The organism is Pseudarthrobacter raffinosi (assembly GCF_023913735.1).
Classification (GTDB): Bacteria; Actinomycetota; Actinomycetes; order Actinomycetales; family Micrococcaceae; genus Arthrobacter; species Arthrobacter raffinosi.
The window spans coordinates 230,687-346,029 of sequence record NZ_JAMXBH010000001.1 but is presented as its reverse complement, the minus strand read 5'-3'; the positions used below and the strand labels follow the sequence as shown (position 1 = coordinate 346,029).

The window sequence follows — 115,343 nt, the reverse complement described above, 5'->3', positions numbered from 1 at the left end:
TCGCGTTTACCGCCTCCACTGTGTGCCCGGTGCTCCTGCTGGGCATCTGGTGGCGGGGACTCACCGATGCCGGCGCCATTGCCGGAATGGTGACCGGCGGCGTCCTCTGCGGCGGCGCCATGGTGTGGGGAACGGTCCTGGGCGCTGCCGGCACGCCCTTCTGGCTGGCCCAGCCGGCGGCGTGGACGGTTCCCGCCGCCTTCGCCGTGACGGTGATTGTCTCCCGGGGCACAAAACACCGGATTCCGCGGACCATGAGCCGCGTCATGACCCGGCTGCACACTCCCGAACGGCCGTTGGTGACCGAACGGTGAGTCCCGTGATCAGCTAACGGGCAGTCAGTCGATGGCCGCCATGAGTTCAACCACGCGGTCCAGGAAGGCATCAACCTGGGTCTCTTCGTAACCGTCCTTGCCCACGGCGGGACGGAAGACCACCCTGCGGACATTGTCCACGCTGAGCGGCTTGTCCTCTTCGAGGTAGCCGATCAGGTCGTAGCAAAGATTGTCCACGTCCAGGGTGTTGTAACTGCGGGCCTTCTTTTTTGACGGGCGCCGGAAGCGCTCGCCGTCAGGCCGGTGGAGGCGGCCCCGGAGGATCCCGGAGAGGCTGCCGATCTCCCGCAGCCAGGCATCCTCGCCCTTGGCGGCGATCAGTTCGTCCCGTTCGCGGCGGGCGAAGGCGTCTTCGAGCCGGTCCAGCGCTGCGTCGACGACGGCGGCAGCGTAGCCTCCCTTGACCGGGTCAAAGGAGACGCTCCGGACATCGGCGCTGGTGACGGCGTGGATGGCGGCCTTCGGCGTCTCGAGTGCCACCCTGGCCCGCTGGAGGAACTGGTCCACCTGTTTGGCGTTGTACCCGAATTCGTTGCCCCGCACGCGCTCAAACGACGCGGGGATTTTCCGTTGAAAGTCCAATGCCACTGTTGTTCCTTTGTTGCTTCAGCTGGGTCAGGTTACGCACCAGTCTATTGGCGCTGCCGGCGGTCCGGCGAAGATAGTCCGAGAGGGTCGCGTCAGACGCCCGCAACCAGTGCGAACAGCACAAAGGCCACGGGACAGGCGAAGACGATGGAGTCCAGGCGGTCCATGACGCCCCCATGTCCGGGCAGGATGCTGCTCATGTCCTTGATCCCGAGTTCACGTTTGACCATCGACTCGGCCAGGTCTCCTGCGGTGGATGCTGCAACGACGCCCACGGCGAGGACCACACCGACCCACCAGGGTTTGCCCAGCAGGAGAATGCTGGCAAGGATGCCGATCAGCATGGCCCCGGCAATGGAGCCGGCGAAGCCTTCCCATGATTTCTTGGGGCTGATCTTCGGGGCCATGGGGTGTTTGCCCAGCGATGCGCCCACGAGGTAGCCGAACGTGTCGTTCGAGACGACCAGCAGCAGCATCACGGCCACCTGCCAGGCCCCGGGCGGCACGGTTCCGCCAGGCCAGAGACCCACCGGGGTGGCGACGCCGACGGCGTGCAGCGGCAACGTGGCGAAACTGATGAAGAACGGGACCCAGCCCAGCGTGAACACGCCGGCAAAGATGCTGTTCGCTGATCCGGCAGGGTTCTCCACTGAACGCCAGAGGAGGACTGCCACGCAGCTCAGGAGCATGGCGAAAAGCAGGCTCTCAAGACCGCCGAGATAGGCGGCGAACGGCATGGCGACTGTACCCACCATGACCGGGACGATGGGCATCCTGGTCCCGTTCGCCTCCAGGGCACGGAAGATCTCCCAGACTCCGAAGACCGCGAACCCTGTGGTGACAGCCACGAATCCGAGCGGGAGGAAAACCAGGCCGCCCAGCACGCCGATCAGCATGGCCAGGCCCACCACAATGGCTGCCGGAAGATTCCGGCCGGCCTTGGGCGTCGGATTGCTCCGCAACTGTTTCCCCCTGGTGCGCGCCCTTTGGGTGGGCGCCTGCTCTGCCTGGCTCATCAGACTTCGAGCAGCTCTGCTTCCTTGCGCTTGAGCAGCTCGTCGATGCCGTCCACGTGCGATTTGGTCAGGCCATCCAGTTCCTTTTCGGCGCGGCTGCCTTCGTCCTCGCCGGCTTCGCCGTCTTTGACGAGCTTGTCCAGCGTTTCCTTGGCCTTGCGCCGGATGTTGCGGATGGAGATCTTCGCGTCCTCGCCCTTGGTCTTGACGATCTTGACGTATTCCTTGCGGCGTTCCTGGGTCAGGTCCGGGATGGTGATCCTGATGACGTTGCCGTCGTTGGAGGGGTTGGCGCCCACCTCGGAATCACTCAGGGCCCGCTCGATGTCGCGCAGTGCGGTTTTATCGAACGGCGTGATGAGGATGGTGCGCGCGTCCGGAATGGCGAAGGAGGCAAGCTGCTGCAGCGGGGTGGGCGAACCGTAGTAGTCCACCAGGACCTTGTTGTAAAGGCCCGGATTTGCCCGTCCGGTGCGGATCGAGGCGAAGTCTTCCTTGGCTACCTCTACCGCCTTGTCCATCTTCTCTTCGGCTTCGAGCAAGGTTTCTTCGATCACTGTCTCTCCTCAGAAATCAGTGCAGTCCGGGTACCGGTTCCCTGCACAATCTTGGTTCATGGTTCCTGGTTCCATTGTTGCCCGGTTGCGGGCATGGAACCGTGCTCAGATCATCCTAGCTGCAGCTACGGGGTCACCAGGGTACCGAGCTTTTCGCCCAAGATGGCGCGGGTGACGTTCCCTTCGCCTTCCATCCCGAAAACCACCATGGACAGGTTGTTGTCCTTGCACATGGTCATCGCGGTCTGGTCCATGACCCTGATGTCGCGGCGCAGGGCGTCGTCGTAGCTCAGCGTGTCCAGCTTCTCGGCAGTGGGGTCCTTCTTGGGATCCGCGGTGTAGACGGCGTCCACGCCGCTCTTGGCCATCAGAACGACGTCCGCGTGGACCTCCAGGGCGCGCTGGGCGGCCACTGTGTCCGTGGAGAAGTACGGCAGGCCGGCTCCGGCGCCGAAGATGACCACTCGGCCCTTTTCCATGTGGCGGATGGCCCGGCGGGGAATGTACGCCTCGGCGACTTGCCCCATGGTGATGGCGCTCTGGACGCGGGTTTCAACGCCGGCCTGCTCCAGGAAGTCCTGCAGTGCCAGGCAGTTCATGACGGTGCCGAGCATGCCCATGTAGTCGGCGCGCGAGCGGTCCATGCCGCCCTGGGACAGTTCCGCGCCGCGGAAGAAGTTGCCGCCGCCGACGACGATGGCAACTTCCACTTCGGGGACCGCTGCGGCGATCTGCTTGGCGACGTCGCGCACAGTGTCGGGATCAACGCCCAGCTTGCCGCCGCCGAAGACCTCGCCCGACAACTTCAGGAGGACGCGGCGCCTGCTTTTCTCTGGCTGGCTTGAAGAATTGACGGCTTCCATGGGTGCCTTCCCGTTGGTGAACTCTGAAAAAGGTTATCGTGCCGGGTGGCCAAAGGTCTCATCGGACGTTTCGCCGGTGCATGCAAAAGGGGCGGCCACCGAAGTGGCCACCCCTTTGCGGATTCGACTAGGAGCCGACGCGGAAGCGTGCGAAGGACGTGCCCTTGACGCCGGCCTCTTCGAGGACCTGCGCCACAGACTTCTTGGCGTCCTTGGCGAAAGCCTGGTCAACCAGGACCTCACCCTTGTAGAAGCCCGTAACGCGGCCTTCCACAATCTTGGACATTGCGGCCTCGGGCTTGCCTTCAGCCTTGGCGGTCTCTTCGGCAATGCGACGCTCGGACTCGACAAGGTCGGACGGAACGTCTTCGCGGGTCAGGTAGTTCGGGGACATCGCTGCGATGTGCACTGCAATATCGTGTGCGGCGGTGGCAGCGGCTTCGCCTTCACCCTCAACAGCGAACAGGACGCCGACCTGGGCCGGGAGATCCTTGGACGTCTTGTGCAGGTATGCGTCAACAGTGCCGCCCTCAATGCGGGACAGCTTGCGGACAACAACCTTTTCGCCGAGGATTGCGCCTTCTTCGACGACAACCTCGGACAGCGGCTTGCCGTCAACTTCGATGGCCAGGAGGGTGTCGAGGTCGGCAGCGCCGGACTCCACAGCCACGGCCAGGACCTTATCGGCCAGCTGGATGAACTTGTCAGCCTTGGCGACGAAGTCGGTCTCGCAGTTGACCTCGATCATCACGCCGACGCCGTTGCTGACCTTTGCGGCCACCAGGCCTTCGGCGGTGGATCGGCCTTCGCGCTTGGTAGCGCCCTTGAGGCCCTTGATGCGGATGATCTCGATGGCCTTTTCGGCGTCACCGTTGGCTTCGTCAAGAGCCTTCTTGACATCCATCATGCCGGCGCCGGTGCGCTCGCGCAGAGCCTTGATATCAGCGGCAGTGTAGTTCGCCATGTGAACCCCTCTGTCTAGAAAATGTATGTGGTGTACGGACCGACAGGACAGCGGCTCACCGGGTGAGCCGCCATCCTGTCAGGTGCTCCGGCGCTGCAGGCAGCGCCGGAGAATCCGGATTTACTAGTGTTACTTGTCAGCGTCGGCGGCGGGAGCCTCGGCAGCAGCCGGAGCTTCCTCGGCAACCGGAGCAGCTTCTTCGGCTGCCGGAGCGGCAGCTTCTTCAGCAGCCGGAGCAGCCTCAGCGGCAGGTGCTTCTTCAGTCTTGCTGCCTTCGAGGAGTTCGCGCTCCCACTCAGCCAGCGGCTCTTCCGGAGCTTCCGTGGTGCCCGTGGCGCGGTTGTGGCGGGCGATGAGGCCCTCAGCAACGGCGTCGGCGACAACGCGGGTCAGCAGGTTCACGGAGCGGATGGCGTCGTCGTTGCCCGGGATCGGGAAGTCGACTTCGTCAGGATCGCAGTTGGTGTCCAGGATGGCCACAACCGGGATGTTCAGCTTCTTGGCTTCGTCAACGGCCAGGTGTTCCTTCTTGGTGTCCACGATCCAGAGCACGGAAGGTGCCTTGGTCAGGTTGCGGATACCGCCGAGGTTGGTTTCCAGCTTGGTGAGTTCACGGCGAAGGAGCAGCAGTTCCTTCTTGGTGTACGCGGAACCGGCGACGTCGTCGAAGTCGATCTCTTCCAGTTCCTTCATGCGCTGGATGCGCTTGGAAACGGTCTGGAAGTTGGTCAGCATACCGCCGAGCCAGCGCTGGTTCACGTAAGGCTGTCCAACACGGGTAGCCTGCTCAGCGATGGATTCCTGGGCCTGCTTCTTGGTGCCGACGAAGAGTACGGTGCCGCCGTGTGCAACGGTGGCCTTTACGAACTCGTAGGCGCGGTCGATGTAGGACAGCGACTGCTGAAGGTCAATGATGTAGATGCCGTTGCGCTCCGTGAAGATGAATCGCTTCATCTTCGGGTTCCAACGACGGGTCTGGTGTCCAAAGTGGACGCCGCTGTCAAGCAGCTGGCGCATAGTTACGACGGGCATGCCGGCGCTCCTTCCGGCAGGTCATTCATGAGAGAGCCTTTCAGGCCCTCTTACCCTGCCAATAGTTGACGGTTAATTAGCGTGGCCCAAGGCGGGCCGTGCTCCTGGCATCCATTGCGACTCTCATCAGGACCGCGAGGCCCTGACCGCAAGAGACACAATCCTCCTCATACAAAGCCGGGGCTTCAGATTTGGAGGGCTGGATACGCGTAGTCAGTTGCTGCTCCCCCGCATTCCTGAATGAGGCGTGCCGACGCAAGCGTTGAGGGCACAGCAAACTGCTCCACCAAGTGTACAACAGGAGCCAATAGCCGAAGGACAACCCGAAGGCCTTCGACGGGCGTTTTCCACATGGCCGAAGTGCGCACTCCCGCTGCGGGATCCGGCACGCAAAGCTGGGTTTATGAAAGCAATACTTGCCCTCGCCGCCGTGCTGCTACTGCCGGCCGCGGCGGCTCCAGCGCCGCGCGCCTCCTGGGAGTGGCCGCTCTCCCCCAGGCCCGCGGTGCTGCGCACCTTTGACCCGCCGTACAAGCCATGGATGAGCGGGCACCGTGGCGTGGACCTTGAGGCGACGCACGCCGGCGTCCCGGTCACCTCGCCGGAGTCCGGCACCGTCAGTTTCGTGGGAGTAGTGGTGGACCGCCCCGTGATCACCATCGATCACGGGGGCGGCCTCCGCAGCAGTTTTGAGCCAGTCGAAAGCCCGCTCACGGCCGGGGCCGTGGTGGCGAAGGGCGAGATCATCGGAACGCTGCAACCCGGGCACTGCGGCGCTCTTGCCTGCGTCCACTGGGGCGTGAGGCGGGGGGACGCCTACGTCAATCCGCTCGAATTCGTCACCGACCTCCGCCCGTCCATCCTGCTGCCCCTGGGGCTGGACACTGGCTGACCGCCGAGCGCCGAGCGCTGACGGCTGACGGCCCTAGACGATCGCCGAGATCCCGGTGATGGCGCGGCCGGTCACGAGGGTGTTGATCTCGTGGGTTCCCTCATAGGAGTAGATGGCTTCAGCGTCGGCAAAGATCTTGGCCATCTCGAAGTCGGTCACGATGCCGTTGCCGCCCAGGAGGCTACGGCCGATCGCCACGCTCTCGCGCATCCGGGCGGTGGTGAATGCCTTGGCAAGGGCGGACTGTTCGTCCTTGGCCTGGCCGGCATCCTCCAGCTGGGAAAGCCGGACCATCATGCCCATGGAGCTGACTGCGTTCCCGAGGATCTGTACCAGCTGGCTTTGGACGAGCTGGAATGATGCCAGCGGGCGGCCGAACTGGTGGCGTTCCACGGCGTAGCGGCGGGCCACGTCGAAGGCTGCCAGCTGCTGTCCGACTGCCTGCCAGCCGACGGACAGCCGCGTGACCTTCAAGACCTTGTTGGTGTCGCGGAAGCTGTTGGCGCCCGCCAGCTTGAAGAAGTCCGGAACCACCACGTTCTCCAGGACGATGTCCGCGTTCTGTACGGTCCGAAGGGAGATCTTGTTTTCAATCTTGGTGGCGCTGAAGCCGGGCAGCGCCGTATCCACGAGGAATCCCTTGACCTGGTTGTCGGCGAGGTCCCGGGCGTAGACGACCACCCAATCCGAGAAAGTAGCGTTGCCGATCCAGCGCTTGGCGCCATTGAGGATCCACGTGTCGCCGTTCCGCTGAGCTGTGGTGCGCGTGCCGCCGGCTACGTCGGAACCTCCCAGAGGCTCCGTGAGGCCGAACGCGCCGATCTTCTTCAGCGAATAGATATCCGGGAGCCAGGCGTCCTGCTGTTCCTGGGAAGCCAGGGCTTCGATGGAGCCGGTAAACAGCCCGTCGTGCACGCCCATGAAGGTGGCGATGGAGGTATCGGCGCGCGTGGCCTCGGCATGGACCAGGCCGGCAAACAGGTTGGAGTAGCCCTGGCGCCGCACAGGGCTCACCAGGTCGATTTCGGCCAGCTTGGGAATGAGCTCCATGGGGAACTCGCCGCGGTTCCAGCAGTCCACGGCAATCGGCCGGACTTCGCGAGCGAGGAAGCCCCGGATCTCGGCGAGCCGGTCCTGCTCCTTGGCGGTGAGAAGCTGCTCGAAGGCGAAGAAGTCGCCGTCGGCGTACGGAAGGTTGTTGATGTCAACAGAGGCTTTGGACATTTGGTTCCCTCGCAAAGATCAGCAGCGCGGACAGGCCAGCCATGGCATGACAGGCCGGGACTCAGCGGCTCGGTAAGTTACTGGTCAGTAACATACCGCAGATTGCGGGAAAACGAAAGAAACCGCGGCCGACGATCTCTCGTCAGCCGCGGTTCCACGATGGTTTGGTTCCTGCGGTGTCGTGCTTGGGTAGGGCTACTCGGACTTGAACCGAGGACCTTAGGATTATGAGTCCCGCGCTCTAACCAGCTGAGCTATAGCCCCCTGCCCTTGCCGGCGTGGTCCGCGGAGGACTTCAGCTTCAGCAGGGCAAAAACACTCTAGCAAACAGTGGCGGGCATCAGGACCACACAGTCCGGGCGCCGGGGTCCGGGCAGGCTTGAGCGGGCCACTGCGAGACCGCTGTCAGAGGGCTTTGTCGTCGTAGCTTGCACCCCGGTAGAGGTCCTCGAAGGTCTGCAGCGTGCCCTCGATGCTGTGCGGTTCCACCATCCGCCGGCTGGCCCGGCCCATTGCCGCCCGTTCCTCGGCCGGCAGCTGGAGGATCCGCGTGATCTTGGCTGCGAGGTCGTCGCTGTCGTTGGGTGTGAACAGATAGCCGTTCTCGCCGTCGCGCACCAGGTGCGGCAGGGCCATGGCATCCGCCAACAGGACGGGCGTGGAGGCAGACATCGCCTCAAGGGTCACCAGGGACTGAAGCTCGGCGGTCCCCGGCATGCAGAACAGGTCCGCCTTGATGTAGGCCTCCCGGAGGTCCTCATCGCTGGCCAGTCCCAGGAATTTCACCCGCTCCCCCAGTCCGAGCCGTTCCGCCTGCGTTTCAAGAGCGGCGCGGACTTCGCCGCCGCCCACAATTTCCAGGTGGACGTTGAGCTCCGCGGGCGTCTTGGCCACGGCATTGATGAGCACGTCCACGTGCTTTTCCTCGGCCAGGCGCCCCGCAAACACCACTGTTGGGTGGGCGTTTGGTTCGATCACTTCGCCGGGTTGCAGCTCATAGGCTGCGGAGTCAATGCCGTTGGAGAGTGGCAGTACCTTGTGCAGGAAAGCGTGCTGGTGCATGGCCTTGGCGGCCAGGGGTGTGGGCGTGGTGACGACGTCGGCCTGGCCCATGACCTTGCCCATGTCCTTCCAGGAGATCTTGCCGATGATGTCCTTGAACCACTGCGGGAACGGCAGGAACGGGTTCAGGTTCTCCGGCATGAAGTGGTTGGTGGCCACGATCCTGATGCCCCGCTTCGCCGCTTCGTAGAGGACGTGCTCGCCGATCATGTAGTGGCTTTGGATGTGGACCACATCGGGCTTGATCCGATCGAAAAGGAGGCCGATCTCCTTCTTGATTTCCCAGGGGAAGCAGATACGGAAGTACTCGTGGGTGAAGACCCCGTGGGAACGGAGCCGGTGCACGGTGGCCTCGGAGCGGAACTCGGTGAAGCTCGCGCCGTCGTCCGCCCGGCAAGCCAGCACATGCACGTTGTGGCCGCGTCCGCTCATGCCGTTGGCCAGGCGGTAGCTGAACTGTGCGGCCCCGTTGATGTGGGGCGGATACGTATCCGCGGCGATCAGGATGGTCAGGGGAGGCTGGTCAGAGGGCGTTGTCACGTGAAGAGCTCCTGAAGGTCACGGCACGGGCAGCTGTCGCTGGCCGCACCGGTTGGCCGCCGGCACGGTAGCGCGGGGCCTCTTGGAATCGGCTGGTCATGAAGGTGCGCGAGTTGGGTAACAAGCTAGTGGGACGCCCTGCCCGCCGCCTTCCGCGCATCTTTCCTGCGCTTGGTGACCTCGGGATGGTGCCTGGAAAGGGCGATCACCCCCACGATAGCAAGCGAAGCAGCCGTAGCCATGGCAATCGCCATCACGGCGTGGACGTCCGGGCGCAGCTCGCCCAGGATCACGATGCCGATGGCGATGCCCACGATCGGGTCGATGACCGTCAGCCCGGCGATGACAAGGTCCGGCGGGCCGCCCGAGTAGGCGCTCTGCACAAACCAGGAACCCAGGCCGCCGGCCGCCGCGATGGCCACCACCGAATACCACTGGACATTGAGCAGGGCCAGCCCGTTGGGGTCCAGCAGGTGCTTGCCGATGATGCGCGTCAGCACCGCGACAAAGCCGAACAGGACGCCGGCGCCGAGGATGTAGACAAACGCGCTCATCCGGTGCCGGAACATGACCGCCAGGGTGCCGAACACGCCGACGGCCAGTGCCAGCAGCAGCACGATGGTGAGCTCGTCCTCCTGGCTCACATGGTGGTTCTCCTGCGTCACGTTGACGGCGAGCAGGACAAAAAGTGCGGAACCTGTCACGCAGGCCGCGATGGACACCATGGTGGCCCGGTTGATGGTGATGTCCTGGTCGCGGGCGTTCACCACGGTGGTAATGACCAGCGCAATGGCGCCGATCGGCTGCACCACCGTCAGCGGCGCGGAGACCAGGGCCACCGCGTTCATTCCCATCCCGAGGCACAGCAGGAGAAGTCCCAGCACCCACCGCGGATTGCGGAGCAGGCGGAGGAAGCCGTTTGAACTCAGCGCCAGCCCGCCGGTGTCGGCTTTGACGGCGCTCCCCTGCTTCTGCGCACCAAAGGCAAGGCAGAATGCCCCAAGCACCGCCAGCAGAACCGCCACCCATACCATCAGGCGGTGCCGCCGTCGTGATGGGACTGCATACGGCCCTTCCGCAGGATGGCCCAGAAATAGTTGTACGCGGCAATCCAGTGGCCGGCGAGCCCAAGTCCCAGCACGATCCAGGCCGCAACATACAGCGGCCCGGCGAAAGGGGTGTCCAATCGCGACAGGACCAGCAGGGGTGTGCCCAGGAGCAGGAGTCCGGTGCGGACTTTGCCCACACGGCTCACTGGCAGGTCCGGGTGGCCCCGGAAGTAGGAGAGCGTCAGCACCAGGAGCACGGCGTCAGGCACCAGGAGTGCGGCCAGGTACAGCCAATGGACGACGCCGGCAATCACCAGGGTGACCGCCACCGCGATCAGGGCAAGCCGGTCAGCCAGCGGATCCATGACGCGGCCGAGCTTGGACGCCTGGTCGAAGCGGCGGGCCACGTAGCCATCAATCCAGTCGGTTCCCGCCATGACCACCAGGACCACAACGGCGGTCCCATAGTCCTTCTGGGCCAGCACGAGCCAGACAAAAAGTGGTACGCCCATAAAGCGCAGCACTGTCAGGGCGTTGGGGATGGTGAAGACGCGGTCGTGGTCAACCTGGGGGCGGCCGGGCCGCGCACCAGCGCCGATGAACCTCAATCCGTCCCCCTTCCTTAGAGCCCAGTGTGACTTCAGAGCCCAGTGTGACTTCAGAGCCCAGTGTGACGTGTTGTGTTGTTAGGGGTTCCGCAGCAGCCGGCGCAGGAGCACCACAAAGATAGTTGCGGAGGCTGCAAGTGCGGCAAGTGGCTTCCAGCGGACGCCGGCGCCGTCCGGGGATCCGGAGAAGTCAGCGAACTTTTGGCTGGCCTTGGCAGCGCCATGTTCGACGGCAGCCTTGCCCTCCCCCAGTTTTTCCTTGGCAGCGCCCAGCAGGAACATGGCCTGCGGCTTGATGTCGAGCTCGGTATCCAGTTCGTCGCGGATCTGGGCCAGGTGGCGCCGGCGCTGCTCCAGGCGGCGGTGAAGCTCGGGTTCGGAGGCCTGCGGGAACTCTTTTTTGTGCGCCTCGGCCTTGGCTTCCTTCTCGGCCTTGGCCTTCGCGGCAGCCTCGTCCTTGGCAGCCTTGGCGGCCTTGGCCTCCGGGCTGGCCGGATCGAGCAGCGCGGCGTTGAAGTCCGAGCCTTCCTTGGCGATGCCGAGATCGTGTTTGATGCCGCGGATGGTCTCGGCCGGGACCAGGGGCATGGCCTGCTTGAATTTGCGAACGCCGATCAGGCCGCCAATGAGGGCGATGACCAGGAACAGGGCGCAGACGAGCAGCGCGGCGAGCCACGCCGGCATGATGGTGGCCAGGCCCATAATGGCGGCCACGATCAGGCCAACCACCAGGAAAGCCACAAAAATAAGCGCAACGGCGAAGAAGGCTGCGGCGACACCTACCTGGATGCCCTTGCGCTTCAGCTCGATCTTGGCGAAGGCGATTTCATCGTTGAGTTGGCGAGGGGCCAGACGGAAAAGAAGTTTCAGCGTCCTGGGCAGCGCGGTGATCCGCAATCCCTGGCTGGTGCGCCCGGTGTGACGTCCGCTCATCGGTTCCCGCCTAACTTGTTGCGTAGTCTGCTGCCTGGTTGGTTCGGCATCCGTGTGCTGTGGGAGCCCGCGGCAGCACGGTCCCGCCCCCAAAACTATCATTCAGGTTCAGCGCAAACTTCCGGGTTGGCCGCACGGCGCGCCTGCAACCCCGGAAAGATGGAACTTCCGGGGCCTAGGATTGATCTCCGTGACCACTCCCTCGAATCCGGGCGATTCGCTGACCCGCCGCCGGAAACTGTTGTACATCCTCCTCCTCGGCGCCCTCACCGCGTTGGGTCCGTTCACGATCGACCTGTACCTGCCTGCGTTCCCGGCACTGGAAGCGAGCCTCGGGGTCACCGAGGCCCAGGTTCAGCTGACACTGGCCGGCACCACCGTCGGCTTTGCCCTCGGCCAGCTGGTGGTGGGCCCCTTCAGCGACAAGTTCGGCCGGCGGCTCCCGCTGATCCTGGCCACGGCCCTGCACATTGCCTCCTCCGTGGGAGCAGCCCTGTCCACCGATATCTCCACGCTGGGCCTCTTCCGCGTCCTCATGGGCGTGGGTGCTGCGGGCGGCGGCGTGGTGGCGATGGCAATGGTGCGGGACCTGTTCTCCGGCTATGCCATGGTCCGGATGTTCTCGCGCATGGCCCTGGTGAACGGGCTGGCACCGATCCTGGCCCCGGTGATCGGATCGCAGCTGCTCCTGGTGATGCCCTGGCCGGGAATCTTCGTGTTCCTGGCCGGCTACGGCACCCTGGTGATCATCGCCGCGCTCGTTTTGGTCCGCGAAACACTGCCACCGGAGAAACGCGGCCTGACCGGAATGACCGCCGGCCAGCGCTACAAAGTTCTTTTTACGGACCGGATCTTCGTGGGCCTGTTGGTGGTGGGCGGCATGAACTTCGCTGGCCTCTTCACCTACCTGTCCGCGTCGCCGTTCCTGTTCCAGGACATTTTCGGGTTCTCGCCGCAGGAATACGGCCTGCTGTTCGGCATCAATTCCCTGGGCATTGTGGCCGGCGTCCAGACCAGCTCCAGGCTCATCCGTACTGTCCCGCCGCAATGGATCCTTGCTTGTTCCACAGCCTGGATGTTCCTTATGGCCCTGCTGATCGTGGTCTTTGACCAGGCCGGCCTGGGGCTCTGGGGTGTGATGGTTCCGCTCTGGTTCTACATCATGGGCGCAGGCTTTACATTCCCCTGCGTGCAGGTGCTGGCCCTGAGCAGCCACGGCGCACAGGCCGGGACGGCCGCGTCCCTCCTGGGTGCCGCGACCTTCCTGATGGCCGGCCTGGTTTCACCGGTGGCGGGGTGGCTGGGCATCACCAGCTCCACCCCCATGGGCGCCGTTCAGGCCGCTTGCATACTGGTGGCGATAGCGGGCCTCTGGCTGGTCGTCAGGCCCCGCAGCGTGCCCTCGATCCACTGAACCCCGTCGACCCAATGATGAAACCCACAAAACGCAAACCGCACCGCAACCCCCGGGGACTGTTCCTCGGGGCGGTGCTGGGCGCCGTCGCCGGTTACTTCCTTGGGCGCGTGTTCGGCAGTGGCGCCATCGGCATCATCCTCGGCGCGCTGGCAGGTGCTGCCCTGCTGTACCGGGTCAACCCGGGCCCCTGGAACCGTCCCTAGCTGTTGGGACGTGGCGCCAAATCCCGGTCCACCGGGGAGGGCCCACCCCTGCCGCCCGGGAGCTTTCCCACGATAAAATGAATCCGTGCCCCGCTGGCAGTTCCACTCGCCGCCCCCGGCCACATGGCAACGTTGCGACTCAGGCATATTGCCCATGTGGTGGGACCGGCTGTGCGCCCAAACCGGCCAGCAGTCCGCGGCCCTCTATGCCGCCGGACTCTTCACGGACGACCGGCGGCGGCCCATCGCGCAGTGGTTCAACGCCGCCTTCAACGCCGCCCTCCTGGTGGCCCCGGAGACCTCGCCTGAGTGGCCCGTGCAGCGCTTCGGGATCTTCTACGCACCACCGGCCTCCGGCTTCGTCCGCGTGTATTCAGCACCCCATGAATGGCATCCGCGCGAGCCCCGCAAGTACCCCACCGAGCAGGACGCCTTCCGCGCGGCCATTGCCGAGGCTGAGCGCTTCCTGCAGGTGGAAATGGACTTTGTGTGAATGCAAAAGATCCCCGCCCTCACAGAGGCCGGGGATCTTTTGTTTGTTTGCTCCTCCTGCTGGACTTGAACCAGCAACCCTTCGATTAACAGTCGAATGCTCTGCCAATTGAGCTAAGGAGGAATGAAGCAGGTACGACCTTAGCAAAGCTTTCCCAGGAATGGGAAATCGGCGGCGGTACACCACGAAATACCCTCCCCGGGTATAAAAAAATCCCCGTTCCGGAGATCCGGAACGGGGATTGTGCGCTCCTCCTGCTGGACTTGAACCAGCAACCCTTCGATTAACAGTCGAATGCTCTGCCAATTGAGCTAAGGAGGAATGAAGCGGGTACCAGCCTAACAAAGACACCCGCTGGAAGCGAAATCAGGAGTGAAATCGGCGCGTTTCAGGCGTCCGAGCGCAGTGCCCGGCGCTCCATTTCGAGCATCATCAGTTCCCTGTTGAGCCGCTGGAAATCCTCAGGGTTCGCTGCCGGATCCAGCCGTTGCAGCTGGCCCATCTTGTCCGCCTTGATCCTCGTGATCTGGAGCTCGAACAGCCGGGACAGAATGTCCTTGCAGTACTTCTGGACGGCTTCAGCGGTGCTCGCGGGAAGCGGCACCACAGCAAGCTCGGACACCAGCGGCCGGAGGGGTTCCGGGACTTCGTGCATCACTTGTTCCACCCAGCGCAGGGGCTCACCGATAAGTCCGGGACCCGAGGCGCGCATGGCGTCGTGCACGGCCTGGAACGCCGGCGTTACGAACCGTGCGGCCGCGAAGCGCTCCCAGATGCCGCCGCCCAGAAGGGCGGACTCCTGCAGCGCCACTTCCAGCGCCTGCCGCTCCATGGAGGCCACGGGGTCCCGGGGGTCGGGCCGCTGGTAGGAAGGGACGGCGCCCGACGTCGGCCCGGCAGCCACGCCGGGTCCGCCCGCCTGGGCGGAACCCGCCGCGGCGGACGCCATCTGGCCCGGGGCACCGGCGGGCGTTCCCGGTGCAGCCGGCCCGCCCGGGGCGGCACGCTTCATGGCGACGCCCACAGCCCGGCTGACGTCTTCAACCGAGATGCCGAGCCAGCCGGCCAGTTCCCGGGCATACTCGGGCCTGATGGCTGCGTCGCGGATCTGCGCCACCACCGGAGCCGATTCCCGCAGCGCGGCCACCCGGCCCTCCACGGTGTCCAGGTTGTGGCGCCTGAGCGTGGCCTTGATGGCAAACTCGAACAGCGGCCGGCGCGTGGCGATCAGGTCCTGCACGGCGGCGTCGCCCCTGCTTTGGCGCAGGTCGCAGGGGTCGGCGCCGGTGGGCTCCACGGCAACATAGGTCTGGGCGGTAAAGCGCTGGTCTTCCTCGAAGGCACGCAGTGCCGCCTTCTGCCCGGCGGCGTCACCGTCAAAGGTGAAGATGACCTCTCCCCCGGTGCCGTCGTCGGATAGCAAGCGGCGGGCGATCTTAATGTGCTCGGTGCCGAACGCCGTGCCGCAGGTGGCCACCGCCGTCGGAATTCCCGCCAGGTGGCAGGCCATCACGTCGGTGTATCCCTCCACCACCACGAGCTGGCGGTCTTTGGCGATGCTGCGCTTGGCGAGGTCGATCCCGTAGAGCACCTGGGACTTCTTGTAGAGCGTGGTTTCGGGAGTGTTGAGGTATTTGGGCCCCTGGTCGTCCTCGTAGAGTTTGCGGGCGCCGAAGCCGATGGTGTCGCCGGCGATATCGCGGATGGGCCAGATGAGCCTGCCACGGAACCGGTCATAGATGCCCCGGTTGCCTTCGGAGAACATGCCCGTTAGCTTCAGCTCCTGGTCCGTGAAGCCACGGCCGCGCAGGTGCTTCAGCAGCGCATCCCAGCCCTGCGGCGCGTAGCCCACGCCGAACTGCTCCGAGGCGGCGCGGTCAAAGCCGCGGCCGAACAGGAAGTTCCGGCCTTCGGCGGCCCCGGGCGTCAGCAGCTGGGCGCGGAAGTACTCATCGGCGATTTTGTGGGCATCCAGGAGGCGCTGGCGCTTGCCCACTTCCTCACGGTTGGGGCCGGTGCCGCCGTCTTCGTAGCGCAGTTCGTACCCGATGCGGGCCGCCAGCTTTTCCACTGCCTCGTGGAAAGAGGTGTGGTCCTGTTTCTGCACAAAGGCGATGACGTCCCCGTCTTCGCCGCACCCGAAGCAGTGGTACCTGCCCACCTGGGGGCGCACGGTGAACGACGGCGACCGCTCGTCGTGGAAGGGGCACAGGCCCTTGTAGGTTCCCAGCCCGGCACCCTTGAGCGTGACGTAGCCGTCAACCACTTCCTTGATGTCCGTGCGCTGGCGTACTTCGTCTATGTCTTCACGTTTGATCAGGCCAGCCACAGAGCCATCCTAGTCCCGGGGTCCGACAGCGAACGCGTCGCTATGGCGTCTGTCACCACAGCGAGGGAAGGCTCCCCACAAGCCGTTCGTACATTGCCAGCGCCGAGCCGTCTGTCAGCGACGCCACCTGATCGATGACCACCCTGAGCCGCGCGCCGTCGTCGGGCGCGTCCCGCCAGTCAGCCGCGAACATCGGCTCCAGGTGGCGGTCCCCCGTGGCGTTCAGGGCGGTGACCAGCGCGTGCAGCACCTCGCGCTGGCGCTCGTAGATGGGCTGGCGGTGTTCGGTGGTCATCACAAACGTGGTGGCCAGGCCCTTCATCACCGCGATCTCCATGACCGTCTCGTCCGGGACCATCAGCTCGGCGCTGTACCGCGTGAGGTTTTCCGGGCCGTAGACGGCACGGGTGGCCTCCAGGGCGCTCTGGCAGAACCGGCCGATCAGCTGGCTAGTCATGTTCTTCAGGGCGGCCATGGACTTGCGGCTGCCGTCGGCCTCGCGGACCCACACGTCGGTGGCTTCCAACCGGGCCAGGGCGGCGTCGATCGCGGCGGGGTCGTTGTGCGGGAGGTACCACTGCTTGGCGTAGCCCACCACACGGGCCCGGTGGTCCGGGTTGTCCATCCAGCGCAGCTGGAAGTGCCCGGCCACGATCGCGTCCTCGACGTCGTGCACGGAATAGGAAATGTCGTCGGCCAGGTCCATAACCTGCGCCTCCAGGCACGAGCGGCGTTCCGGCGCACCCTCCCTGATCCAGTTGAAGATGGGCAGATCGTCCTCATAGGCGCCGAACTTGCTGGTGCGCTGGCCGTGGATCACCGGCGCGTTCAGCGCGGACCAAGGGTATTTGGCCGCGGCATCCAGGCTGGCCCTCGTGAGGTTCAGGCCGGCCGGGCGCCCGTCGGTGGCCAGGACCTTGGGCTCCAGCCGGGTGAGGAGCCGGAGGGTCTGGGCGTTGCCTTCGAAGCCGCCGATGGCATGCGCCACCTCGTTCAGGGCGGACTCGCCGTTGTGCCCGAACGGCGGGTGCCCCAGGTCATGGCTCAGGCAGGCGGTGTCCACCACGTCCGGGTCGCAGCCCAGGGCGCGGCCCAGTTCCCGTCCCACCTGGGCAACCTCGAGGCTGTGGGTCAGCCGGGTGCGGACGAAGTCGTCGGTGTCCGGGGCAACTACCTGCGTTTTCGCGCCGAGGCGGCGCAGGGCGGAAGAGTGCAGCACCCGGGCGCGGTCCCGCTCAAAGTCGGAGCGGTAGTTGTTTTTGGGCGGTTCCTCCACCCAGCGGGCGGAATCGTGGGCCTCGTAGCCGGGCAGGGCCTGCGCCGTGGTGCGCGTCTCAGCCACCGGAAACATCCAGCTCCGCGGCGGAGATGTCCTGGGACTGCGCGGCGTTCAGGGCACGGGATTCCAGCCAGTCCTTGGGCAGGGCCGGCTTTTTGGGCGAGCCTGCGCGGCCGCGCGGGCCTTCGGCATCCACGCCGGGGTACGGCGAGCCCAGGTCCAGCTGGTCCAGCGTGTCGCGCAGCACCTCCAGGCTGGTCACCATGGCCAGTTTGGTCCGCAGTTCACTGCCCACCACATAGCCCTTGAAATACCAGGCCATGTGCTTGCGGATCTCCCGGAGCGCTTTGCCTTCATCACCGAAGGTTTCCACCATCAGCTCAGCGTGCCGGTAGACGCTCTCGGCCACCTTGCCCAGGTCCGGCTGGTGGCGGACATCGCTTCCCTCGAAGGCCGCCATCAGGTCGCCGAACAGCCACGGGCGGCCCTGGCAGCCACGGCCCACCACCACGCCGTCGACGCCGGTTTCGCGGACCATCCGGACAGCATCTTCCGCGGACCAGATATCGCCGTTGCCCAGGACAGGGATGTCCGGGAGCGCCTCGCGCAGGCGGGCGATTGCGGTCCAGTCGGCCTGGCCGGAGTAGAACTGCGCAGCGGTGCGGCCGTGGAGAGCGACGGCGGCGACCCCGGCATCGCGGGCGATCCGGCCGGCGTCGAGGTACGTCAGGTGGTCATCGTCGATGCCCTTGCGCATCTTGATGGTGAGCGGGACATTGCCCTTGGACGCTTCCTTGACCGCGGTCTGGACAATCGAGGTGAAGAGATCGGTCTTCCAGGGCAGGGCGGACCCGCCGCCGCGCCGGGTCACCTTGGGAACGGGGCAGCCGAAGTTCAGGTCGATATGGTCCGCGCGGTCCTCTTCGACAAGCATGCGCACTGCCTGGCCCACGGTAACGGGGTCCACGCCGTACAGCTGGACGGAGCGGACTTTTTCGTCGTCGTCGTGCGAGATGATGCGCAGGGATTCGGGTGTGCGTTCAACGAGGGCGCGTGAAGTGACCATCTCCGCCACGTACAGGCCGCCGCCGTATTCACGGCACAAACGACGAAAAGCGGAGTTGGTGATGCCCGCCATGGGAGCCAGGATCACGGGGGTGTCCACCGTGATGGGGCCCAGCTTCAGGGGCGGGAGTTCCAGCTTGGGGGCGGGAGGCGTTGCGGTAACAGTCACCTGTCCATTGTCGCAAAGGCGGGCAAATCGGCGCGCCGAGCCCATTTGGGTCGCCATGGCTTCGTTCAGTTGCCGTTCAGCCGCGGTCTGCCCGGCGCCCCCTCCAGGTGGTGGCAGGATCGGCGGAATCTTCCGTGGACTGCCGTGACCGCCTCTCAAAGGCGGCCGCTGCGAGCGCACCGGTATCGCCGACGTCGTCCGCGTTGATGGAAGCAGCGCCCGAGGTGCCATCGGGGCGGCGGTCTTCGTCCGGGACGCCAATGGCGGGCTGACCCGCCGTCCTGACGCCGGTGGCCTTAACCACCAGCACGGCGATCAGGGTGGTTACGGGGATGGCGAGGACCAGGCCTATGGAGCCGACGAGGGTGCGAATGACTTCCTCGGAAAGCTCGGCGCTGGTCAGGGTGTCCCCCAGCGGCCGGTTGTACAGCATCACGATGATCAGGATGGGCAAGGCTGCGCCGGCGTAGGCGAACGCGATGGTGTACACCGTGGAGGCGATATGGTCCCGGCCGATCCGCATGGCCGAGGTGAAGAGTTTGCGGGCGCTGGTGCCGGGAGCCAACTCGTAGAGTTCCCAAACGGCGGAGGACTGCGTGATGGTGACATCGTTCAGGACACCGAGTCCGGAGATGATGAGGCCGCACAGGATCACCCCGGAAATGGAGATGTTGGCCGAGGTATTGATGAGGGTGGTGGCGTCATGGCTGCCCACCCCGGCCAGGTTGGCGGCGTCGGTGGCCCAAGCTGCCAGCAGCGCCGTGATGGCCAGGCCGAACATGGTGCCCAGCAGTGCCGTGGATGTCCGCGCGGAGAAACCGTGGGCAAAATACAGGACCCCGATCATGATCACCGTTGACCCCACCAGCGCCAGCAGCAGGGGAGGTTTTCCCTCCACCAGGCCGGGCAGCATAAAGCCGGCAAGGACGAAGTACGCGCCCACCAGCCCCAGGAGTGCCCGGAATCCACGCCAGCGCGCCACCGCGATGACCACCAGGGCATAGAGGAGCGCCAGTATCACGATGGGCAGGGTCCGGACGAAGTCAACAAAGATGTAGCTCGGGGACCCCTGCGACGCCGAGGCGCCCTGGGCGTTGGAAAGGTTCAGGTACCTGATCTGGTCACCCGGTTTTACGCCGTGTGATTTCGCCACATCCGGACTGATCACCACTTTGACGGGGCTGCCGCCCTGGTCCGGTTCAGTAAAGGCAAACATGCAGTCGGAGCCGGCGGGGGCGGGCTGGCCGCTGGTGTCCGAGGATTGGCCAGGGGCGGCGGAGCCCTGCATGCAGCTTTCTTCCACGACGCTCTGGATCTTGCCCGTATCGAAGGTGACGCCGGGCGCCGCCGAATAGGGGCTGGCAAGGGAGATGCCGTCCTTGGACCCGGACGGCCACAGCATGGCCATGCCCGCCAGGGTCAGAAGCGTCAGCGGCACCAGCACCGCGGCCAGGATGCGGTTCGCCTTCCGGCGGGCAGCAATCGCCTGGGCCGTCGGCTCCGAATGATCTGTTGAAACGTGGGTGTGACCGGAGCCCATCAGCAGTTGAACCTCATACCTTGAACTCTACGTCCGGCGCCTTAAGGTTGGTAAATATCAGGAACCGGGAGGAACCACGCGTGACGGACCGCAGGACTGAATTCCACACCAACGAACCTGCTGCGAGGCGGGAGGCGGCACTCACTGTGCTGGCGGCCCCCGGGACAACGCGGGGCGTGGCACTGGTCCTGCACGGGGGCAAAGCACACAGCTATGAGCCCGTGGAGGCCCGCCACCTGAGCCCGCTGCGCATGGTCACGTTCGCCCGTCACCTGCACCGTGCCGGGAAGGACCACGGGCTGGCGGTGTGGTCCCTGCGGAACAGCGTGCGTGGCTGGAACGGGCCGGACAGGTCCGCACTGCAGGATGCCCGCTGGGCCCTCCAGCAAATCAGTGCGCAGCACCCTGGGGTTCCCGTGTATCTGGTGGGGCACTCAATGGGCGGCCTCACCGCCGTGACCGCCGCGGACCATCCGCAGGTGGACGCCGTGGTGGCGCTGGCCCCGTGGCTCGGCACGGAGACACCCGCCACCCCGCTCGCCGGACGCAAGGTCTTGATTGTCCACGGCACGGGAGACCATATGACCAGCCCGTCCCAGTCCTTGGCGTTTGCGCGCCGAGCCACCGGGACAGCAGCCTCCATGCAGTATGTTTCGCTGCGCGGTGCCGGGCATTTTATGGTGCGCCGCGGCCGGCTGTGGCACACGCTGGCCACCGGTTTTGTGATGAAGGCTTTCGCCGAGCGCACGCGGTTCACACACCAGGCCTCGAGCAAGCTGGCTGAACTGGTGCCAGGGTCCGCCGCTGAGGTGGCCATGTGAGCCCTTTTCCCTGGCCGGCGTTCGCGGCGTCGTTGCCCTGGACAGCACTGGCGGTCCTGGCGGTCCTGGCGCTGACGTTTGGTGTGGCCGTGCGGCAGGGCCGGCACTCGGTGATGGACGTCGCGTGGGGCCCCGGCTTCGTCGCGGTGGCCGTAGTGTCCTGGTTCCTGTCGGCCGGATCGGGCGATGACACCCGCCGCGCCTTGTTGCTTCTGCTGACGGCGGTCTGGGGGTTGCGGCTGGGCGGCCATATTGGCTGGCGGGCGCGCGACGGACATGAAGACCCGCGTTACAAGGCCCTGCTGGACCCGGCGGCCGGATCCAGGAACGCGTCTGCGCTCCGCCGTGTCTACCTGCCGCAGGGCGTGGTTATGTTTTTTGTGTCCCTGACGCTGCAGGTGGGGATGTTCGCCACCGGACCTGTGGGGTGGGTGGCCGGGCTCGGCGTCCTGCTGTGGGTGACGGGGTTTGTGTTAGAGACCGTGGGCGACTGGCAGCTGGCCCGGTTCAAGAAGGATACGTCCCGCCGCGGCACGGTGTTGGATACCGGTTTGTGGCGGTATACCCGGCATCCCAACTATTTCGGCGACGCGGCTATCTGGACGGGGCTGTTCCTCATCGCCGCAGACTCCTGGCCGGGCATCCTGACCATCCTGTCCCCGGCACTGATGGTGTGGACGCTGGCCGGGAAGACCGGGAAGCCCTTGACGGAAAAGGCGATGTCCGGGCGGCCCGGTTACCGGGAATACGTCGAGGCAACCAGCGGCTTCATCCCGTGGCCGCCTAAACGCCGGTAACCTCCCCCGGGCGGGGTCAGTCCGAGACGATCAGCGTTTCGGCACCGGCCTGGCGCGCCTTGCCGGATTCCAGCAAGGGCTCGACGGCGGCGCGCAGCGCGGTCATCGAATCGTCCAGTTCCAGCATGACCGGGTGCTGGTACGCGAGGAGCGAGAGCAGGTCACGGACGGCGGCTGCGGCGTCGTCTGCCTCAAGCGCGGGTTCGTGGCCCACAAACACATCCGTGGCCTTTGCGCCCTGGGCCGAAGCATCCGCCGTCGGGTCCTGGGCTGCCTCCGCATAGCTCACCGCAAAGGCACGGATCCGGCCCTTCTTGCTGGGGGAAACCCCGGCGCCAAAGGCGGATCCCGGCTCGGCGCGCAGCACCAGCGCACCGTGGGCGCCGGTGAGGTCATCCAGGAACAGCTTCTGCACCTGCCCCACCGACAGCACGCCCGGCGAATCCCAGCCGTGGATCGACGTGTAATACCGCCCCACGACGTCGGTCAGCTCAACCGAGCCGGTGGCGAGGTCCATCACGACGTCGGAGCCGGCGTTTTCGTCGTTGGCCAGCCCGCCGCCGTCGTTCTTCGCAGGGAACACGGGCAGCTTGAGTGCGCCCGGCTCCACCACCACCAGCCGGGAACGCTGGATGGGCGCGAGCCCGAACGCCTCGGCGAACGCGGCCCCCGGAGTGCCCGGCTGCACTTTCGCGCGCAGCCGGGTAACGCCCGACGGCGCCTGCTCGGCTTCGCGGCGCAGCATGGTCAGGAGCGTGGCACCGATGCCGGCGCGGCGGTGATCGCGCGCCACCTCGATGTAGGTCCACAGCCGCTCCGGGTGCAGCGAGGCCTCGTAAACCATGCCCGCCGCCACCGGAATGCCGACGCCGTCAATGACGTCCTCGGCCACGATGCAGCGCCGCCAGGGGGTGCCGTCCGTGCCGGCTGAGGAGACGGTCAGGGCACCGCGGAACTGCCGGGCCTGCTCGGTCTCCGGGCCGCCCCAGATTTCCAGCAGCGTCAGGTCATCGCCCTCACGCCATTCGCGGTATTCGATCGCCATGCTCAGGCGCCGATCAGGCGGGCGGCCAAGTAGCCTTCCACCTTGTCCAGCGAGACGCGTTCCTGGCTCATGGAGTCGCGTTCACGGATGGTCACGGCCTGGTCCTCGAGGGTGTCGAAGTCCACGGTGATGCAGAACGGGGTGCCGATCTCATCCTGGCGGCGGTAGCGGCGGCCGATCGCGCCGGCGTCGTCGAAGTCGATGTTCCAGTTCTTGCGCAGCTGCGCGCCCAGGTCCTTGGCCTTCGGCGAGAGGTCCTCGTTGCGGCTCAACGGCAGCACCGCAGCCTTGACGGGGGCCAGGCGCGGGTCAAGGCGCAGGACGGTACGGACGTCGACGCCGCCCTTGGCGTTGGGTGCCTCGTCCTCGGTGTACGCGTCCACCAGGAACGCCATGAAGGAACGGGTCAGGCCTGCGGCCGGCTCGATCACGTACGGGGTGTAGCGCTCGTTGGTGGCCTGGTTGAAGTAGCTCAGGTCCTGGCCGGAGGCCTTGGAGTGCGTGGAGAGGTCGAAGTCGGTGCGGTTGGCGATGCCTTCGAGCTCGCCCCATTCGGAGCCCTGGAAGCCGAAGCGGTATTCGATGTCCGTGGTGCCCTTGGAGTAGTGGCTGAGCTTGTCCAGCGGGTGCTCGAAGAAGCGCAGGTTCTCTTCCCGGATGCCCAGGCCGGTGTACCAGGACATGCGCTCTTTCATCCAGTACTGGTGCCACTCTTCGTCCGTGCCGGGCTCGACGAAGAACTCCATTTCCATCTGCTCGAACTCACGGGTGCGGAAGATGAAGTTGCCCGGTGTGATCTCGTTCCGGAAGGACTTGCCGATCTGGCCGATGCCGAAGGGCGGCTTCTTGCGGGAGGTGGTCAGGACGTTGCTGAAGTTCACGAATATGCCCTGGGCCGTTTCGGGGCGCAGGTAGTGCATGCCTTCGTCGCTGGCCACCGGGCCGAGGAAGGTCTTGAGCAGGCCGGAGAACTCCTGGGGTTCGGTCCATTCGCCGCGCGTGCCGCAGTTGACGCAGGCAATGTCCTTCAGGCCGTTCTCGGCGGGGCGGCCCTTCTTTTCTTCGTACTCTTCCTCGAGGTGGTCGGCACGGTAGCGCTTGTGGCAGGAGAGGCACTCCACGAGCGGGTCCGAGAAGACATCAACGTGGCCGGAGGCTTCCCATACCTGGCGGGGCAGGATGACGGAGGAATCCAGGCCCACCACGTCCTCGCGGCCGCGGACCATGGACTGCCACCACTGGCGCTTGATGTTTTCCTTCAGCTCGGCGCCGAGGGGTCCGTAGTCCCAGGCAGAGCGCGAGCCTCCGTAGATTTCACCGGCCTGGAACACAAAGCCCCTTCGCTTGGAAAGGGAAATGACCTGGTCGAGTACGGATTTTGCTGCCATGGTGGACTCCAATTTCTACAGGGCCGCTGGGTGCGGTCCGCGGGTATCTGGCCCCGCTGCACGTGGGTGCATCACCGCTGGGTGCGGGCGGGGCGGGCGAAGGAACGAGATGCAGAGAACTGCGTGTCCTAGCCTACCGGCCGCTGCCTCCGGAAGGCGCCCCGCGGCCACGGCAGTGTGGCCAGGATGATGGCGGCCAGCGTCAGCAGTGTGCCCAGGACGGTGGCCGGGGCCACGACGCTCCCGGGGGCCGGCACCAGGAGGTCCAGCCCCAGGGAGCCAAGGAGCTGTCCGGCGATCATGCCGAGCCCGGTCACCAGCACTCCCAGCTCCGATGCCCAGCCGGTCCACCAGCAGCCCGCTCAGGGTCTGCCCGGTCACGGCGGCGACGGTAAACAGTGCCACGCCCAGGATGCCCACGGTGAAGGACTGCGCGAAGACAAATAGGGCGCCGATGCCGCCGGCCAGCACGTATACGGGCGGGAAAGCCCGGGTCCGGACCGCCGGCAGGATCCTGGCCAGACCGGCGCGGCCGCTGGGCAGGATCAGGGAGATCAGGATCATCACCACCAGGTCGGTGCTGAAACCCACCACGGCCGAGGCGATGCCGTCGTTGAGCCGGACGCCGAGGGCCCCGTTGATCCGGCCCTGGACGGGAATGGCCAGTCCCGCGCCGACGGCCAGCGGGAGCCCCGCGAAGCGCGGCATCCGTGGGGTGTGGGTCATTGGATTCACCTTACGTCAGGCATTATTGCTTGTATGAGCAACCAGGACATTCAAGAGATCCCCATCCGCGACAGCATGATCCGTCTTGGCCAGCTCCTGAAGCTCGCCAGCCTGGTGGAGGACGGCGTGGAAGCCGCCGAGCTGATCAAAAATGGACTCGTCAAGGTCAACGGCGAGATCGAGGACCGCCGCGGACGCCAGCTGCACCACGGCGACACCGTCACCGTCAACGGGCAGACCGTGCAGGTTGTGGCACCGGAAGCCTGATTTAACAGGCCTGGCTCAGCCTCAGTCGGTGAGGACAGCGTAAGCGGCCGGCGGCACTGTGCCGCCGGCCGCCGTCGTACGTTTATTTGTTCAGCACCTCGTGCGTCAGGAACTCGGAGACGTGCCCGATTTCCTGCTGGTTGATGCCGTGCCACATGCCCGTGTATAGGACCTTGGTGAGCTTGACGTGCCCGCGCACCCAGCCCATGGTGTACTCGATCTTGTCGGGCGTGATCACGGGGTCCTGCTGGTCGCGGCCCCAGAAGAGCGGCACTGTACCGTCCAGTTCGCCATCCTTGAACGTGGGGTCCCCGTCCGCGTTGACCACAAAACCGGAAAGCCCGACGACGGCGGCGTAGTCAGCGGGGCGCTGCCGGAGCAGCGTGGTGGCCATCGCCATTCCCATGGAAAAGCCGAGCAGCGTCACCGTCGGGTGGTCGGCCTTGACGGTGTCAATCCAGTCCTGCACGTAACCGGCGCCAGCTTTGACGGCGTCGAGCGTGTATTCGATGGAGGCCGTCAGGGGGAACCACATAAACCCGGGGCCCGTAGCCAGGGGCGCCCGGAGCGAAGCAACTACAAAGTCTTCGGGAAGCATATCCGCCAGGCTAAGCAAGTCCTGTTCGTTGGCGCCGTAGCCGTGGAGCAGCACCAGCAGCGGCTTTCCGGTGCGCTGGTCCTCCGGCCGGGACCACAGAACAACGGGGGCGGGAAATACTTGGGCGTCAGTCATGGTTCCATTCTTACAGTTACCCGGCGGTAACTACCTACGGTGGCGTAGCTTGTGAGCAAGGAGGCAGGATAGGACCGTGAATGACACAAAAGCCATGCAGAGCCCGCCCAGGGCCACGGAAGCCCACCCCTGGAGCCGCTATGTGGCGATGGGAGATTCGTTCACCGAGGGCATCGGCGACCCGGACCCCACAAGCCCCGGCGGCTTCCGCGGCTGGGCGGACCGCGTGGCCGAGGAACTGGGCAGGGGCCAGGCGGACTTCGCCTATGCCAACCTGGCCGTCCGCGGCCGGCTGCTGCAGCAGATCGTGGACCAACAGCTCGCTCCGTGCCTGGCGCTTAAGCCGGACCTGATAACCCTTTCCGCCGGCGGCAACGATCTCATCAGGCCGGGCGGCGACCCCGACGCCCTCGCCGAAAAACTTGATTCAGTGGTCCAGATCCTGGCCACGGGCGGCGCCACGGTGGTGCTGTTCAACGGTCCGGATACCGGATCCTCGGTCCTGGGACGGATCCGCAGCAAGGTGGCCATCTACAACGAGAACCTCCGCACAGTGGCCGCCCGCCATGACGCCATCATCGCCGACATGTGGTCGCTCAAGCAGCTGAACGATCCGCAGATGTGGGACGAAGACCGCCTGCATTTTTCGCCGCTGGGACACCACACCATCGCCGCCATGGTGCTGGAATCGCTCAACGTGGACCACACGCTCGAGCCTCTCCGGCCCAAGCCCCTGCCCACCCGCACGTGGCGGACAGCCCGCTCCGAGGACCTGGTGTGGGCCCGCGAGTACTTTGTCCCGTGGGTGGTGCGGCGGCTGCGCCACCGCTCCTCCGGCGACGGAATCACCGCAAAACGCCCGACGCCGGGACCCGTGTTCGGCCCGGGCGTTCCGTTGGGTTCCGGCGAGGGGCCGCTGGGCACCACCGACGCCCGGCGCTAGCGGCGGCCCGGCGTGACCGGCGGCCCGGCGTGACCGGCGGCCCGGCGTGACCGGCGGCCCGGCGTGACCCCGGGACAGCTCCCCCGGACGGGCATGAATCCGGATGAGGTAGTGCGGCGGCGGCTTCACGCCCAACGGCTGCGCGGGCCCGGCCTGGGCGCCCCGGAGGACGCCGTCCGGCACTTGCTGGCTGTCCAGGCGCAGGAGTTTCCTTACGCCCGCTGGAGCCTGGCGCAAAGGACCGGCAGTCTTGGACCTGCCGTTGGGGCCCCGTCTCACCGGGTTGCTGCCACCTCGACTTCGGTGGCCACAGCCGCGGAGGTGGAGGAGGCGGTGTCCGACGGGCGCATCCTGCGCACCCATATCCTGCGGCCCACCTGGCATTTTGTGCACCGCGAGGACCTTCGCTGGCTGACGGCCTTGTCCGCGCCGCGGCTTCACCAGGGCAACGCGGGCATGTCCCGGCAGACCGGGATTGATGCCGCCGCCGCTGACCGGAGCGGACAGGTCCTGGCCGAAGCCGTCCGGGGCGGCTCACACCTGACCCGCGAACAGCTGGCCTCGCGGCTGCAGGACGAAGGGTTCGCGGCCACCGGCTTCCAGCTGGCCTACCTGATCATGCACGCCGAGATCAGCGGAATCCTGACCAGCGGGTCGCCAGTGCGCAGCCGGGGCGGGTCCCTGAAGCAGACCTACGCCCTTTTTGACGAGCGTGTACCTGCCGGCCCGCCCGGGCCTCCCACCCGGGCCGAAGCGCTCAGCGAGCTCGTCCGGCGCTACTTCACCAGCCGCGGTCCGGCCACCGTCAAGGACTGCGCCGATTGGTCCGGGCTCACCATGGCCGACGTGCGCCTCGGCCTCCAACAGACCCTGGCGGCTGCTCCCGAAACGCTGGCAACGTTGGTGATTGACGGCGTCGAGCATTATTTCGACGCCGGCGCGGAGGGCGGTTCGGAGGCCGGCAACGCCACGGCCGCGGCAGGACCGCGGATCGACCTGATCCAGTGCTACGACGAATACGTGATGGGCTATTCAGCAACTCGGCACGATCTGGGCGGCAGCGCTCCGGCGTTCCCGGTCGCCGGGGATCCGATGCATGTGGTGCTGCTGGACGGGCGGATGGCCGGCTGCTGGCGGCACACCATGTTCTCCGGCCGCTGTGAGCTGGATATCCGGCTGTCCGCTGCCGCGGACCGGGCCACGGAAGATGCCGTGCAGGACGCCGTGGACCGGTACGGGGCCTTCCTGGGGATCCCGGCCGCGCGTGTGGGCTCCGGGGTTAAGCTGGAAGGACACATATGAGAGGCGCTACACCGTGAACAGCTTGTTTTTCTGGATCATCATTCTGTCGTTCGTGATACCGATGGCGATGCGGATGTACCGGAAATCCGTGAACAAACGGAATCAGGAGCAGAGCTTTTCCGGCCGCTACCCCGAGCAGTTTCCAGGCGGCGGGCAGTACCCGGGCAGCGATCAGTACCCGGGGCCGCAGAACAAGCAGCCCCGTGACGGCTACACGCAGCAGGATTACATGAGTGGCGGCTTCCGGCAGATCATGAGCCCGCAGCCCCTGCCGCCGAGCCAGCCGTTGCCGCCCATGCAGCCGATTCCTTCTGCGGATCAGCAGTTCCCGCCGTCCGGCCAGCCGCAACCCAACGGCGAGCCGGTGCCGGAGCAGCGCGCGGAAGCACCGCAGCAGCCTGCCGCCCCCGCTATTCCCCTGCCGCCGTCGGGCCCGCAAGGGTACCGTGCCCGGAAGCTGGCCGAACTCGACCAGCAGTACAGCAACGGCGAGCTGGCCATGGAGGACTACATGAAGCGCCGCTCCGACATCATGAACGGCTGATCGCTTAGTCAGCGCGAGAGGACACTTGAGGCCCTGATTCCAGGGGCCTCGAGTGTCCTCTCGCGTTTAAGAGCAGGGGCTCAAGTGTCCGTTCGGGCTTAGACGAGGAAGGTCTTCCGGAGTTGGACGCCGAGCTGGCCGATCTCGGTCAGGAAGCCGTCGTGGCCGATCGGGGCCTCAATAACGTGCACGTCCACGTCGCCCGGGAGGGCGTCAGCCAGCTCACGGGACTGGGACGGGAAGTACAGCCGGTCGCTGTCCACGGCAGCCACGAAGAACCTGGCGGTGGCCCGGCCCAAGGCCTCGTTCAGCGAGCCCCGCCCGCGGCAGACGTCGTGGCTCATCAGGGCGTCGGTGATGGCGATGTAGCTGTTGGCATCAAAGCGCCGCACCAGCTTTTTGCCCTGGTGGTCCAGGTAGCTTTCCACCTGGTAGCGGCCCCGCTCCCCCAGCGCTGCCGCCTGGAACGGCGACTCCGGGTGCTGGGCCGACCGTCCGAAGCGGCCATGGAATTCCTCGGCGGAGCGGTAGGTGATGTGCGCGATGCGCCGTGCCAGGGCCAGTCCGTCCTCCGGCAGCGGACCGCCGTAGTAGTCGCCGTTGTTAAAATTACTGTCCTGGCGGATGGCGAGCGTCTGCGCCTGGGCGAATGCGATCTGTTCGGCGGTGCTGGCGGCACCGATCGAGATAACGGCGCACCGCTGAACCCGTTCCGGATAGGTGACCGCCCATTCCAGGGCCCGCGCGCCGCCCATGGAACCGCCCAGCACGGCGTACCAGCTCGGGATTCCCAGCTGGTCAGCCAGCCTGGCCTCGGCCGCGGTGGTGTCCCGCAGCGTTACCAACGGAAAGCGGGACCCCCACGGCTTGCCGTCCGGGGCATCCGAGGACGGCCCAGTGGAGCCGTAGCAGCCGCCCACGATGTTGATGGAGACCACAAAGAACCGGTCCGTGTCCACCGGCGCACCCGGCCCGGCCAGCTGTTCCCACCAGCCGGGCTCGTCGCTGTCGCCGCGCGTCACGTGTGTGCTTCCGGTCAGGGCGTGCTCAATCAGGACGGCGTTGGAGCCGTCCGCGTTGAGGGTTCCCCACGTTTCATAGCCGAGGGTGACTTCCGGGAGGTATCCGCCGGCTTCGAGCTCGAGTCCGCCGATACTGGCGTAACGGACCACACCGTTCCCGGGTTCTGCGGTACGGGAAATCGTAATCGTCATGGAAGGACCTTTTCTACGCGCTTGCCCACCGTCAATTGACCGGCAGGCCAGGTCCTCACCCGGGGCACCCCGCCGCAAAAGAGGGTTGCCGGCCAGCAAGCCGGGGCTGTCGCTGGCACTCATGACCTGCTTCGAGTGTACGAACAGCCCCGGTCTATTGCTAAGCGTGTGACTGGTTGTGACTTCGCGGGAGCCCTACTGCGGCTGGCCTGCCGCGTCTTTGTTGGGCTCCGCCGCACCCTTGGCCGCCCGGAAATGTCCACTCCTGACGCATCAGGATTCCGGTAAGGCTACCCTTAGCTGAGAGCCGGATCACAAAGTGCCAAGATGATGGCATGCGCATGGATCACGTCTCTTACGCCTGTGAACAAGATGGCCTCGTTGCCACCACCGAACGTATCTCGTCCGCCCTTGGCGTTGAAGCAGTGAAGGGTGGCGTGCACCCCCGGTTTGGAACCCGGAACATGATTATTCCCCTCGCGGGCCATAAATACCTGGAAGTCGTGGAGGTCCTGAACCACCCGGCATCGGACAAGGCTCCCTTCGGGCAGGCTGTCCGGGCCCGATCCGAAGCCGGCGGCGGCTGGATGGGCTGGTGCGTCGAGGTGGACGACCTCGCTCCGTTCGAAGACCGCCTGGGCCGTGCCGCCGTCAACGGCAACCGCAAGTTCCCGGACGGCCGCGAGCTGGTCTGGAAGCAGATCGGCATCCTGGGCCTGATCGCGGACCCTCAGGTCCCGTACATGCTCAAGTGGGAGGGTGACCCCGCCTTGCACCCGTCCAACGCCTATGAGAGCAACGTCAAGATGAGCTGCCTGACCATAGCCGGTTCCGCCGAACGCGTGACGGAATGGCTGGGCGAGCCCGTCGAGAAGCCGCTGGAGGATGTGGCCGTTGACTGGGTGGCTCCGCATGGAACCCCGGGCATCCTGTCAGTAACCTTCGAAACCGCTACCGGAGCAGTCACCATCTGATTGCACGTTCAATAGCTTCGGCCGCCATCAGCGGGTGCCAATGATGCCACCCACCGATGGCGGCCGAATCCCTTTTAAGCTGGACCTGAGCCGGACAAACCCCCTTAGCCCAGGCCCACAGCCCTGCCAAAGAGGCTGAAGCCAACGAAGGCAACGATGTCCAGCAGCGCGTGTGCGATAACCAGCGGCATCACCCGTTTGGTCTTTGTGTAGAGCCAGGCGAAGACCACACCCATCACTGCGTTGCCGATGAACGGCCCGAAGCCTTGATAAAGGTGGTAGCTGCCGCGGAGCATCGAGCTAGTGAAGATGGCCAGGGGCATGCTCCAGCCGAACTTGCCGAAGCGGTCCAGGAGGTAGCCCACCACAATGACTTCTTCCACGATGGCGTGCCGCAGCGCGGACAGGATCAGGACGGGAACCGTCCACCAGTATGAGTCGAGCGCGCTGGGGATGATGGCGGTGGTGATCCCCAGGGCACGTCCCGCTGCGTAGAGGCCCAGCGACGGGATCCCGATCAGCGCCGCGAGGCCAAAGCCCTGCAGCAGGTCACGGCCCGGCCGGGCGAAGTTGAACCCCAGCTTCCGGAAGGCGGACCAGCCTTGGGGGCTCACTCCGGCGCCGGATTGCCGCTGGTCCGTAAGGAAGTAGATGACCAGCAGCACGGGCACGAGGGCGAAAATGATGTCCAGCAGCTGGTAGGTGAGATCGAAGTATTCGCGGGGGCTCTGTGACCGGTTCAGCGTGGACGTGCCTTCGGCCAGCGGTGCATGCGTCATCTTGTCCAGCAGCTGCACCACCGAGTAGACGGCGGACTGCCCCAGGGACAGACCCAGCACAATCCAGACTTCAATCCGCAGCCGACGGCGGGAGGGAACCAACATGGTTCCATCTTGCCTGTAGTTTCTGGTTCTTCGCTGATTCGGGGGTGGCCAGCTCGCCGGGGCTGACCAAAGTGAGAGAGCGTCCGCCGAAAACGCACCAAAAGTGAGAGAGCATCCTCGGGGCGGCACCTATGCTTGGGGCTTATGAGCGCGCCAGGGAAAATCTTCATGATCCGGCACGGCCAGTCCGCGGCCAATGTCGATACGTCCATCTACAACAGGGTCCCGGACTACCGGATTCCGTTGACTCCCCTGGGCCTGGCGCAGGCCACGGCGGCCGGCGAACGGATCCGCCGCGAGCTGGACGGCCGCCAGGTCTGCGTTTATGTATCGCCGTACCTGCGGGCGCACCAGACCCTGGAGGCACTCAACCTTGGCAGCCTCACGGAACGGGTGATCGAAGAGCCACGCCTCCGTGAGCAGGACTGGGCCAATTTTCAGATCACCGGCGATATCGAGGACCAGAAGGAACTCCGCAACGCCTACGGCCATTTCTTCTACCGGTTCCGGGAAGGCGAATCCGGCTCCGACGTCTACGACCGGATCTCGTCGTTCATGGAGACGCTGTATCGCCACTGGTCTAAGCCGGACTACGCCCCCAACACCTTGCTGGTGACCCACGGGCTCACCATGCGGCTGTTCTGCATGCGCTGGTTCCACTGGTCGGTGGAGTATTTCGAATCACTCAACAACCCGGACAATGCCGCGGTGCGGACCCTTCTGCGCACCGACCTGGGCAAGTACGAACTCGATATTCCGTTCAGCCAGTGGGTGGACCGCCGGGTGGACGAGACCGTCCTGGATGCGCCGCCGATGATCTTTTAGGGGTTGTTGCTGGTCACTTAGTGCGGAGCCACGATCACTTCGGTGCCGTTGGCTTCGAACGCTGCCTTGTCCTCCGCGGAGATACCGGAGTCGGTGATCAGGCGGTTGAACGCGTAGCCGTCCATGGTGGCGAAGGCTCTGACGCCAACTTTGGAGGAGTCGGCCAGGACATAGGAAACCCGGGCCCGGCTGGCCAGCAGGGCATTCACTGACGCTTCACCCTCCCCCGTGTTGGTGGGGCCTACCTCGGGGTCGATGCCATTGACGCCGATGAAGGCGATGTCCATGACCACCTTTTGCATGATGATGTCGGTGTACGGGCCCACCAGTTCGTAGGAGCGGGGGTTCAGGATGCCGCCGGTCACCATGACTTTGATGTTGGGGCGGACAGCCAACTGCGCAGCGATATTGATGGCGTTGGTAACCACCGTCAGGGTGGGCTGGTTGGCGGGAGCGTTGAGGTCCTCCCGCGTTGCCAGGATCTGCGCGAGGGCCGTGCTGGTGGTGCCGCCGCAAAGCCCGATCACCGCGCCGGGTGAAATGAGCGCCGAAGCCGCCTGGGCAATCTGTTCCTTGGCTTCGGCGTGGTCGTCACGGTTGTACCGGCCGGGGAGGTCGTACGCCAGGGCGCCGGTGGTGGCTCCGCCCCGGGTGCGGGTCAGCAGCCGTCGCTTGGCCAGGCTGTCCAGATCACGCCGTGCCGTGGCCGGCGATACACCCAGCGTGCCCACGATTTCTTCCACCTCCACCTGGCCGGTTTTGGCGAGGATATCGAGGATGGCCGTCAAGCGGTCAGTGCGGGTCATGGGGGCCTCTCAGCGTCAAACAGTCACCAGAATATGACGTTATCTGATCATAACAGTTCGTAACAATCATTTTGCGTCAACAAATCGGAGTCTGGCTACCGTGCCCGCGCACCGGCCCGCCACACACCGTACGTCAGCGGCATGCCCGGGCGGTAGGCGAGGTGCGTGGCGGAGGGGGCGTTGAGCATGTGCAGGTCTGCCCGGTGCCCGACGGCGAGCGAACCCACCGCCCGTACGCCGTCGCCGTCGTGCCCTGCCTCCCGGTGCAGCGCCAGCGCGCCTCCATAGGTTCCGGCACGCACCGCTTCGTGGACGCTCAGGCGCATCTGCAGGACGGCCGTAGCCACGTTGAACGCCATGGAGCTGGTGTAGGACGTACCCGGGTTGCAGTTGGAGGCCAGCGCCACCTGCACCCCGGCGTCCAACAGTTCGCGCCCCGGGGCCAGCGGCTGCCGGGTGGAAAGATCGCACGCGGGGAGGCAGGTTGCGACGGTGCCGCGGTCCCCCGTGCCTGTGTCCGGATTCCAGGCGGACCAGCTTTCCGCCAGCGCCGCCACATCACGGGCCGACAGGTAGTTCACGTGGTCCACGCTGGCTGCCCCGAGTTCCACCGCGAGCTGCACGCCGGGACCCTCGCCGAGCTGGTTGCCGTGGACGCGGATCCCCAGCCCGGCGGCCCGGCACGCCTCCAGCACACGGCGGGACTGCTCGACGTTGAAGGCTCCTTCCTCGCAGAACACGTCCGCCCACCGGACGTAGGGCCGGACGGCGTCAAGCATGGGCCCGCAGACGAGGTCGGTGTAGGCCTCCGCATCGGTGCCCGCGGGGACCAGGTGGGCGCCCAGGTAGGTGACTTCGTCTGCGACGGTGGAGGCGATCCGGGCGATCCGGGCCTCGTGCTCAATGTCCAGCCCGTACCCGGTCTTGGTTTCGACGTAGGTGGTGCCCTGCGATACGGCCTCGGACACGCGCGCCATCGCCAGCCGGGTGAGGTCGAAATCGGAGGCCCGCCGGGTGGCGTCCATGGTTACGGCGATGCCGCCGGCCGAATACGACTCCCCTGCCATCCGCGCCTCGAACTCCGCAGTGCGGTCGCCGGCGAAGACCAGGTGCGTGTGCGAATCCACCCAGCCCGGCAGCACGGCCCGGCCGCCGGCGTCCACGGCGTCATCGGCCGCCGGCGCATCCGCGGCGGAACCGAGCCAGGCGATCCGTTCGCCCTCGATCACCACGGCGGCATTCCTAAGGACGCGGTGTTCCAGGTCCTGGGTCATCAGCTCGGCGATATTGGTGATCAGGGTGCTCATAGGTTCCATTGTTCAGCGCCGGATGGACCAGCGCGCGGCGGCCAGCGCCTCCGCTGTCCGGGATGCCGGATGGTGGGCCGCGCCGGAACTGTGCCCGGCGCTGTGCCCGGCGCCCTGTCCCAGGATTTGCGCGGCGGCGAGCTCCGCCATGGCCGATGAGGTCTGGAAACCGTAACCGCCCTGACCGGCAAGCCAGTAGAACCCTGGGGCTTCGGCGTCGAAACCGGCTACCGGGACGCCGTCGGCTGCCTCGGTCCGGAGCCCCGTCCATGCGCTCCGTACTCCGCGGATTCCCAACGTGGTCAGCTGGTTGAGCCTCACGATCAGCCGCTCGATATCGCCGGGCCGCGGCCGGGCGTCCTCCGGTCCGCTGGGCACCGTTTCCGACGGCGAGATCAGCACGTGCTCCCCCTCGCGGCGGAAGTAGAACGAGTTGTCCGCTGCCGCCACCATGGGGCTGTGCTCGGGCAAGGGACGTTTGACGTCGACAACTGCCGCAGTGCGCCGGTACGGCTGCAGCCCAAGTTTCTCCACCCCGCTGATCACCGCGATTTCATCAGCCCAGGCGCCCGCCGCGTTGACCAGCACCCCGGCTTCGAAAGCTTCCTGCCCGGCGCCGATCTCCCAGCCCGAGCCCAGCCGCTGGGCGGAATGTACGCGGGCCCCAGTGACGATGTCGGCGCCGGCGGCCTCAGCCCGATGCCGGTGGTCGGCCAGCAGCAGCGGGGCGTTGCAGCCGAAGGAACCGGTGTCCAGGCCTGCGGCGGAGAAGGACCCGGCGACCAGCGCAGGGCACAGCTCCATTGCCCGTTCATGCGTGATGGCATTCATGTGGCCGCTGGCCTCGGCGCGGACGGATTCCTCGGTGCCGATGAGCATAAAACTCCGCAGCGTCAGGACAGGTTCCGGCAGTTGCGCGTCCCGGGCCGCCATCAGCTCCAGGGTCCGGACTGTGAGCTCCTGGACCACCTCAGGGCCGTAACTCGGGATCAGTTGGCGGGCGGAGCGGGAGGACGTGTGGTACGCCAACTCCTGCTCCGCTTCCACCAGCGCCACGCCGCAACTGCCCGCGAGCGCGGACGCCAGGGACAGGCCGGCGATGCCGCCGCCCACAATCAGAACGTCGTAGTGTGCTGCCATGGCTCCATCCTTGCAGAGTTGCCCTGCGGCCGCGCCGGGCACCCGCCAGGGGTTTAGCCCGGCTGGGTTAACCCGGCTGGGTTAGCCTGCTACCGCCGCACGGCTGGCGACAAAGGCAGCCACGCATGCATCGACGTCGTCCGCTGAGTGCGACGCTGAAAGCTGCACGCGGATCCGGGCGGCGCCGCGCGGGACCACCGGGAAACTGAACGCGGTGACGAAGACGCCGTGCTGGAGCATCTGGTCCGCCACCTTGGCGGCCATCACGGCATCCCCGAACATCACGGGAACAATCGCGTGTTCGCCGTCCAGGAGTTCGAAGCCCTCCTCCGTCATCCGGCGGCGGAACAGCCGGGCATTCTCGAACAGCCGGGTCCGCAGGTCACCGGAGTTCTCCACCAGGTCAAGCGCCTTGATGGTCGCGGCGACGATCGCGGGGGCCAGGGAGTTGGAGAACAGGTACGGTCGCGCTTTCTGGCGGAGCATGGCCACCACTTCGCTGCGGCCGGACACGTAGCCGCCGGACGCGCCGCCCAGGGCCTTGCCGAACGTTCCGGTGTAGATGTCCACGCGCCGGGACACGCCTGCGTGCTCCGGGGTTCCTGCACCGGTGGCACCCATAAAGCCGACGGCGTGGGAATCGTCCACCATCACCAGGGCGTCGTGCATCTCGGCGAGGTCGCAGATGGCTTCCAGCGGTGCCAGGTAGCCGTCCATGGAGAACACACCGTCGGTGACAATGATCTTGCGCCGGGCATCCTTCGCCTCAACGAGCCTGGCCTCGAGCTCCGCCATGTCCTGGTTCGCGTAGCGGAACCGCTGGGCCTTGCAGAGCCGGATGCCGTCGATGATGGAGGCGTGGTTGAGGGCGTCGGAGATGATGGCGTCCTCAGGGCCGAAGAGGGATTCGAAGACGCCGCCGTTGGCATCAAAGCAGCTGGAGAACAGGATGGTGTCCTCCGTGCCGAGGAACCTGGAAACCCTGGCTTCCAGCTCCAGGTGCAGGTCCTGGGTGCCGCAGATGAAGCGGACGCTGGCCATGCCGAAGCCCCGCGAGTCCATGGCCTGTTTTGCCGCGGCGATGATGTCCGGGTGGTCCGCAAGGCCCAGGTAGTTGTTGGCGCAGAAGTTCAGGACGGTGGCGCCGGGCTGGCCGATCTGCCCTGCCGTGATGTGGCTGGACTGCGGGGAGTTGATGCTGCGTTCGGTTTTGAAGAGTCCGGCGGTGCGGATGTCGTCCAGCTCAGCCTGCAGCTGGTCCTTGATGGAGGTGTACATGGTGCTCCTTAGAGTTCGGTCCAGTCGAGGACAACTTTTCCGCCGACGCCGGCGCGGGCGGTGGCGAAGCCTTTTTCCCATTCTGCGGCGGGCAGCTTGTCCGTCACTACCGCTGAGATGCCGGCGTGCAGCACGGGGCTGGAGGAGAGCATGGCGCTCATGGCGTACCACGTCTCATACATTTCGCGGCCGTAGATGCCCTTCAGCGTCAGCATGTGCGTGACCACTTTGCCCCAGTCGATGGTGATGTCCTGGCTGGGCAGGCCGAGCATGGCAATGCGGCCGCCGTGGTTCATGTTGTTGATCATCTCAGGCAGCGCGGTGGGGTGGCCGGACATTTCCATGCCGATGTCGAAGCCCTCGCGCATGCCGAGTTCACGCTGGGCATCCTTGACGCGCGTGGTGGAGACGTCGATGGTGAGGTCCACGCCGAGCTGGCGTGCAAGCTCGAGCCGTGGCTGGGAGACATCGGTGATGGCGATCTTGCGCGCCCCGGCGTGGCGGGCCACGGCGATGGCCATCAGGCCGATGGGTCCTGCCCCGGTGATGAGCACGTCCTCGCCCACCAGCGGGAAGCTGAGGGCGGTGTGCACGGCGTTGCCGAACGGATCGAAAATCGCGCCGAGTTCCGGTGTGATGGAGGGGTCATGGTGAACCCAGACGTTGGTCTCGGGGATGACCACGTACTCGGCGAAGGCGCCGTCCCTCTGCACACCGACGCTGACGGTGTGGATGCACATGTGGCGGCGGCCTGCGCGGCAGTTCCGGCAGATCCCGCAGACCACGTGGCCTTCGCCGGATACGCGGTCCCCCACTTTGACGTCGCGGACGCCGTCGCCGATTTCCACCACTTCACCGTAGAACTCATGGCCGGCGATGAGGGGTGCCTCGATCATGCTCTGGGCCCAGGCGTCCCAGGACTGGATGTGCAGGTCGGTGCCGCAGATCCCGGTGGTTATGACCCGGATCTTGACGTCGTTGGGGCCGGCCTCGGGCTCGGGCCGGTCAACCAGCTCGAACCCGGCGTGTGCACCGGACTTGTAGAGTGCCTTCATTGGCTTCCTGACTGTTGGCAGCGCCCGCGGCCAGCGGGTGTGGTCTCCCTTCATTAGAGCCATTTCGAAGCATTAGCACAAGCAGAATTCTCTCAATCGACGATGAAGTGTTCTCTAATGCATAGACTGGGCGGATGGAAATTCATCAGCTGGAAATCCTCCGCGAACTCGGAGCCCTGGGCAGCGTGAAGGCGGTGGCGGAGACGCTGATGGTCACGCCCTCCGCGGTGTCCCAGCAACTGGCACTCCTGCAGCGCAATGTTGAGGTTCCGCTGACCCGGAAGGAGGGCCGCAACCTGGTGCTGACCGAGGCCGGGCAGGTGCTCGCCGACGCCGGTGCCGCCGTCGTCAGTGCCATGGCGGACGCCCGGACAGCCATCGGCGCCTATCACGGCTCGCCGGTGGGCACCGTGACCATCAGCGGTTTCCACAGCGCGGGGCAGGCGCTGTTCGCGCCGCTCGCGCGCATGCTGGACGCGCCCGGCCAGCCGCGGATCCAGCTTTCCGACGAGGACGTGGCGCAGCAGGACTTCCCGGCGCTGACGGCGCGGTACGACCTGGTGCTGGCGCACCGGATGGACCACAGCCCGCGCTGGCCGGAGGAGCGTGTTGCGGTGATTCCGCTGGCGCACGAACCGCTGGATGTTGCGTTGCCGGCTGACCATCGCTTGGCCCGCCAGGGCACTCTCACCGCGGCCGACGTCGTGGGCGAACCTTGGGTGACCAGCCACACCGGATACTCCCCCGCCGACGTCCTGTCCGCCGTCGCGGCCGTCTCCAGCAAGGAACTGAACATCGTCCACCGGATCAACGACTACTCCACCGTGGCCGCGCTGGTGGCGGCGGGGGGTGTGGTGGGCCTGCTGCCGCGGCATACGGCGCGGCCCGTGCTCAACCCCGGCATTGTGCTGCGGCCGCTGGAGGGCATCAGCACCCGGCGGCGGATCGACATCCTGGCCCGGCCGGAGAACCTGAAACGCCGCTCTGTGATGATTGTGTGCGAGGCGCTGCAGGCGATCATGACCGGGCTGGTGGAGCAGGGCTAACCCAACTGAGTAGCACTAACTGTCGTTTTCAGGGCTCAGAACGACAGTTGGCGCTACTTACTTGGTGGCAAGCCGCTTGGCGTGGCCGAGGCCCTTGCCCAGCCCGTGGCCGTGCCCCTTGCCCATTCCTTTTCCGATGCCCAGGCCCGGACCGGTGCCGGCGCCCTCCACGATCTGCCGGGCGGTGGCGTTGTCACCGTTCTTCACGCCGGAGACCCTGACGGCCTCACCCGTGGCGATTTCCGCGATGGTGACCTCTGACCGCTTCAGCCGTTTGCCGTCGTCGCCCGTTGCCGGGGAACCGTCCGCGGCCGGGGCAGGGAACTTGATGATCCTGGTCTCTGCGTTGACGGCGTAGGTCTGGGTGAAGCCGTCCTCGCTCTTGACGGTGAGCGAGGTTTCGCTGACGGCCTCCACGGTGCCCTGCTGGGTCAGCACGGTTTCGAACGTCCCGTCCGCCTTCTTCACCACACTTTCACTGTGCAGGTGCTGCGGGCGCTGGGCCTTGGCCGGCTTCTCCTGGCCTTTAGCCTTGTCCGATTTCCCCGGTTCGGAGGCTGACGGCGACGGCGTGTCTGTAGCGGACCAGGCGATGGCGACTCCTGTGCCTGTCAGCGCCAACGCCACCACGCCGGCCAGCAGCGCCTTGCGGATTCTCAAAGATTCTTGGACCGACATGGCCATTCCTCCCACAGCACGGGCAGGGCTCCGGCGCCCTGGATCTTCAGTGTAGAACCGGCAAGCCCCGCTGAACACGGGTACTTTTTCGCGCGGATGCGAGTACTTAAACGCCAAACTGGGCCGCAGTAGATGTCGTTATGAGCGCTCATAACGACATCTACTGCGACCCAGATGGGTTAAATCAGGTGGCTTAGCCCTCGACGCCGAGCTTCGAGAGGATCAGCTCCTTGACGCGGCCGGCGTCGGCCTGGCCTCGGGTGGCCTTCATAACGCCGCCGACGATCGCGCCGATCGCCTGGAGTTTGCCGGCGCGAATCTTGTCCGCGACGTCAGGCTGCGCGGCGAGGGCTGCATCGATGGCTTCCAGGAGGGGGCCGTCGTCGGAAACTACGGCGAGGCCGCGCTTCTCCACGATCTCCGCCGGGGTGCCTTCACCGGCGAGCACGCCGTCCAGTACTTCGGTGGCCATCTTGTTGTTGATCTTGCCGTCCTCGACCATCCGGTTCAGCTCCACGATAGTGGCGGGCTGGACGCCCAGCTGGCCGGGATCGACGTCGGCGTTCTTGGCGCGGCCAACGATCTCGCCCATCCACCACTTACGGGCGACGGTGGCTGTGGCGCCGGCAGCGATGGTTTCCTCGATCTCATCCATAACGCCGGCGTTGACGACGTCGCGGAATTCCAGGTCCGAGTAGCCCCAGTCCGACTGCAGCCGCTTGCGGCGGGCCGCCGGCGGCTCGGGCAGCGTGGCGCGGAGTTCCTCCACCCATTCGCGGGAGGCGACGATCGGAACCAGGTCGGGCTCCGGGAAGTAGCGGTAGTCATCGGCGTCCGACTTGGGCCGGCCCGAGGTGGTGGTGCGCGTGTCCTCGTGCCAGTGGCGGGTTTCCTGGATGATCGGGTTGCCGGCATCCAGAACGGCTGCGTGCCGCTGGATCTCGTAGCGGACGGCGTGTTCGACGGCGCGCAGCGAGTTGACGTTCTTCGTTTCGGAGCGGATGCCGAAGCGTTCGCGGCCGTGCGGGCGCAGCGAAACGTTCGCGTCGCAGCGTACGTTGCCGCGTTCCATCTTCGCGTCCGACACACCAAGGTTCTTGACGATCTCCCGGACCGCGGCCACGTAGGCCTTGGCCAGCTCCGGGGCACGGGAACCCGCACCCTCGATGGGCTTGGTGACAATCTCCACCAGCGGAACGCCGGAGCGGTTGTAGTCCACCAGCGAGAAGTCGGCACCCTGGATGCGGCCGGCGGCCCCGCCCATGTGCGTCAGCTTGCCGGCGTCCTCTTCCATGTGGGCGCGCTCGATCTCCACGCGGAAGATGGTCCCGTCCGAGAGTTCGATGTCCAGGTAGCCGTCGTACGCGATGGGGTCCTCGTACTGTGACGTCTGGAAGTTTTTGGGAGTGTCCGGATAGAAGTACTGCTTCCGGGCGAACGTGCAGGATTCAGCGATCTTGCAGTTCAGGGCAAGGCCGATCTTGATCGAGGACTCGATCGCGACCCTGTTCACTACCGGCAGCACGCCGGGCATGCCCAGGTCCACCTCGTTGACGTTGGTGTTCGGCTCATCGCCGAAGACGTTGGGCGCGGAGGAGAACATCTTGGACTTGGTGTTGAGTTCCACGTGGACCTCAAAACCCAGGACGGGATCGTACTTCTCCATGGCCTCTTCGAAGCTCAGGGTTGCGTCAGTGCTCATTATTTTGCCTCCTTGGCTGCTACAAGGGTCTCGACCAATGCAGGGGCCTTATCCAGGAGCGGGCCGCCCCACTGTGCCTCAAGCAGGGATTCCAGGACCGCGCCTACCCGGTAGAGCCGGGCATCCTCGCGGGCCGGAGCCAGCAGCTGGATGCCGACGGGAAGGCCGTCCTCGTCTGCCAGGCCGCCGGGCAGGGTCAGCCCGGGCACGCCTGCCAGGTTGGCGGGGATGGTGGCGACGTCATTGAGGTACATCGCCAGCGGATCATTCAGTTTCTCCCCAAGCTTGAACGCCGTGGTGGGCGCCGTGGGGGAGATCAGGACGTCGGCCTGCGCGAACGCGGCCTCGAAGTCACGCTGCACCAAGGTGCGGACCTTCTGGGCAGACCCGTAGTACGCGTCGTAGTAGCCGGCGCTCAGCGCGTAGGTACCCAGGATGATGCGGCGCTTGACTTCGTCGCCGAAGCCGGCGGCGCGCGTGGCTCCCATAACGCGTTCGATGGTCATGGGCCCGTCCTTGGGCAGGACGCGCAGGCCGTACCGGACGCCGTCGAACTTTGCCAGGTTGGAGGAGGCTTCGGACGGCATGATCAGGTAGTAGGCGCCGAGGGCGTACTGGAAGTTGGGGCAGGACACCTCAACAATTTCCGCGCCGGCCTGCTTCAGCAGTTCCAGGGATTCGTTGAAGCGGTTCTCGACGCCGGCCTGGTAGCCCTCGCCGTGGAGTTCCTTGATGATGCCGATCCGCATGCCTTCGACGTTGCCCACGCGGGCAGCGGCGACGAGGTCTGCCAGGGGGTCGGGCAGGGACGTGGAGTCAAAGGGATCATGCCCGCCGATGACCTGGTGCAGCAGCGCCGAGTCCAGGACGGTGCGGGAAACCGGGCCGATCTGGTCCAGCGAGGAAGCCATCGCGATGGCACCGTAGCGGGAAACGCCGCCGTAGGTGGGCTTGACTCCCACGGTGCCGGTGACGGCGCCGGGCTGGCGGATGGACCCGCCGGTGTCCGTGCCGAGCGCCAGCGGGGCCTCAAAAGCAGCAACGGCCGCGGCCGAACCGCCGCCGGAGCCCCCGGGGATCCGGTCCAGGTCCCATGGGTTGCGGGTGGGGCCGTAGGCGGAGTGCTCGGTGGAGGACCCCATGGCGAATTCGTCCAGGTTGGTCTTGCCCAGGATGGGCATTTTGGCGGCACGGAGGCGCTTGACCACCGTGGCGTCATAGGGGCTGTGCCAGCCCTCGAGGATCTTGGAGCCTGCCGTGGTGGGCTGGCCGATGGTGACGATGAGGTCCTTGACCGCGATCGGCACGCCGGCGAGTACGTGGAGTTCCTCGGCCGCGGCACCGCCGGCGGCGCGGATGGCGTCCACCTCGGCGGCGACGGCGAGCGCTTCCTCCGTGTTGACGTGCAGGAACGCGTTCACGCCGCGTTCGCCGCCGTCGACAGCTGCGATCCGGTCCAGGTACGCCTGCGTGACCTCGACGGAGGTGACCTCGCCCGCGGCCAGCATGCCGGCCAGCTGCGCGGCGGACAGGCGGATGAGTTCGTTGGTGTCAGTCATGGTTATGCCTCATCCAGGATTGCCGGGACCTTGAAGCGGTTCTCATCGGAATCCGGAGCCCCCGAGAGTGCCTGCTCCGCGGTGAAAGTGTGGCCCACAACGTCCTCGCGGAACACGTTGGTCAGCGGGATCGGGTGGGAGGTTGCCGGGACGTCATCACCGGCGGCTTCACTCACGGACTTCACTGAATCAACGATGACGGCGAGTTCGCCGGCCATCCTGTCCAGCTCTTCAGCACTCATCTCGATGTGAGCGAGCTGCGCGAGGTGCGCAACATCGTCACGGTTGATCGCAGCCATGGATCTCCCCTGCAAGTTCGGATTGTTTTCCGAACCAGTCTAGTGGGGAAACGTCAGTGCCCGTCTGACGACCCCCAGCGGGCGTCAGACGGGCACCTCGGTGCCGTGGTCCCGGTCACGGGGACCGGCCACAGGCAGCTAAAGACTAACCGATCCCGATGGCTCCCGTCAGCATTCCCGCACCCAACATGACGAGGGAAACCACTGCGGTGCGCCACAGGACCTTTTTGTGGTGGTCGCCGAGGTCCACCTTGGCCAGCGAAACCAGCAGCAGGATGGCCGGAACCAGCGGGCTCTGCAGGTGGAAGGGCTGGCCGGTGATGGAGGCACGCGCCATCTCCGCGGCGCTGATCCCGTAGTGTGCGGCGGTCTCGCTGAGCACGGGCAGGACGCCGAAGTAGAAGGCGTCGTTGCTCATGAAGAACGTCATGGGGATGCTGAGGACGCCGGTGATGACGGCCAGGAACGGTCCCATTTCGGTCGGGATGATCTGGACCAGCCACGCGGACATGGCCTCCACCATTCCGGTGCCGGTCAGGACACCGGTCAGGACTGCGGCCGCCATCACCATGCTCACCACGGCCACGATGGACGAGGAGTGGGCCACGAGCTGCGCGCCCTGTTCCTTGACGTTGGGGAAGTTCACGACCAGCGCGATGGCCGACCCGACCATAAAGACGAACGGCAGCGGGACGAGATCGGCCACGAGCATCACCATCACGGCGACCGTCAGGCCAAGGTTGAACCAGAACAGTTTCGGGCGGAGCGTGGAGCGGTTGGGGTCCAGGGCGGTGTCGGCCAGCCCGCCGTCCTGTTCGTCCACCAGCGTTTCGGTGCGTTCCAGGACAGCCACTGACGAACCTTCCGGAGAGTAGCCGCCGACGGCGGGACTTCCGGTTCCGGGGGTACGTGACCCACTGCGGCCGGTACCGGCGGAGGCAGCGGCGGTGCCGCCGTCGGAAGCGCCGCCGTCGAACTTTTCGGCAGTGAACGGCTCTGCCGTGTCCGGCGTTCCCCAGATTTCCGGTTCAGTGGCGCGGAGGCGGTTGCGTTCCTGCAGGCCCAGGAGCCAGGCGAAGCCGAAGACCACTACCAGGCCGGCGATGAGGGACGGGATCATCGGGACAAAAACGTCGTTGACGTCCAGGTGGAGCGCGGTGGCGGCGCGGGCAGTGGGACCGCCCCACGGCAGGATGTTCATGGTGCCGTTGGCCAGGCCGGCCACGCACGTGAGGACAACAGGGCTCATCTTCAGGCGCAGGTAGACCGGCAGCATGGCGGCGGTGGTGAGGATGAAGGTCGTGGAGCCGTCGCCGTCCAGGGAGACTGCGGCCGCCAGGATCGCGGTGCCGAGCACCACCTTGGCGGGGTCATTGCCGAGCTTGCGGAGGATGAACTTCACCAGCGGGTCGAACAGCCCGACGTCGATCATCAGGCCGAAGTAGATGATGGCGAACATCAGGAGTGCCGCCGTGGACGTCATGGACTTCATTGACTCCAGGACCATGTCCCCAATGCCCAGTCCGGCGCCTGCGAAGAGGCCAAAAACGGTGGGGACGATGATCAGCGCCAGTACTGGCGTCAACTTCTTCGTCATGATCAGCACCATGAATACCGCGATCATTGCGAATCCAAGTAATACCAGCACGGCCGGCTCCTTCTTGTGAACAACGCCACCGCAGTGTGACGCGTGCTACAGACACTAGGGTGGCGGGCGTCACGGCCGTGCCTTTGGCTCAATTGATTGGCATACTGCTTATTCGGAGCATTTTGCGCATTGTGCTCACACCCGGGCCCGAGGAAGGGAGGACCATTCCACGTTCTGCACGCACACCGCCTTTGCGGTTCTCCACGCAGACCCTCCTCCTTCAGCTGGGCGTGGTCCTGCTGGTGGTGCTGCTCAGCGCCGCCGTCCACGCCTGGCTGACCTACGACCGGGTGGGCCGCGAGGCGGAAAACCAGGCCCTGACGCTGGCCCGCGCCGTCGCCGCGGATCCTTCCGTGCAGGCTGATGTGCTGGCCATCAGCGCGGGCGCGGGCACTCCCCCGCCTGCCGTGCTCCGCGGCGGGCCGCTGATGGCAGCCGCCGAGGCGATCCGGACCCGGACCGGGGCACTGTTTGTGGTGATCACCGACGAAACCGGCCTGCGCCTGGCGCACCCGGATCCGGACCGGCTGGGCGAGAAAGTCAGCACCGACCCGTCCGAGGCCCTCGCCGGCCAGGAGGTCACCACCAGGAACACCGGGACACTGGGCCCGTCTGCCGGCGCCAAGGTTCCTGTTTACGCACCCGGCACCGGCACGGGCACCGTCGTGGGCGAGGTCAGCGTTGGGTACTCCATGGAGAGCGTGGGCCAAAGCGTTGCGCGCGACATCGGCCCGGTGGGCCTGACCGCCGCAGGTGCGCTGTTGGCTGGCGTGCTGGCCTCGTTCCTGCTGCGGCGCCGGCTCCAGCGTCTAACGCTGGGGCTGGAGCCCGAGGAAATCAGCACGCTGGTCCACGACCAGGTGGCTGTGCTGCAGGGCGTGGACGACGGCGTCATCGGCGTTTCGGCCGACGGCAGGATCAGCGTGTTCAACGCAGCCGCGCAGCGCCTTTTGGAGCAGCCGGACCTTTCCGGGACGCCGTGGGCCAAAGCTCCTGTGCCCGAGCAGCTCAGGGCGTTGACCCGGCCGGACGCTGCGGAGGCGGACGCCATCGAGCTGGTAGCCGGCGGCAGTGTCCTGGTGGCCAGCGCGCGCAAGGCCCTGCATCGAAGCGAGGACCTGGGCTGGGTGGTGATGCTCCGGGACCGCACCGAACTCCAGCAGCTCACGCGGCAACTCGACGCCGTGGGCACCATGTCCACGGCCCTGCGCGCCCAGCGCCACGAATTCGCCAACCAGCTGCACACCATCACCGGCCTCATGAGCATCGGGCAACACCAACAGGCCCGCGAGTACCTGGCCGGGCTGGCCGCCACAGGGCCGCTGAAGTTCCCGGTGGACCAGGCGGAACTGTTGCAGGACCCGTACCTGCAGGCCTTTGTGGGTGCCAAAGGTGTGGAGGCCGACGAGCGCGGCGTGACGCTGCGGATCGGCCCCGAAACCCTGGTCCGCGGCCAGGTCACCGAGCCGCAGGACGTGACCACCGTACTGGGCAACCTGATCGACAACGCGGTGAACGCCGCCGTCGCCGGCTCCTCCCCGGACCGCTGGGTGGAGCTGGAGGTGCTGGATGAACCGCACGACGACGGCGGGACGCTGCACATCGTCGTCGCCGATTCCGGCGACGGGCTGGCCGCCGGGACGGACGCGGAAGCGGTCTTCGCCGAGGGATTTACGACGGCGGCTGGCCCAGTAGTGCCGGCTCCGGCGGCTGCCGGTGGAAGGAGTGGCGGGCGGAGTGGCGGGCAGGGGCTGGGCCTGGCCCTGGCCCGGAAGCTGGCCCGGCGCCGCGGCGGGGACGTCCGCCTGCTGGAGCCGGGGACACCGGGCGGACCCGGTGCCGTGTTTATGGCTTCCCTGCCACGCACAACGGCCGGGACCACCGCCGGGACACCTGCGGGGACCCAGGATTCAGCTGGAAAGGACAATGATGCCTGAGGATTTCAGGGTGCTGATTGTGGACGACGATTTCCACGTGGCCAAGCTGCACGCAACGTATGTGGATTCGGTGGCGGGATTCCTGGCGCTGGCGCCGGTGGGGTCGGCGTCCCTGGCGCTGCAGGCGATCCACAGCCTCCGCCCGGACCTGGTGCTGCTGGATGTCTACCTGCCGGATGCCTCAGGCCTCGACCTGCTGCAGCAGCTGGACGTGGACACCATGATCCTCAGTGCCGCATCGGACGCCGAGTCGCTGCGGAAAGCGTTCCGCCGCGGCGCCCTCGGGTACCTGTTGAAGCCCTTTACGGCCGAGTCGCTCTCGCAGCAGCTACGTTCGTATGCCCGGTACCGCAGGCTGCTGGGCCAGCCCGGGGCCCTGGACCAGGGGTCCGTGGAGCGGGCCAAACGGGCGCTGATCCCGGGGGACGTGACGCCGGCGGCCAAACCCCGCTCCGCCACCGAGGCCGCGGTGTTGGAATCGCTGGTTGCCGGCGAACAGTATTCGGCGGTGGAAGTGGCCACCCGCGTGGGGGTTTCCCGGGCCACGGCGCAAAGGTACCTGTCCTCGCTGGCCGACGACGGCGCCGTCGACATCCAACTGCGCTACGGAACCACCGGACGCCCGGAACACCGCTACAGCCTCCCGCCGGCCTGAGGCCCCACCCCTTGAGCGCGGGTGCGGGCGGATGCGCTAGCTGGCGCTCTTCTGGGCCACGAGCTCGATTTCGACGAGCATCTTCGGGTCAAGGAACGGCAGGACGTGCACGAGGGCCAGCGTGGGGCGGATCTCGCCGAAGACTTCGCCGTGGGCGCGGCCAGCTTCTTCCCATTTGCTGATGTCCGTCAGGTACAGCTTGGACTGGACCACGTCTTCGAAGCTGAAGCCGGCATCGGCCAGGACCGCGCCGAGCTTCTGCAGGATGTATTGGGTCTGCGTGTAGAAGTCCTCGCCCACAATGCCGTCCTCGCCGCTGGCGGCCGTGGCGGAAATATAGAGTGTGTTGTCCACCTGGACGGCACGGGAGTAGCCGAGGGTCTGCTCCCAGACGGAGCCGGTGCCGAATATTTTGCGCATGGTGGGCCTTTCAGTGCCGAAAACGAGTCGGCACCACTTTAGGTTGGCTGGATGTCAAGCCGGTAAACCAGCAGCTTTATGTCGGTGCCCGGAATCAGCCAGTCACGCTCGGGGACTCGTTTGAAGCCTGTCTTCCGGTAGAGACCATGGGCGCTCTCCCAGGTCCCGCCGGTGGTGAGGGCCACGCCCGTGATGCCCTCCAGCGATTTCGCATGCTCAATGATGGCTTCCACCATGGCCTTGCCTGCGCCGCTGCGCTGCACCGCCGGATCCACCACCAGCATCCGGAACTCCAGCTCATCCGGCAGGGCGATGTCGGCGAACGGTTCACCTGCCAGTGCCAGCGTCACGGAACCCACCACCTGCCGGTCCCGCTCGGCAACCCAGATCGTGGCCTTTGCCGCACGTGCGGCAACATCCTGGATCTGCTGCATATAGGGATGGTCCGCGCTGTCGAAATACCCTGCTGCCAGGTACGAGTCCACGGTGATCGTGGCGATGGCCTGGAAGTCTGCCTCAACGGCCGGTCGGATGGTTATTTGCGATTGCACCTGACAATGTTAGTGGGGCAGCACCGTCACAGCGGAAACTTGCCGGACAGGGCCAAGGTCCCGGCGCAGGTCCAGGCGGCCAGCCTGTCCTCGTCGGCGGGTCCGCCGTCCAGCGGACTGGCCAGCCGGGGACGCCGGACCCAGCAACCGGCTTCCTCGGCAATCAACGCACCGGCGGAGAAGTCATGTTCGTTGAGCCCGCGTTCGCCGTAGGCGTCGTGGGTCCCGTCAGCCACCATGCAGAGATCCAGCGCTGCAGAGCCCAGCCGCCGGACGTCGGCAAATCCATCCATCAGGCTGCCCAGAAGCGCAGCCTGCTCGGCGCGGATGGCGGGGTCGTAACTGAAGCCGGTGGCGAGGATCTGCCCGGCGCGGTCCGGCGCCGGGCCCTGGAGCTGGGTCACCCGGCCGCCTTCTTCCAGCCACGCACCCTGGCCGCGGGCAGCGTAGTAGACGCGGCCCAGCGCCGGGGCGTTGACGACGCCGGCCAGCCAGACGCCGTCGGCATCCGCCACTGCCACGGAGGTGGCGTAGTAGACGATGTTCCGGATGAAGTTGGTGGTACCGTCCAGCGGGTCGATGGACCAGCGGTAGCCGGTGGGTGCAGCGGGCCGGGTGGTCCCATGCTCCTCCCCCGTGATGGTGTCCTGTGGACGGGCGGCCGTGATGGCATCCCGGACGGCATTCTCCGCGGCGACATCAAAGGCCGTAACCCAGTCGCCGGCGTCGCCCTTGTTGCTGACGTCAAGCGTCTCGCCATTGCGGGAAGCCAGCACGGCGGCGCCGGCGGCGGCTGCTTGCCGGGCCACCGCAAGCAGTTCGGTGTTGAGATCCGGATGGCTCATTCGGCTGCCTCTTCTGATTCTGTGGGCGTTGGTATGGGCGTGGCTTCGGCAGCGGGGGCCGGGCCGTTCGCAAGGAGCTCCCGGAAGCCGTCCTCGTCCAGGACCGGAATTCCGAGCTGTTCGGCTTTGTCCAGTTTGGTGCCTGCGCTTTCGCCGGCGACGACGTAGCTGGTGTTTTTGGAGACCGAACCGGCCGCTTTGCCGCCCCTGATGAGGATGGCTTCCTTGGCCTCGTCCCGGCTGAAGTTCGGCAGGGAGCCGGTAACCACAATGGTCAGACCTTCCAGCGTGCGCGGCGTGGATTCGTCGCGCTCATCCGCCATGCGGACCCCGGCCGCGGCCCAGCGGTCAACGATTTCCACGTGCCAGTCCTCGGCGAACCATTCCTTCAGCGCGGCCGCGATGGTGGGCCCCACGCCGTCCACATGGGCCAGGTCCTCCTCGGAGGCGTTCCGGATGCCGTCCATGGTGCCGAACGCGGTGGCCAGGGCGCGTGAGGCGCGGGGGCCAACGTGCCGGATGGACAGGGCAACGAGCACCCGCCACAGCGGCTGCGTCTTGGCTTTGGTCAGTTCGTCGAACAGCTTGTTCGTGGTTGCCGTGGGCTTGGATGGCGTCTTGGCCGTTGCCTTTGTCCAGAAGTACGGGACCAGGTCCCACGTACCCGTGCCCACGCCCTTGTCGCGCTTCTCCCGCCAGACCAACACGCCTGCCAGTTTGTTCCGCAGCTCGTCCAGTCCGGAATCCGCAGCCAGTTCAAACAGTGCGGACTCACTGGTCAGGATGCCGTCGCCGGCCGGTTCCACCCTTCCGCCGTTGGTGGCTGGATCCGCACCCGGTCCGGAGGTCAGCGCGATGGCTGCCTCCCAGCCCAGGGCCTCGATATCGAAGCCGCCGCGCCCGGCCAGATGGAAGACGCGCTCCCGAAGCTGCGCCGGGCAGGAGCGGGCGTTGGGGCAGCGGATGTCCACGTCCCCTTCCTTGGCCGGTGCCAGCGGTGTGCCGCAGGCAGGGCATTCGGTGGGCATCACGAAGTCCCGCACCGGCGGTTTCTGCTGGTCGCGCAGGGCGAGCACCGGCCCCACAATTTCCGGAATGACGTCCCCGGCCTTCCGCAGGACAACGATGTCGCCGATCTTCACACCCTTGGCCTTGACCACATCCTGGTTGTGGAGCGTGGCCATCTCCACGGTGGACCCGGCCACCTTGACGGGCGTCATGATGCCGTACGGGGTGACGCGTCCGGTGCGTCCGACGTTGACTGCAATGTCCAGCAGTTTGGTGTGGACTTCCTCCGGCGGGTATTTATAGGCCACGGCCCACCGCGGCACCCGGGTGGTGTAGCCCAAGGCACGCTGGGTGGCGAGATCGTCAACCTTGACCACAATGCCGTCGATTTCATGCATAAGGTTGTGCCGTTGTTCGCCATAGCGCTTGATGAAGGCAAGGATCTCCGGCAGGCCCCCGAGAACCTCGAAGTACGGACTGACGGGAAGGCCCCATTGTTCCAGCACGGCGTAGGTCTGGGACTGGCTCAGGGTTTCCAGCCCTTCGCGCGCACCAATGCCATGGACAAACATCCGCAACGGACGCTTGGCGGTTTCCGCCGGATCCTTTTGCCTGATCGAACCGGCGGCGGCATTCCTGGGGTTGGCCAGCGGCGCCTTGCCGGCTTCGATCAGTGCCTCATTGAATTCCGCAAAAGCCTTGGAAGGGATAAAGACCTCGCCCCGGATTTCCACCTCCGGGGGAAAGCCGGTGCCCGTCAGTTCCGTCGGGATTTCCTTGATCGTCAGGACGTTGTGGGTGATGTCTTCACCCGTGGTTCCGTCACCCCTGGTGGCCGCCCGGACCAGTTTCCCGTCGCGGTACAACAGGTTGACTGCGAGGCCGTCAATCTTCAGTTCCGTGAGCCACGCGAGCTGAGCCGTGTCCCCCAGCTTGCTGACGCCGGCCTCGGCTTTGGTGATCCAGGCCTCCAGCTCCTCCAGGGAAAAGACGTCCTCGAGGCTATACATCCGCTGCAGATGTTCGACGGCGGCGAACGCGGCTGAGACTTCCCCGCCAACCTCCTGCGTAGGCGAATCATTGGCTACCAGCTCCGGATGCAGGGCCTCGATCTCCTCCAGGCGCCGGAACAGTTCGTCGAATTCAGCGTCGGAGACCAGGGGTTCGTCCTCCTGGTAATACGCAAACCGGTACTTCCTGACCAGGTCCGTCAGGTTCTCATATTCTTCGCGCACTGACCCGGCGGGGACGGCGTCCGGCTCGGTTAGTTCCTCAGTGCTGTTTGCTGTTTCCTCTGCGGGGACCGGTGCTGTGCTCACAGACCTATCTTGCCTTACCGCCCCGACATTGCGCCCAAACGCCCGGTGGGCATGGAACGCCCCCATGTAGGTAGCAGTAACTGTCGTTATGAGCGCTCATAACGACAGTTACTGCTACCTAGTTGGGAAGGGCGGGGCTGGCAGGGTCAGTGTGAGGCGAGGCGGTTCCGGCTCCACCAGGCGAAGGCGAGGCCGGCGACTCCCACCAGCAGCACGCCCGCCATGATGGCCAGCAGGCCGGGGCCGCCGAAGAGGCCGGAGCCGTCGTTCCGGGAAACGGCGGCAGCCTGTGTGGGCTTGGCCGACTTGGTGACTGGCTTGTTCCAGTTCGATTCCGTGGACGGGGGTACGGACGACGGCGGGCTGGGGATGGTGGTGCTGGGCGCGGCCGACGGCGATTCCTCAGTCGGCGAAACGCTCGGTTCCGGGGCGAGGGTGGCAACCGGTACCGGTGCTGGCGCCACGGGCGGCGGCGGCGGGGGCTCGATCACGGGGGCCGCCGACGTCTGCGTCGGGGATGGAGTTGAGGTGTCCGTCGGCCCGGGCTTCTGATTGCCCGGCTCACAATTAATGATGCACAAACCCGGTGCCGGTTCGCCGTCGTCGGCCTGCGCCGGGGCCGCCGCAGAAAGGCCAACCAGGAGCGCCAGCACCGCAGCCACCGCAGCAGCTGAAACGTCGCGGAGCACGGATGAGGATCGGATCATGGTTACCTTTTCGACAGTGCGCGGCACCCCTTCCGCGGCGAAACAGTGTTTCCGGTAGTCTCCTACAACGCGCCACGGGCCTGCAAATCCGTTGGATTTACGGCCCGGTGGAAGGCAACGGCTCAGCCCCTGTTTTCCGGCGGCAGGGCAATCTGCAGTTTCCGTGCCTTGCCGCGTCCCACGATGTAGCCGCGGCCAGGTATGAACTCCGGACTGACCCGGCCCAGCGACGTGTTGAGCAGGCTGTCCCCTTCGATGTCCCCCGGGTTGATGAGCAGGCCCCGGCGTCCGGATTTGAAGGGCTGGGCCAGGGACCAGGCGGAGGACCAGGTTGACGTTTCCGATTCCCCGATGACCCACTGGTCGGCCTTGATGGAGGCCGACACGAGCTGCGAAACGCCCGATTCCGCAACGGTATCCGTGAACTCGGTCAGGCCTTCGATGAAGATCTTCAGTTTCCCGGGGTTCCCGGAGGAGTGTTCGGTGAGGTCCTCGATGATCTCAGCCAGGTCATCGGCACACCCACCACCGAACGGTTCCAGAGCGGCAGCGACGCTACTGCGGAGCGGCGCGAGCCGATGTACACCAACTCCGTGTCCGGATTGGATCGGCGCAGCGCGTACGCCAGGGTCACCAGCGCCACCGTCCCGCCGGTCCGCCACGGGATCGAGTCGATGAGACCGCCGATCGTCCGGGCGGCCGCTGCGGCCGCAGGCGGTGTGGCAGGTGGACCTGCGGGTTCGTGGGCGGGGTGTGCAGGAGCCAGGCTGGCCGCTGCCTCCGGCTGTCCTGGAGCGTTCGCCTGTGCCGCATCGACCGGTGCCGGAGACGCGCCAACAGGTGCCGCGGGGACGGCGTGATCTTCCTCTGGTTCGTCCCGGACGGCTGCGTCCTCGATGCTGCGGACAACAGTCCGTTCCCAGAGGTGGTCGTAGCTGCCGGTCATTTCGTGGGCCGGGACCTGATCAGGATATGTGGGTTCCGGGGCGGGCTCCATGTCCGGCCCGGCTTCCGGGGCTTCGGCAGCAAAATTGGAGTCGTCGTCCAGGAGCCCCATCACCGTTTCTGCCTAGACCTCCCGGTCATGCTCCGGCGCTGGTTCAGACGCAGGTTCAGGTGCAAGTTCAGGTTCCGGCTCAGCTTCCGCCTCAGGTGCAGTTTCCGGCGCGGGTTCAGAGTCAGGCTCCGCTACCGTTTCATTGACCGGTCCAGCGTCCGCTACGAGGACGACGCCGCCGACAGCGGTGGGTGCCTCGACCTCAGCGGGTGTGGCCAGCCGGAGCCGCCACCTCGTCCGCCGGAGTTCCGGTGAGCGACACTGTCAGCGACTCCAGCAGGACCACGCCATCGCTGAGCGGCAACGCGGGCCCGGGCTGGCCGTTTCCGGCCACAGTGAGGCGGTACCACTCGGGTGTGTCCAGGCGGCGCTCCGTCCAGGTGGTGACGTCCCTCCCGTTCAGGTCCACCGGGCCGCCGGGCAGCTGCACGGTCAGGTCCAGGTCGCCGCGGAGGAAGATCCGGAGCGCGTCACCGGAATCCACTATCCCGAACGACGGTATCTGCGCCAGGGAAACGCCGAAACTGCTGGTGACGGCGTGGAGCACTTCGTGGCTTCCGGTGCGTGCTCCAGCAGTTCCCACAGGGACTGGACCAGGGCAGGCGGGGGTCCCGGGACCCAGGAGGACCACAGTGTTGGCCCGGACAACACCGAGCCAAGTGCCCGCGGCGTATGTTGCGGTGGCCATGTCAGTGTTCCCCTCTTCCGTCGTCCCGGCCGGCCGGCCGGCTGGCGTCAACAATCCGCCCCCGGGGCAGGGTGACCTCTTCCGCGGCATCAGCGGAGGGGCGGGGCGCCGTGGTGGCGATGCCGCCGTCGTTCATCACGTTCCTGGCGTCCACCACAATGACGGTGACGTTATCCCTTCCGCCGTTGCGGAGCGCGGCCTGGATCAGGGCATCCACCGCGTCCTGCGGATGGCCCACGGTGCTAAGGATCCGGAACATGTGCTCATCCGTCAGCTCTGCGTTGAGCCCGTCCGAGCAGACCATGATCCGGTCGCCTTCCTCCACGGGCAGGAGCCAGTAATCAGCCTCGGTCTCGTCCCCCGTGCCCAGCGCCCTCGTGACAACGTGGCGGCGGGGATGGACGGTGGCCTGCTCAGGCGTGATTTCACCGGCATCCACGAGTTCCTGGACCTCCGAATGGTCCACGCTGACCTGCTCGAAGTGCCCCTGGCTCAGCCGGTACGTGCGGGAATCCCCGATGTTCATGACCAGCCAGTACGGCATGCCCATCTGTTCCACCACAACGGCTCCGGTGAGCGTGGTCCCGGCGCGGGCACCTGTCACCTCCCGGATGGAACTGTCGGCGCGGAGCAGATATTGCTGGAGCACTGCCGCCGTGATGCTGCGCTCCCCGGTAGCGAGCTGCGGCATGGCAGCCAGGGCGCGCACACACATGCCGCTGGCAATCTCGCCGGCTTCGTGTCCGCCCATGCCGTCTGCCACGGCGAAGACGGGGTCGGAGGCGATGAAGGAATCCTCGTTCAATTCCCGGCGCAGCCCGCGGTCCGTTCCGCAGCCGTAACTGAGGCTGAGGCCGGTTCCGTGGTCTGCGTCAGCTGGGTCACTGGCGGGCTGTGAGTTCATGCTTGTCCTAGGTGGAAGGAACGGTCACCAAAGTGGACAGTGGATCCCGGGCTGACAAAAGCGGGCACGCCCGGCTGCAGTGGGGTGCGCCGTCCGTCCGGTGTTGTGACGGCGCTGCCGTTGGTGGAGTTCCGGTCCGTCACCCAAATGCCGGCACCGTCGGTCAGCAGGTGGAGGTGCGTCTTGGAGATCGAGCGGCCGGGATCACTGACCGCCAGGAGCTGGGCCTGCTGCTCCCCCGCCTGGCCAAGGGGGTTCCTGCCCAACAGGACGTTGCGGTCGAGACGGAAGTCCCGGCCGTCGTCGAGCTTTAACCGCAGCACGGCGACGGGCGCCGCATTCGTTGCGCCGCCGCGCATCTGCGTGCGGTCGAGGTCGTCATCGGGATGGAACTGGGCGCCCGGCGCGGGAACGGCAGGGGCCGCGTACGGGACATGCGGCTGGAAAGGAGTGGACGACGGCGGCGCGTCCGGCTGGGGTGCGAACGACGGCGGCGCGGCTGACGGTTGAGCCGTGTACGGCTGCGGGGCGTACGGCTGCACGGGTTGTTGGACCGGCGGCTGTTGGGCGGACACAACCTGGGGCGGCTTTGCGGCCCCGGCCACAGGCGACGCGACCTGCTGGACAGGCGGGAGTTCCAGGGGCGCGAAACTGTACGGGCCCTGGATGCCGCCGGACGTGATGGGGTTCCGGCCGTCCTTGACGTCGAACACCAGCGTTTTGGCCACGGTGTCATGCCAGCCGCGGAGCCCGCCGTTGCGGTCCCAGGTGTTGGAAACCACCACCAGCACGGCCCACACCGCGCCGACCAAAAGCAGCGGTCCGAGGATGAAGACAGCCACATCGAACCATTTGAAAATGACGATGGCCACGGCGGCCAGGAGCGCCAGGATGATGCCCGCGCCGGTGATGAGGCCGCGCAGGAACACTCCCCCGGCGCCGGGGGCGTAACCATCCTTGTCAGCGCTGCGGATGCCCATGACGTGGTTGCCGAGGGTCTTCCCGGACCGGCCTTCCATGCCCACCAGGACCGCCAGGTAGACCAGCGTCAGTCCCAGGCCGATGCTGCCGAACAGCACCAGCGAACCGGTGTCATAGATGATGAAGCCGCCGCTTTGGGTGCGGGTGATTCCCGCGAATCCGATGGCGAAAGTCACCACCAGGACCGCGATGGGGGCCAGCCAGTCGAGCACTGCTGCGCCGAGCCGTTTCCCCGCCGTGGCCGGAACAAGCTCAAGATTGGCTGCCATTCCCGTTCCTCCCCCTGGAGCCGTTTGTACTACCGGGATAGTACCGGGATTCTGGCTGGCGTGCGCCGCCGCACGCTCCTTCATGGCCCGCTGTGCATGGTCCACGTTGCGTCCGCTGCGTGCCGCCCTGTTGGGCAGCGGAGCACCGCACGCCGGACAGAACGTGGCGCCGCCCCGGATCAGTTGCTGGCACTGCTGGCAGCGCTCGGCCTCGTTCATCATGAGTCAGTGGGGTTCTTCCTTCCAGGGTTCCGCATAACGGTGGACTCATCAGGCTCGGAAGCCGCCGCCGCCGTCCCGGATCCGCTGTCCTGAACTGCCGGATTCGGGGTTCCGGCACCGTCCGGGCCGGTCCCCACCCTACCGGTGGCGGACCGCCATCCGGGGGAACCCTGGCCGGACGGACGCACCAGCGGGCCCAGCCCGAGCCTGGTACCGCGCAGCTTAAGGGCGTTGCGGCCATCAGCCAGCAGCGACCGGGGCGAGAAGCGGGCCTGCTGGCGGCGCCAGAACCCCAAAGTCCCGGCCATCTCCTTCAGCGAGCCGTCCACGATGGTCCAGTATTCCCGGACCTCCTCCTCGCTGGGCTGGCCGGCGCCGAAGATGGAGGCATCCGCACGGTGCGCCAGCATGGTGGGGGTCTGCCCGGTGGCCGGGAACGAGTCAGCAAGCACCACTGCGCTTTCGCGCCGGGTTGCACGGGTGTCGATGCCGGCGCCCAAATCCGAGGCGAGGCTCACCACCTCGTTCCAACCGCCGCCCACACGCTGGGCCGGGTGCCCCTCCGTGAGGCGGGCCTTCCGGCGTCGTGATTTAAGGAGCGCGATCAGCAGCAGCGGCAGGGCAAGGATGGACAGCGGGATCAGGGCAATGCCCAGGGCCCCGAGCAGGGCACCCCAGAAGAGCCACGGATTGTTTTTCTTCTCGTCGGCGTCCGGCGGGATGGGGACGTTGTCCTTGGGCGGTGTGGGGTCGAAGCTGACCCAGCCCACCCGGTCGAAGGCCACCTCAACCCAGGCGTGGACGTCCTTGCCCGTGACCTTTACCTCGCCGGCGCCGTTCTCGGGGCTGGTCGGCTCGAGGTAGAAGCCCATGACGACGCGTGACGGGATGCCCAGGTGGCGGAGCATCAGCGACATGGACACGGCATACTGCTCGTCGTCGCCGAGCATCTGCTTGGCGGTCAGCAGGTTCCTGATCCGCGACGAGCTGTGTCCGGAAACGCTGGGCAGCTGGCCGTCAGCCACCAGGCCGTTGCTGAAGGCGCCCGTCTTTTGGAAATGCGCCTCGATCTGGCGGACCCGGTCAATCGCGGTGGGCGCATCGGCCGAGAGGTCGTTGGCCTGTGACCCCACCACCGGCGGGACCTCGACGGCGTCCGGCAGCGTAATCTTCGCGAAGTCGTACTGTGTCAACTGACCGTGTTCGAGCTTCACGGGATCGGACACCTGGACGCTGTAGGAATCGCCCTTGGACAGGCCCTGCGTGGTCACGGCCGTGTCTGTGCCTGCGTTGAAGTACAGGCCCGACGCCGCGGCGGAGGCGCTCTGGTCAAAGCTCAGGCCGGTGGTCTTCCGGCCTCCCGGGAGTAGCCCTGGTAATCCTCGATGGTGATGTCGATGGAGTAGTCATTCGAGGGGACGATGCCGGAGGTGTCGGCCAGGGTGTTGATGGATTCGGTGTCGCCCACCTTGCTGAAGCTGCCGGAGCCGTTGGGATCCATGTTGTAGTTGGCGCCGTTGAAGGCATCCAAAGCCCCCAGCCGGACACGGCCGTCCCGGGGCAGTCCTTTGACCACGAACAGGGTGTCGTCTTTCTTGTCCTTGACGAACGTCCGGAAGCTTGCCAGGGGCGTGACGTAGTCCTTGGGATCGAACGGCGGAACCACCACGTTGCGCAGGACCTTGCGGTCACCGCTGGCGGTGACCAGGGGCGCCGCCACCGCGGTAATGGCGACGTTTGCGGCGATCACGGCAGCGGCCGTGCCCAGCCGGCGGAGCTTGGCCCGCTGGGCTGTGGCCGCATCGGTCTGCGGACGGTTGACTGAGACTTTTCGCGTGTCGCTGCGCCGCAGCGCGTCACGGCGGAAGGTGGCCCAGGCAATCGCAATGACGGTGAGATCGATGCCGCGCTCCACGGTGAGGAAGGCAGCGTTGGTGCTGAAAGCTATGCCCGTGACGAAAAGCCCCAGCACGGGAAGCAGTGGCCAGTAACGATCTTGTTGTGGCGCTTCTTGAGACCGAATTTCCCCAGCAGTGATGTCACAGCGTTACTAATCCCTCAATTGTGTCGCGGCCCCCAGTGCGGCCCCCCAAAGACCCGATACCGGGCTCTCTGTTCCCCGCGTCAGCCTACCGAAGCATGGCTGCGGCCGCGATGGGGAGCGCCCCCCTAGCGCTGCGGGACAGGCCGCCGCCACGGTCGACTATAGCGTGATACGCCAACAACTGGATAAACCCGCAGGTCGCGGCCGGGGACGGTAAACGGCTAGTCGAGGACCAGGCCTTTTCCTTGACCGCGTGCCAGAAGCACGGGATGGATTTCGCCGAACCCGCGGACATTTTCAGCAGGCTGCGGAACGAGAATGAAGCGCTTGTCCTGGTCCAGCGCGGAAGCAGTCATGGAGTCGATCAGGACCGTTCCCGGATCCGCCAACGTGGTAAGCCGGGCGGCGAGGTTGACTGTGGGGCCGTAGATGTCCCCGAGCCGGGACAGGATCCTGCCCCAGACCATCGCCACCCGCGCTTCCGGCAGGATCTCGTCTTCGGTGAACGCCTGTGCCAGGGCCAGCGAGATCTCGGCACCGGCAGCCGGCGTTTCCGCGATATACAGGACTTCGTCGCCTACGGTCTTGACCAGCCGCCCGCCGCCAACGGAAATGATCTCGGCGCATTTGTTCTCAAAGCGCTGGACCAGCCGGGCGAGGGTCTTTTCATTCATCCGGCGGGAGAGACTCGTATACGAAACCAGGTCAGCAAAGCCGACAGCGCGGGCCAGCGGCAGCGGGGCGTCGTCTTCGTCCCCGTCGCGGCCTTCTTCGCTGGCCTGCAGGCCGGCCTCGGCGCGCACGGCCAGGCGTTGCACGCCGGCATTGAGCTGCCGCCGCCACGAATAGACCAGCATCTCCTCCAGCGCGTCCAGCAGGGAGGGCAGTTCCTTCACCAGGCGCTTGCGGGCCACAGCGTCGGTGACGCCCTGCTCGTGGACCATGTCCTCCACCAGGGCCTCGATCTGCCAGACCACCATGCGGTCTGTCATCTGTCCGATGGACCGGGTCACGGAGATGGCGGCCTCTTCGGTCAGCACCCCGGTGCGGACCAGATCAACCACGGTGGACAGCGCAGCCTGATCCCGTTCGGTGAAGGCGACGTCTTCGTCGCCGAAGTTCGGGAAGCCGAGGGCACGCCACAGCTTACGGGCAGAAAGGAGGGACAGCCCTGCGCCGGCGGCCACCTCACGGCGCCGCAGCTTCCGTTCGCCGCCCAACAGCCGGGCCTCGAGAGCCTTGGCAGCCACTCGTTCCGGAGAGAGTGTGCCTGTCGCCGGGTGGGCGGCTTCGGGCACGGCGGGAGCCGGCAGGTCCGCTTCGTCCCGCTGGTCCTCATCGTTCATCGTCTCCACCTTCTCTCAACTCCCACGGCAGCACTTCGTCTGTGTAATCCGATATCTCATCAGTCCCCGGGTCCCCGCCCACAGGCAGTTCGTCAATCGCATCCAGCACGAAGTCCCGGAACCGCACTGCTTCCGGGACGTCCTGGATGTTCACCACACCTTGGTACCCGGTTTCCAAGGATATATTCCCGGAGCGCAATATGCGCTGCAGCACCGACTGGTGGACCGTCACGTTGCGGATCGACGCGAGGTTGACCTGCTCGTCCCGGCGCCGCACCATGCCATAGCGGGCAATAATCCGCCGGCTCGTGAGGATGTACCGGGTTGCCTGCCACCGCAGGAGCCGAGGCAGGCAATATGCCAACCATATCCACGCAGCGGCCAAGACGCATGCAAGGACGATCCAGGGTGTCCAGTCAGCGGAAGCCACCGGCACCAGCCGGGTAGCCTCGCCCCGCACGGTCCAGGCACTGGCAAAAGCTGCAGCGGCCGGTGCGGCAATAAAGGCTGCGGCCGGGCCGACCAGCTTCCTCGGCTGCGGGCGGGTGATCGTAATGACCTGCTCGCCCGGCACGAGGCCTTTACGCATAGCCGCTTTCAGCGCCCTGGCCTGGCGGGGTCCACGGGCGCAGGTGGACAACATCGCCGGCGGTGACCACATGCTCGCGGCGATCCTTATCCACCACCAGCAGTGAGCCGTACTCGTCCAGCCTCGAAGCGTGCCCGATGATCTCGTGGTCACCGGGCAGCTGCGCGCGCACTTGCTTGCCCAGCGTCGCCATGGCGGACTCCACCCGTTTGTGGAGCGAAGGGCCGCCGGCAATCCCGGCGGCGGGGTCGCCGTCGGCATTGCAGAAGCTGCGGTAGAGCACGGCGAAATGGGCGAGGTAGCTCTTGAGCAGCACGGTCCGATCAACAGTCAGCGGTTCTTCCAGGGCAACCGACGTCGCTGTGGGCACCGGGAGTTCCGACGCGGTCAAAGTCACGTTCAGGCCGGTCCCCAAAATGACCGGAGGAACAGAACCGTCCCCCATGGGCCCCAGCTGGGCCAGGATCCCCGCGATCTTGCGGCCACGGACCAGGACATCATTGGGCCACTTGAGCTCGGCCGGAAGGCCCGCGGTCTCAAGAAGCGTCTGCCGCAGCGCCAGCGCGCCCAGCAGTGATAGCCACGAATACGTGTGCGTGGGCAGGGGCCTGCCCTCGGCATTGGCGGGCCGCAGGACCAGGGACACCGACACGGAGCTCAGCGGCGGCGCTTCCCACCGCCGGTCCAGGCGTCCGCGGGCAGCGGTCTGGTACTCGGCTGTCAACACCGACAGGTCCGGCCACTCCTTTGGCTCAACCGTCACCGAGCGCAGGAGGTCCGCGTTGGTGGAACCGGTGGAGTCCACCACCACCACCTTGGCGATGCCGGTGGCCGCCAGGAAATCCTGGTCCGCCAAGGCTCCACGATCCAACGGATTTCCTGGGGTGTGTGAGTCATCCATGGTTGAATCCTATCGACTCAGGCGCCGCCGCTGGCTGTTCCCACAGCCACATGACTGGAACCCGCAGCTCAGAGGAATATGTCCGGAACCAGGCGATCCTCCGCGGCCCCGAGGCTGTACGGACGGAAGTCGGTGACACCCGCCGCGCGGAGCACCTGTTCGTCCGTGTAGAAGTTGCCGCTGGGTGCACCGGCGCCGGCCAGATTGCCGCCGGTCAGGACGGCGTGGGCTGCGTCGGCCATGATCTGTGGTCCGCGCGCGGCCTGGACGATCTCCTGGCCGCCGGGCATGTTCCGGATGGCCGCGGTATCGATGAGGGTGCACGGCCAGAGCGAGTTGACGTTGATTCCGTCGGCCTTGAGTTCTTCGGCAAGGCCCAGCGTGGTGAGGCTCATCCCGTATTTGGCCATGGTGTAGGCCAGGTGCCTGCCTGCCCAGTGGGGGTCAAGGTTCAGGGGCGGCGACAGCGTCAGGATGTGTGCGTGGGCCGATTTGCGCAGGGCGGGCAGTGACAGCTTGGACAGCAGGAACGTGCCGCGGACATTGATGTCCTGCATCAGGTCGTAGCGTTTCATGTCCACGTCGTCGGTGGTGGAGAGATCGATCGCGGATGCATTGTTGAGCACGATGTCGATCCCGCCGAAGCGTTCGACGGCGGCCGCCACGGCTCCTGCGACGTCTTCGTCGCTGCGCACATCACCGACGATTGCCAGGGCGTGGCCCCCGGCGGCCTCCACCTGCTCGGCGGCGCTGAAGACGGTGCCTGCCAGCTTGGCGTGGGGCTGGCCGGTCTTGGCCATCAGGACAATATTGGCACCGTCCTGTGCCGCCCGGGTGGCAATGGCCAGCCCGATGCCGCGGCTGCCGCCGGACATCAGAATGGTGCGGCCCCGAAGGGACCCGGCGGCCTGGTACGGCGTTGCGGCAGTGGACCGTGCGTCGTTGCTGGAAGTCATGGCTCCACTGTAGCCGAGGTATGTTACTGGTGAGTAACATAGGGCTGACCGCTGGAAAGTGCGGAAAATTGTAGGTTTTCTACAGTCGTCCCACACAGATGCGTCATTAGACTAGCCAGCAGGGTTCGTCTTTTGTGTGGAATCTACTTAAAACCCGCACCTGACCTGCCAGTTACCACCGCACGCTGCACCACATTGTTACAGCACCAATCTGCTACAGAGCCGGAGACACTTGATGAGCCACGATCTGACAACGACAGCGGGAAAGATCGCCGATTTCCGCGACCGCCAGGCCCGTGCAGAACAACCCTCCGGCCCCGAAGCCATCGAGAAGCAGCACGCACGCGGCAAGAACACTGCCCGCGAGCGCGTGGACCTGCTGCTGGACGAAGGCTCGTTTGTGGAGCTTGACGCGCTGGCGGTGCACCGCTCCACCGCCTTCGGCATGGAAAAGAAGAAGCCGCTCGGCGACGGGCTGGTCTCGGGCTACGGCACCGTGGACGGGCGTCCCGTTGCCGTCTACAGCCAGGACTTCTCGGTCTACGGCGGATCGTTGAGCCAGGTCAACGGCGAGAAGATCGTCAAGGTCCAGGAATTCGCCCTGCGCAACGGCTGCCCCGTAGTGGGCATCCTCGACGGCGGCGGTGCCCGCATCCAGGAAGGTGTGGCCTCCCTTGCCATGTTTGCCGACATCTTCCGCAATAACGTCCACGCTTCCGGCGTCGTCCCGCAGATCTCGCTCATCATGGGACCGTCAGCCGGCGGCGCGGCCTACTCCCCCGCCCTCACGGACTACGTGGTGATGGTGGACAAGACCTCGCACATGTTCATCACGGGGCCGGACGTCATCAAGACCGTCACGGGCGAAGACGTGGACATGGAAACCCTCGGCGGCGCCCGCCAGCACAATGCCAACACAGGCACCTCCACGTACCTCGCCTCCGACGAAGCCGATGCCATCGATTTCGTCCGCGAGCTGCTGGACTTCCTGCCGTCCAACAACCTCGCCGAGGCCCCGGTGCTGGAGCACCAGCAAGAGCTGGAGATCAACGACGACGACCTCGCCCTGGACACGCTCGTCCCCGACTCTGCCAACCAGCCGTACGACATGCGCACAGTCATCGAACAGATCGTTGACGACGCACACTTCCTGGAGATGCAGTCCCTGTATGCCCCCAACGTCATCATCGGCTACGGCAGGGTTGAGGGACACACCGTGGGGATCGTGGCCAACCAGCCGCTGCAGTTCGCCGGCACGCTGGACATTGCAGCCTCGGAGAAGGCCGCCCGCTTCGTCCGGAACTGCGACGCCTTCAACGTCCCCATCATCACCCTGGTGGATGTGCCCGGCTTCCTGCCCGGCAAGGACCAGGAGTTCCAGGGCATCATCCGCCGCGGCGCCAAGCTGCTGTACGCCTACGCCGAAGCCACCGTCCCCAAGCTGACGGTCATCACCCGCAAGGCTTACGGCGGCGCGTACATCGTGATGGGCTCCAAGAAGCTCGGCGCGGACCTGAACCTGGCGTGGCCCACGGCGCAGATCGGCGTGATGGGTGCCCAGGGCGCCGTCAACATCCTGTACCGCCGCGACCTGGCCGCCGTTGCGGAGGCCGGCGGGGACGTTGAGGCCCGGCGCGCCGAGGTCATCCGCCAGTACGAAGAAGAGTTGCTGAACCCCTACCAGGCCGCCCAGCTGGGCTACGTGGACGCGGTCATCGCACCGTCCGATACCCGGGGCCAGATCATCAGGGGCCTCCGCGCCCTCCGCGACAAGCGGGCGAGCCTGCCCACCAAGAAGCACGGGAACATCCCGCTGTGATCGCGAAAGATCCGCTGGTCGGAGCCCCGTTGGTTGAGCCTGTCGAAACCAATGCGCCCGCCGATGCCCCCGTGCTCTCTGTGGTCAAAGGGCAACCCTCGGCCGAGGAACTCGCGGCGCTGACCGCCGTCGTGCTTTCCCTGGGCAGCGCGGACGCCGTGGCCGACGGGAAGCCCACCGCCCGTGACTGGGTGCGCCGCCAGCAGCTGCGGCTCGCCCCGACGCCGGGTCCCGGCGCCTGGAGGCGGAGCCGGGGTTAGGCTCGTGGGGTGACTACCGAAGCCGCCCCCGCCGCCCGTCCGCACTCCGCCATCGATGCCGTGGCGGATGACTATACCGACACGCTTATCCGCCTGAACCCGTCGCTTGCCACCGAGTTGGGGCTGCCGGGGCATGAGACCGAGTACCCGGATTACTCCCCCGCCGGCATCGCTGGTTTCGCAGCGGAAGCCCGCAAGGCCCTTGCTGCCCTGGAGGGCCTCGCGCCCCAGGACGACGTCGATACCGTCACCCTGGACGCCATGCGGGAACGGCTGGGCCTCCAGCTGGAAATCCACGAGTCCGGCTGGGACGTGGCGGAGCTGAACAACATCGCCTCCCCCGCACAGGACATCCGGGCCATTTTCGACCTGATGCCCACAGACACCGCTGAGCACTGGGAACACATCGCCGGCCGCGCGCTGAACGTCGGGGGCGCCCTCCGCGGCTACACCGAATCACTGCGCCAGGCCCGGGACGCGGGCAAGGTCGCGGCCGAACGCCAGGTTTCAATCGTCATCGAGCAGACCACCAAATACGCCGCCGAAGACGGCTTCTTCGCCAAGCTCACCACCGAGGCCCGGACTGCGGACGGTCCCCTGCCGGGCGAAACGCAGGAAACGCTCGACGCCGGCGCTGCCGCTGCCCGGCGTGCCTACCGGGAGCTCGCGGAGTTCCTCCGCACGGAACTGCTCCCTGCCGCGCCGCAGCAGGACGCAGTTGGCCGGGAACGCTACGCCCTGGCCTCGCGCTCCTTCCTGGGCGCCGCCGTCGACCTCGAAGAGACCTACGCGTGGGGAGTCCAGGAACTCGACCGGCTCATCGCCGAGCAGGAAAATGCTGCGTCCATCATCAAGCAAGGGGCCAGCGTCGAGGAGGCCAAGGACGTCCTCAACAACGACCCTGCCCGCCAACTCAAGGGAACGGAGGCCCTCAAGGCGTGGATGCAGGAACTCTCGGACAAGGCAGTTGCTGAGCTTGCCGGCGTGCACTTCGAGATCCCGGACGTGATGAAGAAGCTTGAATGCCTTATCGCCCCGACCGACGAGGGTGGCATTTACTACACGGGCCCCTCGGATGACTTCAGCCGTCCCGGCCGGATGTGGTGGTCAGTTCCTGCCGGCGAAGACACTTTTACCACCTGGGCCGAAACCACCACGGTCTTCCATGAAGGCGTCCCCGGCCACCACATGCAGGTGGCCACCGCCACCTACCGGCGGGAACTGCTGAACAAGTGGCGGCGCAACATCTGCTGGACCTCCGGCCACGGCGAGGGCTGGGCCCTATACGCCGAAAAGCTTATGCAGGAGCTCGGGTACCTGGCCGATCCTGGCGACCACATGGGCATGCTGGATATGCAGCGGATGCGGGCGGCCCGCGTGGTGTTCGACATCGGCGTCCACCTGGAACTGGAGATCCCCGAACGCTGGGGTAGCGGAACATGGACCCCGGAGGCGGGCTACGAGTTCCTCAAGGAAAACCTGCCCATCAGCGAAGGCCAGCTCAAATTCGAATTCACCCGCTACCTCGGCTGGCCCGGCCAGGCCCCGTCCTACAAAGTGGGACAGCGCCTCTGGGAACAGATCCGGGCCGACCTCGAAACCCGGCCCGGCTTCGACCTCAAGGCCTTCCACACGCGAGCGCTGAACATCGGCTCCGTAGGCCTCGATACCCTCCGCCGGGCGCTGCTCTCTTAGGTCTCTCGTGGCCCCGGCGGGGCCCGCATCCTCGGCGTGCTGCTCCTTCGTCGCTCTGACGCACGCTGCCGGATGCGGCCCCCACCGGTGATTGAGCCTGTCGAAATCCCCTCCTCGGTGAGACTCTTGCCACATCCGGGCTGGGAATAACTTCACAATTGCCTTGTGGGGCGGCGGATTTAGAGGGATTCCCGGGCTTTGAACGCGATTGGGCAGCGTAACATTTCTCAACATCTGTTCGCCGTGATAAGAAACCCGGGCCTAGCGTGTTCTGGTGAGCACTCAAACCCGCACCCCCGAATCCGCAGGAAAGACCGGCTTCCAGCTGCCCACGTGGGCCGGCTCGTTCGGTTTCCAGATCATCGCCGCCCTCATTGTGGGCCTTGGCCTCGGCCTGCTGGCCAAGTACACGGGCAGCACCAAGGCAGAGCCCAACGGTCTCGGCGCCACGCTGCAGACCATCGGCTCCAGCTACGTTTCACTGCTGCAGACCGCGGTGGTTCCGCTGATCTTCACCGCCGTGGTGAGCTCGATCTCGAACCTGCGCCAAGTCTCCAACGCCGCCAAGCTGGCCTGGAACACCCTGCTGTGGTTCGCCATCACGTCCCTGATCGCCGTCGTGATCGGCATCGGCCTCGGCGTGCTCCTGCAGCCCGGCGCCAACACCGGCATCACCCAGGAGGCCAAGTACGCCGGCAAGTCCGGTGACTGGTGGTCCTTCCTGATCGGGCTGTTCCCCAAGAACTTCCTCGGCCTCGGTGCCAGCTCCACCGTGACTGAAAGCGCCACCGCGGCCACCACAGTCAGCACCTCCATCAGCTTCAACGTGCTCCAGATCCTGGTGATTGCCATCGCCGTCGGCGTCGCCGCCCTCAAGGTCGGCAAGGCTGCCGAGCCGTTCCTGAACCTCAACGCTTCGGCGCTGGCCGTCATCCAGAAGGTCCTCTGGTGGATCATCCGCATCGCCCCGCTCGGCACGGTGGGACTGATCGGCAACGCCGCGGCCGTATACGGCTGGGACACCATCGGCGCGCTCGGCAAGTTCACCTTCGCCATCTACGTGGGCCTGGCCCTGGTGCTGTTTGTGGTTTACCCGACGCTGATCCGCTCGCACGGCCTGTCCGTGAAGCAGTACTTCTCCGGGGTATGGCCCGCCGTGCAGCTCGCGTTTGTGTCCCGCTCCTCGATCGGAACCCTGCCGCTGACCCAGCGCGTCACCGAGCGCAGCCTGGGTGTTCCCCGCGCCTACGCTTCCTTCGCCGTACCCCTGGGGGCCACCACCAAGATGGACGGCTGCGCCGCGATCTACCCCGCGATCTCCGCCATCTTTGTGGCCCAGTTCTTCGGCGTCCAGCTGGAAGCCAGCCACTACCTCCTCATCGCGCTCGTCTCGGTTCTCGGTTCCGCCGCAACGGCCGGCACCACCGGCGCAGTCGTAATGCTCACCCTGACGCTCTCCACGCTGGGGCTGCCCCTGGCCGGCGTGGGACTCCTGCTGGCGATCGATCCCGTCCTGGACATGGGCCGCACCGCGGTCAACGTCGCGGGCCAGGCACTGGTCCCCACCATCGTGGCCAAACGGCAGGGCATGCTCGACGAGGCGCTCTACAACGCACCCCGCAACGGCACTCCGTTTGTGGACGACGACGCCGACTCCTCCGCCGCGGATCCTTCCGCCATCGCCGGAGGTACTGACTCTCCGGAAGCCGGACGCGAACTGGCCGACGCGAAGGCCTGACCCACAGCTCGAACAGCAAACAGGAGAAGTCCCCGGGAAGTGCTCCCGGGGACTTCTCCTTATTCTGTGCCGGGATTCGCTCAGCCCGGCCTCTTGTTAGCGGCCGCCACCTCCGATGACTCCGTTCTGGACCGCCTTGGTCACGGCGTCGGCCTCGGCCTGGGTCAGCTTGCCGTCGGTGACGGCCTGGTCCAGGCGCGTCTTCAGAGCCGCGGCGCGATCTGCCTGCTCGGCGGTGCGCAGCTCTTCAAGCGCCGCCGTGACCTTGGCCTCGTCGATGCCGAGCGTCGCCGCGAGGGACTTCGCGAGCTCGGCCTGCTTCGCGGCCGGGTCCGGCCGGGTTCCTTCAGTTCCGTCGGCCGGCGGGGTGGTGGGCTTGTTGGCCTCGCGGTAGGCCTTCAGGGCCTCCGTCACCTTGGCCTCGTCCACGCCCAGCTTGGTGGCAAGTTCCGCTGCGTCCACGCCGCGGAAGCCGCCGTGGCCATGGCCGCCCCGCAAGCCCTTCCCTTCAGCTGGGGCAGTGCCGGTGCTCCCGTCGGCGGAGGCGCTTGAGCTGGCGCTGGGGGTGGGCGTCGGCGTCGTGGTTGCGGACGCCATGCCGGCGACGCCGATCCCGGCGCCAAGGGCCAGCGCGGTGCCCGTGAGGCCAAGGGCAATTCTCTTTGTGCGTACCATTCTTGTCTCCTGGATCTGCCGTCCGGTGACGGCTGGTGAAGATGTCCCAGACGGGACTCTTCCAGTCTTCGGCGGCAGGTTCAGGCTCAGCTGTCGGGAACCTTTCATCTTCCTGTGAATCAACTTGCGCGGCGTGCAAACTTGCACGTAGTGTAATTTAATGCCCGAACTTCTCTCGCGCCGTGAGCTGAACAAAGCCGCCACCCGCCAGGCCATCACCGATGCCGCTTTGACCCTGCTGCGCGCCCGGGGACCCGGGAATTTCACGGTGGAAGACATCGCCGAATCTGCCGGGGTCTCGCGCCGCACCTTCTTCAACTACTTCAGCAGCACCGAGGCCGCGCTGGCCTCCATGACGCACGGGTTCCTGGACAACGCCCTTCAGCAGTTCCGGCGGCGGCCCACCGACGAGCCCATCCTCGAATCGGCGCGCGCTGCCCTGATGCAGCTGGCCGACCCCATGACGGTGGCGCCGCTGGCTGAACTCTTCACCTTCACCCAGGACAACGCGGTCCTGTCCCGGTCCGAACTTGAGGCGTGGGACCACTGCACCGAAGAGATCATCACCGCGGCCCGGGAGCGCTTCGCCGGAACCCCGGGCGCCGTCGTCGACGAACTGTACCTGCGCGCCCTCGCAGGCTCCGTCATCTCCTGCGGGAAGGCGGCCATGGACGTGTGGTTCGCCCGATGCGGCGCCGATCTCTCCCCCGCATCACTCGCTGTGCTGCGGCAACTGCTCATTGACGCCATGGGCCACCTCGGCTCCGGCTTCGGCAGCCCCGTTCCGGCAGCCAGCCCCTCCGCGACGTCCACAACCGCCACTACCCACCTCAACAAAGAACGGCTCTGACATGGCCCTGCTGCTCTACCGCCTCGGCAAGTTCTCCTACCGCCACCGCTGGCTGGTTATTTCGCTCTGGCTCGCGGCGCTCGTGGCCGTCGGCGGCTCAGCAGCGGCCTTCCACGGCACGCTGTCCAACAACTTCCAGATTCCGGGCACTGAGACGCAGCGGATCGCGGACAAGCTGAAGCAGGAACTGCCGGCAGCGTCGGGCGGCTCTGCCACAATCGTCTTTGAAGCCCCGGAAGGCGGCTTTACTGACGGAAGCCGCGCCGCCGTCACTGCCTCCCTCACCAAGCTTGGGGAACTGCCTGACGTCAAGGCCACGGTGGATCCGTTCGACACGCAGGCCCAGCTGGACCAGGCCGGGCATGAAATCGCCGACGGCGAGCAGCAGCTCACCGCGGGCAAGGCCCGCCTCGATGCCTCACGTGCCGAGCTCGACGCCGGCACCGCGCAGCTGAACGACGCGGAACAGCAGCTCGCCGCCGGCGGCGCAACCCCAGCCATGGTCGAGGCCAAGCTCGGAGCGCAGATGGCCGCCCTGGCACAGGGCCAGGCGCAGCTCGACGCCGGCACACAGGAGTGGGAGGACGCCAAGGCCAAGCTCGATCTGGGCAAGCGGCAGGCGGAGGCATCCGGCGGGATCCGGTTTGTCTCGGCGGACGGCCAGGCTGCCGTGGCACAGGTGCAGTTCATCACCTCCATCAACGCCCTCACCCCGGCGGTGCGCCAGCAGGTCCAGGACATCGCGCATGAGACTTCGTCCGTGGGCGTGACGGCGCTGGCCAGCAAGGAAATCACCGAAGACATTTCAGAACTCTTCGGCACGGCCGAAATCATCGGCATCGGTGTGGCGGCCCTGGTCCTGATCCTGATGCTGGGGACGCTCATTGCCGCGGGCCTGCCGCTGCTGATGGCCGTCATCGGCGTCGGTGTCGGCGTGGGCATCACGTTCGCCCTGTCCGGCGCCTTCGAGATGAGCTCCATCTCCCCCATGCTCGCGCTGATGCTTGGCCTCGCCGTGGGCATTGACTACTCCCTGTTCATCGTCAACCGGCACCGGACCCAGCTGCTGGCAGGCATGGACCCCGAGGAATCCGTGGCACGCGCCACCGGAACCTCGGGCAACGCCGTGCTTTTTGCCGGCCTGACGGTCATCATCGCCCTGGCCGCCCTGGTGGTGCCCGGGTTGCCGTTCCTGAGCGTGATGGGCCTGGCAGCTGCCGGCACCGTCGCGGTGGCCGTCCTGGTGGCGCTCACCCTGACCCCGGCCCTGCTGTCCCTGATCGGCCGGCGCATCATTTCCCGGCGGGCCTGGGCCAAGGCCGAGGCCCACAACGCCGAGGCCGGCCACGAGGTTGCCGACGAGGCCAAGGATGAGGAAAACAGCACCCGGGGCTGGGGCGGCCTGGTTACCAGGCACCCCGTCGTGGCGCTCGTCGCCGGCGTACTCGTGCTGGGAACGCTGGCCCTGCCCGCCGCGCAGCTCCAGTTGGCACTGCCCGACGGCGGCTCCGAACCGGCGGACTCCGAGGCCTACCAGGCCTATGACGTCACCGCCCGCAGCTTCGGCGAAGGCGTCACCGGACCCATTGTGGTGGTGGGTGAATTCCCGGCCGGCCTGGACGAAGCCCAGGCCCAGGAACTGCAGTATGACGTCGCGGACCTGATCCGGGGCGTGGACAACGTGGTGGCAACAGTGCCCGTGGCACTGAGTGAAGACGGCCGCACCGCCGTGTTCCAGGTCATCCCGGCAGAGGGGCCCGCCAAGGCCGGCACAGTGCAGGTGGTGAGCGAACTCCGCGAACGCGGCACCCAGATCCAGGCCGAAACGGGGGTCACCATCGGCCTGACCGGGCAGACCGCCGGCAACATCGACGTCTCCACAAAACTCGGTGACGCCCTGCCGCCGTACCTGGCGATCGTCGTCGGGCTTTCCCTCATCCTGCTGCTGCTGGTATTCCGCTCCATCGTGGTTCCCCTCCTGGCAACCGGCGGTTTCCTGCTGTCCCTGGCCGCCGCGTTCGGCCTGGTGGTGGCCGTCTACCAGTGGGGCTGGCTGGGCGGCGTGTTCGACGTCGCCAATCCCGGCGCGGTGCTGAGCTTCCTGCCGATCATCCTGATCGGTGTGCTGTTCGGCCTGGCGATGGACTACCAGGTGTTCATCGCGTCCGGCATGCGTGAGTCCTATATGCATGGCGCGCCGGCCAAGAAGGCCGTACGCATCGGCTTCAGCCATGCCGGCGCCGTGGTGACCGCCGCGGCGATCATCATGGTCAGTGTGTTCGCCGGCTTCATCTTCAGCCACCTGACCATGGTCCGGCCGCTGGGCTTCGCCATGGCGTTCGGTGTGCTGCTGGACGCGTTTGTGGTCCGCATGACCATCGTCCCTGCTGTGATGTACCTGCTCGGCGAGAAGACCTGGTGGCTGCCGAAATGGCTGGACCGGATCCTCCCGGATGTGGACGTGGAGGGCGCCCGGCTGGAACGCCGCGAAAACGAGCCGCAGAAGCTGACCGAGCCCGTCCACTAGGCTAAAGCGGTGACCCGCCTCATCCTCGCCTCCCAGTCCCCCGCCCGCACCAAGCTCCTGGCCGACGCCGGTATCCGGCACTCCGTGCTGGTCTCCGACGTGGACGAGGACGCGGTCCAGGCGCGCTACGGCGTCACGGATCCGCACGATACCGCGCTGCTGCTGGCCCGCGCCAAGGCCGAGGCGGTAGCCGCGTTGCCGGAAGCGGAGGGCGCGCTGGTCATCGGCTGCGACTCCGTCTTCGAGTTCGACGGCGAGGCGCACGGCAAACCGTACACGGCCGCCGTCGCCCGCGAACGGATGCTGCGGATGAGCGGCAACAGCGGTGTCCTGCACACCGGGCACTGGCTGGTGGACTGCCGCGCGACGGCAGCCGATGACGAGCCCGCCGAGATAGGCACCGACGCAGCGGCCGACGGCGGCAGCCCGGCACCGGGATCCGGCGCCACGCTCGGGGCGGTCGCCTCCGCCGAGGTCCACTTCACGGAGATGGATCCGGAAGAGATCGACGCGTACATCGCCACGGGCGAACCGCTGCACTGCGCCGGCTCTTTCACCATAGACGGCCTGGGCGGGGCGTTCATCCGGAAGGTGGACGGGGACCCGCACGCCGTCGTCGGGCTGTCAGTCTCCACGCTGCGCGGTCTCCTCGGGCACGCAAACGTACGCATCACGGACCTGTGGTCCGCCGAATAATTGCGGCGATTTTCCGACCAATTGTAGGTTCCCTACAAAGCTGCGCCCGTTTACACGCGGAAACCGCAAGTAATATCGGCGGAACCCACAAAATCGCGCTAGGCTCCCTGAAGGAAAGAAGGAGACGCCTTGTCAGCAAATTTGGAGCAGTCCGCTAGTCCCGTGCAATCGAACCTCACCAAGGTGCTGATCGCAAACCGAGGCGAAATCGCAGTGCGCATCATCCGCGCGGCTCGCGACGAGGGCATTGCCTCCGTGGCTGTCTACGCCGATCCGGACCGCGACGCGCTCCATGTCAGGCTGGCCGACGAGGCCTACTCCCTCGGTGGCAACACCGCCGCGGAGTCCTACCTGGTGATGGACAAGATCATTGACGTTGCCCGCCAGTCCGGTGCCGACGGCATCCATCCCGGTTATGGCTTCCTCGCCGAAAACGCCGAGTTCGCCACCAAGGTCATCGCGGCCGGCATCACCTGGATCGGCCCGTCCCCCGAGGCCATCTCGGCCCTCGGCGACAAGGTGCAGGCCCGCCACATCGCGGAGAAAGTGGGCGCACCCCAGGTCCCCGGCACCGCCGATCCTGTGCAGTCCGCCGAGGAAATCCTCGAGTTCGTGGACAAGTTCGGCCTGCCCGTGGCCATTAAGGCAGCCTTCGGCGGCGGCGGCCGCGGCATCAAGGTGGCCCGCACCCGCGAAGAAATCCCGGAGCTCTTCGAGTCTGCCGTCCGTGAGGCCACTGCAGCCTTCGGCCGCGGCGAGTGCTTCATCGAACGCTTCCTGGACGCCCCTCGCCACGTCGAAACGCAGTGCCTCGCGGACGCCCACGGCAACGTCGTGGTCATCTCCACGCGTGACTGCTCGCTGCAGCGCCGCAACCAGAAGCTCGTTGAAGAAGCACCTGCCCCGTTCCTCACCGAAGAGCAGAACCGCCGCCTCTACGAATCCTCCAAGGCGATCCTGAAGGAAGCCGGTTACCTCGGCGCCGGAACCTGCGAGTTCCTGGTGGGCCAGGACGGCACCATATCCTTCCTCGAGGTCAACACCCGCCTCCAGGTGGAGCACTGCGTCTCCGAAGAGGTCACGGGGATCGACCTGGTCCGCGAACAGTTCCGGCTGGCGCGCGGCGAGGAGCTCGGCTACGGCGACCCCGAGGTCCGCGGCCACTCGTTCGAATTCCGCATCACCGGCGAGGACCCGGGCCGCAACTTCATGCCCGCCCCCGGCACCATCACCACCCTGAAGAACCCCACAGGCCCCGGCATCCGGATCGACTCCGGCGTGGAGGAGGGCGATGTCATCAGCGGCAACTTCGACTCGATGCTCTCCAAGCTGATCGTCACCGGCGCCACCCGCGCCCAGGCCCTGCAGCGTTCGCGGCGCGCCTTGGAGGAAATGGTGGTGGGGGGCATCCCCACTGTTATCCCGTTCGACCTCGCCGTAGTTTCGGACCCGGCTTTTGCGCCCGCGGAAGGGCCTTTCAGCATCCACACCCGCTGGATTGAAACCGAATTCGTCAACAACATTCCCGCCTGGACGCCGGACGGAGCCGCTGAAGCCAGTGGCGACGCCGGTGAACGCCAGCGCGTGGTGGTTGAAGTGGGGGGCAAGCGCCTCGAGGTTGTCCTGCCGGCCTCCCTTGGTTCGATCGGGGTGGGTTCCGCCGCCGGCGCGAAGTCCAACAAATCCAAGAAACGCCTCCGTTCAGGCGGAGCGGCTGCGGCCGCCGGCGGCGACGCGCTGACCTCCCCGATGCAGGGCACCATCGTCAAGGTTGCCGTGGCCAACGGCGACGTTGTGTCCGAGGGTGACCTGGTGGTGGTTCTCGAAGCGATGAAGATGGAACAGCCCCTGACCGCGCACCGTTCCGGCATCATCACCGGACTCAGCGCAGTGGCCGGTGAGACGGTTTCGGCCGGCGCCGTCATCGCCACGATCGAAGACTAGACCCTGCCGGAGGCACCCCATGCTCGCACCCAGTTTTGAAGAAGAAGTAGACCGCTACCACCTGGCGGTTCCGGAAATCACCCGCGGGAATCCCGGTGCCGTCAAGGACCTGTATTCCAGGCTCGACGACGTCACGCTGGCCAACCCGTTCGGCGGCATCGCACGTGGCTGGGCCCAGGTGGAGGCCCGGCTGGACCAGGCATCCCGGCAGTTCCAGGACGGCGAGATGCTCGGGTTCGACACCATCACGTCCTACACCGCACGCGACACGGCCTACCTGGTGGAAACGGAACACTTCCGTGCCCGGCTGGAGAGCGCCGCAGCGCCAGAGGAATTCGCGCTCCGTGTGACCAGCATCTTCCGGCGCGAAGAAGGCTACTGGAAGCTGGTCCACCGCCACGCAGACCCGGCCGCGCAGCCGCAGTCCCGGCGATCCTTCGCGCAGCCTGCCAGCCACTGACAGCAGTCGTGCCTACGGCGCCGGGGCTGTGCTCCGGCGCCAACCGCAGGCTGGCGCTGCGTCCTCTGGCGTTGAGCTGGGGCGAAAGGCACACTTAGCGTGTGAAGCCTTTCCTCCTCCTTGCCACCCGGGCTGAAGACGCCGCCGCCGAGGAAGAGTATGAGGCGTACCTGACGTATGGCGGGCTGACCCCTTCGCAGCTGAGGCGTGTCCGGCTTGAGGCCGCTCCCCTGCCGCAACTGGACCTGAACGATTACTCGGCGGTGATTGTGGGCGGCAGTCCCTTCACGTCCAGCGATCCGGCAGACCACAAGAGCGAAACCCAGCACCGGGTGGAGCGGGAACTGGCCGGGCTGCTGGACCGGATCGTGGCCCAGGACTTTCCATTCCTGGGCGCATGCTACGGGGTGGGGACTCTGGGCAGGCACCAGGGCGCCCTGATCGACAGGACCTTCGGCGAACAGCTGGGCGGGGTGGAAATCGAGCTGACGGAGGCGGGGCTCACGGATCCGCTCCTGTACGGGATGCCACGGCGTTTCACCGCCTTCACCGGGCACAAGGAGGCTTGCACCAGATTGCCCTCCCACGCGGTGCTGCTGGCATCCTCCCAGGCCTGCCCCGTCCACATGTTCCGCATCAAGCAGAACCTGTACGCCACGCAGTTCCACCCTGAGCTGGACGCGGAGGGCCTGGTGACCCGGATCGACATCTACCGCCACGCCGGCTACTTCCCGCCGGAGTCCGCCGAGGAACTCATGGCGGACGCGCGGACGTACACCGCCACCGAGCCCATGAAGATCCTCCGCAACTTCGTGGACCGCTACGCCAACTGAGCCTGCGGACGGGTGGCGAGCGCCGCCGCCGTGCGTTCCTCCGCGGTTGGTCCCGTCCGGACACAGCAAGGCCCGGCACGCTCCCCGCAATAACGGGGAACACGCCGGGCATTTCTGTCAGCAACCGGGCTGGAACGCCCGACGGCGGGGCCTCAGGCTACGTTGTTCTCGTAGTCCAGGTCGCGGGTTTCCTTGCTCACGAACAGCGCAATCAGCGTCAGCACCGACATCGCGGTCAGGTAGACACCCACCAGGACCGGGCTGCCGTCGGCCAGCTCCCAGAGCGCGACGGCGATGAACGGAGCCACGGCAGCACCCAGGATGCTGGACACGTTGTAACTGACGGCGGATCCCGTGTAGCGCACATTGGTGGGGAACAGTTCCGGCAGCAGCGCACCCATGGGGCCGAACGTGAGGCCCATCAGGGAGAAGCCGATGACCAACAGGGCCATGGTGCCCACGAAGCCGCCGCTGAACAGCGGGACGAACAGGAGGCCGAAAACGAAGATGCCGCCGGTGACGGACAGCAGCATCTTGCGGCGGCCGTATTTCTCCGCCAGCGGTCCGGAAACCAGGGTGAAGATGCCGAAGAAGACAACGCCGGCAATCAGCATCCAGAGGAAGTCGTTGCGGGTGAAGCCCAGGCCGGGAACAAATGCTGCCGCGGCGGCCTCGGACATCGGCTTGCCGGCCTTCTCGGCCGCAGCCCTGGCGGCATCCACGTTGGAGGCACGGGTGCCGTAGGTCAGCGTGAACGTGGTCATCAGGTAGAAGAGCACGTACGTGGCGAGCATGATGAACGTGCCCAGGATGAGCGGACGCCAGCTGGTCTTGAAGACCCGGGCCAGCGGCAGCTTGGCCACCTCATTGGATTCGAGCACCTTGGTGAAGGCAGGCGTTTCGATCAGCTTGAGGCGGACGTACAGGCCGATGATCACCATGACGGCGCTGAGCAGGAACGGCACGCGCCAGCCCCAGGCCAGGAAGTCGGCCGGTGTCAGTGTATAGCTGGCCACCAGGAAGATCACGTTGGCGATGATGAAGCCGATGGGTGCACCGAGCTGCGGGAACGTGCCGTAGATGGCGCGCTTGTTGGCCGGGGCGTTTTCGGTGGCCAGCAGGGCCGCGCCGCTCCATTCGCCGCCGAGGGCGAGGCCCTGGGCGAAGCGCATAACAACGAGCAGTGCCGGAGCCCAGAATTGCCAGCCCGGGACCAGCGCAGTGGGCAGGCAGCCGATCAGGAAGGTGGCAATGCCCATGGTCAGCAGCGAGGCCACCAGGGTGCCCTTGCGGCCGAACTTGTCGCCGAAGTGGCCAAAGACGATGGATCCCAGCGGGCGGGCCACGAAGGCCACCCCGAAGACAGCGAAGGAGCTGAGCAGCTGGGTGGTCTCGTTCTGGTTGGGGAAGAACAGCGCCGGGAAGACCAGCACGGCGGCGGTGGCGTAGACGTAGAAATCGTAGAACTCAACGGTGGTGCCGATCAGGCTGGCCACAATCACGCGGCCGCGTGAGTTCACCGCCTTGGGGGATCCTTGCTCCGCGGTGGTTTGCGTAGATGACATATGAACACTTTCCTGAGAACCGGCCGGGCCTGGTGAGACCCGGCGCACAGTAGTTAGAGTTCGATACTAGTTCCAGCCGTCCAGTCAATGGACAAAAGGTCCATCATGTGGACTAGTGGCACATGTCTCATCCTTCGGTCCGTTAACACTCCCTCACGCTGCGGGCCGGCTGCCGATAGGCAAATGTCACAGCGCGTTAACATACCGCGACTGTCCACGAAACGCGCGTTCTCTACCGTGGAAGAACAACATCCCCCATGAGGAGGTCCACCGTGACTGTTGACCGCAACGCAGATGCCGGCACCGGCAATTCCGTAGATATAGACACCGACCCGCTGCACGGAGGCGTGTCCTCATCCGCCAGCGCGCAGCCCTCCACCCGTACAACCGACGCCCCCGCCCTTGAATTCCGCCCTGGCCGCTGGATCGCCAACTGGAACGCCGAGAACAAAGAGCAGTGGGAGTCCGCCGGCCGGGCCATCGCCCGCCGCAACCTGAACTGGTCCATCTTCGCCGAGTTCCTCGGCTTTGTGGTCTGGCAGCTCTGGTCCATCGTGGTGGTCCAGCTGCCGGCAGCCGGCTTCACGTTCACCACCTCGGAAATCTTCTGGCTGATCTCCATGCCGAGCCTGGTAGGCGCCACCCTCCGGATCCCCTACACCTTTATGGTTCCCCGCTTCGGCGGCCGGAACTGGACCATCGTGTCCGCGCTCCTGCTCCTGATTCCCGCCGTCGGACTGGGACTTTGCGTCTCCAATCCGGAAACCCCGTTCGGTGTCATGCTGCTCGTGGCAGCACTTGCTGGCTTCGGCGGCGGCAACTTCGCCAGCTCCATGGCCAACATCACGTTCTTCTACCCGGCACGGGAGAAGGGCTGGGCCCTTGGCCTGAACGCCGCCGGCGGCAACATGGGCGCTGCCGTCGCGCAGCTCGCCGTCCCGATTGCGATCACCCTGCTCGCCGTCGGCAGCGTCAACCTGCCGATGGCCGGCTGGATGTGGATCCCCTTCATCCTGATCGCCGCCTTCGGTGCCTGGAAGTACATGGACAACCTCACCAGTGCCAAGGGTGACGTGGCCGGCTCGGTCGCGGCACTGAAGGAACCGCACCTGTGGATCATGGCACTGCTGTACATCGGCACCTTCGGTTCGTTCATCGGCTTCGCCGGCGTGTTCCCCAAGCTCATCAAGGACTACTTCCCGGCGTTCTCCTCCATCGGAGTCGGCACCGTGGCACTCTCGCTGGCCTTCCTCGGCCCGCTGGTCGGTTCACTCGCCCGCCCCTACGGCGGACGCATGGCTGACCGCATGGGCGGGGCCCGGATGACCGTGGCAGCATTCGCCGCCATGGCCGTCATCACCCTGACCATGATCTGGACCCTGCCGCTGAAGAACTTCTGGCTGTTCCTCATCCTCTTCCTGATGCTCTTCACGGCCAGCGGCTTCGGCAACGGCGCAACCTACCGGATGATCCCCATCATCTTCGCAACGTCCAGCCGGGCTGCGAAGTCCGGTGCCAGCACTGTTGAAACCCAGCGGCTGGCGTCATCGGCCCTCGGACTGATCTCGGCCATCGGCGCCTACGGCGGCTTCGTCATCCCGCAGGTCCTGAACGCCTCCAACACGGCCAGCGGTTCCTACACCCCGGCCTTCTACGGATTCGTCGGAGCCTATGCAGTAATGCTGGCGGTCTGCTGGTTCTGCTACATCCGCAACGCCAACCGAAATGCGATGGGACACGTCTAACATGACCAAAAGCGCCGACACGCACTGCCCTTACTGCGCCCTGCAGTGCGCCATGACGCTCACGTCACCAGCGGGACTGACCCCGGCTTCCAAGCCGGGGTCAGTCCCCGTGCCGGCTGAATCCGCAGCGCTGGCCGCTGCGGACGCCACCCTGAAGGCCCCCCTCCTCGAAGTGAGCGGCCGGGACTTCCCCACCAACCGGGGCGGCCTCTGCCGCAAGGGCTGGACCTCAGCCACGCTCCTCAACCACCCCGGACGGGTCACCGAACCCCTGCTCAAGGGCGCCGACGGCGTCCATCGCCCCATCGGCTGGGACCAGGCCCTGGCGCTGGTCACCACCGCCGTGAAGGACACACAGGCACGCTACGGAAAGGACGCCGTCGGGGTTTTCGGCGGCGGTGGCCTCACTAACGAGAAGGCCTACATGCTGGGCAAGTTTGCCCGCGTGGCCCTTGGCACCTCACGCATCGACTACAACGGCCGCTTCTGCATGTCCTCCGCCGCGGCCGCCGGGATGCGCGCCTTCGGCCTGGACCGCGGCCTCCCGTTTCCGCTGGCAGACCTGGACTCGGCCAGCACCATCATGATGCTCGGCTCCAACGTGGCAGAAACCATGCCGCCGTTTGTGCAGCACCTCCAGGGAGCCCGCGACGCCGGCGGGCTGATCGTGGTGGATCCGCGCCGTTCAGCCACGGCAAAGTTCACATCCGACGGCGGCGGCCTTCACCTCCAGCCCCTGCCGGGCACCGACCTCACCCTCCTGCTGGGCCTCTCGCACGTGATCATCCACGAAGGCCTGGCAGATGACGACTTCATCGCGGCACGCACCACCGGCTACGAGGCCGTGGTCCGCAGCGTCAACTCGTTCTGGCCCGAACGCGTCCAGTCCCTCACCGGCGTCCCGGCGGAGCTCATCCGGGAAACCGCCCGCAGGCTCGCCGACGGTGCGGGCAAGGGCGGCAGCTACATCCTTACCGGACGCGGTGTGGAGCAGCACGTGGACGGCACGGACACCGCCACCGCCGCGATCAACCTCAGCCTCCTCCTGGGCCTGCCCGGCTCACGGCGCAGCGGCTACGGCACCCTCACCGGCCAGGGCAACGGCCAGGGCGGCCGCGAGCACGGCCAGAAGGCCGACCAGCTCCCCGGCTACCGGAAGATCACCGACCCCGCCGCCCGCGCCCACATGGCCGGCGTCTGGGGCGTCCCGGAGGAAACCATTCCTGGGCCGGGATTGCCCGCCGTCCAGTTGCTGAAGTCGCTGGGACAGCCCGACGGCGTCCGGTGCCTTTTTGTGCACGCCTCCAACATCGCGGTGGCCTCCCCCGATGCAAACGCCGTCATCGCCGGGCTCCGCAGCCTGGACTTCCTGGTGGTCTGCGACTTCTTTATGTCCGAGACCGCCGCCGAAGCCGACCTCATCCTCCCGGTCCTGCAGTGGGCCGAGGAGGAGGGCACGCTCACCAACCTCGAGGGGCGCGTCCTCCGCCGCCGCCAGGCCCTGCAGCCGCCGGCCGGCGCACGCAGCGAACTGTGGATCATGGCCCGGCTGGCAGAAGCGCTCGAGGCCCCGTCCACGTACAGCGAAGATCCGGAAACAGTCTTTGAGGAACTGCGGCTGGCCTCCGCCGGCGGGCACGCCGACTACTCCGGCATCGACTACGCGATGCTGGACCGCGGCGAAGCCGCCTACTGGCCGTACCCCGTGGGGAGCACCGGCACGCCCCGGCTGTTCCTGGACACGTTTGCCCACTCCGGCGGCAAGGCGGTCATGACCCCGGTGACGCCCCGGCGTCGTCGTACGCCGGCCCCCAACCCGGACCCGGGCGCGAAAACCATGACCCTCATCACCGGCCGCCTCCTGGAGCACTACCAGTCCGGGACGCAGACCCGGCGGGTGTCCGAGCTGCTGGCCACCCAGCCCGAAGCGAAAATGCAGATCCACCCCGCCGCGGCGGCCGCCATGGGCATCACCGAAGGCGCCTTTGTCTCGGTGGCCAATGAACGCGGCGAGGTGTTCTGCAGGGCGGAACTCAGCACCGCGATCCGGCCCGAGACAATCTTCCTGCCGTTCCATTTCCCGGAACTCGAAAGCGCCAACCGCCTCACCGAGGCGGCAACGGATCCCATCTCCGGGATGCCCGAATTCAAGTTCAACAAGGTGTGGGTCCGGGCGGTCGCAACCGGACTTCAGAACAGTGTTCTTCAGACATCGGAGGCCTCATGAGTGAGCAGATTGTCATTGTTGGTTTCGGCCCCGTGGCTGCCCGCCTGATCGATGAACTGCTGCCCGCGGTCCGCGACGGGCACGTCAGCCTCACAGTCGTGGGCGAAGAAGCCGAGGCCGCGTACAACCGTGTACTGGTGGCCGACCTCGGCGTCGGACGCACCACCGCCGATGCCCTGGCCCTCTCCGACGCCGCAGCCCTGGCCGCCGACGGTGTGGACGTCCGGCTCGGCGTGCGGGTCCGCCGCGTGGACCGGGCCCGACAGCAGGTGATCCTTACAGACGGGACCTCCGCCCACTATGAGCGGTTGGTCTTCGCCACGGGTTCCCGGCCCGTCATCCCCAACCTGACCGGCATCAACCCGGATCCGGCTTCCCCCGTCCTCCCTGCGGGCGTCACCGCGCTCCGGGATCTCCGCGACGCTTCGGTTTTGCGCGCAGCGGTCGACGGCGGCAAGCGAGTTGTGGTGCTGGGCGGCGGCGTCCTGGGCCTCGAGACAGCCCTCGCGGCTGCCGAGGAAGGCGCCACGGTTACGGTGGTGCACAACGGGCCGCACCCGCTGGGACGCAACATCGACCGGGGCGGCGGCGCGGTCCTCGCGGCCAGCCTGCGCCGGTGCGGCGTGCGGATGGCCGGCAACGCCCGGTCCACCGGGGTGGAGCACAACGCGCCCGACGGCGGATTCTCGGCACTGCTGCTCAATGACGGTTCGGCGATCGACGGCGACCTCCTGGTCCTCTCCTGCGGCGTCCGTCCCCGGACCGAGCTGGCCGAAGGCTGCGGCCTGTCCGTTGGTGCTGGCATCCTGGTGGACCACCGGCTCCGTGCCCACCACGAGCCGCACATCTTCGCGATCGGCGACTGCGCCGAGGTCCGTTGCCCGGATCCGGCCTGCAACGAGTGCCGCACCGCCAAAGGCCCGTCCGGTCTGGTGGGACCCGGATGGCGGCAGGCCGAATGGCTGGCCGAATACCTGACGCTGCTGGCTAACGGCACGCAGGAAGAGGCCGACGCGCTGCAGGAGCTGCCCCAGGAACAGGCCGGCGTGATTGTGCTGAAGGCACGTGGAATGAACATGGCTGTGGCCGGCGACAACGGTGCCGAACCGTGGGATGAAGACGTTCTCACCGCCGGCGCCGTGAACGGCCGGCAGCGCCTTCAGATCGCCCAGTGGGCCGATCCCGAACACGGCCGCTACGTGAAGATGACCACCCGCGGTGGAGTGCTGGAAGGCCTGGTGGCCGTGGGTATGCCGCGGACCGCCGCCGAGCTCGTGGGACTGTTCGAACGCGGTGCCGAACTGCCGGCCGACAGGTCACTGCTGCTCCGGCTCGATGGCCCGGACCAGCTGGCCGCGTCCGGTCCCGCCGATCCGGAAGGAACCGTGTGCCGCTGCGCCGGAGTCAGCGGCACCAAGATCCAGGGTGCCGTGGCGGATGGCTGCTCCACCGTGGCCGAGGTGTCCAAGGCGACCCGCGCCGGCACCGGCTGCGGCGGCTGCCACGAGGACATCAAGGGGCTCATCGAAAAACACTTCCAGGCGGCTCCCGCCGCCTGACTTGTCCTGAAGCCAGGAAGCCCGGACGTGTGCGCGTCACGGAATCGGACCCGGAACGGATGGCAGGTAGCATCGGGGCCATGAATGCCGACGAAGAAGACGACATCACCGAAGAACTGCTGGCCGACGCCGGGAAGCTGACCGGACTGAGCCTGGAACTCTTGGGCCTTGATCCGCACCCGGATGACTTGACGCCGGAACAGAGGCTGCAGTTCGAGCCGGAAGACCTGGACGAAATGGCGGCTGTCTCGCCGGAAGACCGGAAAACCGCTGTGAGCCAGACACTCCTGCTGGCAGGCCTTCTGTGGAACTCGTCGGGCCTGCTTGTGGACCAGCTCTTCCGCGATCTCGGGACCATGACCGCACTGGATGCCGTCACTTCGTCCGACGTCGCCGGTTCCGCTGTGCTGTCCTCGCTGCCGCCTCAGTTCGCCACCAGCTACGACGCGACGTTTACCCGGAAGTTCCTCGTGGTCGCTTCCGATGTGACGGCATCGCTGGTCCGCGGCTGGACAGCCCCCGGATGCCTCGCAGCAGAGCTCGCCGTCCACTGCCTGCTCGATCAGGCGGAAATCACCGAGGACATCTATGAACTCGACCTCCCGAAAGACTGGCGTGCTCAGGTCGAGGAAGTCCTGTTGGAGGAGGCGGAGAGTCCAGCCCTCTACTCGGACAGCCCCGACATCCCGGAAATAGACGCCGGGAAGCAGCGTATCGAGGGCTGGTTCACCCCCTTTACTTCCGGCAGCACCGTGCCGCCCTACGCCCTGGCCTAGGCGTCGAGGCCGGGAATCCGGGCGGTCTTTAGGCCGGAGCCTTCGGAATCATGATCCACAGCGCGATGTAGACCAGCTCGCCTATCCCCACCAAGCCAAAGATCACAAAGCCGAGCCTGACCAGGAACTTAGGGATCCCGAATCGGGCTGAAAGGGCGGCGCATACGCCGCCGATGATTTTTCCGCGGCGTGGCCGCTCCAGTGCTGTAGTCATGCGGCCACGCTACCGGAGAATGCCAGCGATAGAGACTGCCGAGTCCCTCGGGTTTCGACAAGCTCAACCACCGGGGCTCGACCACCAGCGGGACCTGCTACATGTGGACGTGCAGGCGCCGGGCCGCTTCGGAGATGGACCCGCTCAGCGACGGGTAGACGGTAAAGGTGTTGGCGACGTCGTCGACGTGGAGCTTCTGGGTGACTGCAAGGGAAATGGCGAAGATCAGCTCGGAAGCGTTCGGCCCCACCACAACACCGCCAATCACGGTGCCGGAGCCCTTACGCGCGAAGATCTTGACGAAGCCGTCCTTGTGGTTGCGCATTTTGGCGCGGGCATTGCTCTTGAGCGAGAGTTTGACGATGTCGCCCTGGTATTTGCCGGACTGGATCTCGGCCTCGGAGACCCCCACATTCGCGATCTCGGGTGAGGTGAAGATGTTGGACGCCACCTGGTGAAGCTTGAGCGGCATAACGCTGTCGCCCAGGAAATGGGCGATCGCGATCCGGCCCTGCATTGCGGCCACCGAGGCCAAAGCCAGCACGCCGGTGCAGTCGCCCGCGGCGTAGATGTTCGGCGCCGTGGTGCGGGAGACGCCGTCGACCTTTATATGGCCGCTCTCGGTGAGGGCCACGCCGGCCTCTTCAAGGCCTATGCCGGCGGTGTTCGGGATGGAACCCACGCAGACCAGGCAGTGGCTGCCGGTGACTTTCGATCCGTCACCGAGGGTGACCACCACGCCGTCGTCGGTCCGCTCGACGGTTTCGGCACGGGCGCGGGACAGGACGCGCACACCGCGGCGCTCGAAGACTTCCTCCAGCACCTCCGCGGCGTCGGTGTCCGAACCGGGGAGCACCCGGTCGCGGCTGGAGATCAGGGTGACTTTGGAGCCCAGGCCGTTGTAGGCGGAGGCGAACTCGGCACCGGTCACACCGGAACCCACCACAATCAGTTCCTCGGGAAGCTCGTCAAGGTTGTAGATCTGCGCCCAGTTCAGGATGCGTTCCCCGTCCGGCCGCGCGGTGGGCAGCTCGCGGGGGTGCGCGCCGACGGCCAGCAGAATGGTGTCCGCTTCCACGATTTCGGTGCCGTCAGCGGTCAGGACCTCGATGGTGTGGTTGTCCAGGAGCTTGCCCGAACCCAGCAGGATGCGTACGTTCTGGTGCTCCAGCCCAGTGGAGATGTCGGTGGACTGTTGGCGGGCAAGGCCCAGCAGGCGGTCGTTAATGTGTTTGAGGTCGGCGCGCATCGCCGGCACAAAGTCGCCACCGTCGACGTCGAACTTCACTCCCAGCTCGCCCGCCTCACCGACGCGGGTCATCAGATCCGCCGTCGCGATCAGGGTCTTGGAAGGCACGACGTCGGTCAGCACGGCCGAGCCGCCCATGCCCGCGCGTTCGATGATGGTGACCTGCGCTCCCAGCGAGGCAGCGACCATAGCGGCTTCGTAGCCGCCGGGGCCACCTCCGAGGATTGCGATCCGGGGGGAGCTGAAATCAGGGTGCGTAGTCACAATCAACCATTCTCGCGCATCTGCGCAGGGACCACCAATAAAAGAGTGGCCCGTCACGGTGCCGTCTGCGGCCCGGCGCGACGCTGTTGCCACTGTGCACAGCGGCACCGGCACGATAACTTGTACCAGTGAGTAATACAGACTTCCAGAACACGGACCCTTTCGCCGCCGCGCGCTCCGCCGCTGAGTACATCGCGCAGGAGACCGGGGTGGACAATCACGACGTCGCGCTCGTCCTGGGCTCAGGCTGGGCTGAAGCCGCCGACCTCATCGGCGAGACCACGGCCACCCTGACCGCCGACACTGTCCCGGGCTTCCACGCCCCGGCCGTGGAAGGACATGTGGGCACCATCCGCTCGGTCCTTACCAAAGAGGGCAAACGCGCGCTGGTCCTGGGTGCACGGACGCACTACTACGAGGGCAAAGGCGTCCGCGCCGTGGTCCACGGCATCCGCACCGCGGCCGCTGCCGGCTGCAAGACACTGGTCCTCACCAACGGCTGCGGAGGGCTGAACGAAAGCTGGACGCCCGGCACCCCGGTGCTCATCAAAGATCACATCAACCTCACCGCCACGTCCCCGCTTGAAGGCGCAACGTTCGTTGATCTGACGGATCTGTACAGCTCGCGCATCCGTGCCCTCGCCCGTGAAGTGGACTCCTCGCTGGAGGAAGGCGTCTATGCCCAGTTCAGCGGACCGCATTACGAAACGCCGGCCGAAGTCCAGTACGCCAAGCGGATCGGCGCGGACCTGGTGGGCATGTCCACCGCATTGGAAGCGATCGCCGGCCGGCACGCAGGCATGGAAGTGTTCGGAATTTCGCTGGTCACCAACCTCGCAGCCGGCATCAGTGCCATGCCTCTCAGCCACCAGGAAGTCATCGGGTCCGGCCAGGCCGCCGGACCGCGGATTTCCAAACTGCTGGCTGGGATCATAGCCAAGCTTTAGGACAACGCGGGGTCACTAAGCGCCCAATGGAGGCTTTCCCATGGGCGTCTAGTGACCCCCCGTTGCTGTAGGGCTGGTCAGGTTCGCGGACCGACGAGCTGCAGGACGGTGGACTCCCGGGCCTCGGGAAACCGGCGCTCGATGGACTGGGCGATCCCGGCAATGCTCTGCCGGGACAGCTCAGTCCGCCAGGTGACTTCGGCGTGGCGCATGGTCTGCGAAATAAGGCAGGTGCGCGCGTAGTCGGCGTCCATGCTCCCGCCCGGGGCGTCCTTGGCGATGCCTTCGCACCGGAAGGCATGGTCATTTCCTTCGATGGCCAGGACCACGTCAAGGACGGAAATCCGCTCCGGACGCCTGGCCAGCGAGAATCCGCCCCGCGGGCCGGATACCGAGGTCAGGATCCCGGCCCGCACCAGCGCTTGGAGCTGTTTGTTCAGGTACGCGGCGGGAAGCTTGTAGAACTCTGCCAGCCGTGCACTGCTGACAGCCTCCCCCGGCGCGGTCCAGGACATGTTGACGCAGCTATGCAGCCCCCATTCAACGCCCTGCCCCAGTTTCATATTCGCGACATTACTTGTCCAGAAAATTTCCTGCAAGGATTTCGCTGCTTTCCGCTGTCACAGGCGAGTGTTCAGGCACAGTTCCTGAACCAATGACGATAGCGTTGACCGCATGACGTCCTCCGATGCCGCTTCCTTGTTCAGCCAAGCCCGCGAATGGGCGGCCAAAGATCCGGATCCCGCCACAGCCGCAGAGCTCACCGAGCTGCTGCAACTCGCGGAGGAGGGCTCCCCCGCAGCGTCACAGGAGCTGGCCGACAGCTTCAGCGGCACCCTGCAGTTCGGCACCGCAGGCCTCCGCGCCGCCCTCGGCGCCGGGCCGAACCGGATGAACCGCGTGGTGGTGCGCCGTGCCGCCACCGGCCTCGCCGACTTCCTGGTTGAGGCGGTGGGTGAAGCCGCCCCCGGGACCCGGCCACGCGCCGTCGTCGGCTATGACGCCCGCTATAACTCCGACATCTTCGCCGAGGAAACAGCGGCCATCTTTACGGCCGCCGGGATCGAAACGTTTCTGATGCCGTCTGCGCTGCCCACCCCGCTGCTCGCTTTCGCTGTGCGGGCCCTCGATTGCGACGGCGGTGCGATGGTGACGGCCAGCCACAATCCCCCGCAGGACAACGGCTACAAGGTGTACCTGGGCCGCCATGCCGTGGAGGACAGCGGCCGCGGTGCGCAGATCGTGGCGCCCTACGACGCCAGGATCGCCGCGCGGATCGATGCCGTGGGCGCACTGGAATCCATCACCCTTGCGGCGGACGGCTGGACTGTCCTGGACTCGTCGGTGGCTGCGGATTATGAACGCGCGACGGCGGCACTCGCCGATGCGGCCCGCTTCCCGTCCCGTGATCTGCGGATTGTCCTGACGCCCATGCACGGTGTCGGCGGCGAGACTGCCGTGGCGGTGCTGAATGCTGCCGGCTTTGCCGATGTGACCCTGGTGGCCGAACAGGCGGAGCCGGATCCCGACTTTCCCACGGTGAACTTTCCCAATCCGGAGGAACCAGGCGCCCTGGACCTGGCCCTGGAGACCGCCGCCCGCGTCGACGCCGATATTGTCCTGGCCAACGATCCGGATGCGGACCGCGCTGCAGTGGCGGCGAAAGATCCGGACACCGGCGCGTGGCGCATGCTGCGCGGCGACGAAGTGGGCGCGCTGCTGGGGGCACACATTGTGGCCCGGCTGGCGGCTGGCGCTGACGAAGCGTCCGGCAGTACGGTTGAAGCAGGCGGTGGTGACGGGGCCGGCGTCTTCGCCAATTCGATTGTGTCCTCGCGCCTGCTCTCCCGCATCGCTGCCGCGGCAGGCTACGCGCATGAGGAAACGCTGACCGGGTTCAAGTGGATTTCCCGGGTGCCCGGGCTGGTCTACGGCTACGAGGAAGCCCTGGGCTATTGCGTGGCACCTGGACTGGTCCGGGACAAGGACGGGATCTCCGCCGCTGTCCTCATCGCGGAGATGGCTGCCGCCGCCAAGGCGGTCGGGAAAACCATCTTCGACACCCTGGACGAGCTTTACCTTCAGCACGGGCTGCACGCCAGCGACCAGCTGAGCATCCGGGTGGCGGATCTGGGCCTGCTGGACGCCATGATGAACCGGCTCCGGGTGAGCCCGCCCGATTCGTTCGGTTCGTCCGCTGTTGAAACTTTTGTGGACCTGGCCGAAGGGAGCGAGCACTTGCCGCCCACCGATGGCCTGCTGTATCTGACCCGGGACGAGACCCGGGTCATCATCCGGCCCAGCGGCACCGAGCCCAAACTCAAGTGCTACCTGGAAGTCATCCTTCCAGTTGAGTCAGCGGCCGAGCTGCCGGAGGCCCGGCAGGCAGCCCGGACTGCCCTGGACAATGTGGTCGACGATGTCCGCGAGGCCATCGGGCTCTGACGGGTCGTTAGACCGCGACTTCGATGAAGCCGTCGGAAATGCGGGTGCTGAACGTTTCCAGGCGCACGGTGGCGGTTCCGAAGCATTCGCCGGTTTCCAGGTCGTAGACCTCTTTGTGCAGCGGCGAAGCGATGGTGGGGCGTGTGCCGCGTGAACCCAGAATGCCGCGGGCCATCACGTGGGCGCCGGTGGCTGGATCTTCGTGGGCCACGGCAAAAACCTCACTGGGGCCGGTCCGGAAGAGTGCCACCTGGCGGCCTTCAATGAGGGCTGCTTCGCCCCAGGCAAGCTCAAGCTCGTCTACGGCGCAGACCCGGTGCCACGTCGCGGTGTCGGCGGCGAGCGCCCCAAGTTCCAGTGTTGCCGTCATGTCCGGCTCCTCTCCCCGTGCTTGATTGGCCACCTTTATGGCCGTACCAAACAATTTAGGCAACGGGTGTTTCAAAGGCGTGCAGTGAATGTGTCCGGCGCGTAAAAGAGACCTCACCCGATCGGAAACGCGTTCGTGATGCAGAAGTTAAGCCTACGAAACAAAAGGGAAACTGAAGCGAAACTGCGACTACCTAGTCTGAATGCATACCTCGTCAGAGAAGGTCGCGGAATTCCGTCTGCGGCCCATGCGAAAGGCCCACAGTGACCGAACAGACTTCAAGCACAGAGAACACGCGCCGCATCGTCGTCGCCGGTGGCGGCCCCGCCGCCCACCGCTTCGCCGATGCCATGCATTCCCGTGGCCTCGAAGGCTGGCACGTCACGGTCCTCACGGAGGAAGCCCACCTGCCCTATGACCGGGTAGCGCTCTCCAAGGCCCTCACGGACACCGGTGTCGACCTGACGCTGGGATCCGCGTCGATGTGGGACCACGCTTCCCTGGAGCTGAAGACCGGCGAGCGCGTGGTGAAGATCAACGCCGAAGCCAAGACGGTGGAGACCGCCGCCGGCAACACCTTCGAATACGACGACCTGGTGGTCGCAACCGGCTCGAATGCCGCCCGCCTGCCCATCCCCGGCAACGAGCTCACCCACGTCTACCGCACGCTCGAAGACGTCTGGGCCATTAACAAGTCCATCACCGAGCTCACGGAAAAGCTCGGCCGCAAGGTCAATGCCGTCACCATCGGTGGCGGGCTCCTCGGACTCGAATCGGCCGCCGGCACGGAGCAGCTCGGCGCCACGCCGATCGTCATCGACGGTTCGCAGTGGCTGATGGCCACGCAGCTGGATGAAGGAGCGGGCCAGGCAATGGGCCGGCTCATCAAGGCCAAGGGATTCGAAGTCCACGGCGGCGTCTTCCCCTCCGAAGTCCTCTCCGACGACGAGGGCCAGGTCACCGGTGTCCTCATGGCGGACGGCCGCATCATCGACGCAGACATGGTGATCGTCGCCATCGGCGTCCGGCCCCGCGACGAACTCTTCCGCGCCGCCGAGGGCGACGAACAGGTGTTCAGCCTGGGCCAGCGTGGCGGTGTGGTCATCGACGACTCCTGCGCCACCGAGGTACCCGGCATCTGGGCCATCGGTGAAGTGGCCAACTTCGGAGGCATGTGCCTGGGCCTGGTGGCCCCCGCCAACACCATGGCAGAGATCGTGGCCGACCGCCTGCACGGAGGCGAGGCCACCTTCCCCGGCTTCGACACCGCCACCAAGCTCAAGCTCTCCGGCGTGGACGTAGCCAGCTTCGGTGACGGATTCGCCAAGACCGAGCACTCGCTCGAAATCGTTTACGCCGACCCCGCCCGCGGCGTCTACCAGAAGATCGTCACCACCGACGATGCCAAGACCCTCCTGGGCGGCATCTTCGTGGGCGACGCCAGCCCCTACACCAGCCTCCGCCCGCTCCTGGGCCGCGAACTCAGCGCCGAGCCCGGCGCGTACCTCACGGCAGCGGGCGGCGGTGAAGCCCCGGACACCGAGCTCCCGGACGACGCCATCCTGTGCTCCTGCAACAACGTCTCCGCCGGAACCATCCGCGACACCGTCAACGGGTGCGGTGCCTGCGACGGCAACGCCCCCGTCCAGGAGCTCGGCGAGCTCAAGGGCTGCACCCGCGCCGGGACCAGCTGCGGATCCTGCGTCCCGATGCTCAAGAAGCTGCTGGAAACCGAACTCACCAAGTCCGGCGTCGAGGTCTCCAAGGCACTCTGCGAGCACATCGAACTGTCCCGCCAGGAACTCTTCGACGCCATCCGCGTCCTGGAACTGACCTCCTTCGAGGAGATCATGGCCAAGTACGGCACCGGCGCCGGCTGCGACATCTGCAAGCCCACCATCGCCAACATCCTGGCCAGCCAGAACAGCGCCTACGTCCTGGACGCCGGCCGCGGCACCCTGCAGGACACCAACGACCGCGCCCTCGCCAACATGCAGAAGGACGGCACCTACTCGGTGGTCCCCCGCATCGCCGGCGGCGAAATCACCCCCAAGAAGCTCGGCGTCATCGCTGCCGTGGCCGAGAAGTACAACCTGTACACCAAGATCACCGGCGGCCAGCGGATCGACATGTTCGGCGCCCGGCTGGAAGAGCTGCCGGAAATCTGGAAGGAACTGGTGGACGCCGGCTTCGAATCCGGCCAGGCGTACGGCAAGAGCCTGCGCACCGTGAAGTCCTGTGTTGGTTCCACCTGGTGCCGCTTCGGTGTCCAGGACTCGGTGGCCATGGCCATCCAGCTCGAACTCCGGTACCGCGGCCTCCGCAGCCCGCACAAGCTCAAGATGGGCGTCTCCGGCTGCGCCCGCGAATGCGCCGAGGCCCGCGGCAAGGACGTGGGCGTTATCGCCACGGCCGACGGCTGGAACCTGTACGTCGGCGGTAACGGCGGCGCCACCCCGGCCCACGCCCAGCTGCTGGCCAAGGACCTCGACGACGAAACCCTGCTCAAGTACATCGACCGCTACTTCATGTACTACATCCGCACGGCGGACCGCCTGCAGCGCACCGCGCGCTGGCAGGAAGAGCTCGACGGCGGCATCAAGCACGTCGAGGACGTGGTGGTCAAGGACACCCTGGGCATCGCCGAGGAGCTCGAAGCCGCCATGGCCAAGCACGTTGACACCTACGTGGACGAATGGGCGGACACCCTGAAGGACCCCGAGCGTCTGCGCCGGTTCCGTTCCTTCGTCAACGCGCCTGACCAGAAGGATGACTCCATCACCTTCGTTTCCGACGAGCGTGGCCAGATGCGCCCTGCCACTGCGGAGGAAAAAGGCAAGGTCCTGATCGGCGCCTCCATCCCCATGCGGCCCCGCGCCGAGAACGAGGTATAGCCATGCAGCTCAGCATTGATCTCACCGGCCGCGAAGTCCTGGTCACCGGATCCGACCACGCCGCCCGCCAGGCGGTCCGCCGCTACGAGGCCGCGGGCGCCGTCGTCTACCGCCTCAGCACCCCTGCGGGTGCAGCGCATGACGGCCCGCTCCCCGAGCGTCCGTTCCTGGTCGCGGCGGTCGACGACGGCCAGCCCGGCTGGGAGTCCCTGCTCGAGCGCTGCGCCGCCACCGGCATCCCGGTGGCGGCCGAGCCGGCCGCCGGACCGGTCGGCCACGTCACCCTGGTGGGCGGCGGACCCGGCACCACCGAGCTGCTGACCGTCGCCGCCGTGAAGGCCCTCCGCGATGCGGACGTGGTGTTCTTCGACCGGCTGGCTCCCTGCCAGGACCTGCCGGACCTGACCTCCGCCGAACTGGTGGATGTGGGCAAGAAGCCCGGCCACCACAAGGTGGGCCAGGCCGACATCGAAAAGCTCATGGTCGAAAGTGCCCTCGCCGGCAACAACGTGGTCCGCCTCAAGGGCGGCGACCCCTACGTCTTCGGCCGTGGCGGCGAGGAAGTTGCCTCCTGCGTGGCGGCGGGTGTGCCAGTCCGTGTCATCTCCGGCGTCACCAGCGCGATCTCCGTGCCGGCGGCCGCCGGCATCCCCGTCACGCACCGCGAGGTCAGCCACATGTTCACCGTGGTCTCCGGCCACGCGCCACTGACCGAAAAGGAACACACGCACCTGGTCGGACTGGGCGGCACCATTGTGGTCCTGATGGGCATCGGCACCCTGCACCAGCTCGCGGCCGGGCTCCGCAAAGCCGGTATGCGCCCCGATATGCCCATGGCCGTCGTCGAACGCGGTTACCGCCCCGGCCAGCGCACCACCATCGCGGACCTGGGCACCATCACCTCCGCCGCTGCAGGGTGCAGCAATCCCGCTGTGCTGGTCATCGGCGAGGTGGTTCGCGTGGCGGAAGCCAACCGCGGGCATGCTGAGGCCGCCGCCGACCTCGACCGGCTGGCGGCCTCGCTGCTCGGTTCATGAAAGGATTGACCCCCATGACCGCACTGGCACCCGCTGAACCTGCCCAGCTTGAAGAGACCTCCGGGCCGGAGGCTGCGGACTCCCCGCTGGAGGGCTTCCGCATCGGAGTCACCTCGCACCGTCGCTCCCGGGACCTCATCGAGGCCCTGGAACGCCGCGGCGCGGAAGTACTGCACGCGCCGGCCCTCAAGATCGCCCCGGTGCAGGAGGACATCCGCCTCATCGAGGACACCAAGGCCATCATCGACGCACGCCCGGACCTGTGCATCGCCACCACGGCGTACGGCATGCGCCGCTGGTGCGAAGCTGCTGATTCCTTTGGGATCGGTGAGCAGCTGCTGGAAACCCTCGGGGCCTGCCGGATGTTCGTCCGGGGCCCCAAAGCCCGCGGCGCCGTCCGCGCGGCCGGACTCGCCGACGTCGGAATCAGCAGCGACGAAACCACCGCAACGCTGGTGGATATGCTGCTCGCCGAAGGCGTGCGCGGCAAGACCGTGGCCGTGCAGCTGCACGGCTACACGGACGTCCGGCAGCTGGAACGCCTGCGGATGTCCGGCGCCACAGTCCTGACGGTCACCCCCTACCGCTGGGTAAAGCCCGACGGCGAAGACCGGCTTCCGCGCCTCATCGAGGCTGTGTGCAGCGGCAACCTGGACGTGCTCACCTTCACCAGCGCCCCCGCCGTCGACGCCATGTGGAGTACAGCCCACGAAATGGGCGTCTACAAGCAACTCATCGAAAGCCTCAAGATCAACGTCACCACGGCAGTGGTGGGGCCCGTCACGGCCCAGCCCCTGCTCGACGCCGGTATCTCGCCGCTCGTTCCGGAACGGTTCCGGATGGGCGCCCTCATCCGGCTGGTGTGCGAGCACCTCGCCCTGAACCACGTCCGGCGGCTGGACACCGCGTCCGGCAACCTTGAGCTGCGCGGCCGCAGCCTGCGGGTCGACGGAGCGCAGGTTGAGCTGGCCCCTGCGCCGCTGCTGCTGCTGCGTGCCCTCCTGGGGGCCGGTGGGGCCGTGCTTTCCCGGGAATCGCTGTCGGAGCTGCTCGAGCTGAAGGGCTCGGTCCACGCCCTGGACATGACTGTCAGCCGCCTGCGGTCATCACTGCCGGACGGCCGCCTGGTGGAGACGGTGGTCAAGAGGGGTTACCGGATCCGCGTCTAGGGACGCGCTCCGGCCGCCTTTGTGTCAGTCCGGAGCGCAGGGAGAGGTACGTCACGGGTTTTGTTACCGGCCGGTAAACGCTGGCGAACAAAGGGTGTTCTCCCAGCAACAGCGGGGAAACACGCCTGAAAAGCCCGCCGCCTACGCTGGGATTCATCACGAAGTCCCGGCCGCTCCAGCGGCCGCCAGCAAAAGGGCCAGCACATGTCCGCTCCGGCACCGTCCACCTCAGTTTCCCCGGCTCCGCGCATCGTCATCGCCGGGGCAGGGCCCGCCGCACAGGCGCTGGTCCGCCAGCTGGACGGTGCACGCTTCCGCGGCACCGTCACCGTCCTCAGCAACCGGGACGACGCTCCCGCCGAACTCCTGGAGCTCGCAGAGCTGCCACAGGTATCCGTCCGCTTCGGCCAGCCAGCGAGCTTCATCGACGCGGAGAACCGCTCCGTCACCACCGCCGACGGCATGGAACTGGGCTACGACGAACTGGTCATCGCCACCGGATCAGCGCCCGTCGCGTCCCCCGTGGCGGGCGCCGGCCGCTGCCTGAGCTACTCCACGATCGACGACGCCGCCCGGATCGGCGACGCCGTCAAGGAAGTGACGCGGGAACTGGGCCGGCGGCCACTGGGAATCCTTGTGGGAACCGGCGCGGCAGCGGGCCAGGCCGAAGCAGTGCTGCGGGCCCGCGGCGTCAGGCCCATCCGCACAACGGTCCGGCCGGCCGCCGTGGTGCACTCCATCCACGGCTCAGGCCTGACCGCCTCCGGGGTTGTCTTCGAGGACGGCAGCAGCATGAACGGCGACCTGGTTGTCCTGGCCGAAGAGCGGGTTGCCCGCGACGGACTCGCCGCCAGCGCCGGACTCGCCACCGCCCCCAACGGCGGAATCGCCATCAGCAAGGACTTCAGGACATCGGTCTCCGGCATCTGGGCGATTGGTGACGCCGCAGCGTTCGACGGCGTCCGGCTGGGACTGCTGGTCGCCGCGGCTTCTGCCGCCGGAGCCTGCGCCGCGCAGCTGATGACGGCTACATCAGCGGCGGAAAGCCTGGCAGCCCGCGTTGTGGAAGGCGTGACCGCGGGCCCGGCGAAGCGCGTGCCTGCGGCCGCGTAAGCGTCCGCCCGCCGTGACACCCGCTGTGACAAGATGGTCACCTGAACAGCCACGCACTGCGTGGCTCCGGCGGCCCACAAGGCCACATGGAAAGGACCATCATGAGCAACGCAGCCACTCCTGCCAACCAGACTGGAGCCGGTACGGTCTCAGCGTCGGGCAACATCGCTTCCTATATCGACCACACGCTCCTCAAGCCCGAGGCCAGCGAAGCGAAGATCCTCAAAGTGTGTGCCGAGGCTGCCGAGTACCACTTCAAGTCAGTCTGCGTTAACCCCCTTTGGGTCAAGACAGTCAAGACCGCGCTCAAGGGGTCCGGGGTACTGACGTGCTCGGTGATCGGCTTTCCCATGGGTGCCACGCCCAGCGACGTGAAGGCTTTTGAAGCCCGCGGCGCGGTATTGGATGGTGCGGACGAAATCGACATGGTCATCAACATCGCGGCCGCCCGCGCCGGTGACAAAGGTGCGCTGGTGGACGATATCTCCGCCGTCGCGGACGCGGTCCACGCGGGCGGGGCCATCCTGAAGGTCATCATCGAAACCGCATTGCTCAGCGACGACCAGAAGGTTCTTGCCTGCCAGGCGTCCGTTGAAGCCGGGGCGGACTTCGTCAAGACGTCCACGGGGTTCAACGGCGGGGGTGCCACAGCCGAGGACATCGCCCTGATGCGCCGCACCGTCGGCCCCGATCTCGGCGTCAAGGCGTCCGGCGGCGTACGTTCCCTGGCCGATGCGCAGGCTATGATTGCTGCAGGTGCAACACGTATTGGTGCCAGTTCCGGCATCGCCATCGTCAAGGGTGAACAGGGTTCATCCGGCTACTGACGCCGGCCCGGAGCCGCCACAGTTTGAGCCCCGCGGGGCCGAGGAGGAACGAATGTCCAGCAAGACCACAGAGTCCGGCAACGCCACGGTACAGACCCCCCAGAACGAGAACAGCCTTCTGGGCAGCGTCCTTCTGTTTGTACCCATGATGGCGCTGTTCCTGGGCTCCATCTACTCCCTGTCCTTCCTCACGCTCGGCAACCCGTGGCCGATGGCCGCCTGCCTGGGCATGTTTTTCCTGGCGTTCTGGATCCCGCAGACCATCACCGGTCGCTCCGATTCAGCCGGCGGCAAGTAAGCACCCTCGGTAACTCAAAAGGCTGGGGCCCCGGATCATTTCCGGGGCCCCAGCCTTTTAAGTCACATACGCCTGGATACTGGCCGCTCGAGGACCGGCCGCGTCAGCCCGCGCCAAGCAGCCGGCTGACCGCGGTATTTCCGATCGCCATGGCGGCTGGGAAATGTGTTTTCGCCAACGACCAGGCCGCGACGCACATGCCCACCATCGCGTAGGCGCTGACCGGGATCAGCACCAGCCACTCGCGCCGGGAACCTGCGCTGCCCAGCAGCGGCAGGGAAAAGGCGCCGTTGGCTTTCCAGACGTCGTTGAGCACCGGCAGCTTCCGGAGGAACTTTGGTGGCTTGATGACGATCGGCCAGAGCAGCGGCACGCCCCCGGTGGTGATCATGTCCCCCACTATGTGGACCACTACCCCGCTCAGCATCGACACAGGCAGCCAGGTCCACTGCTCCGGCGCGAACCAGGTCACCAGTCCGGCCATGGCCAGGGCAAAGATCCAGTTGCTGATAAATCCCGACTTGGGAAACAGCTTCAGCGCCTTGGCCGCAATGTTGATCATGAACATGCACAGCAGGCCGGCACCCACGGACAGCAGGCCCCAGTCCGTCTGCAGCTGGAACTGCCCGGCCATCATGGCCAGCAGCACGAAGAACGCCGCACCGAGCACCGAGTGGGTGCCTTGCCGGTGCCCGCCGCTGGCGTTCTCAATACCCACGGCGATCAGGTTGGACAGCGGCGGCAGCGAGTTGGCCACGGTGCTGTGGCGGTGGTCCCAGTCGCACACGAGCGCTGTCCCCGCCGTCGCCATCCCGCCGATGAGGATTCCCGTGGCGTCCAGCGGATACCAGCCCAGCGTGTACGGCCCCGTTGAGGCAATAGCTACCCACGCCGCGGCCCCCGACGCGGCGTGATGTCCTCCCATCAAGCTCTAACTCACCACCAGTGGCGCGTCGGAGAAGATGTTGCGGATAACCCCGTTGGCCCACTCCAGGATCTCGGCGTCCTGCAGGTCGCGGCCGCCGATCCTTGCCGTCTTGGGCTTCGGTATCAGCACAGCGTCCAAGGCCGGCTTGGACTGGGAACCCGGGTACATCCGGGTCAGCCGCATCAGTTTCGACTCCGGCAGCTGCGCCGGCGAGAACTTGATGAAGTTTCCCTGCAGCGCGACGTCGGACAGGCCGGCTTCGCGGGCCCCCACCCGGAAGCGGGCCACGGCGATGAGGTTCTGGACCGGCAGCGGCGGCTCGCCGTAGCGGTCCACAAGCTCGGCCAGGACCTCTTCGATGGCCTCGTACGTCACCGCGGAGGCCAGCTTCCGGTAGGCCTCCAGGCGGAGCCGCTCCCCCGGCACATAATCGTGCGGGAGGTGGGCGTTGACCGGCAGCTCGATCTTCATTTCGGCGGCCTTTTCCTCGGCATCCCCGCGGAAGTCGGCCACCGCCTCACCCACGAGGCGGATGTAAAGGTCGAAGCCAACACCCTGGATGTGGCCGGACTGCTCACCGCCCAGCAGGTTGCCCGCCCCGCGGATTTCGAGGTCCTTCATGGCCAGCTGCATGCCGGCGCCAAGCTCGTTGTGGGTGGCCACGGCTTTGAGCCGTTCCAGGGCCACCTCGCCCAGGGGCTTCTCGGACGGGTACAGGAAGTAGGCATAGGCGCGTTCACGGCCGCGGCCCACCCGCCCGCGGAGCTGGTGCAGCTGGGAGAGGCCGTACTTGTCCGCCCCGTCCACGATCAGGGTGTTGGCGTTGGAGATGTCCAGGCCGGTCTCGATGATGGTGGTGCATACCAGGACATCGAAACGCTTTTCCCAGAAGTCCACAATGATCTGCTCCAGCCGGCTCTCGGACATCTGCCCGTGCGCCACCTCAACACGTGCTTCCGGAACCAGTTCACGGATCTTCGCGGCCGTCCGGTCGATGGTGGACACGCGGTTGTGCACAAAGAACATCTGGCCTTCGCGCATCAGCTCACGCCGGATGGCCGCCGAGGTCTGCTTGTCCGTGTACGGTCCCACATATGTCAGCACGGGATGGCGTTCCTCCGGCGGGGTGGCCAGCGTGGAGGTTTCCCGGATGCCGGTCAACGACATCTCCAGGGTCCGCGGAATCGGGGTGGCGCTCATGGCCAGCACGTCCACGTTGGTCCGCATCTTCTTCAGCGCTTCCTTGTGCTCCACACCGAAGCGCTGCTCCTCGTCCACGATCACCAGGCCCAGGTCCTTGAACGCGAAGTCCTTCGACAGCAGCCGGTGGGTGCCGATGACGACGTCAACGGAGCCGCTCTTGACGCCCTCAACGGTCTCTTTGGTTTCCTTGGTCCCTTGGAACCGCGACAGGGCTTTGACCCGCAGGGGGAACCCGGAGAAGCGCTCGGTGAACGTTTCGAAGTGCTGCTGGGCGAGCAGGGTGGTGGGCACCAGGATCGCCACCTGCTTCCCGTCCTGGACCGCCTTGAACGCGGCCCGGACGGCGATCTCGGTTTTGCCGTAGCCCACGTCGCCGGACACCAGGCGGTCCATGGGGATCTCGCGCTCCATGTCCGCCTTGACCTCATTGATGGTGGTCAGCTGGTCCGGCGTCTCCACGTACGGGAAGGCCTCCTCCAGCTCACGCTGCCACGGGGTGTCCGGTCCGAACGCGTGGCCCTTTGAGGCCATCCGCGCGGAGTACAGCCGGATGAGCTCGCCGGCGATCTCCTTGACGGCCTTGCGTGCCTTGGACTTGGTGCTGGCCCAGTCGGAGCCGCCCATCTTGCTGAGCACAGGGGTATCGCCGCCAACGTAGCGGGTCACCTGGTCCAGCTGGTCGGTCGGGACAAACAGGCGGTCCCCGGGGGCGCCGCGCTTGGACGGGGCGTATTCCAGGACCAGGTACTCGCGGACGCCGTCTCCGCCGCCGGCCACCTTGCGCTGGATAAGTTCGATGAAGCGGCCAATGCCGTGCTGTTCGTGCACCACGGAATCGCCGTTGACCAGCTGCAACGGGTCCACGGCGTTCCGCCGCTTGGACGGCATGCGCCGCATGTCCTTGGTGGAGCCTGCGGACGTCCGTCCCAACAGGTCCGCTTCGGTGAGCAGCCCCAGCTTGAGGCTGTCCAGGACAAAACCGCGTCCGACGGCGGCAGTGGTCACCTCGATGATGCCCGCCTGCGGCTCCTTCTCAAGCGTGTCCACCCGGGCACAGGGGATGTCGGCGTCGTGGAAAAGTTCCGCCAGGCGCTGCGCCGGGCCGGGACCCTCCGTGGCCACTACGATCCGCCACTGGTCCCGGACGTGGGAGCCGATGAAGTCCATCATCTCGGCCACATCACCCTGGTACCCGCGCGGTTCCCGGGCGCGGAGGTTCAGGACGTCAATCTCGGGCAGCAGCTCCTCGTCAGTGGCCAGCGACGTGATGGACCACCAGGACACCTCGTGCTCCAGCGAGAAGCTCCGCGTTTCGGCCAGGGAACGGAAGCTGGCTGAGTGCAACGCTGCCGACGCCTGCGAACTGAGGTCCAGCGGAGCCGTGCCGCCATCCGAGGCCGTGGACCAGGCTGCTTCCAGGAACTCCTCGTTGGTGGCCGCAAGATCATGTGCGCGCCGGCGGACCTTTTCCGGTTCAATAATCACCGAGATGGACCCGGCGGGCAGCTGCTCCACGAACGGGACCATGGCGTCCACCAGCACCGGGGCCAGGGATTCCATCCCTTCCACCGCGATGCCGCCGGCGATCTTCTCCAGCATGTCCGCGGCCGCGGGAAGCTGCGCCTTCAGGGTGGCTGCGCGCGACATCACCGACGGCGTGATGAGGATTTCGCGGCAGGGCGGGGCGTGGAGCTCGGCGGGGTGGTGCACCCCGGGCGCCGACAGCGAGCGCTGGTCGGCCACCGCGAACCAGCGCATCTGGTCCACCTCGTCGCCGAAGAACTCCACACGGATGGGATGGTCCTCGGTGGGCGGGAAGACATCGATGATGCCGCCGCGGACGGCAAACTCGCCACGGCGGGTGACCATGTCCACGCGTGCGTAGGCGGCATCGGCAAGGCTCCGCACCACGCTGGAGAACGGCATGTCCTGTCCCACCTTCAGGGTGACCGGAACCAGGTCACCCAGCCCGGCGACGATCGGCTGGACCACCGCGCGCACCGGTGCCACCACCACACGCAGCCGGCCCGCCGTCGAACTTTCCGGGTGCGCCAGGCGGCGCAGGACGGACAGCCGGCGGCCCACCGTGTCCGAGCGGGGCGAGAGCCGTTCGTGCGGCAGGGTTTCCCAACTGGGGAACTCGGCCACTGAATCGGCCGGCAGGTAAGCGCGCAGGGCCGCTGTCAGATCCTCTGCTTCGCGTCCTGTCGCGGTGACCGCCAGCACCACAGGAGGGAGCCCGCCGTCGGGAGTTCCTTCGTCGGAGCCGGCGTCCAGGCCATCTGCCATTTCCGCCAGCAGGACGGCGCGGAGTCCGGCCGGCGCGCTGATCTGGTAGTCCTGGCCCCGGACGTCAAAACCCCTGGCCGCCTCCGCCTGGACCCGCGCGAACGTCTGGTCTTCTGCCAGGACACGGCGCAGTCCGGTCAGCGAGGGACCACCGTTGGACGGGCCAGGATGGGACGGGCCAGTGGGGCTCATGGCGGAAACTCCTGTGGGTTCATGCCTGTGGGTTCATGGGATCGCAGGCAACACGAAAGCCCGAAATTCACTTCGAATCCCGGGTCATCCCAGCCTACCCCTGCCCCGGGGCCCGCCGGGCACCCCGTTGCTAAGCTTGCTGAGGAAGCGCGCCTGTTGCGCGCCTCCGCCCGCCTGGCCTGAGGAGCTTTCAGTGAGCGATAGCAATAGTCCGAGCGACACTCCACCCACGGTGGCAGCGGGGACGGCGCGAACCGTCCTGGTGACCGGCGCCACCGGCTACATCGGAGGCCGCCTGGTCCCCCGGCTGCTGGAGGCCGGGCACACCGTCAAGGTCCTGGTCAGGACACCGGCAAAGATCGCCGGCGTGCCGTGGCTGGGCAAGGTTGAGGTCATCGAGAGCAGTCTCGACGACGGCGGAGCCCTGGAGCAGGCGCTGGCCGGCGTCGACGTGCTCTACTACCTCGTCCACTCCATGGCCTCCGGCGCCGGCTTCGAGTCCAAGGAAAAGGCCATGGCGGAAACGGCGGCCAGAGCCGCTGCCGCCGCCGGCGTAGGCCAGATCGTCTACCTGGGCGGCCTGCACCCGGCCAACGTGGAACTGTCCACTCACATGCGGTCCCGGGAAGCCGTGGGAAAGGTGTTCCTGGACAGCACCGTGGACGCGGTGGTCTTCCAGGCCGGGGTGGTGATCGGTTCCGGGTCCGCGTCCTTCGAAATGATCCGCCACCTGTCCGAAGCGCTTCCGCTGATGCCGGCCCCGAGCTGGGTGCGCAACAAGATCGAGGCAATCGCCGTCCGGGACGTGCTGCACTACCTTGTGGGCGCCGCATCCTTGGACGGGCCCGTCAACCGCACCTTCGACATCGGCTGCCGGCAGGTCCTGAGCTACGCGGGCATGATGAAGGAATACGCCGCCGAGGCCGGGCTGCCGTACCGGGTGGTGCTGGCTCTGCCCATTCCCGCCCCGAGGCTCGCCGGCGTGTGGGTGGCCCTGACCACGCCCATCCCGCTGTCCATGTCGCTCCCGCTCGTCGAGTCGCTGCAGCACGATGCCGTGTCCCGCGAACACGACATCGACGCCCATATCCCGGTGCCGGCGGGCGGCCTGACCCCGTACCGGCGGGCCGTTGCCCTCGCCCTGGGCAAGGAGCGTGACGGCCAGGTGGAAACCACATGGTCAAATGCCGGGGCCGACGCCGATCCGCTGCCCAGCGATCCGGACTGGGCAGGCCACACGGTCTACGTGGATGAACGGACCTTCCACGGCGAAGTTGATCCCGCCGACGTGTGGACCATCATCGAAGGAATCGGCGGCCGGAACGGCTGGTATTCCCTGCCGCTGGCATGGTGGGTACGTGGCTGGCTGGACAAGCTCACCGGCGGCGCGGGCCTGCTGCGGGGACGAAGGCACCCAGGCACCCTGGCCTCGGGCGAAGTGGTGGACTGGTGGCGCGTGGAACGGATTGAGCGCGGAAAACTGTTGCGCCTCCGCGCGGAGATGCGCGCCCCCGGACGTGCTTGGCTTGAACTGTCCGTAGAACCTGACGGGACGGGCAGCCGCTACCGGCAGCGGGCCATTTTCTTCCCCAAGGGCCTCAGCGGAAAGCTCTACTGGCTTGCCGTGCTGCCGTTCCATAGCCTCATTTTTCCGGCGATGGCACGGAACATCACCACGGCGGCGCAGAAAATCGCCGGCGCCGACAGTGCGGAGGCCGGTTCCAACAACACGCAAGGCTCCCCGTAGGATGTGGGGAGCAAAAAGCGTTCTGACCTACACATCACTGGAGGACCCATGGCACTGAGTGCAACCACTACCCTTCCGCACGCCGTCGACAGCGTCGCTGCCGTCTTTATCAACGAGGACTTCCAGCGGCACACGAGCCAATTCGTTGGCGGCACACTTGAATCCTTCGAGGTGGCCGGAGACGTTGACGGAGTATTCAGCACCACCTCGGTCCGCACGCTGCCCACCACCCGGCTGCCGGAGATCGCCCGTAAGTTCGTGGGCGAAAAGCTCACGGTGACGCAGGTGGAGAACTGGGACGCCCCGGCGGCCGACGGTTCCCGCCAGAGCAACATCACGCTGAAGATCGCCGGCGCCCCTCTTGATGTGACCGCGGTCCAGCGGCTCGTCGCGGAGGGCGGCAGCACGCGCATTGAACTCGAAGGCAACGTGACCTCCTCCGTCCCGTTCCTGGGCGGCAAGATCGCCGAGGCAGCTGAGCCCATGGTGGCCAAGGCCCTGAACATCCAGTCACAGCAGGCCCAGGCCTGGCTCGAAAGCCACTAGGCCATGCAGCTCCCCCTGTTTGCGGGCTTGGTCCTGATTATCGCCGGCCTCTGGTCCCTGGTGATCTGGCCGCAGTTCCTGCGCCGCGTGATGAAGGATCCCAGGGCGCGGGACGCCGCCGGCAAGGCCACAAAGTTCCTCACCGTCCACGTGGTGCTGGTCAGCATCTCCATGGTGCTGGGAGCCGCCACTGCCGTGATCGGGGTTATGGGGCTGCTCGGGTAGGCTGGACACAGGTGCGCCGGGAAGTCTGGTCGGCAACAGTTTTGCCGACCCCTTAATTCCAGGAGCCACCCATGGCCAAGCGCCCTTCCCGCCCCGCCTTCGCTGCCAAAGTCCTCAGCCGCTCAAGCTACCCCGAATTCCTGCGGATCTCAGAGATCCTCAGGCTGGAAACAGCCGGCGGTGCCCTCCTTTTGCTGGCCACAGCCGCGGCCCTCGTCTGGGCCAACTCGCCTGCGGCTGAGGGCTACTTCGCGCTGCGTGACCTGAAAATCGGCTATGAGCCCTGGCACCTCCGGCTCTCCCTGGGGCTTTGGGCGTCGGACGGTCTCCTGGCCATCTTCTTCTTCCTGGCCGGCCTGGAACTCAAGCGGGAGTTTGTCTCCGGTGAACTCCGCAAAGTGTCCAAGGCGGTGGTTCCGGTGGCCGCGGCCGTGGGCGGCGTGGCAGTTCCGGCCCTGATCTACACGCTGGTGAACCTGGGCCAGGACGCCGAGAGCCTGCGGGGATGGGCCATTCCCACAGCCACCGACATCGCCTTTGCCCTGGCCGTGCTGGCCGTCATAAACACCCACCTGCCTGCGGCCCTCCGGACCTTCCTGCTCACCTTGGCCGTAGTGGATGACCTGCTGGCCATCGGCATCATCGCCTTCTTCTACTCGTCCGGACTGCAGCCGCTCTTCCTGTTGGCGGCACTGGTTCCGCTGGGGCTGTTTACCCTGCTGGTCCAGAGGAGGGTCCGCAGCTGGTACCTGTTGCTGCCGCTGGCCGCCGCCACCTGGGGACTCGTGCACGCTTCCGGTATCCACGCCACGGTGGCCGGTGTGCTGCTCGCTTTTGCCGTGCCGGTGCTGGCGTCGCAGAAACGCGGTGAGGCGGGTTCCGGTATGGCTGAGTCCCTGGAACACCGGCTCCGCCCGCTTTCGGCAGGTTTCGCCGTCCCGGTCTTCGCCTTCTTTTCCGCCGGAGTTGCCGTGGGCGGCCTCGACGGCTTCCGATCGGCCCTGGCGGATCCCGTGGCGGTGGGAATTGTGGCTGCCTTGGTGGCCGGCAAAACGATTGGCGTGTTCGGTACTACCTACCTGATCACTAAGACCACCAGGGCAAAGCTCGACGACGGTCTGGCCTGGATCGATGTTGCCGGCCTTGCGATGTTGGCCGGAGTGGGCTTCACGGTGTCGCTGCTGATCGCCGAGCTGAGCTTCGGTGCGGGCTCGGCCTACGATGACCACGCGAAGGTGGCCATCCTCACCGGATCACTGGTTGCCGCCCTGCTCGCCACCGTGGTGCTCCGGCTGCGGAACCGGCATTACCGCGCAGTGGAACTTGCGGAACGGCATGATGCTGACGGCGACGGCATCCCGGACGTTTTCGAGCACCGGGGCTGACAGCGGCGCGGCCGGGCCTCGGCCCGGCTTCGGCCCGTGCGTGCCTAGGCTGCCTGGTTCAGGGCGTCCTCGGCGGCCACCCAGGAAATCATGGCGCATTTAACGCGCGCGGCGTAGCGGGCCACACCCTCGAAAGCCGCGGCGTCGCCCAGGATCTCGGGATCGGCGTGGATCTTCCCGCGCGAGCGGAGTACTTCGCGGAAGTTGCCAATGACGGCGTGGAGCTCGTCCACGGTCATTCCCTCCGCGAGTTCGCTGAGGACCGACGCCGATGCCATCGAGATGGAACACCCTTCGCCGTCCCAGGAAATCTGCGCCACCTTGCCGTCTTCCACGGCCACCCGCAGCGTGACTTCGTCGCCGCAGACCGGGTTGAGCTGGTGGGACTGGCCCGTGGACGCCCCCGCCGGCACGGCGATGCCGGCCAGTCCGCTGCCGTGACGGGCTTTGGAATGGTCAAGGATGATCTGCTGATACAGCTGGTCAAGGCTCATGGTGGTGTACCTTCGGTGATCGCGCTAGACGCGGAAGTAGGAGCGGACTCCGGCGACGGCTTCCAGGAAGGCATCGACGTCGTCGGTGGTGTTGTACAGGTAGGCGCTTGCCCTGGTGGTTGCGGTCAGGCCCAAGCGGCGGTGCAGCGGCTGGGCGCAATGGTGACCCACGCGGACGGCGATGCCCCTGGAATCCAGGAACTGCCCGACGTCGTGCGCGTGCACGCCGTCGACGTGGAACGCGGCAAGGCCGATCCGTTCCTGTCCGGCGGCAGGCCCCAGCACGCGGATGCCGGGAATGGACTCCAGCCCCGCCACCATCCGCTGGCCGAGCTCCGCTTCCCAGCGGTGCACCCGGTCCAGGCCGGTTTCCGTGAGGTAGTTGGCTGCGGCGGCCAGGGCAACGGCCTGCGAGATGCGCTGGGTGCCGGCCTCGAAGCGCTGCGGCGCGGGCAGGTACTCGGCCCGTTCCATGGTCACCGTGGTGATCATGGAACCGCCTGTGAGGAACGGTGGCAGCACGTCCAGGAGGTCCTGCTTGCCGTAGAGGACCCCGATTCCGGTAGGCGCCAGCATCTTGTGGCCGGAGAACACGGCGAAGTCGACGTCAAGCTCCTTGACGTTCAGCGGCAGGTGCGGTGCCGACTGGCAGGCGTCCAGGACCACCAGGGCTCCGGCCTGCCGCCCCAGCGCAACCAGTTCCTGTACGGGGTTAATTGTGCCCAACACGTTGGAGGCGTGGGTGAACGCGAGGACCTTAGTTTTGCTTCCCAGGATCTCGGCCGCAATATCCAGCCGCAGGGCACCGGCGTCGTCGATGGGGATGTAACGAAGCGTGGCGCCTGTGCGGAACGCCAGTTCCTGCCAAGGGATCAGGTTGGCGTGGTGCTCCATTTCGGTCACCACGATCTGGTCACCCGGGCCCACTGCGAGGTCTTTCAGCCGGGCGTCGCCGCGCCCCTGCGCCGCCCACAGCGCGGCGTTGGAGAGCGAGTAGCTGAGCAGGTTCAGGCCTTCGGTGGCGTTGGAGGTCCACACCGTTTCCGCGTAGCCGGCACCGATGAATTCCGCTATGGTCTCGCGGGCACCTTCGAACACCTCTGTTGCTTCCACGGCAAGGTAGTGGGCCCCGCGGTGCACGGCAGCGTTGCGCTGTTCGTAAAACTCCTGCTCAGCTTCGATGACACTGAGCGGGTTTTGCGAGGTGGCGCCCGAATCGAGGTATACCAGGGGCTGGCCGTTCACCAGCTGGCCAAGTACGGGGAAGTCGTTTCGAATCCTGAGGACTTCGGCGTTATCCATGGCCGGCACTGCGCGTTCCAGCGTGGCAGGCGTTGATACTAGGGCCAAAGCTAAACTCCTTGAGATGCCAATGGATTGACACTCAATTGTCCCACAACACCACTATGGCGGCGGCCCGATGGGCAACCGCCACAGCAGCTCCGGGCTTCAGCCCGCGGAGGTGAGGGCCGGCGACGGCTGGGGGGAGAGTCTCGGTCTCAGAAGACTCTGACGTCGCCGGCCCCGCTTCGATCCAGCCCCAGGGCCGGAAGTTTGCTTCAAAATGAGGCCTGAAAGTCTGATGGCCGGTCCGCGGTTTTGGTGGCTCCGTGTTTTCCTGCCGCACTAAGTCAATCGCATGCTGAAGCTCAGCACACGAGTAGGCAGTACTCTACTTTTTGGGGCCGGGGCTACGCGTTTCCGGACGTCCTTACACAGGGTCCCGGACGCATGGCGTCCGTACGCAGGCCTAGTTCGGAAGGGCCGAAGCCAGTTCGTCGCGGCTCCGCACGCCGAGTTTGACGTACGTGCGGTAGAGGTGGCCCTCCACAGTACGCACGGACACCATGAGTCTTTGTGCGATCTCCCGGTCGGTGAGACCTTTCACGGCGAGCTCTACGATGTCCTGTTCCCGGCGGGTGAGGTGCACGCTGGGTGCTGCGGCGATGAAGTGGCCTTCCCGGAACCGCTCGCCCAGTTCGTGGTCGCACTTCTCCCGCAGGGCCACCGCCTGACGGGCCCGCCGGCGCTCACCGGAGCTCTCAAGGACGGTGCTCGACCGCGCGTAGGCTTCCCGCGCAAGGTTAACGAATCCCGCGCCTTCAAGCATGGCTGCCGTTTCCATGATGGAATCGGCGTCCTCGGACTCCCAATGCCCCGCCAGCGTGAGCATTGCCGCGGCCCAGCGGCCTTCCACGCTCCCCGCCAGTGAGTGGACCAACGGGATCACGGAATGGTCGCCCAGGTCCCAGCAGAGAGCCAAGAGTTCCAGGAGTGTCCCGGCCCGTGTGGTCACCTCGGGTGTGGTGGCCAGTGTGTGGAGGCGCGCCAGGCCTTTTCCGTCATGCGCCACATACTCCGATGCCGCTGCCGCGTACGCCCTCGCAAGGAGTCCGTAGCCGGGGGAACCCTGCGGTGAATCCTTGTAATCCAGCTCAAGCCGGCCGGCCTGGGCGGCGTCGCCGAGCCTCGCCGCTACATAAAACGCCAGCCCGGAACCAAACCGGAACATCTGCAGCGGATCGTTGAGCCTCAGGGTCTCCACCGCCGGCAACAGCGTTTGATAGGCGCGTTCCATCCGCCCCTGCCGCAGGAGCGAGTAGCCACGGAGCACCTCGAGGCTGCCGCCGAAATAGGCGACACCCCGCGGCTGCCCGGCAGCATAGTTCGCCGACTCCCGTTCCGCCGAGTCCCACTCCCCCATGGCCAGGTAATCTGCCACCAGGCGGCCAAGGACAAATTCGTTGAAGAAGAACACGCCACCCTGCAGTGAGGGAAGTTCCGAGACTGCCCGCAATGCGGCATCCAGCCCCTGGACGGCCCGTCCGGCCGGGGCGAGCGAATGGGCCAGCAGCGCCAGGCCCACCGCACGCAGGGCGTCGTCCGTGGCATCGCCGGCGCGGCTGCTCCGAAGGTCCTGGACCTCGGCCTCCAAGGCCTGGTGGTTGCCTGCTTCGCAAAGTTCCAGCAGGCGAAGCAAGCGCTCCTGCCAGGGCCCGGCCGGCGCGCCGGCGGTCTCTTGGGAATCCGGCGGCACAGCATCCGGGCCAGCCGTCATGACGCCTGCGCCCTGAAGCGCATCACGGGAATCGGCCGCGAATACTGACAGCGGCGTTCCCAGAGCCTGGTGTGCCATGGCCCTGAGCATCAGGACCGGAACAGCCCAGGCACCGTTCCCCAGCTGCAGCCAGCATCCGTCCAGGAGCTTGGCCGCACCCGCAAAGTCGCCTTCATTGAATAAGGCGCGTCCCTGGACGGCCTGTGCCTGCGGCACGAGGTCCGGGTCCACGACCTTCGCCGCCATCATCCGGCTGCTCCGGTTCCGGGAGTGGACCAAGGCAGTGCCGGCCGCCTCAAGCAGCTCGGGATCGGATATTTTCAATCCACATTCAAGGGCCCATTCCACGGCCCTCATCCTGCCTTCAGACCCTTCGGGAGCGGTTCCCAGCTGATCCCGGATCTTTTCAAGCAGCTGCAGGCTCCGGGACACCGAGATACTTGTGCGGAGCGCCTCGCCGAACACGGAGTTCCAGATCCGGAGATCGGCTGGAATGCCGGAACTTTCCACCATCATCTGCTGGTCCAGCAGCGTGCGCACTACTTCAGCGCCAAAAATATCCTCGATCACCTTCCGGCTCACGGGTCCTGCGAGGGCGACAAGTTTCAGGACTTCCTGCTCTTCCGGGCTGCGGCGGAGCATGTCCTTCACCACCACCTCGGCGAGCCTGGGTCCGTCGGCAGGCAACGGGCCCAGCAGCATCCAGATCCCGTTACGCTTTGCGAGTTCGCCCCGCTCTGCGGCATCATGCAGCAAGGCATCAAGAATCCGCGGATTTCCGCCAGACGCGCTCCAGATTGTGTCAATGGTTCCGGAGGGGATTGTTCCATCAAGTGCGTGGGAGAGGACTTCCTCGACCTGCTCCCGGTTCATGGGTCGGAGATCCACACGGTCAGCCAGTCCGTCATACCAGAGCTGAGCGAGCGGCTGGGGCAGCCCGGGCCGCGGCCTGCCGGCAGCAAGCACTGTGGCCCAGCCAGCGGAGATCATGTCGGCCACGATGCTGGCCGTTGCCTCGTCCAGGTGATGGGCGTCATCCATCATCAGAAGCAACGGGGTATCCTTGCCGGCTTTCAGCTTCTCAAAGTACCTCCACACGGACCGCAGCACAGCCACCGAAGACACGGAGTCTTCGGCCGTCAGCTCCGCCGTGTAGGGCGCCAAAACTCCAAAGGGAACGCCGGACAGCGACGAACTTCCATGGATCTGAACAATGATCATCTCCTGGGAAAGCCGCTCGGTGATGGCCTCGGTCAGCGTTGACTTCCCGATGCCCGGGCCCGCCATGAGGAACACGGCCTGGCTCGTGCGGCTGCGAATGATGTTGCAGATCCGGTCCAGCGGCTCACGCCGGCCCGTGAGCAGTCGATATTGCGTTCCCTGTTTGGCAGCGTGGCCGTTAGACGAGTCCAGTCAGATCACCCCTGGATGTAACTCCGAGCTTGGTAAAGACCTGGTAAAGGTGGCCTTCCACAGTGCGCACGGACACGCCCATCTCCACGGCGATATCGCGGTTGGACGCGCCCCGGCCGGCCAGCCGCGCGATCTGCCTCTCCCTGGCAGTCAGTAGAGGGCTGCCGCTGCTCGGCACGATCGGCAGGCTTGCCACGGTGGCTGCGAGGATGTCCAGTCGGGCCTGTGCATTCCTGGCGGAAACCGAGTCACCGGCCTGCCGGGCGTAGTCAACGGCCAGCGCCATGCACCGGGCCTCAACGGCATCCAGTTCCAGGGTGGCCGCCAGTTCCCCGCCGGCAAGCAACGTTTTGGCGTCGTGGGTGCGGCTGCCCACGGCGACAAGACGCGAAATTTCCGCCAAGGGGCCCTGGCGTTGCCCGGCCACTTGTTCCATCAGCCGGAAGTCCGCTTCCGTGCCGTTGACCGTGGCTCCGAGCAGGCTGATCCCGGCCAGGGTGAACCTGCCTGCCGCGATGTCACGGCGGGCTGACTGCTTGAGGCGGGTGGCTGCGTCATTGTCCCCCAGCCATCGGGCGGCCATATCAGCGCAGAATTCAATGCGGCTCCGGGTGGCATGGTCAGCGGCACCTGCCGTCCGCTGCAGCCGGTCAAGATACTGCCGGGACTGCCCGGCATTGCCGATCTGCGCATACGCGAAGGCGATGGCGGCGTAGGCGGCGCGGAGCAGGTTCTGGACGGGCCGCAGTTCCAGCTGTGCAGCGGCCGAGAGCAGCGAATCAAGGGCAACGGCGCCGCGGCCCGAGTACACATAGGCGATGCCGGCCGCTAGCTCCGCGGCGGCGCTCCGGTAAGGGAGCCGGTGGAACTCGCGCGCGGAAGGCGGATCCAGGAGGTCGATGCACCGGCGCCATTGCCCTGCCATCAGGAGCACGTTGTACGCCCGGCCGGCGAACCTCTCGCGCAGCCCCACGATCTCGGCGGCGTCCGAGATCTGCCCGCCCAGCTGCCTCATCAGGCTCAGGGCGTCCATTTCCCGCCCGGCCATGGACAGGGCGCTCATGAGGATCACCGCTGAGTTCATCCTGAACCAGGTGTCCGGATTCTGCCCGGGGTCGGCAGCGGCTTCCAGTGCCGGCAAGGCGGAGGCGTAGTCCCCCACAAAAGCCTGGTACTCGAATTCGCTGAGGCTGATCCGGTTGGCCGCAGCAGCCAGCGGCTCCGGCCAGCCCTTCGCAATTCCTGGCTCCACGCCCAGCCGCTCCCGTGCCGTCTGCAGCAGCGCCGGCACCCGGGCGGTGTGTTCGGGGAGCCAGACCATGACCCGAGATTTGGCCTCGACCACCCGGGCGAACTCCTCAACGTCCAGGTTGTCCAGCTGCGGCTGGGAAATATCGTCCAGTGCTGCCATGGCCTGCACCGGGAGGTCCATGAGCAGGTACGCTGCGGCTTTCTGCCGCTGGGCAGGCACCCATTGAGGGTCATTCCGCTTCAGCGTGTCGGCATACTTGAGGGCAAAATGGGGGTCAAAGAGCTGCACTGCGGCTTCGGCGGCGGCAAGCGCCATGGCCGGACTCAGCTCGGCCTCGCATTCCTGGGTCCAGGCGCCGAACGCCATCAGTTCTTCCATCGTCATCGTGGCAGGGTCAGGTTCCTTGCCGCCCAGGAGCAGGCTCCGCAGTTCCCTTCGCCGAGTGATGCTGAGCCAGGAGCGGACAACGTCGCCGAGGTACTTTTCACGCAGTGAAACCCATCGGTTGTCCGAGGAATCGATCTCCAGCAGGCCCGAATCTTCCATGTCCGCCACCACGCCGGCACCGTACACTTTGGTCAGCCTGGACAGTTCCACGCTGCGGGCGCACGAGAGCATCTCGATGACGTCCCGTTCCTCCGGAGACTTCCGGGTCCACTGGGACCGGACGATGTCGTCGAGGCTGGCCGCGCCGTCGAGCACCACCTTGTCCCGAAGAGTCCAGACGGAGTCCGACAGAACCAGGTTCCCCGAATGCTGCTGCTCGGTTACAAGCGCTTTCAGGAGCAGGGGGTTGCCGCCAACCATGGTGTGGAAAGTGCTGACCAGGGAGGCCGAAACGCGGTGGCCCAGCAGGGAAAGCAGCACCTGGCGGGTCTGCAGCTCATTGAGGTTGTCCAGCCTGACCTCGGTGAGCCGGCGGTCGTTGAGGAGCCAGTGGAAGTCGGCGGGTAGATCACTGACCATGGGCGCCACGGCCACCATGCGGGCGGTCCCGGTCAGGAGGATGTTGAGCAGGACGCCGGCGCTCATATCATCAATGCTGCCGGCGGTGTCCAGGGTGATGACACACTGGCGCCCCGCGGCATCGCTTTTGATGAGGGACGTAATGCCACGGAGGATGGCTGTGGGCGACCCCATGTACGCCTGGGGAAGACGCGCCAGCAGGAAAGCCAGGCAGCCGTAGGGTGTTGTGCCGGACGACGGTCCGCTGCGCAGCTGCAACGTCCAGATATCCGGGCCAAGCTCGGCGACGGCTGTCCTGGCCAAGGATGACTTACCTACACCGCGTCCGCCGGTGATGACGACTCCCAGGGAGTCGAGGCTGGTCAGGGCGGCGCGGACCGCTTCGAGGTTGGCACTCCGTGCGGGCACGGACCATCGCTGCGGCTCTGACACGCCTGCAGTGTCGGTGCGCAGCTCAAGGTCGTTGAGCGGTGACCCACGTCCCCAGCTGAGTGGCTCGATTGACATGAACTTGTCCCCTACATCCCACTAAAGCGGGATAAGCCCCATCGCTCCCCCGCTTAGGAAGAAGACTACCCCTTGGCACACGCAGGTAAACAGGGACAGGCGGTTTTAAGTTTTATTCCTGAACGTCTGACCTGACCGGATGGAACTTCTGCTGGGCCGCAGTCAGCCCTTCCCTGACCAGCATCTCCACGGCATCAGCCGCCTCATCGAGCAGGAACGGAAGGTCCTTGCGCTCTGCAGTGCCAAAATCGCGCAGGACATAGTCTGCAGTGTCCATCCGCCCTGGAGGGCGCCCCACGCCTACCCGTACCCGGAGGTAATCCTTGGTGGCCAGCGCCTTGGACATGTCCCTGAGGCCGTTGTGGCCGCCCTCACCGCCGCCGCATTTCAGCTTTATGGTGTTAAACGGAATATCAATCTCATCGTGCACCGCGACAACATGGTCAGGGTCAATGCCGTAAAAATTTGCCAGGCCGGACACCGGGCCGCCGGAAACATTCATGTAGCTCATCGGCTTGGACAGCACCACCCGGGGACCGCCGATCCCCAGCCGTCCTTCGAGCACCTGGGCGCGTGCCTTGTGGGTTTTGAACTTGCCACCCATCCGGCCCGCGAGTTCGTCCAGGACCATCTGGCCGACATTGTGCCGGTTGCCCTTGTATTCGGCCCCGGGGTTTCCGAGGCCAACGATCAGCCAGGTGTCAGTCATTATTCAATCCTAAGGTGGTCCGGACATGGCAGTGGCCGGACCCCCGACAGGGCCCGGCCACATATCAAACTGTGCCGTTATTACTCGCCGGCGACTGCGGCTGCGGAGTCAGCCTGTGCCTCTTCCTCAGAGACCTCAGTGGCCTCGGAGATGTGGACAACCAGGGCGTCGGCGTCGGCCAGCAGGACCGAACCCTTCGGCAGGACCAGGTCGGAAGCGTGGATGTGCTGTCCGGCGGAGCGGCCTTCGATGTCGACCTCGATGGCGGTGGGCAGGTGGGTTGCCTCAGCCTCAAGGGAGATGACGGTGAGTTCCTGGTTGAAGACGCTGCCCGGAGCCAGTTCGCCAACGATGTGAACCGGGATGTCCACGGTGACTTTTTCGCCCTTGATGACGGTCAGCAGGTCGATGTGCTCGATGATCTGCTTGATCGGGTCGCGCTGGACGTCCTTGACCAGGGCCAGGTGCTCTTCGCCGTTGACGTCCAGGGACAGCAGGGCGTTGGCTTTGCGGACTGCAAGCGTGGTGGCCTTGGCCGGAAGCGTGATGTGGATCGGCTCGGCGCCGTGGCCGTAGATGACGGCGGGGATCAGGTCGGCCATGCGCGCGCGGCGGGCGAAGCCCTTGCCGAATTCGGTGCGTACTTCTGCTGCGAGCTTCTGCTCAGACATGTGTATCTCCTCGGAAGACTAAAAGGTGTTCAGCAAGGGCGGAGGTCTGTTACGACCTTCAACGCCGGGCGGCCGTGAGGCCGCCCTTCCAGAAGGGAGATTCAGACCCAGTCGATAACGGAGACCTGCAGTCCGGTTTCCCGGATGCTCTCCCTCGCCAAGGTATCGTGAAAAAGCTTACCAGCGCCGGGCCAAATTACTGAAAACGGCGGTCTCCACCAGCCCCCTGCTGGAATCAGGCGTTGCCGTCGAACAGGCTGGTGACCGAACCGTCGTCGAACACTTCGCGGATGGCGCGGGCGATCAGCGGTGCGATGGATAGCACCGTCAGCTGCGGGAACTGCTGATTCGCGGTGAGGGGCAACGTGTTGGTGACCACCACTTCGCGGGCGCCGGATTCGGACAGCCGCTGGGCCGCGGGCTCGGAGAACACAGCGTGCGTCGCGGCGATGATGACGTCCTTCGCCCCGGCGTTCTTCAGGACCTGGACCGCTCCGGAAATGGTGCCGCCGGTGTCGATCATGTCATCGATCAGGACGCAGGTCCGGCCCTCGATCTGGCCCACGACAGTCTTGGAGACGGCCTGGTTGGGAACGGTAAGGTCACGGCTCTTGTGCACAAACGCCAGCGGCGCTCCGCCCAGGCGTTCGGCCCACTGCTCCGCGACGCGCACGCGGCCCGTGTCCGGCGACACCACGGTGACGTTGTCGGCGGCGACGCGGGTACGGATGTAATCGGCCAGGAGCGGGATGGCCATGAGGTGGTCCACAGGCCCGTCGAAGAAACCCTGGATCTGCGAGGTGTGCAGGTCAACGCTCATGATGCGGTCAGCGCCGGCGGTCTTGTACAGGTCCGCCACCAGGCGGGCGGAAATAGGCTCGCGTCCACGACCCTTCTTGTCCTGCCGCGCATACGGGTAGAACGGGGACACCACGGTGATGCGCTTGGCGGAGGCCCGCTTCAGCGAATCGATCATGATCAGCTGTTCCATGAGGTGGTTGTTCAGCGGAGCCGGGTGGGCCTG

Annotated in this window: 99 protein-coding genes, 3 tRNA genes, 3 pseudogenes and 1 riboswitch (2 of these 106 running past the window's edge); of the genes and pseudogenes, 42 read left to right on the top strand and 63 right to left on the bottom strand. The window is 66.3% G+C overall.

What is annotated here, in order from left to right; all coding sequences use genetic code 11:
- Positions 1-314 carry the final stretch of a sodium/solute symporter gene (locus tag NG698_RS01565; protein ID WP_252599995.1) on the top strand. It extends 1,153 nt beyond the left edge of the window, so only the last 314 of its 1,467 coding nucleotides appear in the window; its start codon lies off the left edge, out of view; its stop codon occupies positions 312-314.
- 24 nt (positions 315-338) lie between these two features.
- On the opposite strand, the gene NG698_RS01560 is transcribed toward NG698_RS01565, so the two are convergent.
- From NG698_RS01560 to rpsB, 6 genes are all read right to left on the bottom strand, one after another.
- Positions 339-923, bottom strand: coding sequence for a DivIVA domain-containing protein (locus NG698_RS01560; protein ID WP_252607872.1), 585 nt, complete (start codon positions 921-923; stop codon positions 339-341).
- Positions 924-1,015: 92 nt separating this feature from the next.
- Positions 1,016-1,939 carry a phosphatidate cytidylyltransferase gene (locus NG698_RS01555; RefSeq protein ID WP_252599993.1) on the bottom strand — a complete coding sequence of 308 codons (924 nt, stop codon included), beginning with the start codon at positions 1,937-1,939 and terminating at the stop codon, positions 1,016-1,018.
- Positions 1,939-2,496 (bottom strand): ribosome recycling factor, encoded by a 558-nt coding sequence (gene frr / locus NG698_RS01550; protein ID WP_056348274.1) that lies wholly within the window; start codon positions 2,494-2,496, stop codon positions 1,939-1,941. Before frr ends, NG698_RS01555 begins: the two co-directional genes overlap by 1 nt.
- Before the next feature lie 125 nt (positions 2,497-2,621).
- Positions 2,622-3,359 (bottom strand): UMP kinase, encoded by a 738-nt coding sequence (pyrH, locus tag NG698_RS01545; protein ID WP_252599992.1) that lies wholly within the window; start codon positions 3,357-3,359, stop codon positions 2,622-2,624.
- A 127-nt stretch (positions 3,360-3,486) separates the two neighbouring features.
- The gene (gene tsf, locus NG698_RS01540) at positions 3,487-4,323 is read right to left on the bottom strand and encodes a translation elongation factor Ts (RefSeq protein ID WP_141139971.1); all 837 of its coding nucleotides are present in this window, start codon (positions 4,321-4,323) and stop codon (positions 3,487-3,489) included.
- A 129-nt stretch (positions 4,324-4,452) separates the two neighbouring features.
- Positions 4,453-5,355: a 30S ribosomal protein S2 gene (rpsB, locus tag NG698_RS01535; protein ID WP_056348267.1), complete on the bottom strand. Its 903-nt coding sequence runs from the start codon at positions 5,353-5,355 to the stop codon at positions 4,453-4,455.
- 403 nt (positions 5,356-5,758) lie between these two features.
- Here rpsB and NG698_RS01530 point away from each other — a divergent pair, with 403 nt between their 5' ends.
- Positions 5,759-6,247: a M23 family metallopeptidase gene (locus NG698_RS01530; protein ID WP_252607871.1), complete on the top strand. Its 489-nt coding sequence runs from the start codon at positions 5,759-5,761 to the stop codon at positions 6,245-6,247.
- Positions 6,248-6,280: 33 nt separating this feature from the next.
- Here NG698_RS01530 and NG698_RS01525 read toward each other — a convergent pair whose 3' ends face one another.
- From NG698_RS01525 to NG698_RS01500, 6 genes are all read right to left on the bottom strand, one after another.
- On the bottom strand, positions 6,281-7,471 hold the full coding sequence (locus tag NG698_RS01525) for an acyl-CoA dehydrogenase family protein (protein WP_252607870.1): 1,191 nt from the start codon (positions 7,469-7,471) through the stop codon (positions 6,281-6,283).
- Between the two features lie 190 nt (positions 7,472-7,661).
- Positions 7,662-7,735, bottom strand: a tRNA-Ile gene (locus NG698_RS01520).
- Between the two features lie 141 nt (positions 7,736-7,876).
- A complete protein-coding gene (locus NG698_RS01515) occupies positions 7,877-9,073 on the bottom strand; it encodes a glycosyltransferase (RefSeq protein ID WP_252607869.1) in 1,197 nt (398 codons plus the stop codon).
- A 125-nt stretch (positions 9,074-9,198) separates the two neighbouring features.
- Positions 9,199-10,107: a DMT family transporter gene (locus NG698_RS01510; RefSeq protein WP_252607868.1), complete on the bottom strand. Its 909-nt coding sequence runs from the start codon at positions 10,105-10,107 to the stop codon at positions 9,199-9,201.
- Positions 10,107-10,730: a CDP-alcohol phosphatidyltransferase family protein gene (locus NG698_RS01505; protein WP_252607867.1), complete on the bottom strand. Its 624-nt coding sequence runs from the start codon at positions 10,728-10,730 to the stop codon at positions 10,107-10,109. Before NG698_RS01505 ends, NG698_RS01510 begins: the two co-directional genes overlap by 1 nt.
- 78 nt (positions 10,731-10,808) lie before the next feature.
- Positions 10,809-11,663, bottom strand: a complete 855-nt coding sequence (locus tag NG698_RS01500; protein ID WP_252599985.1) for a phage holin family protein — start codon at positions 11,661-11,663, stop codon at positions 10,809-10,811.
- A gap of 190 nt (positions 11,664-11,853) precedes the next feature.
- Between NG698_RS01500 and NG698_RS01495 the strand changes: the two genes are divergently transcribed.
- From NG698_RS01495 to NG698_RS01485, 3 genes are all read left to right on the top strand, one after another.
- Positions 11,854-13,077 carry a multidrug effflux MFS transporter gene (locus NG698_RS01495; RefSeq protein WP_252599984.1) on the top strand — a complete coding sequence of 408 codons (1,224 nt, stop codon included), beginning with the start codon at positions 11,854-11,856 and terminating at the stop codon, positions 13,075-13,077.
- Between the two features lie 14 nt (positions 13,078-13,091).
- A complete protein-coding gene (locus tag NG698_RS01490; RefSeq protein ID WP_252599983.1) occupies positions 13,092-13,283 on the top strand; it encodes a hypothetical protein in 192 nt (63 codons plus the stop codon).
- A gap of 85 nt (positions 13,284-13,368) precedes the next feature.
- Positions 13,369-13,776: a hypothetical protein gene (locus tag NG698_RS01485; RefSeq protein ID WP_252607866.1), complete on the top strand. Its 408-nt coding sequence runs from the start codon at positions 13,369-13,371 to the stop codon at positions 13,774-13,776.
- Positions 13,777-13,826: 50 nt separating this feature from the next.
- On the opposite strand, the gene NG698_RS01480 is transcribed toward NG698_RS01485, so the two are convergent.
- The 6 genes from NG698_RS01480 to NG698_RS01455 form a co-directional block, all read right to left on the bottom strand.
- Positions 13,827-13,899 (bottom strand) — tRNA-Asn (locus NG698_RS01480).
- A gap of 125 nt (positions 13,900-14,024) precedes the next feature.
- A tRNA-Asn gene (locus NG698_RS01475) sits at positions 14,025-14,097 on the bottom strand.
- 67 nt (positions 14,098-14,164) lie between these two features.
- A complete protein-coding gene (gene dnaG, locus NG698_RS01470) occupies positions 14,165-16,105 on the bottom strand; it encodes a DNA primase (RefSeq protein WP_252607865.1) in 1,941 nt (646 codons plus the stop codon).
- A gap of 52 nt (positions 16,106-16,157) precedes the next feature.
- Positions 16,158-17,456 (bottom strand): deoxyguanosinetriphosphate triphosphohydrolase, encoded by a 1,299-nt coding sequence (locus NG698_RS01465; protein WP_252599980.1) that lies wholly within the window; start codon positions 17,454-17,456, stop codon positions 16,158-16,160.
- A complete protein-coding gene (gene dusB, locus NG698_RS01460; RefSeq protein ID WP_252599979.1) occupies positions 17,440-18,618 on the bottom strand; it encodes a tRNA dihydrouridine synthase DusB in 1,179 nt (392 codons plus the stop codon). Before dusB ends, NG698_RS01465 begins: the two co-directional genes overlap by 17 nt.
- Positions 18,619-18,694: 76 nt before the next feature.
- On the bottom strand, positions 18,695-20,158 hold the full coding sequence (locus tag NG698_RS01455) for a YibE/F family protein (protein ID WP_252607864.1): 1,464 nt from the start codon (positions 20,156-20,158) through the stop codon (positions 18,695-18,697).
- Positions 20,159-20,238: 80 nt separating this feature from the next.
- Here NG698_RS01455 and NG698_RS01450 point away from each other — a divergent pair, with 80 nt between their 5' ends.
- Both NG698_RS01450 and NG698_RS01445 read left to right on the top strand, forming a co-directional pair.
- Positions 20,239-20,979, top strand: a complete 741-nt coding sequence (locus NG698_RS01450; RefSeq protein WP_252607863.1) for an alpha/beta hydrolase — start codon at positions 20,239-20,241, stop codon at positions 20,977-20,979.
- Positions 20,976-21,776 (top strand): DUF1295 domain-containing protein, encoded by an 801-nt coding sequence (locus NG698_RS01445; protein ID WP_252607862.1) that lies wholly within the window; start codon positions 20,976-20,978, stop codon positions 21,774-21,776. The genes NG698_RS01450 and NG698_RS01445 overlap by 4 nt, the downstream gene beginning before the upstream one ends.
- Positions 21,777-21,792: 16 nt before the next feature.
- Here NG698_RS01445 and NG698_RS01440 read toward each other — a convergent pair whose 3' ends face one another.
- The 3 genes and pseudogenes from NG698_RS01440 to NG698_RS01430 all read right to left on the bottom strand — a co-directional run bounded on the left by NG698_RS01440 (position 21,793) and on the right by NG698_RS01430 (position 24,935).
- The gene (locus NG698_RS01440; RefSeq protein ID WP_252607861.1) at positions 21,793-22,821 is read right to left on the bottom strand and encodes a GNAT family N-acetyltransferase; all 1,029 of its coding nucleotides are present in this window, start codon (positions 22,819-22,821) and stop codon (positions 21,793-21,795) included.
- A 2-nt stretch (positions 22,822-22,823) separates the two neighbouring features.
- The gene (locus NG698_RS01435; protein ID WP_058929547.1) at positions 22,824-24,209 is read right to left on the bottom strand and encodes a glycine--tRNA ligase; all 1,386 of its coding nucleotides are present in this window, start codon (positions 24,207-24,209) and stop codon (positions 22,824-22,826) included.
- 128 nt (positions 24,210-24,337) lie between these two features.
- Positions 24,338-24,935 (bottom strand): annotated as a pseudogene (locus tag NG698_RS01430) (DMT family transporter).
- A 33-nt stretch (positions 24,936-24,968) separates the two neighbouring features.
- Here NG698_RS01430 and NG698_RS01425 point away from each other — a divergent pair.
- Positions 24,969-25,202, top strand: coding sequence for an RNA-binding S4 domain-containing protein (locus NG698_RS01425; RefSeq protein WP_252607860.1), 234 nt, complete (start codon positions 24,969-24,971; stop codon positions 25,200-25,202).
- Positions 25,203-25,284: 82 nt separating this feature from the next.
- Here the strand turns inward: NG698_RS01425 and NG698_RS01420 are convergent, their stop codons facing one another.
- Positions 25,285-25,935 carry an alpha/beta hydrolase gene (locus NG698_RS01420; RefSeq protein WP_252599973.1) on the bottom strand — a complete coding sequence of 217 codons (651 nt, stop codon included), beginning with the start codon at positions 25,933-25,935 and terminating at the stop codon, positions 25,285-25,287.
- Positions 25,936-26,029: 94 nt separating this feature from the next.
- Between NG698_RS01420 and NG698_RS01415 the strand changes: the two genes are divergently transcribed.
- The 3 genes from NG698_RS01415 to NG698_RS01405 all read left to right on the top strand — a co-directional run bounded on the left by NG698_RS01415 (position 26,030) and on the right by NG698_RS01405 (position 28,724).
- Positions 26,030-26,878: an SGNH/GDSL hydrolase family protein gene (locus NG698_RS01415; protein WP_252600047.1), complete on the top strand. Its 849-nt coding sequence runs from the start codon at positions 26,030-26,032 to the stop codon at positions 26,876-26,878.
- Between the two features lie 93 nt (positions 26,879-26,971).
- Complete coding sequence (locus NG698_RS01410; RefSeq protein WP_252607859.1) at positions 26,972-28,180, top strand: winged helix DNA-binding domain-containing protein; 1,209 nt, start codon at positions 26,972-26,974, stop codon at positions 28,178-28,180.
- Between the two features lie 13 nt (positions 28,181-28,193).
- Positions 28,194-28,724 carry a hypothetical protein gene (locus NG698_RS01405; protein WP_252607858.1) on the top strand — a complete coding sequence of 177 codons (531 nt, stop codon included), beginning with the start codon at positions 28,194-28,196 and terminating at the stop codon, positions 28,722-28,724.
- Positions 28,725-28,822: 98 nt separating this feature from the next.
- Here NG698_RS01405 and metX read toward each other — a convergent pair whose 3' ends face one another.
- Positions 28,823-29,938: a homoserine O-acetyltransferase MetX gene (gene metX / locus NG698_RS01400; protein ID WP_252607857.1), complete on the bottom strand. Its 1,116-nt coding sequence runs from the start codon at positions 29,936-29,938 to the stop codon at positions 28,823-28,825.
- Between the two features lie 12 nt (positions 29,939-29,950).
- A riboswitch (SAM riboswitch) is annotated at positions 29,951-30,065 on the bottom strand.
- Positions 30,066-30,273: 208 nt separating this feature from the next.
- Here metX and NG698_RS01395 point away from each other — a divergent pair.
- Positions 30,274-30,912 carry a VOC family protein gene (locus NG698_RS01395; protein WP_056348211.1) on the top strand — a complete coding sequence of 213 codons (639 nt, stop codon included), beginning with the start codon at positions 30,274-30,276 and terminating at the stop codon, positions 30,910-30,912.
- Positions 30,913-31,016: 104 nt separating this feature from the next.
- Here the strand turns inward: NG698_RS01395 and NG698_RS01390 are convergent, their stop codons facing one another.
- Complete coding sequence (locus NG698_RS01390; RefSeq protein WP_252599970.1) at positions 31,017-31,796, bottom strand: CPBP family intramembrane glutamic endopeptidase; 780 nt, start codon at positions 31,794-31,796, stop codon at positions 31,017-31,019.
- A 144-nt stretch (positions 31,797-31,940) separates the two neighbouring features.
- Between NG698_RS01390 and NG698_RS01385 the strand changes: the two genes are divergently transcribed.
- Entirely contained in the window at positions 31,941-32,621 is a 681-nt protein-coding gene (locus NG698_RS01385; RefSeq protein WP_252599969.1) for a histidine phosphatase family protein, read from the top strand.
- Between the two features lie 17 nt (positions 32,622-32,638).
- Here NG698_RS01385 and NG698_RS01380 read toward each other — a convergent pair whose 3' ends face one another.
- From NG698_RS01380 to tdh, 5 genes are all read right to left on the bottom strand, one after another.
- Complete coding sequence (locus tag NG698_RS01380; RefSeq protein ID WP_252599968.1) at positions 32,639-33,427, bottom strand: DeoR/GlpR family DNA-binding transcription regulator; 789 nt, start codon at positions 33,425-33,427, stop codon at positions 32,639-32,641.
- Between the two features lie 95 nt (positions 33,428-33,522).
- Positions 33,523-34,734: an imidazolonepropionase gene (gene hutI, locus NG698_RS01375; protein WP_252607856.1), complete on the bottom strand. Its 1,212-nt coding sequence runs from the start codon at positions 34,732-34,734 to the stop codon at positions 33,523-33,525.
- A 12-nt stretch (positions 34,735-34,746) separates the two neighbouring features.
- Positions 34,747-35,874 (bottom strand): NAD(P)/FAD-dependent oxidoreductase, encoded by a 1,128-nt coding sequence (locus NG698_RS01370; protein ID WP_252607855.1) that lies wholly within the window; start codon positions 35,872-35,874, stop codon positions 34,747-34,749.
- A gap of 81 nt (positions 35,875-35,955) precedes the next feature.
- The gene (locus tag NG698_RS01365; protein WP_252607854.1) at positions 35,956-37,152 is read right to left on the bottom strand and encodes a glycine C-acetyltransferase; all 1,197 of its coding nucleotides are present in this window, start codon (positions 37,150-37,152) and stop codon (positions 35,956-35,958) included.
- Between the two features lie 8 nt (positions 37,153-37,160).
- Positions 37,161-38,207 carry an L-threonine 3-dehydrogenase gene (gene tdh / locus NG698_RS01360; protein ID WP_252607853.1) on the bottom strand — a complete coding sequence of 349 codons (1,047 nt, stop codon included), beginning with the start codon at positions 38,205-38,207 and terminating at the stop codon, positions 37,161-37,163.
- A 134-nt stretch (positions 38,208-38,341) separates the two neighbouring features.
- On the opposite strand from tdh, the gene NG698_RS01355 reads away from it, so the two are divergent.
- On the top strand, positions 38,342-39,253 hold the full coding sequence (locus NG698_RS01355; protein WP_058929561.1) for a LysR family transcriptional regulator: 912 nt from the start codon (positions 38,342-38,344) through the stop codon (positions 39,251-39,253).
- 57 nt (positions 39,254-39,310) lie between these two features.
- Here NG698_RS01355 and NG698_RS01350 read toward each other — a convergent pair whose 3' ends face one another.
- From NG698_RS01350 to NG698_RS01330, 5 genes are all read right to left on the bottom strand, one after another.
- Positions 39,311-39,931, bottom strand: a complete 621-nt coding sequence (locus tag NG698_RS01350) for a hypothetical protein (protein ID WP_252599962.1) — start codon at positions 39,929-39,931, stop codon at positions 39,311-39,313.
- 193 nt (positions 39,932-40,124) lie between these two features.
- Entirely contained in the window at positions 40,125-41,633 is a 1,509-nt protein-coding gene (gene gatB / locus NG698_RS01345) for an Asp-tRNA(Asn)/Glu-tRNA(Gln) amidotransferase subunit GatB (RefSeq protein ID WP_252599961.1), read from the bottom strand.
- Positions 41,633-43,192: an Asp-tRNA(Asn)/Glu-tRNA(Gln) amidotransferase subunit GatA gene (gene gatA, locus NG698_RS01340; protein WP_252599960.1), complete on the bottom strand. Its 1,560-nt coding sequence runs from the start codon at positions 43,190-43,192 to the stop codon at positions 41,633-41,635. Before gatA ends, gatB begins: the two co-directional genes overlap by 1 nt.
- 2 nt (positions 43,193-43,194) lie before the next feature.
- Entirely contained in the window at positions 43,195-43,491 is a 297-nt protein-coding gene (gene gatC / locus NG698_RS01335; protein WP_056348187.1) for an Asp-tRNA(Asn)/Glu-tRNA(Gln) amidotransferase subunit GatC, read from the bottom strand.
- 145 nt (positions 43,492-43,636) lie between these two features.
- Positions 43,637-45,139, bottom strand: coding sequence for a CitMHS family transporter (locus NG698_RS01330; protein WP_252599959.1), 1,503 nt, complete (start codon positions 45,137-45,139; stop codon positions 43,637-43,639).
- A gap of 164 nt (positions 45,140-45,303) precedes the next feature.
- On the opposite strand from NG698_RS01330, the gene NG698_RS01325 reads away from it, so the two are divergent.
- Both NG698_RS01325 and NG698_RS01320 read left to right on the top strand, forming a co-directional pair.
- Positions 45,304-47,076 (top strand): sensor histidine kinase, encoded by a 1,773-nt coding sequence (locus tag NG698_RS01325; RefSeq protein WP_252607902.1) that lies wholly within the window; start codon positions 45,304-45,306, stop codon positions 47,074-47,076.
- On the top strand, positions 47,069-47,731 hold the full coding sequence (locus tag NG698_RS01320; RefSeq protein ID WP_141139938.1) for a response regulator: 663 nt from the start codon (positions 47,069-47,071) through the stop codon (positions 47,729-47,731). Before NG698_RS01325 ends, NG698_RS01320 begins: the two co-directional genes overlap by 8 nt.
- A 36-nt stretch (positions 47,732-47,767) precedes the next feature.
- On the opposite strand, the gene NG698_RS01315 is transcribed toward NG698_RS01320, so the two are convergent.
- The 14 genes and pseudogenes from NG698_RS01315 to NG698_RS01250 form a co-directional block, all read right to left on the bottom strand.
- On the bottom strand, positions 47,768-48,151 hold the full coding sequence (locus NG698_RS01315) for a RidA family protein (RefSeq protein WP_252599957.1): 384 nt from the start codon (positions 48,149-48,151) through the stop codon (positions 47,768-47,770).
- A 38-nt stretch (positions 48,152-48,189) separates the two neighbouring features.
- Positions 48,190-48,702 (bottom strand): GNAT family N-acetyltransferase, encoded by a 513-nt coding sequence (locus tag NG698_RS01310; RefSeq protein ID WP_252607852.1) that lies wholly within the window; start codon positions 48,700-48,702, stop codon positions 48,190-48,192.
- A gap of 26 nt (positions 48,703-48,728) precedes the next feature.
- Positions 48,729-49,547 carry an inositol monophosphatase family protein gene (locus tag NG698_RS01305; protein ID WP_252607851.1) on the bottom strand — a complete coding sequence of 273 codons (819 nt, stop codon included), beginning with the start codon at positions 49,545-49,547 and terminating at the stop codon, positions 48,729-48,731.
- On the bottom strand, positions 49,544-51,874 hold the full coding sequence (gene ligA / locus NG698_RS01300; protein ID WP_308293009.1) for an NAD-dependent DNA ligase LigA: 2,331 nt from the start codon (positions 51,872-51,874) through the stop codon (positions 49,544-49,546). The genes NG698_RS01305 and ligA overlap by 4 nt, the downstream gene beginning before the upstream one ends.
- Positions 51,875-52,020: 146 nt before the next feature.
- On the bottom strand, positions 52,021-52,581 hold the full coding sequence (locus tag NG698_RS01295) for a hypothetical protein (RefSeq protein ID WP_252599954.1): 561 nt from the start codon (positions 52,579-52,581) through the stop codon (positions 52,021-52,023).
- A gap of 122 nt (positions 52,582-52,703) precedes the next feature.
- Positions 52,704-53,320, bottom strand: a pseudogene (locus NG698_RS01290) (FtsK/SpoIIIE domain-containing protein); the annotation flags it as partial.
- Positions 53,321-53,840: 520 nt separating this feature from the next.
- Positions 53,841-54,326 (bottom strand): hypothetical protein, encoded by a 486-nt coding sequence (locus tag NG698_RS01285; RefSeq protein ID WP_252607850.1) that lies wholly within the window; start codon positions 54,324-54,326, stop codon positions 53,841-53,843.
- 1 nt (position 54,327) lies between these two features.
- Positions 54,328-55,230: a PP2C family protein-serine/threonine phosphatase gene (locus tag NG698_RS01280; RefSeq protein WP_252607849.1), complete on the bottom strand. Its 903-nt coding sequence runs from the start codon at positions 55,228-55,230 to the stop codon at positions 54,328-54,330.
- Positions 55,227-56,702 (bottom strand): RDD family protein, encoded by a 1,476-nt coding sequence (locus tag NG698_RS01275; protein WP_509908519.1) that lies wholly within the window; start codon positions 56,700-56,702, stop codon positions 55,227-55,229. Before NG698_RS01275 ends, NG698_RS01280 begins: the two co-directional genes overlap by 4 nt.
- Positions 56,699-58,692: pseudogene (locus NG698_RS01270) on the bottom strand (transglutaminase-like domain-containing protein); the annotation flags it as partial. The gene NG698_RS01275 and the pseudogene NG698_RS01270, both read right to left, overlap by 4 nt.
- Before the next feature lie 275 nt (positions 58,693-58,967).
- Positions 58,968-60,092, bottom strand: coding sequence for an adenylate/guanylate cyclase domain-containing protein (locus tag NG698_RS01265; protein ID WP_252601144.1), 1,125 nt, complete (start codon positions 60,090-60,092; stop codon positions 58,968-58,970).
- Positions 60,082-60,681 carry a PH domain-containing protein gene (locus NG698_RS01260; protein ID WP_252601142.1) on the bottom strand — a complete coding sequence of 200 codons (600 nt, stop codon included), beginning with the start codon at positions 60,679-60,681 and terminating at the stop codon, positions 60,082-60,084. The genes NG698_RS01265 and NG698_RS01260 overlap by 11 nt, the downstream gene beginning before the upstream one ends.
- Positions 60,674-61,582 carry a biotin--[acetyl-CoA-carboxylase] ligase gene (locus NG698_RS01255; protein WP_141139922.1) on the bottom strand — a complete coding sequence of 303 codons (909 nt, stop codon included), beginning with the start codon at positions 61,580-61,582 and terminating at the stop codon, positions 60,674-60,676. The genes NG698_RS01260 and NG698_RS01255 overlap by 8 nt, the downstream gene beginning before the upstream one ends.
- A 68-nt stretch (positions 61,583-61,650) precedes the next feature.
- On the bottom strand, positions 61,651-62,538 hold the full coding sequence (locus NG698_RS01250) for an SDR family oxidoreductase (RefSeq protein WP_252601140.1): 888 nt from the start codon (positions 62,536-62,538) through the stop codon (positions 61,651-61,653).
- A gap of 235 nt (positions 62,539-62,773) precedes the next feature.
- On the opposite strand from NG698_RS01250, the gene NG698_RS01245 reads away from it, so the two are divergent.
- From NG698_RS01245 to NG698_RS01230, 4 genes are all read left to right on the top strand, one after another.
- Positions 62,774-64,357 (top strand): acyl-CoA carboxylase subunit beta, encoded by a 1,584-nt coding sequence (locus NG698_RS01245; protein WP_252601138.1) that lies wholly within the window; start codon positions 62,774-62,776, stop codon positions 64,355-64,357.
- Positions 64,354-64,617 (top strand): acyl-CoA carboxylase subunit epsilon, encoded by a 264-nt coding sequence (locus tag NG698_RS01240; RefSeq protein WP_252566216.1) that lies wholly within the window; start codon positions 64,354-64,356, stop codon positions 64,615-64,617. Before NG698_RS01245 ends, NG698_RS01240 begins: the two co-directional genes overlap by 4 nt.
- A gap of 9 nt (positions 64,618-64,626) precedes the next feature.
- Positions 64,627-66,312 (top strand): DUF885 domain-containing protein, encoded by a 1,686-nt coding sequence (locus NG698_RS01235; RefSeq protein WP_252601137.1) that lies wholly within the window; start codon positions 64,627-64,629, stop codon positions 66,310-66,312.
- A gap of 274 nt (positions 66,313-66,586) precedes the next feature.
- The gene (locus NG698_RS01230) at positions 66,587-68,050 is read left to right on the top strand and encodes a dicarboxylate/amino acid:cation symporter (RefSeq protein WP_252601135.1); all 1,464 of its coding nucleotides are present in this window, start codon (positions 66,587-66,589) and stop codon (positions 68,048-68,050) included.
- A 96-nt stretch (positions 68,051-68,146) separates the two neighbouring features.
- Here NG698_RS01230 and NG698_RS01225 read toward each other — a convergent pair whose 3' ends face one another.
- A complete protein-coding gene (locus tag NG698_RS01225; protein ID WP_252607847.1) occupies positions 68,147-68,725 on the bottom strand; it encodes a hypothetical protein in 579 nt (192 codons plus the stop codon).
- 160 nt (positions 68,726-68,885) lie between these two features.
- Here NG698_RS01225 and NG698_RS01220 point away from each other — a divergent pair, with 160 nt between their 5' ends.
- The 6 genes from NG698_RS01220 (at position 68,886) to NG698_RS01195 (ending at position 76,035) form a co-directional block, all read left to right on the top strand.
- Positions 68,886-69,575 carry a TetR/AcrR family transcriptional regulator gene (locus NG698_RS01220; protein WP_252607846.1) on the top strand — a complete coding sequence of 230 codons (690 nt, stop codon included), beginning with the start codon at positions 68,886-68,888 and terminating at the stop codon, positions 69,573-69,575.
- A 1-nt stretch (position 69,576) separates the two neighbouring features.
- Positions 69,577-72,102 (top strand): MMPL family transporter, encoded by a 2,526-nt coding sequence (locus tag NG698_RS01215; protein ID WP_252607845.1) that lies wholly within the window; start codon positions 69,577-69,579, stop codon positions 72,100-72,102.
- Between the two features lie 9 nt (positions 72,103-72,111).
- Positions 72,112-72,798, top strand: a complete 687-nt coding sequence (locus NG698_RS01210; protein WP_252601128.1) for a Maf family protein — start codon at positions 72,112-72,114, stop codon at positions 72,796-72,798.
- 129 nt (positions 72,799-72,927) lie between these two features.
- The gene (locus NG698_RS01205; protein WP_252607844.1) at positions 72,928-74,742 is read left to right on the top strand and encodes an acetyl/propionyl/methylcrotonyl-CoA carboxylase subunit alpha; all 1,815 of its coding nucleotides are present in this window, start codon (positions 72,928-72,930) and stop codon (positions 74,740-74,742) included.
- A gap of 19 nt (positions 74,743-74,761) precedes the next feature.
- A complete protein-coding gene (locus NG698_RS01200; RefSeq protein WP_058929593.1) occupies positions 74,762-75,202 on the top strand; it encodes a YybH family protein in 441 nt (146 codons plus the stop codon).
- 101 nt (positions 75,203-75,303) lie between these two features.
- Positions 75,304-76,035: a glutamine amidotransferase gene (locus tag NG698_RS01195; protein ID WP_252601124.1), complete on the top strand. Its 732-nt coding sequence runs from the start codon at positions 75,304-75,306 to the stop codon at positions 76,033-76,035.
- Positions 76,036-76,187: 152 nt separating this feature from the next.
- On the opposite strand, the gene NG698_RS01190 is transcribed toward NG698_RS01195, so the two are convergent.
- Positions 76,188-77,600: an MFS transporter gene (locus NG698_RS01190; protein WP_252601121.1), complete on the bottom strand. Its 1,413-nt coding sequence runs from the start codon at positions 77,598-77,600 to the stop codon at positions 76,188-76,190.
- 272 nt (positions 77,601-77,872) lie between these two features.
- On the opposite strand from NG698_RS01190, the gene NG698_RS01185 reads away from it, so the two are divergent.
- The 4 genes from NG698_RS01185 (at position 77,873) to NG698_RS01170 (ending at position 83,907) form a co-directional block, all read left to right on the top strand.
- Positions 77,873-79,345: an MFS transporter gene (locus NG698_RS01185; protein ID WP_252607843.1), complete on the top strand. Its 1,473-nt coding sequence runs from the start codon at positions 77,873-77,875 to the stop codon at positions 79,343-79,345.
- Between the two features lies 1 nt (position 79,346).
- Entirely contained in the window at positions 79,347-81,572 is a 2,226-nt protein-coding gene (locus tag NG698_RS01180) for a molybdopterin oxidoreductase family protein (protein WP_252607842.1), read from the top strand.
- A complete protein-coding gene (locus NG698_RS01175) occupies positions 81,569-83,131 on the top strand; it encodes an FAD-dependent oxidoreductase (protein ID WP_252607841.1) in 1,563 nt (520 codons plus the stop codon). Before NG698_RS01180 ends, NG698_RS01175 begins: the two co-directional genes overlap by 4 nt.
- A gap of 80 nt (positions 83,132-83,211) precedes the next feature.
- A complete protein-coding gene (locus tag NG698_RS01170; protein ID WP_252607840.1) occupies positions 83,212-83,907 on the top strand; it encodes a hypothetical protein in 696 nt (231 codons plus the stop codon).
- A 28-nt stretch (positions 83,908-83,935) separates the two neighbouring features.
- On the opposite strand, the gene NG698_RS01165 is transcribed toward NG698_RS01170, so the two are convergent.
- Positions 83,936-84,121: a PspC domain-containing protein gene (locus NG698_RS01165; protein ID WP_056348113.1), complete on the bottom strand. Its 186-nt coding sequence runs from the start codon at positions 84,119-84,121 to the stop codon at positions 83,936-83,938.
- 97 nt (positions 84,122-84,218) lie between these two features.
- The gene (locus NG698_RS01160) at positions 84,219-85,634 is read right to left on the bottom strand and encodes an NAD(P)H-quinone dehydrogenase (protein ID WP_252601108.1); all 1,416 of its coding nucleotides are present in this window, start codon (positions 85,632-85,634) and stop codon (positions 84,219-84,221) included.
- A gap of 128 nt (positions 85,635-85,762) precedes the next feature.
- Here NG698_RS01160 and NG698_RS01155 point away from each other — a divergent pair, with 128 nt between their 5' ends.
- Positions 85,763-86,581 carry a purine-nucleoside phosphorylase gene (locus NG698_RS01155; protein WP_252607839.1) on the top strand — a complete coding sequence of 273 codons (819 nt, stop codon included), beginning with the start codon at positions 85,763-85,765 and terminating at the stop codon, positions 86,579-86,581.
- A 77-nt stretch (positions 86,582-86,658) separates the two neighbouring features.
- On the opposite strand, the gene NG698_RS01150 is transcribed toward NG698_RS01155, so the two are convergent.
- Positions 86,659-87,144 carry an RrF2 family transcriptional regulator gene (locus tag NG698_RS01150; protein WP_252601102.1) on the bottom strand — a complete coding sequence of 162 codons (486 nt, stop codon included), beginning with the start codon at positions 87,142-87,144 and terminating at the stop codon, positions 86,659-86,661.
- A 112-nt stretch (positions 87,145-87,256) separates the two neighbouring features.
- On the opposite strand from NG698_RS01150, the gene NG698_RS01145 reads away from it, so the two are divergent.
- On the top strand, positions 87,257-89,026 hold the full coding sequence (locus tag NG698_RS01145; protein WP_252607838.1) for a phospho-sugar mutase: 1,770 nt from the start codon (positions 87,257-87,259) through the stop codon (positions 89,024-89,026).
- 7 nt (positions 89,027-89,033) lie between these two features.
- On the opposite strand, the gene nirD is transcribed toward NG698_RS01145, so the two are convergent.
- Positions 89,034-89,396: a nitrite reductase small subunit NirD gene (nirD, locus tag NG698_RS01140; protein ID WP_252601097.1), complete on the bottom strand. Its 363-nt coding sequence runs from the start codon at positions 89,394-89,396 to the stop codon at positions 89,034-89,036.
- Between the two features lie 263 nt (positions 89,397-89,659).
- Here nirD and nirB point away from each other — a divergent pair, with 263 nt between their 5' ends.
- The 6 genes from nirB (at position 89,660) to NG698_RS01110 (ending at position 96,734) form a co-directional block, all read left to right on the top strand.
- On the top strand, positions 89,660-92,290 hold the full coding sequence (gene nirB, locus NG698_RS01135) for a nitrite reductase large subunit NirB (protein ID WP_252607837.1): 2,631 nt from the start codon (positions 89,660-89,662) through the stop codon (positions 92,288-92,290).
- Between the two features lie 2 nt (positions 92,291-92,292).
- Positions 92,293-93,327: a uroporphyrinogen-III C-methyltransferase gene (gene cobA / locus NG698_RS01130; RefSeq protein WP_252607836.1), complete on the top strand. Its 1,035-nt coding sequence runs from the start codon at positions 92,293-92,295 to the stop codon at positions 93,325-93,327.
- Positions 93,328-93,341: 14 nt separating this feature from the next.
- Positions 93,342-94,496 carry a uroporphyrinogen-III synthase gene (locus NG698_RS01125; RefSeq protein ID WP_252601088.1) on the top strand — a complete coding sequence of 385 codons (1,155 nt, stop codon included), beginning with the start codon at positions 93,342-93,344 and terminating at the stop codon, positions 94,494-94,496.
- Positions 94,497-94,700: 204 nt separating this feature from the next.
- The gene (locus tag NG698_RS01120) at positions 94,701-95,609 is read left to right on the top strand and encodes an FAD-dependent oxidoreductase (RefSeq protein ID WP_252607835.1); all 909 of its coding nucleotides are present in this window, start codon (positions 94,701-94,703) and stop codon (positions 95,607-95,609) included.
- Positions 95,610-95,710: 101 nt separating this feature from the next.
- Complete coding sequence (gene deoC / locus NG698_RS01115) at positions 95,711-96,436, top strand: deoxyribose-phosphate aldolase (protein WP_252607834.1); 726 nt, start codon at positions 95,711-95,713, stop codon at positions 96,434-96,436.
- A gap of 52 nt (positions 96,437-96,488) precedes the next feature.
- The gene (locus tag NG698_RS01110) at positions 96,489-96,734 is read left to right on the top strand and encodes a hypothetical protein (RefSeq protein WP_252607833.1); all 246 of its coding nucleotides are present in this window, start codon (positions 96,489-96,491) and stop codon (positions 96,732-96,734) included.
- A 103-nt stretch (positions 96,735-96,837) separates the two neighbouring features.
- Here NG698_RS01110 and NG698_RS01105 read toward each other — a convergent pair whose 3' ends face one another.
- A complete protein-coding gene (locus NG698_RS01105; RefSeq protein WP_252601077.1) occupies positions 96,838-97,659 on the bottom strand; it encodes a metal-dependent hydrolase in 822 nt (273 codons plus the stop codon).
- 6 nt (positions 97,660-97,665) lie between these two features.
- Positions 97,666-101,346, bottom strand: a complete 3,681-nt coding sequence (mfd, locus tag NG698_RS01100) for a transcription-repair coupling factor (protein ID WP_252601075.1) — start codon at positions 101,344-101,346, stop codon at positions 97,666-97,668.
- A 193-nt stretch (positions 101,347-101,539) separates the two neighbouring features.
- Between mfd and NG698_RS01095 the strand changes: the two genes are divergently transcribed.
- From NG698_RS01095 to nhaA, 4 genes are all read left to right on the top strand, one after another.
- Positions 101,540-103,093 carry an SDR family oxidoreductase gene (locus NG698_RS01095; protein WP_252607832.1) on the top strand — a complete coding sequence of 518 codons (1,554 nt, stop codon included), beginning with the start codon at positions 101,540-101,542 and terminating at the stop codon, positions 103,091-103,093.
- Between the two features lie 48 nt (positions 103,094-103,141).
- The gene (locus tag NG698_RS01090) at positions 103,142-103,639 is read left to right on the top strand and encodes a DUF2505 domain-containing protein (protein ID WP_056348089.1); all 498 of its coding nucleotides are present in this window, start codon (positions 103,142-103,144) and stop codon (positions 103,637-103,639) included.
- Between the two features lie 3 nt (positions 103,640-103,642).
- Entirely contained in the window at positions 103,643-103,864 is a 222-nt protein-coding gene (locus tag NG698_RS01085) for an SCO4848 family membrane protein (protein WP_252601070.1), read from the top strand.
- A gap of 71 nt (positions 103,865-103,935) precedes the next feature.
- Complete coding sequence (gene nhaA / locus NG698_RS01080) at positions 103,936-105,249, top strand: Na+/H+ antiporter NhaA (RefSeq protein ID WP_252607831.1); 1,314 nt, start codon at positions 103,936-103,938, stop codon at positions 105,247-105,249.
- A gap of 44 nt (positions 105,250-105,293) precedes the next feature.
- On the opposite strand, the gene sufU is transcribed toward nhaA, so the two are convergent.
- The 7 genes from sufU to NG698_RS01045 form a co-directional block, all read right to left on the bottom strand.
- On the bottom strand, positions 105,294-105,743 hold the full coding sequence (gene sufU / locus NG698_RS01075) for a Fe-S cluster assembly sulfur transfer protein SufU (RefSeq protein ID WP_252607830.1): 450 nt from the start codon (positions 105,741-105,743) through the stop codon (positions 105,294-105,296).
- A 24-nt stretch (positions 105,744-105,767) separates the two neighbouring features.
- Entirely contained in the window at positions 105,768-107,093 is a 1,326-nt protein-coding gene (locus tag NG698_RS01070; RefSeq protein WP_252601062.1) for a SufS family cysteine desulfurase, read from the bottom strand.
- Between the two features lie 400 nt (positions 107,094-107,493).
- A complete protein-coding gene (locus NG698_RS01065; protein WP_374210070.1) occupies positions 107,494-110,166 on the bottom strand; it encodes a LuxR C-terminal-related transcriptional regulator in 2,673 nt (890 codons plus the stop codon).
- Positions 110,167-110,200: 34 nt separating this feature from the next.
- A complete protein-coding gene (locus NG698_RS01060; protein ID WP_252607829.1) occupies positions 110,201-112,939 on the bottom strand; it encodes a LuxR family transcriptional regulator in 2,739 nt (912 codons plus the stop codon).
- 112 nt (positions 112,940-113,051) lie between these two features.
- On the bottom strand, positions 113,052-113,648 hold the full coding sequence (gene pth, locus NG698_RS01055; protein ID WP_252607828.1) for an aminoacyl-tRNA hydrolase: 597 nt from the start codon (positions 113,646-113,648) through the stop codon (positions 113,052-113,054).
- A gap of 80 nt (positions 113,649-113,728) precedes the next feature.
- Positions 113,729-114,319, bottom strand: a complete 591-nt coding sequence (locus tag NG698_RS01050) for a 50S ribosomal protein L25/general stress protein Ctc (RefSeq protein WP_252607827.1) — start codon at positions 114,317-114,319, stop codon at positions 113,729-113,731.
- 235 nt (positions 114,320-114,554) lie between these two features.
- Positions 114,555-115,343 carry the 3' portion of a ribose-phosphate diphosphokinase gene (locus tag NG698_RS01045; protein ID WP_056348072.1) on the bottom strand. The gene runs 192 nt beyond the window's last position, so only the last 789 of its 981 coding nucleotides appear in the window; its start codon lies off the right edge, out of view; the stop codon is at positions 114,555-114,557.

What these genes read in the sequence shown, in the direction of transcription:
- NG698_RS01555 (WP_252599993.1), bottom strand. Translation starts at nt 1,939, where the DNA reads ATGAGCCAGGCAGAGCAGGCGCCCACCCAAAGGGCGCGCACCAGGGGG.
- pyrH (WP_252599992.1), bottom strand. Translation starts at nt 3,359, where the DNA reads ATGGAAGCCGTCAATTCTTCAAGCCAGCCAGAGAAAAGCAGGCGCCGC.
- tsf (WP_141139971.1), bottom strand. Translation starts at nt 4,323, where the DNA reads ATGGCGAACTACACTGCCGCTGATATCAAGGCTCTGCGCGAGCGCACC.
- rpsB (WP_056348267.1), bottom strand. Translation starts at nt 5,355, where the DNA reads ATGCCCGTCGTAACTATGCGCCAGCTGCTTGACAGCGGCGTCCACTTT.
- NG698_RS01530 (WP_252607871.1), top strand. Translation starts at nt 5,759, where the DNA reads ATGAAAGCAATACTTGCCCTCGCCGCCGTGCTGCTACTGCCGGCCGCG.
- NG698_RS01525 (WP_252607870.1), bottom strand. Translation starts at nt 7,471, where the DNA reads ATGTCCAAAGCCTCTGTTGACATCAACAACCTTCCGTACGCCGACGGC.
- NG698_RS01510 (WP_252607868.1), bottom strand. Translation starts at nt 10,107, where the DNA reads ATGGTATGGGTGGCGGTTCTGCTGGCGGTGCTTGGGGCATTCTGCCTT.
- NG698_RS01500 (WP_252599985.1), bottom strand. Translation starts at nt 11,663, where the DNA reads ATGAGCGGACGTCACACCGGGCGCACCAGCCAGGGATTGCGGATCACC.
- NG698_RS01490 (WP_252599983.1), top strand. Translation starts at nt 13,092, where the DNA reads ATGATGAAACCCACAAAACGCAAACCGCACCGCAACCCCCGGGGACTG.
- NG698_RS01465 (WP_252599980.1), bottom strand. Translation starts at nt 17,456, where the DNA reads ATGTTTCCGGTGGCTGAGACGCGCACCACGGCGCAGGCCCTGCCCGGC.
- NG698_RS01455 (WP_252607864.1), bottom strand. Translation starts at nt 20,158, where the DNA reads ATGGGCTCCGGTCACACCCACGTTTCAACAGATCATTCGGAGCCGACG.
- NG698_RS01440 (WP_252607861.1), bottom strand. Translation starts at nt 22,821, where the DNA reads ATGGCGATCGAATACCGCGAATGGCGTGAGGGCGATGACCTGACGCTG.
- NG698_RS01435 (WP_058929547.1), bottom strand. Translation starts at nt 24,209, where the DNA reads ATGGCAGCAAAATCCGTACTCGACCAGGTCATTTCCCTTTCCAAGCGA.
- NG698_RS01425 (WP_252607860.1), top strand. Translation starts at nt 24,969, where the DNA reads ATGAGCAACCAGGACATTCAAGAGATCCCCATCCGCGACAGCATGATC.
- NG698_RS01420 (WP_252599973.1), bottom strand. Translation starts at nt 25,935, where the DNA reads ATGACTGACGCCCAAGTATTTCCCGCCCCCGTTGTTCTGTGGTCCCGG.
- NG698_RS01415 (WP_252600047.1), top strand. Translation starts at nt 26,030, where the DNA reads ATGCAGAGCCCGCCCAGGGCCACGGAAGCCCACCCCTGGAGCCGCTAT.
- NG698_RS01410 (WP_252607859.1), top strand. Translation starts at nt 26,972, where the DNA reads ATGAATCCGGATGAGGTAGTGCGGCGGCGGCTTCACGCCCAACGGCTG.
- metX (WP_252607857.1), bottom strand. Translation starts at nt 29,938, where the DNA reads ATGACGATTACGATTTCCCGTACCGCAGAACCCGGGAACGGTGTGGTC.
- NG698_RS01395 (WP_056348211.1), top strand. Translation starts at nt 30,274, where the DNA reads ATGCGCATGGATCACGTCTCTTACGCCTGTGAACAAGATGGCCTCGTT.
- NG698_RS01390 (WP_252599970.1), bottom strand. Translation starts at nt 31,796, where the DNA reads ATGTTGGTTCCCTCCCGCCGTCGGCTGCGGATTGAAGTCTGGATTGTG.
- NG698_RS01385 (WP_252599969.1), top strand. Translation starts at nt 31,941, where the DNA reads ATGAGCGCGCCAGGGAAAATCTTCATGATCCGGCACGGCCAGTCCGCG.
- NG698_RS01380 (WP_252599968.1), bottom strand. Translation starts at nt 33,427, where the DNA reads ATGACCCGCACTGACCGCTTGACGGCCATCCTCGATATCCTCGCCAAA.
- hutI (WP_252607856.1), bottom strand. Translation starts at nt 34,734, where the DNA reads ATGAGCACCCTGATCACCAATATCGCCGAGCTGATGACCCAGGACCTG.
- NG698_RS01370 (WP_252607855.1), bottom strand. Translation starts at nt 35,874, where the DNA reads ATGGCAGCACACTACGACGTTCTGATTGTGGGCGGCGGCATCGCCGGC.
- NG698_RS01365 (WP_252607854.1), bottom strand. Translation starts at nt 37,152, where the DNA reads ATGTACACCTCCATCAAGGACCAGCTGCAGGCTGAGCTGGACGACATC.
- tdh (WP_252607853.1), bottom strand. Translation starts at nt 38,207, where the DNA reads ATGAAGGCACTCTACAAGTCCGGTGCACACGCCGGGTTCGAGCTGGTT.
- NG698_RS01355 (WP_058929561.1), top strand. Translation starts at nt 38,342, where the DNA reads ATGGAAATTCATCAGCTGGAAATCCTCCGCGAACTCGGAGCCCTGGGC.
- NG698_RS01350 (WP_252599962.1), bottom strand. Translation starts at nt 39,931, where the DNA reads ATGTCGGTCCAAGAATCTTTGAGAATCCGCAAGGCGCTGCTGGCCGGC.
- gatB (WP_252599961.1), bottom strand. Translation starts at nt 41,633, where the DNA reads ATGAGCACTGACGCAACCCTGAGCTTCGAAGAGGCCATGGAGAAGTAC.
- gatA (WP_252599960.1), bottom strand. Translation starts at nt 43,192, where the DNA reads ATGACTGACACCAACGAACTCATCCGCCTGTCCGCCGCGCAGCTGGCC.
- gatC (WP_056348187.1), bottom strand. Translation starts at nt 43,491, where the DNA reads ATGGCTGCGATCAACCGTGACGATGTTGCGCACCTCGCGCAGCTCGCT.
- NG698_RS01320 (WP_141139938.1), top strand. Translation starts at nt 47,069, where the DNA reads ATGCCTGAGGATTTCAGGGTGCTGATTGTGGACGACGATTTCCACGTG.
- NG698_RS01315 (WP_252599957.1), bottom strand. Translation starts at nt 48,151, where the DNA reads ATGCGCAAAATATTCGGCACCGGCTCCGTCTGGGAGCAGACCCTCGGC.
- NG698_RS01305 (WP_252607851.1), bottom strand. Translation starts at nt 49,547, where the DNA reads ATGAGCCATCCGGATCTCAACACCGAACTGCTTGCGGTGGCCCGGCAA.
- NG698_RS01295 (WP_252599954.1), bottom strand. Translation starts at nt 52,581, where the DNA reads ATGATCCGATCCTCATCCGTGCTCCGCGACGTTTCAGCTGCTGCGGTG.
- NG698_RS01285 (WP_252607850.1), bottom strand. Translation starts at nt 54,326, where the DNA reads ATGGCCACCGCAACATACGCCGCGGGCACTTGGCTCGGTGTTGTCCGG.
- NG698_RS01280 (WP_252607849.1), bottom strand. Translation starts at nt 55,230, where the DNA reads ATGAACTCACAGCCCGCCAGTGACCCAGCTGACGCAGACCACGGAACC.
- NG698_RS01275 (WP_509908519.1), bottom strand. Translation starts at nt 56,702, where the DNA reads ATGATGAACGAGGCCGAGCGCTGCCAGCAGTGCCAGCAACTGATCCGG.
- NG698_RS01265 (WP_252601144.1), bottom strand. Translation starts at nt 60,092, where the DNA reads ATGAACGATGAGGACCAGCGGGACGAAGCGGACCTGCCGGCTCCCGCC.
- NG698_RS01260 (WP_252601142.1), bottom strand. Translation starts at nt 60,681, where the DNA reads ATGCGTAAAGGCCTCGTGCCGGGCGAGCAGGTCATTACGATCACCCGC.
- NG698_RS01255 (WP_141139922.1), bottom strand. Translation starts at nt 61,582, where the DNA reads ATGGATGACTCACACACCCCAGGAAATCCGTTGGATCGTGGAGCCTTG.
- NG698_RS01250 (WP_252601140.1), bottom strand. Translation starts at nt 62,538, where the DNA reads ATGACTTCCAGCAACGACGCACGGTCCACTGCCGCAACGCCGTACCAG.
- NG698_RS01245 (WP_252601138.1), top strand. Translation starts at nt 62,774, where the DNA reads ATGAGCCACGATCTGACAACGACAGCGGGAAAGATCGCCGATTTCCGC.
- NG698_RS01225 (WP_252607847.1), bottom strand. Translation starts at nt 68,725, where the DNA reads ATGGTACGCACAAAGAGAATTGCCCTTGGCCTCACGGGCACCGCGCTG.
- NG698_RS01220 (WP_252607846.1), top strand. Translation starts at nt 68,886, where the DNA reads ATGCCCGAACTTCTCTCGCGCCGTGAGCTGAACAAAGCCGCCACCCGC.
- NG698_RS01215 (WP_252607845.1), top strand. Translation starts at nt 69,577, where the DNA reads ATGGCCCTGCTGCTCTACCGCCTCGGCAAGTTCTCCTACCGCCACCGC.
- NG698_RS01200 (WP_058929593.1), top strand. Translation starts at nt 74,762, where the DNA reads ATGCTCGCACCCAGTTTTGAAGAAGAAGTAGACCGCTACCACCTGGCG.
- NG698_RS01190 (WP_252601121.1), bottom strand. Translation starts at nt 77,600, where the DNA reads ATGTCATCTACGCAAACCACCGCGGAGCAAGGATCCCCCAAGGCGGTG.
- NG698_RS01180 (WP_252607842.1), top strand. Translation starts at nt 79,347, where the DNA reads ATGACCAAAAGCGCCGACACGCACTGCCCTTACTGCGCCCTGCAGTGC.
- NG698_RS01175 (WP_252607841.1), top strand. Translation starts at nt 81,569, where the DNA reads ATGAGTGAGCAGATTGTCATTGTTGGTTTCGGCCCCGTGGCTGCCCGC.
- NG698_RS01170 (WP_252607840.1), top strand. Translation starts at nt 83,212, where the DNA reads ATGAATGCCGACGAAGAAGACGACATCACCGAAGAACTGCTGGCCGAC.
- NG698_RS01165 (WP_056348113.1), bottom strand. Translation starts at nt 84,121, where the DNA reads ATGACTACAGCACTGGAGCGGCCACGCCGCGGAAAAATCATCGGCGGC.
- NG698_RS01150 (WP_252601102.1), bottom strand. Translation starts at nt 87,144, where the DNA reads ATGAAACTGGGGCAGGGCGTTGAATGGGGGCTGCATAGCTGCGTCAAC.
- NG698_RS01145 (WP_252607838.1), top strand. Translation starts at nt 87,257, where the DNA reads ATGACGTCCTCCGATGCCGCTTCCTTGTTCAGCCAAGCCCGCGAATGG.
- nirD (WP_252601097.1), bottom strand. Translation starts at nt 89,396, where the DNA reads ATGACGGCAACACTGGAACTTGGGGCGCTCGCCGCCGACACCGCGACG.
- cobA (WP_252607836.1), top strand. Translation starts at nt 92,293, where the DNA reads ATGCAGCTCAGCATTGATCTCACCGGCCGCGAAGTCCTGGTCACCGGA.
- NG698_RS01125 (WP_252601088.1), top strand. Translation starts at nt 93,342, where the DNA reads ATGACCGCACTGGCACCCGCTGAACCTGCCCAGCTTGAAGAGACCTCC.
- NG698_RS01120 (WP_252607835.1), top strand. Translation starts at nt 94,701, where the DNA reads ATGTCCGCTCCGGCACCGTCCACCTCAGTTTCCCCGGCTCCGCGCATC.
- deoC (WP_252607834.1), top strand. Translation starts at nt 95,711, where the DNA reads ATGAGCAACGCAGCCACTCCTGCCAACCAGACTGGAGCCGGTACGGTC.
- NG698_RS01110 (WP_252607833.1), top strand. Translation starts at nt 96,489, where the DNA reads ATGTCCAGCAAGACCACAGAGTCCGGCAACGCCACGGTACAGACCCCC.
- NG698_RS01105 (WP_252601077.1), bottom strand. Translation starts at nt 97,659, where the DNA reads ATGGGAGGACATCACGCCGCGTCGGGGGCCGCGGCGTGGGTAGCTATT.
- mfd (WP_252601075.1), bottom strand. Translation starts at nt 101,346, where the DNA reads ATGAGCCCCACTGGCCCGTCCCATCCTGGCCCGTCCAACGGTGGTCCC.
- NG698_RS01090 (WP_056348089.1), top strand. Translation starts at nt 103,142, where the DNA reads ATGGCACTGAGTGCAACCACTACCCTTCCGCACGCCGTCGACAGCGTC.
- NG698_RS01085 (WP_252601070.1), top strand. Translation starts at nt 103,643, where the DNA reads ATGCAGCTCCCCCTGTTTGCGGGCTTGGTCCTGATTATCGCCGGCCTC.
- nhaA (WP_252607831.1), top strand. Translation starts at nt 103,936, where the DNA reads ATGGCCAAGCGCCCTTCCCGCCCCGCCTTCGCTGCCAAAGTCCTCAGC.
- sufU (WP_252607830.1), bottom strand. Translation starts at nt 105,743, where the DNA reads ATGAGCCTTGACCAGCTGTATCAGCAGATCATCCTTGACCATTCCAAA.
- NG698_RS01060 (WP_252607829.1), bottom strand. Translation starts at nt 112,939, where the DNA reads ATGTCAATCGAGCCACTCAGCTGGGGACGTGGGTCACCGCTCAACGAC.
- pth (WP_252607828.1), bottom strand. Translation starts at nt 113,648, where the DNA reads ATGACTGACACCTGGCTGATCGTTGGCCTCGGAAACCCCGGGGCCGAA.
- NG698_RS01050 (WP_252607827.1), bottom strand. Translation starts at nt 114,319, where the DNA reads ATGTCTGAGCAGAAGCTCGCAGCAGAAGTACGCACCGAATTCGGCAAG.